Annotated in this window: 87 protein-coding genes and 2 pseudogenes; 40 read left to right on the plus strand and 49 right to left on the minus strand. The window is 65.7% G+C overall.

Annotation, left to right across the window (positions count from 1 at the left end; translation table 11 throughout):
• A pseudogene (locus BS38_RS25540) lies at positions 1-535 on the minus strand (hypothetical protein); the annotation flags it as partial.
• A gap of 188 nt (positions 536-723) precedes the next feature.
• Here BS38_RS25540 and BS38_RS0117495 point away from each other — a divergent pair.
• The 4 genes from BS38_RS0117495 (at position 724) to BS38_RS0117510 (ending at position 5,420) form a co-directional block, all read left to right on the plus strand.
• Positions 724-3,033: an FdhF/YdeP family oxidoreductase gene (locus tag BS38_RS0117495; protein WP_028271975.1), complete on the plus strand. Its 2,310-nt coding sequence runs from the start codon at positions 724-726 to the stop codon at positions 3,031-3,033.
• Positions 3,034-3,060: 27 nt separating this feature from the next.
• Entirely contained in the window at positions 3,061-3,444 is a 384-nt protein-coding gene (locus tag BS38_RS0117500) for a hypothetical protein (RefSeq protein ID WP_028271976.1), read from the plus strand.
• A gap of 194 nt (positions 3,445-3,638) precedes the next feature.
• A complete protein-coding gene (locus BS38_RS0117505) occupies positions 3,639-4,532 on the plus strand; it encodes a pullulanase X25 domain-containing protein (RefSeq protein WP_028271977.1) in 894 nt (297 codons plus the stop codon).
• A 93-nt stretch (positions 4,533-4,625) separates the two neighbouring features.
• Positions 4,626-5,420, plus strand: a complete 795-nt coding sequence (locus tag BS38_RS0117510; RefSeq protein WP_028271978.1) for an alpha/beta fold hydrolase — start codon at positions 4,626-4,628, stop codon at positions 5,418-5,420.
• 55 nt (positions 5,421-5,475) lie between these two features.
• Here BS38_RS0117510 and BS38_RS27185 read toward each other — a convergent pair whose 3' ends face one another.
• From BS38_RS27185 to BS38_RS0117520, 3 genes are all read right to left on the minus strand, one after another.
• Entirely contained in the window at positions 5,476-5,706 is a 231-nt protein-coding gene (locus BS38_RS27185) for a hypothetical protein (protein ID WP_156037167.1), read from the minus strand.
• Between the two features lie 45 nt (positions 5,707-5,751).
• Positions 5,752-7,692, minus strand: coding sequence for an alpha-glucosidase (locus tag BS38_RS0117515; protein WP_231511310.1), 1,941 nt, complete (start codon positions 7,690-7,692; stop codon positions 5,752-5,754).
• 88 nt (positions 7,693-7,780) lie between these two features.
• Positions 7,781-9,043, minus strand: coding sequence for a mechanosensitive ion channel family protein (locus BS38_RS0117520; protein WP_028271980.1), 1,263 nt, complete (start codon positions 9,041-9,043; stop codon positions 7,781-7,783).
• 161 nt (positions 9,044-9,204) lie between these two features.
• Between BS38_RS0117520 and BS38_RS0117525 the strand changes: the two genes are divergently transcribed.
• Entirely contained in the window at positions 9,205-9,933 is a 729-nt protein-coding gene (locus BS38_RS0117525) for a hypothetical protein (protein ID WP_051628994.1), read from the plus strand.
• Between the two features lie 126 nt (positions 9,934-10,059).
• Here BS38_RS0117525 and BS38_RS27670 read toward each other — a convergent pair whose 3' ends face one another.
• On the minus strand, positions 10,060-10,488 hold the full coding sequence (locus BS38_RS27670; protein WP_231511311.1) for a hypothetical protein: 429 nt from the start codon (positions 10,486-10,488) through the stop codon (positions 10,060-10,062).
• Here BS38_RS27670 and BS38_RS27675 point away from each other — a divergent pair.
• Positions 10,457-10,981, plus strand: coding sequence for a hypothetical protein (locus tag BS38_RS27675; RefSeq protein ID WP_231511312.1), 525 nt, complete (start codon positions 10,457-10,459; stop codon positions 10,979-10,981). The two genes, BS38_RS27670 and BS38_RS27675, sit on opposite strands and share 32 nt — an antisense overlap.
• Positions 10,982-11,993: 1,012 nt before the next feature.
• A complete protein-coding gene (locus tag BS38_RS0117535) occupies positions 11,994-12,299 on the plus strand; it encodes an acylphosphatase (RefSeq protein ID WP_051629004.1) in 306 nt (101 codons plus the stop codon).
• A gap of 49 nt (positions 12,300-12,348) precedes the next feature.
• Here BS38_RS0117535 and BS38_RS0117540 read toward each other — a convergent pair whose 3' ends face one another.
• Together BS38_RS0117540 and BS38_RS0117545 are read right to left on the minus strand one after the other, a co-directional pair.
• Entirely contained in the window at positions 12,349-13,545 is a 1,197-nt protein-coding gene (locus BS38_RS0117540; protein WP_028271984.1) for a TerC family protein, read from the minus strand.
• A 65-nt stretch (positions 13,546-13,610) separates the two neighbouring features.
• Complete coding sequence (locus BS38_RS0117545) at positions 13,611-13,958, minus strand: DUF6457 domain-containing protein (RefSeq protein ID WP_028271985.1); 348 nt, start codon at positions 13,956-13,958, stop codon at positions 13,611-13,613.
• A 104-nt stretch (positions 13,959-14,062) separates the two neighbouring features.
• Between BS38_RS0117545 and BS38_RS0117550 the strand changes: the two genes are divergently transcribed.
• Complete coding sequence (locus BS38_RS0117550) at positions 14,063-14,410, plus strand: GNAT family N-acetyltransferase (protein ID WP_028271986.1); 348 nt, start codon at positions 14,063-14,065, stop codon at positions 14,408-14,410.
• 141 nt (positions 14,411-14,551) lie between these two features.
• On the opposite strand, the gene BS38_RS0117555 is transcribed toward BS38_RS0117550, so the two are convergent.
• Positions 14,552-15,988 (minus strand): HNH endonuclease signature motif containing protein, encoded by a 1,437-nt coding sequence (locus BS38_RS0117555; protein ID WP_051628995.1) that lies wholly within the window; start codon positions 15,986-15,988, stop codon positions 14,552-14,554.
• 71 nt (positions 15,989-16,059) lie between these two features.
• Between BS38_RS0117555 and BS38_RS0117560 the strand changes: the two genes are divergently transcribed.
• Genes BS38_RS0117560 through BS38_RS0117575 form a run of 4 tightly spaced genes read left to right on the plus strand, consistent with a single transcriptional unit; the run spans position 16,060 to position 18,578 of the window.
• A complete protein-coding gene (locus BS38_RS0117560; RefSeq protein ID WP_051628996.1) occupies positions 16,060-16,629 on the plus strand; it encodes an AAA family ATPase in 570 nt (189 codons plus the stop codon).
• A gap of 24 nt (positions 16,630-16,653) precedes the next feature.
• The gene (locus tag BS38_RS0117565; protein ID WP_028271989.1) at positions 16,654-17,145 is read left to right on the plus strand and encodes a DUF3592 domain-containing protein; all 492 of its coding nucleotides are present in this window, start codon (positions 16,654-16,656) and stop codon (positions 17,143-17,145) included.
• Positions 17,146-17,180: 35 nt separating this feature from the next.
• Positions 17,181-18,068 (plus strand): hypothetical protein, encoded by an 888-nt coding sequence (locus BS38_RS0117570; RefSeq protein WP_028271990.1) that lies wholly within the window; start codon positions 17,181-17,183, stop codon positions 18,066-18,068.
• 9 nt (positions 18,069-18,077) lie between these two features.
• Positions 18,078-18,578 carry a GNAT family N-acetyltransferase gene (locus BS38_RS0117575; protein WP_028271991.1) on the plus strand — a complete coding sequence of 167 codons (501 nt, stop codon included), beginning with the start codon at positions 18,078-18,080 and terminating at the stop codon, positions 18,576-18,578.
• Position 18,579: 1 nt separating this feature from the next.
• Here BS38_RS0117575 and BS38_RS25545 read toward each other — a convergent pair whose 3' ends face one another.
• Both BS38_RS25545 and BS38_RS0117585 read right to left on the minus strand, forming a co-directional pair.
• The gene (locus BS38_RS25545) at positions 18,580-18,861 is read right to left on the minus strand and encodes a helix-turn-helix domain-containing protein (RefSeq protein WP_051628997.1); all 282 of its coding nucleotides are present in this window, start codon (positions 18,859-18,861) and stop codon (positions 18,580-18,582) included.
• Positions 18,861-19,361: a DUF2975 domain-containing protein gene (locus BS38_RS0117585; RefSeq protein WP_028271992.1), complete on the minus strand. Its 501-nt coding sequence runs from the start codon at positions 19,359-19,361 to the stop codon at positions 18,861-18,863. The genes BS38_RS25545 and BS38_RS0117585 overlap by 1 nt, the downstream gene beginning before the upstream one ends.
• A 127-nt stretch (positions 19,362-19,488) precedes the next feature.
• Here BS38_RS0117585 and BS38_RS0117590 point away from each other — a divergent pair, with 127 nt between their 5' ends.
• The 6 genes from BS38_RS0117590 to BS38_RS0117615 all read left to right on the plus strand — a co-directional run bounded on the left by BS38_RS0117590 (position 19,489) and on the right by BS38_RS0117615 (position 24,535).
• On the plus strand, positions 19,489-20,481 hold the full coding sequence (locus BS38_RS0117590; RefSeq protein WP_028271993.1) for a hypothetical protein: 993 nt from the start codon (positions 19,489-19,491) through the stop codon (positions 20,479-20,481).
• 97 nt (positions 20,482-20,578) lie between these two features.
• Positions 20,579-20,920 (plus strand): cupin domain-containing protein, encoded by a 342-nt coding sequence (locus tag BS38_RS0117595; RefSeq protein ID WP_028271994.1) that lies wholly within the window; start codon positions 20,579-20,581, stop codon positions 20,918-20,920.
• Between the two features lie 42 nt (positions 20,921-20,962).
• Entirely contained in the window at positions 20,963-22,321 is a 1,359-nt protein-coding gene (locus tag BS38_RS0117600; protein WP_028271995.1) for an MFS transporter, read from the plus strand.
• A 233-nt stretch (positions 22,322-22,554) separates the two neighbouring features.
• The gene (locus BS38_RS0117605) at positions 22,555-23,172 is read left to right on the plus strand and encodes a DUF1326 domain-containing protein (RefSeq protein ID WP_028271996.1); all 618 of its coding nucleotides are present in this window, start codon (positions 22,555-22,557) and stop codon (positions 23,170-23,172) included.
• Positions 23,173-23,182: 10 nt separating this feature from the next.
• Positions 23,183-24,019, plus strand: a complete 837-nt coding sequence (locus BS38_RS0117610; RefSeq protein WP_028271997.1) for a DUF2182 domain-containing protein — start codon at positions 23,183-23,185, stop codon at positions 24,017-24,019.
• Between the two features lie 78 nt (positions 24,020-24,097).
• On the plus strand, positions 24,098-24,535 hold the full coding sequence (locus tag BS38_RS0117615) for an ester cyclase (RefSeq protein ID WP_043439110.1): 438 nt from the start codon (positions 24,098-24,100) through the stop codon (positions 24,533-24,535).
• A gap of 107 nt (positions 24,536-24,642) precedes the next feature.
• Here BS38_RS0117615 and BS38_RS0117620 read toward each other — a convergent pair whose 3' ends face one another.
• The 4 genes from BS38_RS0117620 to BS38_RS0117635 form a co-directional block, all read right to left on the minus strand.
• Positions 24,643-25,953, minus strand: coding sequence for an MFS transporter (locus BS38_RS0117620; RefSeq protein WP_028271999.1), 1,311 nt, complete (start codon positions 25,951-25,953; stop codon positions 24,643-24,645).
• A 140-nt stretch (positions 25,954-26,093) separates the two neighbouring features.
• Positions 26,094-26,534: a VOC family protein gene (locus BS38_RS0117625; RefSeq protein WP_028272000.1), complete on the minus strand. Its 441-nt coding sequence runs from the start codon at positions 26,532-26,534 to the stop codon at positions 26,094-26,096.
• A gap of 14 nt (positions 26,535-26,548) precedes the next feature.
• Positions 26,549-27,013, minus strand: a complete 465-nt coding sequence (locus BS38_RS0117630) for a hypothetical protein (RefSeq protein WP_028272001.1) — start codon at positions 27,011-27,013, stop codon at positions 26,549-26,551.
• 12 nt (positions 27,014-27,025) lie between these two features.
• On the minus strand, positions 27,026-27,835 hold the full coding sequence (locus BS38_RS0117635; protein WP_028272002.1) for an AraC family transcriptional regulator: 810 nt from the start codon (positions 27,833-27,835) through the stop codon (positions 27,026-27,028).
• Between the two features lie 73 nt (positions 27,836-27,908).
• Between BS38_RS0117635 and BS38_RS0117640 the strand changes: the two genes are divergently transcribed.
• Entirely contained in the window at positions 27,909-28,421 is a 513-nt protein-coding gene (locus BS38_RS0117640; protein WP_028272003.1) for a VOC family protein, read from the plus strand.
• Positions 28,422-28,522: 101 nt separating this feature from the next.
• Positions 28,523-28,843: a GYD domain-containing protein gene (locus BS38_RS0117645; RefSeq protein ID WP_028272004.1), complete on the plus strand. Its 321-nt coding sequence runs from the start codon at positions 28,523-28,525 to the stop codon at positions 28,841-28,843.
• A 114-nt stretch (positions 28,844-28,957) separates the two neighbouring features.
• Here BS38_RS0117645 and BS38_RS0117650 read toward each other — a convergent pair whose 3' ends face one another.
• The 11 genes from BS38_RS0117650 to BS38_RS0117700 form a co-directional block, all read right to left on the minus strand.
• On the minus strand, positions 28,958-29,710 hold the full coding sequence (locus BS38_RS0117650) for an ArsR/SmtB family transcription factor (protein WP_028272005.1): 753 nt from the start codon (positions 29,708-29,710) through the stop codon (positions 28,958-28,960).
• A gap of 60 nt (positions 29,711-29,770) precedes the next feature.
• A complete protein-coding gene (locus BS38_RS0117655) occupies positions 29,771-31,423 on the minus strand; it encodes an alpha-amylase family glycosyl hydrolase (RefSeq protein ID WP_051628998.1) in 1,653 nt (550 codons plus the stop codon).
• Positions 31,420-32,349, minus strand: a complete 930-nt coding sequence (locus BS38_RS0117660) for a carbohydrate ABC transporter permease (protein WP_081818955.1) — start codon at positions 32,347-32,349, stop codon at positions 31,420-31,422. Before BS38_RS0117660 ends, BS38_RS0117655 begins: the two co-directional genes overlap by 4 nt.
• On the minus strand, positions 32,346-33,377 hold the full coding sequence (locus BS38_RS0117665; protein ID WP_231511313.1) for a carbohydrate ABC transporter permease: 1,032 nt from the start codon (positions 33,375-33,377) through the stop codon (positions 32,346-32,348). The genes BS38_RS0117660 and BS38_RS0117665 overlap by 4 nt, the downstream gene beginning before the upstream one ends.
• Positions 33,374-34,693: an ABC transporter substrate-binding protein gene (locus BS38_RS0117670; RefSeq protein ID WP_028272009.1), complete on the minus strand. Its 1,320-nt coding sequence runs from the start codon at positions 34,691-34,693 to the stop codon at positions 33,374-33,376. Before BS38_RS0117670 ends, BS38_RS0117665 begins: the two co-directional genes overlap by 4 nt.
• 141 nt (positions 34,694-34,834) lie before the next feature.
• The gene (locus BS38_RS0117675) at positions 34,835-35,812 is read right to left on the minus strand and encodes a LacI family DNA-binding transcriptional regulator (RefSeq protein WP_043439114.1); all 978 of its coding nucleotides are present in this window, start codon (positions 35,810-35,812) and stop codon (positions 34,835-34,837) included.
• 200 nt (positions 35,813-36,012) lie between these two features.
• Positions 36,013-37,269, minus strand: a complete 1,257-nt coding sequence (locus tag BS38_RS0117680) for an MFS transporter (protein ID WP_028272011.1) — start codon at positions 37,267-37,269, stop codon at positions 36,013-36,015.
• Positions 37,266-37,730, minus strand: coding sequence for a MarR family winged helix-turn-helix transcriptional regulator (locus BS38_RS0117685; RefSeq protein ID WP_043439116.1), 465 nt, complete (start codon positions 37,728-37,730; stop codon positions 37,266-37,268). Before BS38_RS0117685 ends, BS38_RS0117680 begins: the two co-directional genes overlap by 4 nt.
• 148 nt (positions 37,731-37,878) lie before the next feature.
• Positions 37,879-38,274, minus strand: a complete 396-nt coding sequence (locus tag BS38_RS0117690) for a DUF1801 domain-containing protein (RefSeq protein ID WP_028272013.1) — start codon at positions 38,272-38,274, stop codon at positions 37,879-37,881.
• 16 nt (positions 38,275-38,290) lie between these two features.
• Positions 38,291-38,833: a DinB family protein gene (locus BS38_RS25550; protein WP_051628999.1), complete on the minus strand. Its 543-nt coding sequence runs from the start codon at positions 38,831-38,833 to the stop codon at positions 38,291-38,293.
• 82 nt (positions 38,834-38,915) lie between these two features.
• Complete coding sequence (locus tag BS38_RS0117700; protein ID WP_028272014.1) at positions 38,916-39,239, minus strand: hypothetical protein; 324 nt, start codon at positions 39,237-39,239, stop codon at positions 38,916-38,918.
• A 114-nt stretch (positions 39,240-39,353) separates the two neighbouring features.
• On the opposite strand from BS38_RS0117700, the gene BS38_RS0117705 reads away from it, so the two are divergent.
• Together BS38_RS0117705 and BS38_RS0117710 are read left to right on the plus strand one after the other, a co-directional pair.
• Positions 39,354-39,854 carry a mycothiol transferase gene (locus tag BS38_RS0117705; RefSeq protein WP_028272015.1) on the plus strand — a complete coding sequence of 167 codons (501 nt, stop codon included), beginning with the start codon at positions 39,354-39,356 and terminating at the stop codon, positions 39,852-39,854.
• Positions 39,855-39,959: 105 nt separating this feature from the next.
• A complete protein-coding gene (locus tag BS38_RS0117710; RefSeq protein ID WP_043439118.1) occupies positions 39,960-41,468 on the plus strand; it encodes an MFS transporter in 1,509 nt (502 codons plus the stop codon).
• A 19-nt stretch (positions 41,469-41,487) separates the two neighbouring features.
• Here the strand turns inward: BS38_RS0117710 and BS38_RS0117715 are convergent, their stop codons facing one another.
• Together BS38_RS0117715 and BS38_RS25555 are read right to left on the minus strand one after the other, a co-directional pair.
• Positions 41,488-41,955, minus strand: a complete 468-nt coding sequence (locus tag BS38_RS0117715; RefSeq protein ID WP_028272017.1) for an SRPBCC family protein — start codon at positions 41,953-41,955, stop codon at positions 41,488-41,490.
• A 54-nt stretch (positions 41,956-42,009) separates the two neighbouring features.
• Positions 42,010-43,752, minus strand: a complete 1,743-nt coding sequence (locus BS38_RS25555; RefSeq protein WP_081818956.1) for a RecQ family ATP-dependent DNA helicase — start codon at positions 43,750-43,752, stop codon at positions 42,010-42,012.
• 402 nt (positions 43,753-44,154) lie between these two features.
• Here BS38_RS25555 and BS38_RS0117725 point away from each other — a divergent pair, with 402 nt between their 5' ends.
• Together BS38_RS0117725 and BS38_RS0117730 are read left to right on the plus strand one after the other, a co-directional pair.
• Positions 44,155-45,450 (plus strand): GmrSD restriction endonuclease domain-containing protein, encoded by a 1,296-nt coding sequence (locus BS38_RS0117725; RefSeq protein WP_331280058.1) that lies wholly within the window; start codon positions 44,155-44,157, stop codon positions 45,448-45,450.
• Between the two features lie 45 nt (positions 45,451-45,495).
• Positions 45,496-46,191 (plus strand): excalibur calcium-binding domain-containing protein, encoded by a 696-nt coding sequence (locus tag BS38_RS0117730; protein WP_028272019.1) that lies wholly within the window; start codon positions 45,496-45,498, stop codon positions 46,189-46,191.
• 104 nt (positions 46,192-46,295) lie between these two features.
• Here BS38_RS0117730 and BS38_RS0117735 read toward each other — a convergent pair whose 3' ends face one another.
• The 4 genes and pseudogenes from BS38_RS0117735 to BS38_RS27905 form a co-directional block, all read right to left on the minus strand.
• Positions 46,296-47,519: an MFS transporter gene (locus BS38_RS0117735; RefSeq protein ID WP_028272020.1), complete on the minus strand. Its 1,224-nt coding sequence runs from the start codon at positions 47,517-47,519 to the stop codon at positions 46,296-46,298.
• Position 47,520: 1 nt separating this feature from the next.
• The gene (locus tag BS38_RS0117740; RefSeq protein WP_231511314.1) at positions 47,521-48,249 is read right to left on the minus strand and encodes a hypothetical protein; all 729 of its coding nucleotides are present in this window, start codon (positions 48,247-48,249) and stop codon (positions 47,521-47,523) included.
• A gap of 551 nt (positions 48,250-48,800) precedes the next feature.
• Entirely contained in the window at positions 48,801-49,169 is a 369-nt protein-coding gene (locus BS38_RS27680; RefSeq protein WP_331280059.1) for a TOMM precursor leader peptide-binding protein, read from the minus strand.
• Positions 49,170-49,246: 77 nt separating this feature from the next.
• Positions 49,247-49,882, minus strand: a pseudogene (locus BS38_RS27905) (ThiF family adenylyltransferase); the annotation flags it as partial.
• A gap of 220 nt (positions 49,883-50,102) precedes the next feature.
• Here BS38_RS27905 and BS38_RS0117755 point away from each other — a divergent pair.
• Positions 50,103-50,633, plus strand: coding sequence for a GNAT family N-acetyltransferase (locus BS38_RS0117755; RefSeq protein ID WP_028272024.1), 531 nt, complete (start codon positions 50,103-50,105; stop codon positions 50,631-50,633).
• A gap of 205 nt (positions 50,634-50,838) precedes the next feature.
• Here the strand turns inward: BS38_RS0117755 and BS38_RS0117765 are convergent, their stop codons facing one another.
• Entirely contained in the window at positions 50,839-51,732 is an 894-nt protein-coding gene (locus BS38_RS0117765; protein ID WP_028272025.1) for a potassium channel family protein, read from the minus strand.
• Between the two features lie 133 nt (positions 51,733-51,865).
• Here BS38_RS0117765 and BS38_RS0117770 point away from each other — a divergent pair, with 133 nt between their 5' ends.
• Positions 51,866-52,576: a hypothetical protein gene (locus BS38_RS0117770; protein ID WP_028272026.1), complete on the plus strand. Its 711-nt coding sequence runs from the start codon at positions 51,866-51,868 to the stop codon at positions 52,574-52,576.
• A gap of 11 nt (positions 52,577-52,587) precedes the next feature.
• On the opposite strand, the gene BS38_RS0117775 is transcribed toward BS38_RS0117770, so the two are convergent.
• The gene (locus tag BS38_RS0117775; RefSeq protein WP_028272027.1) at positions 52,588-54,147 is read right to left on the minus strand and encodes a glycoside hydrolase family 32 protein; all 1,560 of its coding nucleotides are present in this window, start codon (positions 54,145-54,147) and stop codon (positions 52,588-52,590) included.
• 234 nt (positions 54,148-54,381) lie between these two features.
• On the opposite strand from BS38_RS0117775, the gene BS38_RS0117780 reads away from it, so the two are divergent.
• From BS38_RS0117780 to BS38_RS0117800, 5 genes are read left to right on the plus strand one after another with little or no spacing between them, the layout of a single operon-like run.
• Complete coding sequence (locus tag BS38_RS0117780; protein ID WP_028272028.1) at positions 54,382-55,818, plus strand: family 43 glycosylhydrolase; 1,437 nt, start codon at positions 54,382-54,384, stop codon at positions 55,816-55,818.
• A 45-nt stretch (positions 55,819-55,863) separates the two neighbouring features.
• Positions 55,864-57,201, plus strand: coding sequence for an ABC transporter substrate-binding protein (locus BS38_RS0117785; RefSeq protein WP_028272029.1), 1,338 nt, complete (start codon positions 55,864-55,866; stop codon positions 57,199-57,201).
• A gap of 48 nt (positions 57,202-57,249) precedes the next feature.
• Entirely contained in the window at positions 57,250-58,131 is an 882-nt protein-coding gene (locus BS38_RS0117790; protein WP_028272030.1) for a carbohydrate ABC transporter permease, read from the plus strand.
• Positions 58,128-59,033, plus strand: coding sequence for a carbohydrate ABC transporter permease (locus tag BS38_RS0117795; RefSeq protein WP_028272031.1), 906 nt, complete (start codon positions 58,128-58,130; stop codon positions 59,031-59,033). Before BS38_RS0117790 ends, BS38_RS0117795 begins: the two co-directional genes overlap by 4 nt.
• Before the next feature lie 38 nt (positions 59,034-59,071).
• A complete protein-coding gene (locus tag BS38_RS0117800; protein ID WP_156037168.1) occupies positions 59,072-60,151 on the plus strand; it encodes a LacI family DNA-binding transcriptional regulator in 1,080 nt (359 codons plus the stop codon).
• Between the two features lie 81 nt (positions 60,152-60,232).
• Here BS38_RS0117800 and BS38_RS27690 read toward each other — a convergent pair whose 3' ends face one another.
• Complete coding sequence (locus tag BS38_RS27690; RefSeq protein WP_231511315.1) at positions 60,233-62,032, minus strand: hypothetical protein; 1,800 nt, start codon at positions 62,030-62,032, stop codon at positions 60,233-60,235.
• A gap of 42 nt (positions 62,033-62,074) precedes the next feature.
• Positions 62,075-62,755, minus strand: a complete 681-nt coding sequence (locus tag BS38_RS0117810; RefSeq protein WP_028272033.1) for a DUF998 domain-containing protein — start codon at positions 62,753-62,755, stop codon at positions 62,075-62,077.
• Between the two features lie 228 nt (positions 62,756-62,983).
• Here BS38_RS0117810 and BS38_RS25570 point away from each other — a divergent pair, with 228 nt between their 5' ends.
• Positions 62,984-63,580: a hypothetical protein gene (locus BS38_RS25570; RefSeq protein ID WP_156037169.1), complete on the plus strand. Its 597-nt coding sequence runs from the start codon at positions 62,984-62,986 to the stop codon at positions 63,578-63,580.
• A gap of 49 nt (positions 63,581-63,629) precedes the next feature.
• Here the strand turns inward: BS38_RS25570 and BS38_RS0117820 are convergent, their stop codons facing one another.
• The 6 genes from BS38_RS0117820 to BS38_RS0117845 form a co-directional block, all read right to left on the minus strand.
• Positions 63,630-64,859, minus strand: coding sequence for an amidohydrolase (locus tag BS38_RS0117820; protein WP_043439120.1), 1,230 nt, complete (start codon positions 64,857-64,859; stop codon positions 63,630-63,632).
• Positions 64,856-66,421 (minus strand): ABC transporter substrate-binding protein, encoded by a 1,566-nt coding sequence (locus BS38_RS0117825; RefSeq protein ID WP_028272035.1) that lies wholly within the window; start codon positions 66,419-66,421, stop codon positions 64,856-64,858. The genes BS38_RS0117820 and BS38_RS0117825 overlap by 4 nt, the downstream gene beginning before the upstream one ends.
• A 69-nt stretch (positions 66,422-66,490) precedes the next feature.
• The gene (locus tag BS38_RS0117830) at positions 66,491-67,501 is read right to left on the minus strand and encodes an ABC transporter ATP-binding protein (RefSeq protein WP_028272036.1); all 1,011 of its coding nucleotides are present in this window, start codon (positions 67,499-67,501) and stop codon (positions 66,491-66,493) included.
• Positions 67,498-68,592: an ABC transporter ATP-binding protein gene (locus BS38_RS0117835; protein ID WP_028272037.1), complete on the minus strand. Its 1,095-nt coding sequence runs from the start codon at positions 68,590-68,592 to the stop codon at positions 67,498-67,500. Before BS38_RS0117835 ends, BS38_RS0117830 begins: the two co-directional genes overlap by 4 nt.
• Entirely contained in the window at positions 68,589-69,551 is a 963-nt protein-coding gene (locus BS38_RS25575; protein ID WP_081818957.1) for an ABC transporter permease, read from the minus strand. The genes BS38_RS0117835 and BS38_RS25575 overlap by 4 nt, the downstream gene beginning before the upstream one ends.
• Entirely contained in the window at positions 69,548-70,465 is a 918-nt protein-coding gene (locus tag BS38_RS0117845) for an ABC transporter permease (protein ID WP_028272038.1), read from the minus strand. Before BS38_RS0117845 ends, BS38_RS25575 begins: the two co-directional genes overlap by 4 nt.
• Positions 70,466-70,693: 228 nt before the next feature.
• Between BS38_RS0117845 and BS38_RS25580 the strand changes: the two genes are divergently transcribed.
• Both BS38_RS25580 and BS38_RS0117855 read left to right on the plus strand, forming a co-directional pair.
• Positions 70,694-71,398 (plus strand): GntR family transcriptional regulator, encoded by a 705-nt coding sequence (locus BS38_RS25580; RefSeq protein WP_051629003.1) that lies wholly within the window; start codon positions 70,694-70,696, stop codon positions 71,396-71,398.
• Between the two features lie 43 nt (positions 71,399-71,441).
• A complete protein-coding gene (locus tag BS38_RS0117855) occupies positions 71,442-72,428 on the plus strand; it encodes an ornithine cyclodeaminase family protein (protein ID WP_028272039.1) in 987 nt (328 codons plus the stop codon).
• A 145-nt stretch (positions 72,429-72,573) separates the two neighbouring features.
• Here BS38_RS0117855 and BS38_RS0117860 read toward each other — a convergent pair whose 3' ends face one another.
• Together BS38_RS0117860 and BS38_RS25585 are read right to left on the minus strand one after the other, a co-directional pair.
• Positions 72,574-72,750: a hypothetical protein gene (locus tag BS38_RS0117860; protein ID WP_231511316.1), complete on the minus strand. Its 177-nt coding sequence runs from the start codon at positions 72,748-72,750 to the stop codon at positions 72,574-72,576.
• Positions 72,751-73,655: 905 nt separating this feature from the next.
• On the minus strand, positions 73,656-74,573 hold the full coding sequence (locus tag BS38_RS25585; protein WP_081818958.1) for an Ltp family lipoprotein: 918 nt from the start codon (positions 74,571-74,573) through the stop codon (positions 73,656-73,658).
• 593 nt (positions 74,574-75,166) lie between these two features.
• On the opposite strand from BS38_RS25585, the gene BS38_RS26830 reads away from it, so the two are divergent.
• The 3 genes from BS38_RS26830 (at position 75,167) to BS38_RS0117880 (ending at position 77,653) form a co-directional block, all read left to right on the plus strand.
• Positions 75,167-75,655, plus strand: a complete 489-nt coding sequence (locus BS38_RS26830) for a hypothetical protein (protein ID WP_156037172.1) — start codon at positions 75,167-75,169, stop codon at positions 75,653-75,655.
• A 354-nt stretch (positions 75,656-76,009) separates the two neighbouring features.
• The gene (locus BS38_RS27910) at positions 76,010-76,195 is read left to right on the plus strand and encodes a hypothetical protein (protein ID WP_156037173.1); all 186 of its coding nucleotides are present in this window, start codon (positions 76,010-76,012) and stop codon (positions 76,193-76,195) included.
• A 384-nt stretch (positions 76,196-76,579) separates the two neighbouring features.
• Positions 76,580-77,653, plus strand: coding sequence for a N5-glutamine methyltransferase family protein (locus BS38_RS0117880; RefSeq protein WP_051629006.1), 1,074 nt, complete (start codon positions 76,580-76,582; stop codon positions 77,651-77,653).
• A gap of 23 nt (positions 77,654-77,676) precedes the next feature.
• Here the strand turns inward: BS38_RS0117880 and BS38_RS0117885 are convergent, their stop codons facing one another.
• Positions 77,677-78,633 carry a lipid kinase gene (locus tag BS38_RS0117885; RefSeq protein WP_028272043.1) on the minus strand — a complete coding sequence of 319 codons (957 nt, stop codon included), beginning with the start codon at positions 78,631-78,633 and terminating at the stop codon, positions 77,677-77,679.
• Positions 78,634-78,936: 303 nt separating this feature from the next.
• On the opposite strand from BS38_RS0117885, the gene BS38_RS0117890 reads away from it, so the two are divergent.
• Entirely contained in the window at positions 78,937-79,314 is a 378-nt protein-coding gene (locus BS38_RS0117890) for a universal stress protein (RefSeq protein ID WP_331280060.1), read from the plus strand.
• Positions 79,315-79,667: 353 nt separating this feature from the next.
• Here BS38_RS0117890 and BS38_RS0117895 read toward each other — a convergent pair whose 3' ends face one another.
• Positions 79,668-81,341, minus strand: a complete 1,674-nt coding sequence (locus BS38_RS0117895; protein WP_028272045.1) for a thiamine pyrophosphate-binding protein — start codon at positions 81,339-81,341, stop codon at positions 79,668-79,670.
• Positions 81,342-81,461: 120 nt separating this feature from the next.
• A complete protein-coding gene (locus BS38_RS0117900) occupies positions 81,462-81,965 on the minus strand; it encodes an Lrp/AsnC family transcriptional regulator (RefSeq protein WP_028272046.1) in 504 nt (167 codons plus the stop codon).
• 93 nt (positions 81,966-82,058) lie between these two features.
• Between BS38_RS0117900 and hisC the strand changes: the two genes are divergently transcribed.
• Together hisC and BS38_RS0117910 are read left to right on the plus strand one after the other, a co-directional pair.
• Positions 82,059-83,168 (plus strand): histidinol-phosphate transaminase, encoded by a 1,110-nt coding sequence (gene hisC, locus BS38_RS0117905; RefSeq protein ID WP_028272047.1) that lies wholly within the window; start codon positions 82,059-82,061, stop codon positions 83,166-83,168.
• Positions 83,169-83,209: 41 nt separating this feature from the next.
• Positions 83,210-84,622 carry an amino acid permease gene (locus BS38_RS0117910; protein ID WP_028272048.1) on the plus strand — a complete coding sequence of 471 codons (1,413 nt, stop codon included), beginning with the start codon at positions 83,210-83,212 and terminating at the stop codon, positions 84,620-84,622.
• 87 nt (positions 84,623-84,709) lie between these two features.
• Here the strand turns inward: BS38_RS0117910 and BS38_RS27195 are convergent, their stop codons facing one another.
• The 3 genes from BS38_RS27195 to BS38_RS25590 all read right to left on the minus strand — a co-directional run bounded on the left by BS38_RS27195 (position 84,710) and on the right by BS38_RS25590 (position 87,104).
• Complete coding sequence (locus BS38_RS27195; protein ID WP_197024975.1) at positions 84,710-84,886, minus strand: hypothetical protein; 177 nt, start codon at positions 84,884-84,886, stop codon at positions 84,710-84,712.
• A 515-nt stretch (positions 84,887-85,401) separates the two neighbouring features.
• Positions 85,402-86,349, minus strand: a complete 948-nt coding sequence (locus BS38_RS0117920) for an Ltp family lipoprotein (RefSeq protein WP_028272049.1) — start codon at positions 86,347-86,349, stop codon at positions 85,402-85,404.
• 323 nt (positions 86,350-86,672) lie between these two features.
• A complete protein-coding gene (locus BS38_RS25590) occupies positions 86,673-87,104 on the minus strand; it encodes a FadR/GntR family transcriptional regulator (protein ID WP_231511318.1) in 432 nt (143 codons plus the stop codon).
• Positions 87,105-87,606: the final 502 nt, after the last annotated feature.

Consider the following 87,606-nt stretch of genomic DNA (forward strand, 5'->3'; position numbering starts at 1 on the left):
GCCAGACGGCCACCGCCACCCCGAGCAGCGTTGCTGACAGCAGCGGGGTCCGGGCGGCCTGGAGCAGCGGGACGGCGTAGCCGCGGAATCCAGGTTCTTCGCCCAGCGGCCCGTCCATCGGATTGATCAGGCGCACCCCGAAAACCATCAGCAGCCCGGACCAGGTCAACTGGGACAGCCCCGGTGCCGCGGCGCCGAAGACGATATTGAGGGAGCCAATGACCAGTACCAGCAGGGCCGGGAACAGGAGGGCCACGGCGTACCAGGCCCAGTGCACCCGCCAGCGGATGAGCCGCCGACCCCACATACGGTAACCGGCACGGCCCTCAGCAAGGCCGATCACTATGACAGCGGCAGCCAGCGGACCGACCGGCAGGAATTCCATCCGCGGCATCATCCCCATGGCATACACGGGCCAGGAGGACCAGGAGATTGCATAGGAGAGGCCGAAGAAGAACAGAAGCCGGTGGCGCTGGAACCAGTTGCGGAAGCGCGGCATGACGGGCTCCGGACGCTCAGGGCGGGTGGGTCCCATTCTCCGCCCATCCGCATTTTGATACCAGCCCCCGGGGGACGCGGGGCGAGCGTGGGCTGAATGCTTGCGGGGCCCTGCCATACCTGCTAATCCTGAGGAAAGGTCCTGTCCGTGGGGGACGCTCCTCCCGTGGGACATCAGTTCAAAGCAGCACTGATCAGCAGGTTCCGAGTCAGGGAGGGCGCAGCATGCCGCGCAAGAATCCGCACGTGGAAGAAGCCGACGAAAACAACCTCGAAGTCGGGAAGCCCAAGGACTGGGCAGCCGGCATTCCCGGTGTCTACCATTCGATGCAGCCGGCCCTGAAACACATGGGCGTGGGGCGTGCCGGTAAGACACTGCTGGGGCTGAACCAGAAAGACGGCTTCGACTGCATGAGCTGCGCCTGGCCGGATCCCGGGCACCGCAAGACCTTCGAGTTCTGTGAGCAGGGCGCAAAGGCGGTCACGTGGGAGGCGACGCCGGTGGTGGTGCCGTCCGAGTTCTGGGCCGCGAACCCGGTCACCGAACTGCGGGAGCGGTCCGAGTACTGGCTGGGGATGCAGGGCCGGCTCACCGAACCTGTGTACAAACCGGCCGGGGACGACCACTACCGGCCAGTCAGCTGGGACGAGGCCTTTTCCATCATCGGCAGCAAGCTCCAGGGCCTGGACAGCCCGGACCAGGCCGCGTTCTACACCAGCGGCCGGACCTCGAACGAGGCCGCCTTCCTGTACCAGTTGTTCGTGCGGGCCTACGGAACCAACAACCTGCCGGACTGCTCCAACATGTGCCATGAGTCCTCCGGCTGGGCCATGGGCCAGACCATCGGCGTGGGCAAGGCCACGGTCTCCTACGACGACTTCGCCAAGGCGGACCTGATCATCATCATGGGGCAGAACCCGGGCAGCAACCATCCCCGCATGCTCACCGCCCTCGAGGACGCCAAGGAAGCCGGCTGCGAGATTGTGGCCATCAACCCGCTGCCGGAAGCCGGGCTCATGCGCTACAAGAACCCGCAGAAAATCAACGGGATCGTGGGACGCGGCACTGAACTTGCTGACCAGTACCTGCAGATCCGTCTGGGCGGGGACATGGCGCTGATGCAGGCCCTGTCCAAGCGTGTGCTCGACGCCGAGGCCAAACGTCCCGGGAACGTGCTGGACCACGAGTTCCTCCGGGAACACTGCGAGGGCCTGGACGAACTCAAGGCGCACCTGGGGTCCCTGCAGGAATCAACCGTGCTTCGCGCCACCGGCCTGAGCAGCATGGAAATCGACGAACTCGCCGAGCGGTATCTGCGGGCCGGGAAGGTGATCATCACCTGGGCCATGGGCATCACGCAGCATAAGAAGGCCGTGCCCACCATCAAGGAGATCATCAACCTGCTGCTGCTACGCGGAAACATCGGCAAACCCGGTGCCGGCGCGTCCCCGATCCGCGGCCACAGCAACGTCCAGGGGGACCGCACCATGGGCATCTGGGAGCAGATGCCGCCCGCGTTCCTGGATTCCCTCGCCAAGGAGTTCACTTTCGAACCGCCGCGCGAACCCGGGGCTGACGCGGTGGAAACCATCCGCCAAATGCGCGACGGCGGGATCAAGGTTTTCGTCGCCATGGGAGGAAACTTCGTGGCGGCCATCTCGGACACCCACGCGGCCGAGGCCGCCGTCGCGAACACCGACATGACGGTGCAGATCTCTACCAAACTCAACCGTTCGCACGCGGTCACGGGCGAGGAAGCACTCATCCTGCCCACCCTGGGGCGGACGGAAATCGACCTCCAGGAATCCGGGCCGCAGTTCGTGTCCGTGGAGGACACCGTCTCCGCCGTACACGCCTCCGAGGGAAAGGTGAAGCCGGTGGCCCCCGGGCTGCTGTCCGAAGTGGCGATCGTTACCCGGCTGGCCCGGGCCACCGTGGACAGCCGGATCAATGCGGACTGGGCCGGCTTCGAACGGAACTACGACCTCATCCGGGACCACATCTCCCATGTGGTGGCCGGCTGCGAGGACTACAACCGGCGGATCCGGGACTGGGGCGGATTTGTGCTGCCCAACGGGCCGCGTGATTCCCGGACATTCCACACCCCCACGGGGAAGGCGATGCTGACAGTCAACGAGTTGGAGTACGTGGAGCGGCCGGCCGGGACGCTGATCCTGCAGACCATGCGCTCCCACGACCAGTTCAATACCACCATCTACGGGCACAATGACCGGTACCGCGGGGTAAAGAAGGGCCGGGACGTTGTATTCGTCAGCCCGGAAGACATCTCCGAACTGGGACTGGCCGACGGGCAATACGTGGACATCCACGGCGTGTACGACGACGGCGCTGAGCGGGTAATCAGGAAGTTCCGGGTGGTGTCCTACCCCACGGCACGGGGATGCGCCGCGGCCTATTACCCGGAAGCGAACGTCCTCGTGCCGTTGGAGACGGTGGCGGAGGGCAGCCACACGCCAGTTTCCAAAGCCGTCATCGTGCGCCTGACGCCGAGCCCGGAGCCGAGTCCGGCGTGAGCGGGGCCAGCCCGCAAGGAGGACAGCATGAGTGATTTCCTTGTTTACCTCGATACCTCCGACGTGCGGCCCGGGAAACTTGGCGAGCTCAAGGTCGCCATGGAGGACCTCGCCCGCTTTGTCGAAGCCAACGAGCCACGGATCATTGCCTATGACGTCTACTTTTCGGACGACGGCACCCGCATGAACGTCCTCCAGGTCCACCAGGACCTGGCGTCGCTGGAATTCCACTTGGAGGTGGCCGGTCCGCGGTTCCCGCCGATTGCGCCCCTCGTCCGGCTCCGGACCATCGAAATCTTCGGCGCGGTCACGGAGGAGCTGGTCAAACAGCTCGAAGCGAAGACGCAATTGCTGGGCGGCACCGTGATGATCCGCAACCTCCACGCAGGTTTTGCCCGGGTGGCGGCTTGATAAATACGAGCCCGGGCCCTTTGTCAACAGGCCCAAAGTCCTGATGTTTCCGCCGCTCAGCTGAGACTCTAGGATCACTTGTGCTGCATTCGGCGTCATAGTCGGTCACGACACACGTTGTTAACGTCCATAGTCGCCTCTATTTACAGTTCACTGGCAAAATGCTGAGTGATCACCTGCTCGAAAGGACAAATATGCCCACGGCTATTGCAGACACCACCACTGTTCGACTCAAATCAGTGCTCGACATCCTCGCGGAAAGCGTCCTGTCAGGCGAGACCCTCGGCGCGGGCGCAGTCCTGGCCCAGGCCACGGTCCGTGTACCGCTGAACGAGAAGGAAAGTGAGCTGCTCAGCGGAGGCATCCCCCGGGGACACAAGGCGCTGACCACCGCCACCAGCAAGCTCGTGAAGGCAGGCTGGCTCGTCAAGGGACGCAGCGGCTGGACCATTACCGACGACGGCCTCCGCGCCACCGTCGCATTCCCGGATCCGGACACCTTTGCCACGGCCCTTGCCGAAGGCACCCCGGTCCCCGCTGACGTGCCGGTTCCCACGGAGCTCCCCGCCAAGGCTGCAGCTCCGAAGGCTGCCGCAAAAGCTCCCGCCAAGGCTGCCCCGAAGAAGAAGGCGCCGTCCAAGGCTGCCAAGGTGGTTGAAAAGGCTGCCGAGCTGATTGAAGATGCCGTGGAGCCGGTGAAGAAGGCTGTGCGCACCCGTAAGGCTGCTGCCAAGCCGGCCAAGGCCAGCGTAGAAACGCCTGCAGAGGCTCCCAGTGTGGAATCGATCGACCAGCCGGAGGCAGTCGCCATCGCGGGCGACTTCAATGTGCTCCTGGGCGCCCCCGCGAACTGGGCACCGCAGTACGACGAATCTCAGATGACACTGGATTCAGTGGACCAACTGTGGAAGCTCACCACCGACCTTCCCGCCGGGCACTACACGTTCAAGATCGCGCTCAACCGTTCCTGGGACGAGAACTACGGCGCGTTCGGAGCGTTTGACGGTGCAAACCACGAACTCCACCACCCCGGCGGCCGGATCACCTTCAACTACGATCACCGGACCCGCGACATCAGCCTGATCTAAGGTCCAGCCGCTGCACCTCCTCCAGTAGGCAGCTGACCCTGATCGGCTTAGAATCAACCCATCAGGGTCAGCTCCACTAAGGAGCGGTGCGGCGTGGACACTGTTGACATTTCAGGACTGCGGATCGGCTACCAGCGCGTGGGCCAAGGCCCTCCGCTGGTGCTCCTTCACGGCGCCTACGAGGACAGCCGCAGCTGGCGGCAACAGTTGGAGGGGCTCTCCAACGAGTTCACTGTCATTGCCTGGGATGCCCCGGGCTGCGGCCGGTCCGACGATCCTCCGGCGGACTTCTCCGGTAAGGAACTGGGCGATGTGCTCGCCGGGTTCCTCCGTGAGGTAGCGCCGCGGAAACCGCACGTCCTGGGGCTGTCCTGGGGGTCCGGGGTCGCCCTGGAACTGTACCGGGGCCACCCCCACATGGCAGCGTCCCTGCTGCTGGTGTCGGCTTACGCAGGCTGGGCCGGATCGTTGCCGCCCGAGGAAGTCGAGCGCAGGTACGCGCAGATCCTGGCCGAGCTGGACCAGCCGCCCGAGCAATTCATCCCCGTGTGGCTGCCCACGCTGTTCACCGCGCGGGCGGATCCCGCCGTCGTCGAAGAAGCCAGCGCCATCATGGCCGACTTCCATCCCGCCGGAATGCGGGCAATGCTGAGCGCAAGCGGCCACGCAGACTACCGTGACGTCCTTCCCACCATCAGCGTCCCCACACTGCTGCTTTACGGCGAACACGACGTGCGATCGCCGCTGGCAGTGGCGCACGACATGCACCGCCAGATCCCGGGTTCACAGCTCACGGTGATTCCCGACGTCGGGCATATGGTCGCTGCTGAAACGCCGGCGGCGTTCAACACCGAGGTCCGCCGGTTCCTGCACAGCATCGGTGACTGAACGCACACGGGCGACTGAACAGACCCCCCTGCATGAGCGGTTGGCGAGCGAAATCCTAGAACCGCGTGGGGTCGGGATTCGGCGACGGCGGCCCCGGCGGCATGGGGCCCGGGTCCGGGATGGGGAGCGGACCGGGCGCCGGTGTCGGTTCCGGGCCGGGATGCGGCGGGCGCGGCTCCGTGGGGTCCGGCCTGCTGGGCGGGAACGGGTTGTCCGGATCCGGCGGTCCCGTGGGGCCAGGCTCCGGCGGGAACGGATCCGGCTCCGGCAGCGGTGGAATAGTCATGATGCTCTCCTTGCTTCGCTGGTGTAACGGCCTTGGGGGTGAAATTCAGTTGTTGTGTTGCCGGCGGAAGACCTTCAGCTCCCAGGGGCGCAGCGTAATCGCAGCATGCGTCCCGGCACTGTGCTTCCCGGCGCTGCCGGATGGGTAGTTACCGAGGACCAGCTCGGCCGGGTAGTGGCCCAGCTCGGGCTCATCCGCGCCGGCTTCGGTATCGCCCCAGCCGCCGCCGTCGAGCTCCACTGTCCGGTCTTCACCCGAGAAGTTGCCCAGCACCAGCAACTGGACGCCGGGAGCCGCGGCAGCAGCCGCATCCTCAGCGGCATCGGCAGCCGGCCCGGTTCCCGGCAGTGTCCGCCGGAAGGCGTACACGTGCTCGTCGTCCGGAAGCAGCATGGTGAAGTCGCCCTCCGCCACCACGGGCTCGGCGTGACGCAGGGCGATGACCTCGCGGTAGAAGCTGAAGACGGAGTCCGGGTTGTCTTCCTGCTCCGCGGCGTTGATGTGGCTGGTGTTGGGGTTGACGGCTATCCATGGCGCTCCCGTGGTGAACCCGCCATGCCGGGTGGCGTCCCACTGCACCGGGGTGCGGGCGTTGTCCCGGTTCAGCGGTGCCAGCGCGGCGAGGACCTCAGCGTCAGTGTGGCCCAGATGGGTGGTGGCTTCGCGGTGGTGGTTGAGCACCTCGATGTCGCGGTAGTCGCTGATGGCGCCGAAGCTCATGTTCGTCATGCCCAGTTCCTCGCCCTGGTAGACGTACGGCGTACCGCGGTGCAGGTGCAGGATGCCGGCCAGCATCTTGGCGGAGAGCTCGCGGTACTGCCCGTCGTCGCCGAAGCGGGACACGGCGCGGGCCTGGTCGTGGTTGCCCCAGTAGAGGCTGTTCCAGCCGCGCTCGGCCAGGGCTGCCTGCCAGCGGCCCAGGGACTTTTTCAGGTCCGTCAGCCGCAGCTTCTTGGGCCGCCACTTGTTGCCGTCCTCCTGGTCCAGCGCGACGTGCTCAAACTGGAACACCATGTCCACCTCGCGCCGGGCAGGGTCCGTGAACAGGACAGCATCTTCCACAGTGACGCCGGGCATTTCGCCCACGGTCAGCAGCGGCTTGTCCCGGCCGGCGAAAACCTCCAGGTGCATCTCGTGCAGGAACTCGTGGATCCGCGGACCGGACATGAAGTGCGGGCTGCCGTCGCCAAACAGCAGGCCGTCCGCCCGCGGCCCGTCCGGCAGCGCGGTGTCCTTGGAGATGAAGTTGATGACGTCCATCCGGAAGCCGTCCACGCCGCGGTCCAGCCACCAGTTCATCATCTCGTAGACGGCGGCGCGGACCTCGGGGTTTTCCCAGTTGAGGTCCGGCTGCTTCCGGGAGAACAAGTGGAGGTAGTACTCGCCGGTGGCCTGGTCGAATTCCCAGGCCGGGCCGGAGAATGCCGAACCCCAGTTGTTCGGTTCCGCGCCGGTTGCGGGCGCTGTGGCGGCTGTACCCGCTGTACCGGCCGTTCCACCGCCGCCTTCCGACGTCTCCCGCGGCGGCCGCCACCAGTACCAGTCGCGTTTGGGGTTGTCCTTGGCGGAACGTGATTCCACGAACCACGGGTGCTCGTCCGAGGTGTGGTTGACCACCAGGTCCATCACCAGTTTCATGCCCCGCGAGTGCAGCCCGTCAGTCAGTTCCTGCAGGTCAGCCAGGGTGCCGAAAATGGGGTCAACGTCGCGGTAGTTGCTGATGTCGTAGCCGTTGTCGTCCTGCGGTGAGGTGTAGATGGGGGAGAGCCAGACGACGTCGACCCCCAGCTTCTGCAGGTAGTCCAGCTTGCTGATGATGCCGGGGAGGTCGCCGATGCCGTCACCGTCGGAGTCCGCGAAGCTGCGCGGATAGATCTGGTAGACCACCGCTTTGTGGAACCATCCGGGATCCGTGGTCACCTCGTCGTCGTTGTCCGGCGCCTCGCTGACAGGGGGTTCCGTTGCGGGGTCCGCGTGGGTGGTCATGGCCTGGTCTCCTCAGTTGCTTGCGGCTGGTCTGATGATGGGGCTCGGTTTGATTATTGTTCAGATCCGCCGGGCAGGAAAGGGGCCCCTAGCTCCGTGCGGAGAGGGTCTTGTCGCGGTCCTCGAAGACCTCTTCGCCCGGGCCGGTGAACGCGCGGGACCGCTCGATCGCTTCGACCGAGCCGGTAAAGAGCTGGGAGTCCTGCGGATCCGACTGCTGGCGCGCGTGCACCGGCCGCCCGGACTCGACAGTCTCGCTGGACTCGACTGACTCGCTGGACTCGACTGCGGGCTGTCGGGGCATCGCCCGGGAGGGCGCAGGCTGCACGGGTTCCCAGCGCATGTGCGGCAGCGACTCCGGGTGGCCTTGCTGCAGGAAGGTGACCATGGCCTCGCGGATGAGGCAGCGCAGGTCGAAAAGGGCGGCGCTGTCCGCGGCGCTCACCAGGATCCGCACCCGGACGTAGCCGCCGGTGGCATCGGTGATCTGCAGGATACCCACGCGCTCGTCCCACAGTGCCGTTCCGTCCAGCACGGTCCGCAGTTCGGCGCGCATGTCCTCGATGGGTGCTCGCCAGTCGAGATCGAACTCCACGGTGCCCATCACCTCGGACTGCCGGCGGGTCCAGTTCTCGAACGGTGTGGTGGTGAAGTAGGTGGAGGGCAGGATGAGCCTGCGGTCGTCCCAGATGTGGACCACCACGTAGGTCAGGGTGATCTCCTCGATCCGTCCCCACTCCTTCTGGACCACCACAACATCGTCCACCCGGATCGCGTCAGTGAAGGCGAGCTGCATGCCGGCGAACACGTTCACCAGGGAGGTCTGCGCGGCGAGTCCGGCCACGATGGAGATCACGCCGGCAGAGGCCAGCAGTCCCGCGCCGAGTGCCTGGATCGCGGGGAAGGTCAGCATGACGCTGCCAACCGCCAGCACCACGATGAGCGCAACGGCGATCCGTCGGGCCAGGATCATCTGGGTCCGCAGGCGGCGTGCCCGGCGGTTGTCGGCCACGTCCACGCTGTAGCGGCTGAGGACCAGGGCCTCAACGATCAGCAGCACGGCCACGGCGAGCCAGGCAAGGGAGCCCATGAGGGCAATCAGGAGGAGGTGGTCGACGGCGGACCGCCACCCGCCGTCGTCCGTCGTCAGCGCCAGGGCGATCCGGACGCCGATCAGGCAGAGGGCCAGGCGGAGGGGGAGCCGGGCCACCCGGGAGGTGGACTGCAACTCCGGACGGCGCCGGTTGAGCCGGAGGACGGTCTTTCGGATCAGCCAGGAGAGGACCAGTCCAGCCGCCACGGCGAGCGTCATGGCCAGGAAGGGCATTGCCGGGGTGAGGAATTCTTGCATTGGTTAAGCTCTATCAAGCTTCAGGGAAGAGCCTAAATCCGGGAGGGGCTCGGGCGTGGCGATAACATTTGGACATCGATTGGATTTATTGCTAGGGCTGAGGCCCTCCGCAGTCCAGAATTGAGGAATTATTCGCGGTCTCATGAGATTCAGGAGAACAGATGCACCGCTCAGCACCCTCGGCCATCGCCGTCTCGGGGGCCCTATGCCTCGCTTTTCTGCTGGTTGCCTGCGGCCCGCCCGCCTCGTCACCGTCGACGACGTCTCCGGCAGCCACCGCCACCCCGACAGCTTCGACCACCGCCACCACGTCGACCACCGCCACCGCCTCACCGTCGGCTTCCTCCACACCCGAAGCAGGGTGGAAGTCCTACACGACCGCGGACGGCCTGGCCTTCGATTATCCGGAAGACTGGAAGATCACCGAGAAGGCCGGCGACGCGGCCCCCGGCGGGGTGTTTCTGAACATCACCAACGCCAACGGCAAGAACCTGGCGGACCTCCGGACCAACATGGTCACCGGTTCCGAATGCACCGTCAAACAGCCGTTCGGTGTGTATGAATCAGTGCCCCTGCCGGCACTGGAGCAGAGCGGCAGCGTGCCCCGGTACACCTTCGAGACGAGGACGGACACCACCGCCACGGACCCCAAGCTCATGACCCTGTTCGCGTACGGCATCACCACGGCGCCCGAACCCACCGGAACGGAAGCGTGCCCCATCTTCCACTTCTTCACCTGGCCGCCCAGCGGTGCGATGTTCGGTGGCGTCTACGATCCGTTCGACACCACCCCCGGCAATGAGATGCACGTGGACACCCCCGAGGTGTACATGGGTACCCAGGAGTACAAGAACATCAAGAAGATGATCACTTCCCTGCGGCCCGCCTAGGCGGACAGGGCCAAACCAGGAAGCGGCCGTTGCGCACTGCGGGGCAACCCGCGGTGCGCAACGTTTTGGCGGCAAATTGCCCCCGCCCCGGGCGAGTCGCCTGCGGGCGGGGCCACAATGAGTTCCTCAGCTGGATGAGGAGGATTGCATGCGCCGATCAATGAGGCCCGGCTTTCGATCGTCCGGACCGGCACGTCCCGGAACAGCACGTTCGGGAGCAGCAGTTGCTGCAAGCGCCTGCCTCGCAGTGCTCGTGGCAGCCTGCGGGCCGCCACCCGCCCCGCCGGACCCTGGATCCGCGACGGCCACGGCACCTGCCACTTCAGCGGGCGGAACGTCGGGCGCGACGGCGAACGGGACTGTAAGCGGTACCGCTACCGGTTCCGCGAGCGGGACAGCCGTGCCGCCAAGCGCGACGGCGGGCGCCCCGCCGCCTGAACCGGCGCCGTCGAGCACGTCCCCGAGCCTGTTGCCGTCCCCCACCCCGTCCGGCTGGAAGACGTTCACGACGTCGGACGGTGGCTTGACGTTCGACCACCCAGGTGACTGGACCATCAAGGATCCGGCCGGAAAATCGCCGCTGGGCGGAGAACACGTGGACGTCCTGAACGCGGCAGGGAAGCCGATGGCTGTGCTGGAGACCAGGATCGTGACCGGATCGGAGTGCGTGCAGCAGTACCCGTTTGCGGTGCTGGATTCCGAGCCCATGACAGCCCTGGCCGAGAAGGGCGTGGCGGACGGGAACGCACCCCGCTTTATGTTCGAGATCCGCGGAGACGCACAGGCGCCCGCTCGGACCCCCGAGACCTTCGCGGCCTACGGCATCACGATGGTTCCGGAGGAGATCGGGACGTTGGCCTGTCCCATTTTCCTGCTGTTCCGGTGGCCGCCCAGCGGGGCCATGTTCGGGGCCGGCTACGACCCGGCAAACAACACCACGCCCGGCGATCCGTCGCTCCCGTACTGGGAGAAGGCGAAGCTGTACGCGGAGACGGGGGAGTACCGGAATATCCGGCGGATGATCACCTCGCTGCGGCCCGCGAAGTAGCATCCGGCGGCCTGCGCGGGCTCCTTGACTGGCCCCGTGGGGCCGCGCAGACTCGAATCAGGACACGGTCCGATCAGTAGTCGGGATTCTGATGTACGCACTGGGGAAGCAGCGGCTCGCGAGCGGTGCGAAGGCAATGGCATCCGCCCTGGCGGCCGTGTGCGTGGCGGTCTGTGCGGCGCTTTTTGTTGCGCTGGGCCTGGGCGGCTGCACGCCGGTGCCGAACACGGAACCAACATCCACGGCAAGCACCGGGCTGCCCACGGCAACCCCGCCCCTCCCCGGTGAGAGCGGCCCTCCCGGCGGCCCTGCCGAAAGCAAGCCCGGCGCCGGCCCGGTCCCGACAGTGCGCCCGCCAGCATCGTCGCGTCCCACCTCCACTGTCTTCGAACTTGCCCGGCGGGCCAAGGAGATCCTGGAGACCTGTGTCCGGGGCGAGCTGACCTTCAGGCCGCCGTCGCCGATGCGGCAGGGGGAGACCAGGGAGTTCGTCCTGCACGTCACCCTGGGCGATCCCGGCGCGGGCCATGAGAAGAACATCCCCGGACCCAACCCGGTGCAGACCCGCGAGCCGATTGTGTGCGAAGAGATGCGCGCTGACCTGTCCGGCCCGGACATGACCATTGAGCGGGCCGGAAATCCGGGCGGTGAGATGCTGGTCCCGGAACAGGGCGTTGCGGAGTGGCGCTGGTGGATCACGCCCAAGGATCCGGGGCGGAAAACCATGACCCTGCAGCTGTTTGCCACTGCAGAGGACGGGCCGGACCTGAGCCTGGAGACGTTCCGGGAGGACATCCAGGTGGAGATTGAACTGGGCTATGTGCTGAGTTCACTCGTGAAGGACTGGGCGCAGCCGCTGGGCGTGACCATCCCGGTTCTCGTCGCTGCCATCGGCACCATGCTGGTGTGGTCGCGGTCCAAGCACGGCAAGGCCAAGCATGCCGCGAACACGAAGCCGGCGGACCCGCCGGGTGGGGAGCGGAACACCCCGCCGCGACGCTACATTGGAAGCATGGCTCACGCAGCAGATCAGGACCTGGGGCCGGACGTCCGCCTGCAGGCCCGCGTCGAGGGCGTCGTCCAGGCGGTCGGCTTCCGGTACTGGACCGTGCGGAAGGCTGAGGAGCTCTCGCTGACCGGAACGGTGCGGAACGACGTCGACGGTACTGTCGCCGTCGTCGTCGAAGGGCCGCAGGCGATGGTCCTGGAGTTCCGGCGCTGGCTGAGGTCCAGCGACGCGCCGGGGCGCGTGGACCACGTGGAGGAGTCCGTGTCGCCCGCGACGGGCGAGTTCAGCAATTTCGACGTGGTGTACTGAGCCGGGACAAGGTCACTCCCAGGCGCGTCACTCCTAGGCGCCGCCACTCCTACGAGCGGTTCTCCCGCTGCAGGGCGGCGTCGTGCTCGGCGTGGGCCTGCTTGAGCAGATCCATAAACTCCGTTTCGTCGCGGATGAGCCGCTTGTATTTCTCCGGGAGCTTCCTGAGTTCCTGTTCCTCGCGGAGCATCTTGTTGAAGATTTCCTCGCGCTCGGCAATGCCCGTCTCGTAGTTCAGGTCCACGTATTCGGTGGCGTGCCGCTTGGCGCCGGAAACCATGTTCTTGGCCTTGCCCTTGGGGCTGTAGATCGAGGCAAGGACGGTGACTACGAGGACGCCGATGATCACGGTCAGCGAGAGGCCGGTGCTGATCTCGATGACGGTCACGTGTTCGCCGCCGTTGATGAACGACAGGTTGTTTTCGTGCAGCGCGTGGAGGATGAGCTTGACGCCGATGAAGCCGAGGATCGCGGCCAGGCCGTAGGAGAGGTAGATGAGGCGGTCCAGCAGTTCGTCGATGAGGAAGAACAGCTGCCGCAGGCCCATCAGGGAGAATGCAGTGGCCGTGAATACGACGAACACGTTCTGGGTCAGGCCGAAGATGGCGGGGATGGAGTCCAGCGCGAACAGGATGTCCGTTCCGCCGATGGCCACCATCACCAGCAGCATGGGGGTCAGGACGCGTTTGCCGTTTTCCACGGTGAAGAGTTTGTCGCCGTCGTAGTGCTGTGACGCGGGGAGGAACTTCCTGGCAAGCCGGACCACCAACCCCTCGGAGTCGTCGTCGTGCGAATCCGGCCTGAGCAGGTTGCCGGCGGTGATCAGCAGGATGAGGCCGAAGATGTAGAACACCCAGGCGAAGCTGTTGATCAGGGCGGCGCCGAGGAAAATGAAGCCGGTGCGGGCGATCAGGGAGAAGACGATGCCGAACAGCAGCACCTTCTGCTGGTCCGCACGGGGGACTTTGAAGCTGGCCATGATGATCAGGAACACGAAAAGGTTGTCCACGGACAGGGCCTTTTCGGTGACATAACCGGCGAAGTACTCCGTGCCCATGGTGGGGCCGCCGAAGATCAGGACGCCGATGCCGAAGACCAAGGCGATGCCCACGTAGATCGCTGACCACGTGGCCGACTCCCTGAGCTTGGGGGAGTGCGCCTTGCGGACGTGGAAGAAGAAGTCGAAGGCCAGCAGGCCCACGATGCCGACGACGGTCAGTATCCATACGTAAAGGGGGACCTGCATGCTGCGTGCCTTCCGGTCGGTTGGGGTTGAGTCAACCCTACCGGGCGAGGGTTACTGGCTGCCTGCTACTGGGCGGTGTCTGCCCAGCCTTTGCTGGACGGGCCGCCGTCGGCTCCGTCCTGACAAAGCCGGAAGGCGACGTCGGCGGCCTGCGCGACCGCCGCCGCTGACGACTGCTTGGAACCGGCGCTGCCGGTGGCCGTGCCTGCGGTGGTGCCGGCCGCGAGTCCCGCCGCGTAGCCCACCATCAGGGCGGTGATTGGTGCCGCGGCGTGGGTGACGGACCGCGCCGACTCTCCGGCCAGGTCCAGGATGAGTTCGCGGTCAAAATCGAGGTCCAACAGCTGCAGGGCCTGTGCCAGCCGGTGGCTCCATTGGTCCAGGATCTGGTTTTCGTTGTCGTTGGCGGTCATGGGTCGCTCCTAGGTCACGAGTACGGTCAGATGTGTGGTCGGGAAATAACGGCAGATGCCTCGAGGTTAGGCTGTAGCGAGAGCTGCTATCAAGGAGATTCCCGATGAGTGATGTGACCATCCGCCAGAACCCGGACCGTGAGCGCTTTGAAGTGCTGGTCGCAGGCACCGTGATCGGCAAGGCGGCGTACAAAGAATACGACGCCGGCGACTCGCCGCAGCGGATTTTCTACCACACCGTGATAAACGAGGAGTACGGCGGCCAGGGGCTGGCAGGCAAGCTCGCCACCGCGGCACTGGATGAAACCGTGGCCGCCGGGCTGCGCATCGTCCCAGTGTGCCCCTACATCAAGAAGTTCCTCACCAAACATCCCGAGTACGCCGCGAGCACTACCGCCACCACACCGGCCCACCTCGATTTCCTCAGCGGGGCGCTGGCCGCGCGGGCTTGAGGGTAGCGCGGCGGGCTTGAGGGTAGCGCGGCGGCGGCGGGCGTAGCGAGGGCCGTCGCAGGCGCGGCGGGCGTAGCCAAGGCAGCGCGACGGCCATGGGTTTCGCGTGGCGCCACGCGCTGGCGTGGTCGGGCTGCCCGGTTAGGCTGCGATCCACTTCTCCCAGTCCGGCAACGGGTCAACGGGCAAGCCCGCGGGTGGATCTGGATCGAAGGGAATGTCCGGAGGCGCGTCTGGGTCGAAGGCACCGGGCATCCACGGCGGTTCCCAGTCGTACCCTTCGCTGAGGTAGCGGCGACCCGAGGGTGCCACCCAGCCCGGCGGTGCGTCGGTGCCCGCGCCGACAGGTTTCCAGCCGGTGGTGTGCCTGAGCCGGTGATGCCTCCGGCAGGGCTGGTTGAGGTTGGAGACGCCTGTAACGCCGCCCTTGTGCCAGGGCGTGACGTGATCCGCCTCGTTGTCGAGGGATTGGTTGTTGCAGCCAGGGAACGGGCATTTGCCATCCCGGAGGCGGAGCCACTGGAGCATGGCCACCGGGATGCGGTAACTGGAGCGTCCGATCTCCAGCGGTGCACCGGTGCCAGGGTCAGTCAGCACGCGGTGGAAGGACGTGGCGCCGTTTGCGACCAATTGGCGAGCCATGCTGGGCGGGATGGGTCCGTACCCATCCAGGTGGGCTGGTTCTTCGGTGGCACCCAGCAGGGAAAACACCGGCACCGTGACCAGTACTTGCGCCTTCGGCGACGGGACACCCTCAGCGACACCGGCGACCAGCCATTCTGCGGCGGTGTCTGCCCGGAGCTGGGCAAGGTTCCGCGGCTCCGCCGGCCCTTGTAGGGTCCTGGCTGCGGCAGTGGCGCGTTGCCAGATGGAAGCGGCGGTGTCGGCAGGCAGGTAGGCGGAAAGCCACGCCATGCCGTCGCGGTCCGGAGTGTATTCCAGCCGCCGGTCCTCAACGCTGGCCTGATGGCGTCGTTCGATGCTGACGGGGTGGTGGCGCTCCCGCCATGTTCGTGCTTTGGTGCGGAAGCGGGACGGCACCAGATCTCCAGCCGGACAGCCCCGCGCAGCGTTAACGGCGTCCGGGTCCAGGAAGTGCGCTTCCAGAGCGGCAGCCGCCGCCGTGTCGATGCCGGTGGTTTCGTCCACCAGGATCCGGGCGTGCTGCCAGGAGATGGTCCCGGCCTGAAGGGCAGAAAGAGTCAGCGGAAGTGCCGTGGTGAGCTGCCGGGTCTCCTGGAGGAAAGCTTCAGCGGTTCTTTCGCTGACGGTCAGGACGCAAGCTAGCTCGGCGACCACACCCATCGCCGCGGAGCACCGCTCCTGGGGCGACGCCGACGGGGATGCCATGGCTTTCGTCGCCTCCGCAAAGGTTTCCGTCAGCCTGACCTTGACGGCTGCGGTGCGGGCCTCGATGTGGGCCACCTCGCTAAGGCCGTCCAGGCAGACGTCAGCCAGTTGCCGCAGATGGTCCGAGCCGGTCCCGCTGGCGAGCCGCGAACCATCCCACACGCGATGCAGCTCGGCAACGGACGCCGCGACGGCGTTCAATGCCGTGACCACTGCGTTGTTTTCCATATTTACAGTTTGGCGGGAGGGTCCGACATTTAACACTGCCGGCTAGTCGCACTGCCCGCTACGCTCGACCTATGCATTCCCACGATGAGCCCCTTCCGCACCGGCCGAGGCGGGTCCTGGTGGCAGGAGTATCGGGCGCAGGCAAAACCACCTTGGCTGCGCGGATCGCGGCTATCACGGGCGGCAAGCACACGGAGATTGACGCTCTCTTCCATGGGCCGGACTGGACGCCCCGAGGGGAATTCATTGCCGACGTGCACAGGCTGGTGGGCACCGATTCGTGGACCACCGAGTGGATGTACGATGCCGCGCGGCCACTGCTGGCTGACAAGGCGGACCTCCTCGTTTGGCTCGACCTTCCGTTCCTTCGCGTGACCCTTCCCCGTGTCCTCCGGCGAACTGTCCGCCGTCGGTGGCGCCGCGAAGAACTCTGGAACGGCAACATTGAAGCGCCGCTCCTGTCCTTCTTCACAGATAGGGACCACATCGTCCGGTGGGCTATTCGGACGCGGCGAAAGTACTCCGGGGTGATGCCGCAGTTCGTCGCCGAATACCCGCATGTCGTCGTCGTCAGGCTGAGGTCCCAGCGCGAAGTCGAACAATGGCTCGGCGGATCGCTGATGCCTGCCGTCACCGGTTGACCGGTCCTCGGGCAGAATGGGACCGTGATCTCGCCGAACGCAACAGTGAACCGCAAACCAAAAATGTCGCCGGGGGCGTGGGTGAGCCTCGCCATCACAGCTCTGGTTCTCTGCCTCGGGCCGGTGCTTATCGTCGTCGGCACGCTCCTCGTGGATGCCGACGACGAGCTTGCGCGGAGCGGGGAACGGACGGTGGGGTTGATTGTTGATTTTGACGACGTAAGGAAAGCCTCCGCCCGCGACATCAGAGTCGAGTACCAGTCCGCCGACGGATTCGTTTACTACACCTCGGCCGCCGTGGACCATGACCAGCACCCGGTGGTGGGCGAGGAAGTCACAGTGGCGTACCAGGAATCAGATCCAGGCAACGCAACGGTCCTCGGGTATGAAAGCGACGGCGTATCTTTGCGGGGGATGGGCGTCCTCCTGACTGCCCTTTTCGGGGGAATCGGCGTCTTCGTGTTGATCAGTAAGCTGCTGGGCAAGAGGAAGGACCGCAGGAAGCGCACGGACTAGCGCCTCGGGCGACGCCCAGAAAGGTGAGGATCGGAATGCCAGAGACCGTTGAGGCTGTCCTTCACGACGGGTCAAGAATAGCTGTCACGGCTCAGGGGGAGGGGCCTGCGCTGCTCCTGCCAGTCCGGCTGGAACCGTATGGGACCGTCGAGGCCGAGACCATGCGCAAATGGGGCGGGGATCCTGACGTGGGACCGGCCTTGGTCCACGGGCTTTCCAGGTCAAACTGCGTGATCGCGGCCGACTACGAAGGCCACCGGATGGCCCATCCTGCGGCAGACACGCTGACTCCCGGTCACCTCGCCGCCGATCTGCTGGCCATTGCGGACGCCGCGGGAGCCGACGTTTTCGGTTACTACGGATACTCCTGGCTTGCGTTGAGCGGGCTCCAACTCGCCCTCCGCACGGACCGCCTCCGTGCCCTGGTGATGGGCGGTTTTCCGCCCGTGGACGGACCGTACCGGAGCATGTTGGCGGTCACCCGCGCCGCACATGCGATGTCCCAGGCGACGTCCGCCAAGTCTCCTGGCCAGTCCACTGTTCCGGTGGCCGAGGCCGAACCGGGAGACTGGGACCACGTTTCCGTCCAGACCACCGAGGCGCAAACGCGGCAGTTCGTCACCCTGTATGAAGCGCTCCAAGGGTTCGACGACTTTGCCGCCGAAGTGCCGCCGGACTTGCCGCGGCTCGCCTTTGCCGGTGCCGAAGATCAGATTGACTACAGCGCCCAATGGGGCGGGGTCCGGGTGCGGATCGGTGAACCCCTGGCCCAACACCAGGCGGCCCTCATCGCTGCAGGTTGGGACGTTCAAGTCCTTCCCGGCCTGGATCACCTCAGCGCGATGCACAGCTCAGTGGTGCTGCCGATTCTGACCGGCTGGCTTCAGAAGATCGGATGGGTAAGGCGGCCGGCTGCTGATTAGTCTTGGACCATGGACTTCCAGATCCGCCAGGCCACGCCGGATGATGCCGACGCCCTCGTGCGCATGCACACCCTGGTCCACGAGGAGTGCTACGCACGCCAGTTGTCACCTGAGTTCTTTCGCGCCCGCCGGGCCAGCATTCCCCAGCGCATCGAACAGCGTCGAAAATCCCTGGCAACCGCTGACCCGCGTCTCATTGCCTTGGACGACAGCAACGAAGTGGTGGGATTCGCCGATGCCGGCCCGGCACTCGACGCGGACGCGCCCGAACAGCTGGAGCTGTACGCGATCTACATTCTCCGGCGCATGTATGGCAGCGGCCTGGGGGCTGCCCTGCTGCACGCCGCCGTCGCCGATTCACCGGCGTACCTGTGGTTGCTTGAGGACAATCCCCGGGCGCTGGCCTTCTACCTCAAATACGGCTTTCGGGAGGACGGTGAGCGCAAACTGCTGCCGCCAGAATGGGAGGAGCTGCCCGTGATCCGAATGGTCCGGTCAGCCAAGCCCTAGGCTAGTCCGGCTGACCGCCAGGCTCCGTTCCGCCAGGCTCCGTCCCGTCAGGCACTGTCCCGCCGGGTGCCGCGGTCTCCTCGGGTTCCCAGCGCAGCAGGTCGCCCGGCTGGCACTCCAGCACCTCGCACAGGGCTTCGAGGGTGGTGAAGCGCACCGCTTTGGCCCGGCCGTTCTTGAGCACCGCCAAGTTTGCGGGCGTGATCCCGACGCGGTCCGCGAGTGCTCCCACGGACATCTTGCGCTTGGCCAGCATCACGTCGATGTCGACGACGATCGGCATCAGATCACCTCGTCGAGTTCGTCCCGCAGGTGCCTGGCTTCGGCATCGCGGGCCACCGCCTGTGCCAGCAGCATTCGCAGTACGACGACGACGAGCGCCACTCCGGCGATCAGCATGCCGGCGCCTCCGATCAGGAGGACGACGCCGGGGGCGACGGATTCGCCCGGGGCGAGGACGACGCCGAGCCCGAAGGTCAGCAGCGACGCCGCGGCGATGGCTCCCGTCACCACATCCACGTAACGGAAGGCGGCGTGCGAGAACACGGTTCCGCGCCGCACCATCGTCAGCAGCCGCCAGACGCAGACCATGGTGACCTGGACGGCGAGGATGCCCAGGAGGACGATCACGAGGACCGGCACACTGACGCGGGCGATGTCCGGGCCCAGGTCCTCGTTGAGGTCCCGGGCCAGCAGCGGAACCATCACGGCCTGCACAAATACCGAACCGGCGAGTCCCATCGCGAGCACAATCCGCAATGCGAGGACAGTCAGCTTTCCCATCAGATCTCCTTGGGTGTCGAATAACAGTTGGATACTATCGATATTCGATAGCTTGGACAAGCGGACCCGACGCGTGACTCCTCGAAAGGCCAGCCCGCAAGCGGACGCCCGTGGTAGCCTGCCGGGCATGGCCGTGGACCCTTCCCTGCTCACCTGGCTGCTCGACTCCGACCCGGCGCTCCGCTGGCAGGTGGAGCGCGACCTTGCGGGCGCGCCGCGTGACACGTGGGAAGCGACCCGGTCCAGTCTGGCCACGGAGGGCTTCGCCGCACGGCTCCTCGCCCTGCAGGATGCCGACGGCCAGTGGGCGGGCGGTGCGTTCTTCCCCCGAGACTTTGACTTCCACGGCCCCGAGGCAGCCGACGGCGCGGGGCAGCCGTGGACCGCAACCACGTGGACACTCAACAGCCTCCGTGACTGGGGCCTCGATGCAGCCGTCCTCGCCGGCACCGCCGAATTGCTCGCCGCGAACAGCCGCTGGGAGTACGACGACCTGCCGTACTGGGGCGGTGAGGTGGACTGCTGCATCAACGCCTACACGCTGGCCAACGGGGCATGGCTCGGGGCAGACGTCTCCGGAATCGCCCAATGGTTCCTGGACCACCGCATGGCCGACGGCGGCTGGAACTGCGAGTGGGTGGAGGGCTCCAACCGGTCGTCCTTCCATTCCACCCTCAACGCGCTGAAGGGCCTGCTGGACTACGAGGCCGCGACCGGCGGAACCAGCAGGCTGCGCGCCGCCCGCCGGGCCGGTGAGGAGTACCTGCTGCAGCGCCGGCTGCTCCGCACCCTGTCCACCGGCGAGATAGTGGGCCCGTGGGTGACGCGGTTCGCCTACCCGTTCCGCTCGTTCTATAGCGCGCTCAACGCAACGGACTACTTCCGGGCAGCGGCCCTGCACGACGGCGCCGCGCCCGATCCGCGGCTGGCCGAAGCCATCGAGACGGTCCGGGCCGCCCGCCGTCCCGACGGTACATGGCTGCAGGAGCGCCGCCATCCCGGGCGGGTCTGGTTCGAAGTCGATGTTGCGCCCGGGGAGCCGTCCAAGTGGCTGACGTTCTTCGGGGCGCGGGTGCTGGACTGGTGGGACGGGGCGAACGGACACGTGCGGCCCCGGTGAAAGGGGCCGCACGTGTCCGTTCGCGCTTACCAGGCTGTGCCGGATGAGGGACCACCGGCCTATACCGCCCGGCAGTCCTTGTGGGTACCGTGGCCTCATGCAGAAGATATCGATCGAGGCCCTGGCCCGGCAGCAGCTCGCCGCCGCGCTTGCAGCGAGCAACGGGCGTGCCGCAGACACGGTCTATGGCGGGCATGAGAAGGTGCTCCGCCAGACCGTGATGGCGCTCAAAGCCGGAACGCAGCTGAGTGAGCATCAGAACCCGGGAGACGCCACGGTCTATGTCCTCCAGGGCAGCCTCCGCCTGCGCGCCGGTGAGAACTCGTGGGACGGCAAGCCGGGTGACCTGCTGATTGTCCCGGACGGCCTGCACAGCCTGGAAGCCGAAGAGGACTCGACGTTCCTGTTCACCGTGGCGAAGGGCACGACGCGGCCGTAACCAAGTTCGGCCCGGCGCGCCGATGTAGGCAAGACTGTTTCCGTGAGCAACAAACCCCGGACAGCCCTCGCCGTCGCCGGCCTCAGCCTGGGCACGTCGCTGAACCCGCTGAACTCGTCCATGATCGCCGTTGCCCTGGTGGTGCTGCGCGCGGACTTCGGGCTCGACGTCGCCACGGTCACCTGGGTGATTACAGCCTTCTACCTCACCTCCGCGGCTGGCCAGCCGCTGATGGGCCGGATGGCGGACCGCTTCGGGCCCCGGCGCCTGTTCAATTTCGGGATGGTCCTGGTGGCAGTGACCTGCGCGCTGGCGCCTTTTGCCCCGAACTTCGCGCTGCTGTGCGTCGCCCGGGCCGTCATGGCGCTGGGGACGGCGACGGCGTACCCGAGCGCCGTCATCATTGTCGGTGCCCTGGCCCGGGCCGCCAACGTCAAGTCCACCAGGCCGCTCGGCCGTATCCAGATGGCCAACACCTCCGCGGCGGCGGTGGGTCCGGTGGTGGGCGGGCTGCTGGTGAGCCTGGTCGGCTGGCAGGCCCTGTTCCTGATCAACGTGCCGTTGTCGCTGGCGGCGCTCCTCATTGTCCGGAAGTACGCCCCGGTGGACGAGGACCGGGAACGCGGCAGCGCCGCCGAACTCCTCAGGGACTCGGACATTCCCGGCATCCTGGGCTTCGTCGGCTCCCTGACGCTGGTCATGATGGCCCTGCTGAACGTGCTGCCGGACGCGCGCTGGTGGCTGCTGGCCGGCGGTACCGTGCTGGCCGGGCTCTTCGTCTGGCGCGAACTGAAGTTCAGCCCGCCCTTCCTGGACCTGCGGCTGCTCGGCAGAAACCGGCCGCTGCTGCTGGTCTACCTGGGCTTCGCCGTGTTCAACGGCATCTACTACTTTGCGTTCTTCGGCCTGCCGCAGCTGCTGCAGGAAGCGGCCGGCTACGATCCCGGCGTCGTGGGTCTCCTCATGCTCCCGCTGGCAGCAATGTCCGTGATCGCGACGCCGTTCGCGGTCCGCGCGATCGATCGCTTCCGTGTGCGGCGGGTGCTGATCGCCGGCGTCCTGTTCCTGGTGGCCGCCGCCGGAGCCATGTGGCTGCTGACCGCCTCCTTCGCCATCCCGCTGGTGCTGCTGCTGACGGCCCTGATGGGCATTCCGTGGAGCGTGGTCAGCATCGCCTCCAGCCAGGGAATGTACGTCTCCACCCAGCCGCACGAGCGCGGCGTGGCCGCCGGGATCTTCCAGACCTGCCGGTACCTGGGCGCCATTACGGCCACGGTGATGATCGGCATCTTCTACGGCAGCGGCGTGAACCAGGCCAACTGGGGCCTGATGGTTCTCACCATGCTGGTGCTGGGGGCGGTCGCCTTCGGCGTGACGCTGCTGTGGCGGGAACGGAAATGAGCTGTGGGGTGCGGCCCAAAATGAGCGCCAAAACCACGCCGTAAGGACCCCCGCCCGCGCCCTCCGAAGCGCCCATCCGCGCCCCGATTTCCTTGTTTTCACGCCATATTGACACCCAGATGGTGCGGGAATACTGTCTGCCTTAACGGGGTCCTTCCGCCCCGTTTTCCAATATTTTCGGCGCTGACCCTGGGCCGCTTCTGCTTGGCGACGGCGCCAGCGAGGAGGGTCCCATGTCTTGGGAAATGTCCGGAACATACGTCGGCAACTGCACCTGCTCCCTGATCTGCCCCTGCCCCGTGGACGGCGTGCCCACCGGCCCGGACGGCGAGTGCCGCGGCTTCAACGTGTTCCATATTGCGACCGGCGCGATGGAGGAAACGGACCTGTCCGGCGTCGACTTCGCGTTCTTCAACTGGTTCCCCACCCACCTGACCGCAGGCGGCTGGAAGGTGGGGGCCGTCGTCGACGAGGGCGCATCCGATGCCCAGGTGGACGCACTCGAGAGCATCCTCCGTGGCCGGGCCGGCGGCCCGTTCGGGGATTTGGCTGCGCTGTACGGCGAATGGCTGGGACTGGAACGCGCAAGTGTCTCGTTCTCCGACGGGGATACTCCGTCCGGCTCGGTGGCGGGCCGCGTGGTTGTCACCTTCGAGCCGTTGCCCGGGCCCGACGGCGGCGTGACCACCGTGAAGAACGCGATGTTCGGTTTCGCCCCGGAGTTCCGGATCGGCAAGGGACCGGGGCACCCGGACCGCTTCGGGATGGAGTTCGACGGCGTATACGGCGAGACGTCCGACTTCACCTTCGCCAGCGAAATGGCCGAGGGCGCCCCCAAGGGCCGCGGCTAGGCCCCGCGTGATGTACCACCGCAAGCTGTTCAGGAGGGTGGGTGTGCAGCCGGTGGCGCACGCCCACCCTCAGGTATATGCCAGGCCGGCCTCCCGGATCGACCCGCGGGAAGCCGGGCTCGTCGCCATCCTCCTGGTGCTCGCAGCGGCGAGCTGGATCTTTACTTCAACCCAGCTGAGCGGAATGGACATGGGCCGCTGGACGGACCCGGGGCCGCTGGGGTTCTTCGTGGCCACCTGGGTGGTGATGCTGTCGGCCATGATGTTTCCGTCCGTGGCGCCCATGGTGGTGGCGTATGACCGGATCCAGCGGCACCGCAGGGTCACAGGACGGTACGCGCCTGCCGGGGCAACAACTGTGTTCGTGGCCGGATACCTGCTGGCCTGGACAGCCTTCGGGCTGGTGGCCTACTCGCTGTACATGTCGGTCGCCTCGCTCGCGCCCGGGCTCTTCGGCTCGGACCAGGGCGGACGTTACCTGGCAGCCGGCGTGATCCTGGTCGCGGCGGTCTATCAGCTGACCCCCGCCAAGAACGTCAGCCTGATGAAATGCCGGACGCCCATGGATTTCATCCTGCACCGCATGCGGCCCGGCTACCGGGGCGCACTGGTGATGGGTGTGGAGCACGGGGCATGGTGCGTCGCCTGCTGCTGGGCGCTGATGGTTGCCCTGTTCGCCCTCGGGGTGATGAGCGTCGGCTGGATGGCGCTGATCGGTGCCTTCATCGCCGCGGAGAAGATGCTGCCCTGGAAACGGCTGGCCAACCGCTCCGTTGCCGTGGCGCTCGCCGTGATTGCGCTCGGCATTGCCCTCACCCCCGCGGCGACGGCGGGGATGGGGATGTAACGTGCCGCCGCCGCTGAGTGCGGGCGGCCATTGACCGGGGGAATTATCCAAAGGTCTCACCGAACAAAGGAGCCGACAATGTCTGAAGGAACTGGACTCCTCAGGCGGTTTTACGAAGAAGTGTTGGCGGGCGGAAATCTCGCCCTGATCGATGAATTTGTGCTGGACGACATCCAGGACCACGAGGACCCGATGCCCGGGCAGCCGCCGGGAAAGGACGGCGTGAAGTTCTACACCAACGCCATCCGTGCGGCGTTCCCTGACCTCACCGTCCAACTCGATCCGGCGTTGGCCGACGGCGACCTTGAGGCTGCCCACGTGGTGCTGTCCGGCACGCACACGGGGGAGTTCCTGGGTGTTCCGGCAAGCGGCAAGAGCGTGCAATTCAGCAGCGCGGACATCATCCGCATCCAGGACGGGAAGGTGGCCGAGCACTGGGGTTCCTCCGACACGCTGAGCCTCATGCAGCAGATCGGCGCCGTCCCGTCACAGACAACGGACGCGAGCGCCGGCTGATAAAGGTTCCGGCCAACAGAGTTTCCCGCCGCCGCTCCTAGCCGACGGCGGGAAGCACCACGTGCGGCACCGTCCCGTGACGGTGCCGCACCCCTTTGCCCGCGAGGCTAGTGGCGCGCAGCCACGCCCGCATCGGCAGGAGCCTCCGCCGGCGCGTCCGCGACGCCCGCGCCTGCCGCATCCGGGACCGGTGCTCCCGCCGTCGACTCTTCAGCTGCAACGAACCCCGCTTCCTTCGGCCCGGGCGGGTAGGCGTGGTTGCGCCCGGTCACCACAATCACCAGCGCGACGACGACCGGCACCGCAGCAGCGACCGGCACCATCAGCGGGCCCGCCATGGTGAGGGCGGCAGCGCCGTACAGCGCGCCGATGGTGATGCCCAGCTGGATGGTCAGCACGGTGAGGCCGTTGGCAGCCTCCCGGTACTCCCTGCCGGCACGAAGGATGGCCGACTGGTTGTAGATGCCGATCGCGCCGAAGGCCGCACCCCACACCGCCATGAGCACCAGGGCGCCGGGGACGGTCCTGCCACCCAGTGGAAGGAGGAGGTACGCGGCGGCGATGATCGCCGTCGTAATCAGCAGCGCACGGCGCGGCCGCATGTCCACGGTGATGCCGGCGATCCAGATGCCCACCAGCCCGGAGAATCCCAGGACGGTGAGGGAAAGGGTGATGCTGTAGTCGGGCAGGCCGGCTTCGCGGAGGAACGGCGCGATGAAGGTGAACAGGGCGAAGTGGGCCATGAGCATCAGCGGCCAGGCGATGGCCACCGATTTCACTCCGGGCTGGCCGATCGCCTTGCGCAGGGACGGCCGCGGGGCGTCCGGGATCCGGCGGACGGCGGGCAGCAGCCACAGGGCCAGGCCTGCGAGGACCACACCGGCGCCCGCCAGCAGGAGGAAGGACGCCCGCCAGCCGACCACTGCGCCCAGGGCGGTGCCCAGCGGGGCACCGATGGCCAGGCCCAGGCTGTTGCCGCTGAAGACGATGGCCATCGCCTTGCCCACCTTGTGGGCCGGAACGATGCGCGCCACGAACGGGGCCATCGCGGTCCAGAGCAGGCCGTGGGCAATGCCGCCCACCAGCCGGGCGGCCAGGGCGGCGCCGAAGTCGGACACCAGGCCAACGAGGGCGTTGCTGATCGCAAAGGTCAGGACCAGCGCCACCAGGAGGATGTGCCGGGGGATGCGGGCGAGCAGCATCGCGGCGGGGATCACCGTGGCCACGATGATGGCGGCGTAGCCGGCGGTGAGGTAGCCGGCCACGGGTTCGGACACGTTGAGGCCGGCGCTGATCTGGGGGAGCAGGCCGGAAGGCAGCAGTTCGGTGGTGATGGCGGTGAAGCCGATCATCGACAGCACCAGCAGCGCGCCGAAGGGCATGCGGTCGCGTGCAGGAACGGAGGTCGCGGGAGGCACGGGTGAAGAGTCCTTTTCAGGGAGTGGGGAAGGAACACGGCGCCGGTTGCCGGTGTCCTCCACTCAAATTACCTGATTTATTTATTGCGAGGCAGGGTCTGTCAGAACCACCTTCGCGGGAATGCGCGGACCCTTTCCGTTCAGCCGATCCGCTCGGCCAGGGACACGATAATCCCCTCCGGCCCCCGTACGTACGCCATCCGCCAGCTGTTCTCGTACTGGCCGATGCCGCCGACCAGCCCGTAGCCGTCCGCGGCCAGCCCGTCCACGGCTGACTGGAGGTCGTCCACCTCGAAGGACACGTTGCGCAGCCCCAGCTCGTTGGCCATCGCATCGGGCGATCCCGGCTTGTGGTCGGGCCGGACGAAGCTCGCGAGCTCGATCCGGCTTCCTCCGTCCGGCGGCCGCAGCATAACTATCTCGGTGCGGGAGTCCGGGATGCCGCAGACGGTATCCAGGAACTCGCCCTCCACGAACGTCCGGCCCTCCACTTCGAGACCCAGCTTCACGAAGAACGCCGTCACCGCGTCGAGGTCGGCGACTGTGATGCCGATATGGTCGAACCGTTGTATGTGTGCCACTTGGGATCCTTCGGTCAGTACTCGCCCTTGATCACGAAGTAGGAGCCACGGATAGTGCCTGCCAGCTTCGATTTCTGGCGGGCGAACTTGAAGCGCTCCGCCAGTTCCTCCGGCACGTCCATACCGTCGGCAAGTTTGAACCCCACGGCTCGCTTCCCGCCGTCCTCGATGCTGTACATAACGTTGATGGACAGCCCCGACTCGTAGAACACGTAGGACATCCGCAAGCCGTCGACTTCGAAGTCGGTTGCTTCCAGCGGGCGCGATCCGATGACGATGTTGCGCTCTTCCCGGAGGATCCGGCTCACCCGGTCCACCACCTCCGGAACCTCGCTGGCAGGGCTCACCGTGAAGACGTGGTTGTACTTGGTGCTGAAGTAGCGGGCCTCATTGGCGCGCAGACCCGCGGCGGCGTCGGCCACCGGGGATGATTCCAGACCGGCAGTAGAAACGTTCTTGAAGTCGACGATGTGCGGCATGCGCCCTCCTGGTCAGGCGTGATCAGACGTGGTGGGACCAATGCTAGCGCGACGGCGGTACGTGCTTGGCGTGAAACCCAGGGTCCTTTGGAAGTCATTCGTCAGGTGGGCATGATCGGTGTAGCCGAGTTCGGCAGCGATCGCCGCGAGGTCTACAGCCGGGTCGGTCCGGGACCGGTCGGCGGCCTCCTGCAGGCGGCGCCTTCGGATGAGCGCGGACGGGCTCAGGCCGATGTACTTCTTCGCCACCCGTTGCAGGGTTCGCGGCGACACAAACAGCCGCGCCGCAGCGTCCTCAAGACGGGTCACCTCGGTAGAGGTCCCGATCAGGTCCATCATCGCGTTGGCCAGCAGGCCCTCCTCGGAGACCTCCGGACCCTGCGCCACCAGCCAGCCGGTGAACGCCTCCACCGCGCGTTGCCGGCGTTCCGCCGGATCGGTTTGGCTCATCGCCGCCGACACTGAGGCATGCAGGTCCGCGAGCGGAAGCGGCAGCTGGGCGTCCCGCAGGCTTCCCGGATCATCCGTAAAACGCGGCACGAACGCGGGACGCAGAAGGGCCCCCACCGCCCAGCCCCGGCCCGTGAGGTCGCGGTGTGACCGGCGGGTGGTGGGGCCGGCGAACTCCACGAGATCCTTCTGAACCACGAGGTTGGACGCGGGGAACGCGATCACGTGCTGGCGTGAGGTGTGCCCCGGTGCAATGTCCCATTCGGGGATCCAGAACCACTGCACCAGGTTCGTGACGGACTCGGGCGCTGGCACCCGGTGAAAGGTGGGAAGCCGGGCCGGGTAGAGGATGCCCTTGAACGAGTCCACCATCGGAGGGCACTCCTATCCGGGCTGTCGCATTTCTCCAAGCCGCCGGGGCGGACCCGTGCGTACCGTCAGAGGTATGACTGATACTACAAGCCCCGAACTGACCGTGGCCGCCGACGGCAAGCACACCACATCCGGCATCCCGCACGGCTTCACGAGCCTCACGCCGTTCCTTGCGGTTACCTCGGCCAAGGAGGCCATCACGTTCTACCGGGACGTTTTCGGCGCCCGCCCCGTCAATGTCACCGAGATGGGCGGCGTTGTGGTCCACGCCGAACTCGACTTCGGCCAGGGACGGCTCCAAATCGGTGAGCCCAACCCCGACTATCACCTTGTCCCCGCGCCGGACGGCGACGATGACTGCTATTCCGTCGGCTTCTACTGCGCCGACGCGGACGCCCTGGTGGCGCGCGCCGAGCGGTCGGGGGCCACGATCCGGGAGCCGCTGTCCACCTTCGTGTCAGGAGGCCGGTTCGCCAGCATCCGGGACCCGTACGGCGTGCGCTGGTCCATCATGACCCGCGTTGAGGACCTCTCCGAAGAGGAAAGCGCGCAGCGCGTCGCCGACTGGGCAGCGAAGCAAGGCTGACCTCCGCGGACTTTCCGGAACCCGTTGTCAGTGCCGGGAAGTGAGCCTACGCTGTGCGCACGGCCCCACTCCGGGGACCGTTGCCAGACAGGAACGAGACCATGACCAAGTATTTGTTTGAAGCGAATTACGTGGGCGAGGGAATCAAGGGGCTCATGCGCGAAGGCGGCACCAAGCGGCGTGACGCACTGGTGGAGGCCCTCAATTCCGTGGGTGGATCGCTGGAGAGTTTTTACTACGCCTTCGGGGACACTGACGTCCTCGGTGTTTTTGAAGTCCCGGACCAGGCCGGGGCCGCAGCCCTTTCGCTGATGATCAATGCCACCGGCAACGTGAACGTCCGGCTGAAGCCGCTCATGACGCCGGAAGACATCGACGAGGCGACCAAGAAGACACCCTCCTACCGGGCGCCGGGGCAGTAGCGCGTTCGCAGGAAGCACGACGGCGGCACCCGGTTGGGTGCCGCCGTTCACTTGAAGCCGTTCACTTGGAGCCGTTCACCTGAAGCCGGTCACCCCAGGTCCGCATCAGCGACCTTAGGTGTACATCAGCGAGCCGGGTGTGGTGAGGAGCTCGCCGGTTTCCAGCCAGGTCTTCAGGCCGGAGAGGATCATCGGCCAGCCGCCGTAGAGCTGGTCATTGGCATCTTCGCGGAGCTGGTCGTGCGTGACGGTCAAGCGGCAGGAATCGCCCACCGGCTCGATCTCCCAGGTGATCCGGGAGGTGCCTTCGGCTTTAACGTCCTCGCCCCAGAGCGCCCGCATGCTCTGGACGAGCCGGCGCGGCGGGTCCACCTCCAGGTTCTCACCCTCGCCCAGGAGCTCCCCGGCTTTGGGATTGCCCATCTCGAACCGGCCGCCGGGAGTCCAGTCCGAGGTGATGACCGACCCGAACTGGTACTTGCTGCGGATCTCGCCGTCCGTGATGGCCTCCCAGAGCCGTTCCGGGGTGGTCTTGATATAGATTTCGAAGATCTTTTCCATGGGACTTTCCAATCTGGTTTTGAGGTCGCTGAGGCCAGCGGCCCATGGTTCGGCGTACTTGCTCACCCAGCGGTCGTGGACCAGCCGGATGGGCACCGGATTCAGGAAATGTAGTTTCTCGCGACCCCGACGGCGGGTCACCACCAGGCCGGCTTCCTCCAGGATCCTGAGGTGCTTCATGACTCCGTAGCGCGTCATGTCGAAGTGTGCCTCGAGGGCGTGAAGGGTCTGCCCGTCGTTCCTGAAGAGCTCGTCCAGGAGATCGCGACGGGTGGCGTCGGCCAAGGCCTTGAATACGGCGTCCACACCTCCAGAATAGGTGACTAAATGGTCACATGTCTAGGGTTCCAGCAGCGCCCCAGTACCTCAGTCCAGCAGCACCCACGCGGCGTTGTCCGGCTGCAGCCAGCCGTCCGTTTCCAGCGGTGCGGCGCTGGCCAACACGGTCCCGGCCGGCAGCCGCACCGCCTCGGTTCCCATCGCCACGGCCACCAGGAACTTCGCGTTGCGCTCGCAGATCAGCAGGTTCCCGTCCTCCACACGCCAGGTGCCGCCGTCGTCCGCGGTGAACACACCCTGGTCCCACAGCTGACGGCGGAGTCCGACGGCGGCAGTCACCAGGGCGAGCGTGGAACCCGGGTTCTGCTGCTGGGTTTCAACCGCGTACCGGCCCCAGCCCTCGGGCTGCGGCAGCCACGGGTTACCGGGCTGACCGGTCGCCGGCGAGAAGCCGTGGTTCGCCTCCGGAGGCGCGGTCCACGGTAGCGGCACGCGGGCGCCGTCGCGGGTGATGCCGCCGCGGGTCCACATCGGGTCCACCCGGGCTTCCACCGGGACGTCCACCTCGGGCAGTCCGAGCTCCTGGCCCTGGTAGATATAGGCCGCGCCGGGCAGTCCCAGCAGTGCCAGCAGGGCTGCCCGGGAGCGCCGGAGGCCAAGTTCGCGGCCGTCCTTTGTCCCGCCGCCGAACCGCGTCACGGAGCGGACAATGTCGTGGTTCTCCAGCGCCCAGCTCGGTGCGGCTCCGTGCAGCTGGCGCGCGGCTTCGAGTTCAGCCCCCACGGATGCCCACGCTGCGGGATCCCAGCCGAGCTTCACGAACGCGAACGCGAAGGCCTGGTGCATCTCGTCGGCGCGGGTGTAGCGGGCGGCGCGGGCCGGTTCCAGGTTGACCTCGCCTACCAGCAGCCGGTGCGGCTGGTACTTCTCGGCAAGGGTGCGCCAGCGGCGGTACACCTCGTGGACGTCCTCCTGGTCCGAGACCAGCGGGTTGGCCCGCAGACCGTCCACCACCGCGGTGGCGGACGGCGCGTCCGGCAGGCCGTCGGCTTTGAAGAGGCCATGGGCGACGTCGATCCGGAGGCCGTCCACGCCCTTGTCGAACCAGAAGCGGAGCACGCTTTCGAAGTAGTCGCCCACGGCGGGGTTCCGCCAGTTCCAGTCGGGCTGGCCGGGGGAAAAGAGGTGCAGGTACCACTGGGTGTCCGTCGCAGACCCGGGAACAGCCCGGCTCCAGGCCCGCCCGCCGAATACGCTCTGCCAGTTGTTTGGCGGCAGGTCGCTGGCGGAGCCCGGCGCGGAACTGCGCCCTTCAACGAAGTGGAACATGTCCCGCTCCGGCGAGCCCGGCCGGGCCGCGAGGGCCTGCTGGAAGAGCGGGTGGGCCGAGGAGCAGTGGTTGGGGACGACGTCGAGCAGTACCCGCAGGCCCAGCGAGTGGGCGAGCTCCAGCAGAGTATCGAACTCGTCCATGGTGCCGAACAGCGGGTCGACGCCGCAGTAGTCGCTGACGTCGTAGCCCTGGTCCACCTGCGGGGAGGGCTGGAACGGGGTCATCCAGATGCCGTCCACGCCCAGGGAGGCGATGTACGGCAGGCGGGCGATGAGGCCGGCGAGGTCGCCCACGCCGTCGCCGTTCCCGTCCGCGAAGGAACGCGGATACACCTGGTAAATCACGGCTGAGTCCCACCAGTCGCCGGTGACTGAGCCGGCGGAGGGGCTGCCGCCGTCGTGCGTCATTTGCCGGCCCCGGCCGTGAGGCCTTCCACGATCCGGCGCTGGAAAATCAGCACCATGATCACCAGCGGAACGGTGACGATCACGCCGGCGGCCATCTGCTCGCCGAACGGTGCCTGGAATTCGGTGGCGCCGGTGAACTTGGAGATGGCCACGGTGGCGGTCTGGATTTTGGGGTCGTTGATCATCGAGAGGGCGATGATGAACTCGTTCCAGCTGTGGATGAACGTCAGGATCGCGGTGGTGAACACGCCCGGCGCGGCCAGCGGGAGCAGCACCTTCCGGAACGCCTGCCACTTGGTGCAGCCGTCGATCATGGCCGCTTCCTCGAGGTCGAACGGCAGCTGCTTCATGAACGTGGTCAGGTTCCAGACGGCGAGCGGGATGGCGAAGGACAGGTTCGGGATGATCATGGCCTGGTAGGTGTTGATCCAGCCGAGGTCCGTGAAGAACCTCAGCATCGGGACCACCACCGAGATGCCGGGGAACATCGACGTCGCAATAATAACGCCGAGGATCACCGACTTGAACCGGAAATTCAGCCGGGAGATGGCGTAGGCGGCGAACACGCCCAGCACCAGGGCGAACACCGTGGTGGTGCCGGCCACGATCAGGCTGTTGAGCAGTGCCTGGCCGAACATGGTGGAGCCGTCGAACACCTTGACGTAGTTCTCGAGCGAGAACGGTGCGGGCAGGAGGGTGTTGTCGAAGATGTCCGCGGTGCGGCGGAGGCTGGAGACGATCATCCAGTAGAACGGCGCCAGGCAGTAGGCGAAAATCAGCACCAGCCCGGCGTACACGGAGTAGGAGCGCCAGGTGCGCTTCTTCTTGGTGGGGAGCAGAGCGTTCGACGGCGGGCGGCCGGCGCCGGTGCGCGCGCCGCGTGAGCCGGATTCGGAGGCGAGGCTGCGGAGTTCGGAGATGGTCATCGGGTGGCCTCGGCCTTCTGTGAACGGGTTGCCTTGTTCGCCTTGGAGCGGTGCTTCTTCAGGCCCAGCTGCTTGGCGCCGGTGACGTCCGTGCCCAGGACCTTTACGAAAACGATCGCGACGACGGCGACGTACAGGAAGAGCACCACGGCAAACGCGGAGGCGGAGCCGTAGCGGAGCTGGTTGGATTCGTCCCAGGCGAGCATGGAAAGGGTTTCCACGGATTCCTTCCCGGGGCCGATGAGGACGAACGGGAGATCGAACATCCGCAGCGCGTCGAGCATGCGGAAGAGGACCGCCACCAGGAGCGTGGGCTTCACCAGGGGGAGCGTGATGGAGCCGAGCTGGCGCCACCAGCCGGCGCCGTCGATCTTCGCGGCCTCGTACACTTCCTCGGGGATGATCTGCATGCCGGCCAGGACAAGCAGTCCGATGAAGGGTGCTGTCTTCCACACTTCGGCGATGATCACGGCCAGCTTGGAGGCGGTGCCTTCGGCGGTCCAGAGGATTTCGCTGCCCAGCAGGGTGTTGGCGATGCCGTCCGACTGGAAGATCCAGCGCCACAGCAGGCCGGAGACGGCGGTGGGCACGGCCCAGGGAACGAGGATGCTGGCGCGGAGTAAGGACCGGCCTTTGAACGCCCGGTTCATGGCCAGCGCCAGGCACAGGCCCAGGACGGTTTCCAGCAGCACCGTGGTGACGGTGAAGAACGTGGTGTTGCCGAAGGCGTTGAGGAAGCGCCGGCCGGATTCGCCCACGAACAGGTCCGCGTAGTTGGCCAGGCCCACGAAGGCCTCGCCCTCGGTGACGAACCCGTCCGCGTCCAGGCCGGACTCGGCGCGGAAGAGGGACTGGTGGATGGCCGAGATGAGCGGGTAGACGATCACCAGGGCCAGCACCAGGAGGGTGGGGGAGAGCAGCATGGCGGCCATGCGGCCCTCCCCGGGGGTGCGGGGCGTGCCGGCGCCGCGTGGCTTCAGCTCCTGTGCCGGACGGGGTGCCGGAGCGGTGGCGGTGGTGACTGTCATTTCGCGGAGATCTCTTCGAGCTTGGCCTGCATGTCGGTCAGCGCGGTGTCCGTGTCTTTTTCGCCGGTGATGGCGGCGTAGGCCTCTTCCTGGATCGCCTTGGTGGTGGCGCCGTACTGCACTACCTTCGGGCGGGGCTTGGCGTTGTTCAGGGATTCCAGCAGGGTGGGGAAGAACGGGCGCTTGGCCACGACGGCGGGGTCCTCATAAAGGGAGGCGTAGGCCGGGGCGCGGGAGCTGAGGGCCAGGCGCTTCTGGGCCTGCTCCTCGCTGGTGAAGAACTTGATGAACTCCAGCGCCGTGCCCTTGTTCGCGGTGAACGGGGAGACGGCCAGGTTGCGGCCGCCCAGGGTGGAGACGCCGGGGCCGTCGGTGCCCGGGATGGAGGTGATGTCGAACTTGCCGGCCACCTTGCTGGAGCCGTCGGTCGCGCTCAGGGAGGCGTAGAGGAACGGCCAGTTGCGCAGGAACACCACTTTGCCGTCCTGGAATGCGCGGCGTCCCTGTTCTTCGAGGTAGGTGATGGCGTCGGACGGGAACATGCCGTCCTTGAAGCCGTCCACCAGCAGGTTCAGGCCTTTCTTGGCTTCGGCGGTGTTCACCGTGGGCTTGCCCTCGGCGTCAACGACGGACCCGCCGGCGGAGGCGACGGCCTCGGAGAAGTTGACCGTGAGGGCCTCGTTCTTGTCGAACTGGCCGGTGTAGCAGGACATGCCGGCGGCTTCGGGAAGGGCCAGGATCTTGACGCAGGCGGCCTTCATCTCGTCCCAGGTCTTGGGCGGGGCGGCGATGCCGGCGGCCTTGAGCAGGTCGGAGCGGAAGTAGAACAGGGCGCCGTCGGTGTAGTACGGGGCGCCGAAGAGCGTGTCCCGGTAGGTGGCGGCGTTGACGGTGGCGGGGATCATCTGGTCCGCGGGGACGGCGTCCTCGGGCAGCGGCATGATCCATTTGTTGGCGGCGAACTCGGAGGTCCACACCACGTCCAGGTTGAGCACGCTGAACGTGTCCGACTTGATCTGGGCGTTCTGGATGAGCTGCTGGCGCTGCTGGTCCGCGGAGTCCGGCAGTTCGATGAACGTGACCTTTTCCTCCGGGTGGGCTGCGTTCCATTCCTCGATGCTCTTGTTCGCCGCGCCCGAGGCGTCGCGGTTGGAGACGTAGTTGATGGGGCCCTTGCCCTCGAACGCCGCGGCGGCGTTGGCGGTGGCTTTGGGTTCCGACGCGGATCCGCCGCAGGCCGTGAGCGAGACGGCGGCGGCCGTCACGAGTGCGGTGGTGGTGAGAAGAGTCTGCCAGTTCCGGCTGCGCTGCCTCATGTGTTGCTCCTTCTGGTTTTTGGTTTGGGGTTACGTGGTTGGGGCCCTGTTTCAGGGCACGGGGTTTTAGGCATGGGGGAGTACGACGACGGCGGCACGGTGGTGTGCCGGCTGTCGCCGGTGGGTGGGGGTTGGGTCTGGTTAGTGGTTTAGAGGCGCCGTGGAGCCGCGTTCGATCAGCTGGTGCGGCATGATCTTCGGCCCCAGGTCGCGGGAACGAAGCAGTTTCTTGACGGCCATCCGGCCCATGTCCTCCAGCGGCTGGGCCACGGTGCTCAGGGGCGGGTGGACGTGCAGGGCAGTGGAGGTGTTGTCGAAGCCGAGGACGGAGACGTCTTCCGGCACTCTGCGGCCGCGCTTCTGGAGATCGTTCACCACGGCTGCGCCCATCTCGTCGCTCATGGCGAAGATGGCGGTGAGGTCCGGCTCCTGGCGGAGGAGGTCGTCCAGGCCGGGGGCGCCGCTTTCGTAGAAGAAGCTGCCGGTGGCCGTGACGGGGGTGCATTTGGCTTCGGCCATGGCGCGGAGGTAGCCGCGCTTCCGGGGTTGTGCCACGTAGATGGAGGCGGGGTCGCCGGTCAGCAGGCCGATGCGGCGGTGGCCGAGCTTCAGCAGGTGACGGGTTGCGTCGTAGGCTGCCTGTTCGTCGTCGATCGCCACGCTGGGGGAGCCGGACTTGTCGCTGATGGCCACGGAGATGATCGGGATGTTCGGCCCCAGCAGCTGCCGCGTTTCGGGGGTGATGACGGCGGAGATGAGGATGACGCCGGCCGCCCGGTAGGTGCGGAGGGTCCGGAGGTAGCCGGCGATGTAGGCCGACTTGGCCCCGGTGCGGCCCAGCATTACGGCGTAGCCGCGCTCCTGGGCTTCCTGTTCCACGCCCAGCATCACCTGCGAGGCGAGGGCGTCCGAGACCATGGGTGCCAGCAGGCCGATCACGGAGGTCTGCCGGGTCTTCAGGCCGCGGGCCAGGTAGTCCGTTTCGTAGCTGAGGCTCCGCACCGCGTCCTCCACGCGCTCGCGGGTTTCGGCGGAGTAGCCCACGAGTCCGTTGACCACCCGCGAGACGGTGGCGGGAGATACGCCGGCGTGCTTGGCGACGTCCCTGATGGTTACCACTGTTGTTTCTCCTCGCGGGTGTTACGGGCTTCGAAATGCCGATCGAAACCGCTGTTACGCAAACGGTTTACGTAATCGGTTTCGTGATCTGCTGCACCAACACTAAACGGAGGGGAACGGGATTGCTGTACGTTTCGTAAACGGGGTGACCAGGCCCGGTGGTTGGGCCTGTCGAAACTCGGGCTGGGCGTCGCGGAGCCTTACGCCTTGGCCTGCCGTCCGGGAAACGCGGTCCGAAGCTGTGCCCGGAACGTCAGCTCACTTCGCCGGCTGACCGCGATGACGGAGAGCAGGCCTGTCATCAGCACCACCGCACCGCCGGCCGCCACTGACCATCGGGCGCCGAACTCGGTGCCGATCCACCCCATGAGCGGCGCACCGACGGCGGTGCCGCCCTGCAGGACGGCCAGGTAGAGGGCCAGCACGCGTCCACGGAACTGCGGTTCCACGGAGAGCTGGATGCTGGTGTTGCAGCTGTTCAGGAACGTGATGGAGGCCAGTCCCACCGGTATCAGCACTGCGGCGTAGAGCCAGAACGACGGCGACACACTGCCGATCAGGGTGAAAAACCCGAGTCCCAGGGCGCCGCCGAGCATGAAGCGCAGCCGGGGGCCGGACCGGCGGGCGGCGAGCAGGGCTCCGGCCAGGGTTCCGACGGCCATGATGGAACCCAGCAGCCCGAATTCCCCCGGTCCCGCCCCGAACACCGCGGTGGACATCAGGGCGTTGGTGATGGGGAAATTCATGCCGAAGGCACCAAGGACCCCCACCATGACAAGGATGAGCACCAGGTCCGGCCGGCTCCGAACGTAGCGCAGGCCCTCGACAACCTGGTGCTTGCCGCGGACTGCCAGCGTGGTCGGGGCAAGCTCCGAGGTGCGGATCCGGAACAGCGAGATGATGACGGCGGCGAAGCTGGCCGCGTTGATGAGGAACACCGGGCCTGTTCCCACCCAGGCAATGAGGACGCCGGCGATGGCGGGACCGGTGAGGCGTGCCGTGTTGAAGGATGCGGAGTTCAACGCGACCGCGTTGGCCACCTTGTCCCGACCCACCAGTTCCGAGACGAACGACTGGCGGGCGGGTGCGTCAATGGCGCTGGCCAGTCCCAGGCACAGTGCCGCCAGGTAGGCGTGCCACAACTGGGCGGTGCCGGTGACCACCAGGAGTCCGATGGCCAGCCCGCAGAGACCCATCGCCAGCTGGGTCCACAGCAGGATCAGGCGTTTGCGGTGCCGGTCTGCGAGGACGCCGCCGTAGGGGCCAAGGAGCAGCATGGGCAGGAACTGCAGGCCGGTGGTGATGCCGACGGCGGTGCCGGAATGGTTGGTGAGGACGGTCAGTACCAGCCAGTCCTGCGCGATTCGCTGCATCCAGGTCCCGATGTTGGAGACAAGTGCCCCTCCCGCCCACAGCCGGTAGTTGGGGTTCTCTAGGGCCTGGAACATGGCGCTCATTTGGCGCTCAGCTGCTGCATGAGGTGGGCTGCGCGGCTCAGGATACGGCGGTCCTCGTCGCTCAGGCCGGCCACACGCTGGGCCAGCCAGGCGGTCCGCTGCTCACGCGCCTCGGCCAGGATGGCCGCGCCGGCCGGGGTGATTCCCACCTGGACCTGGCGGCCGTCCAGCGGATGCGCATTCCGGGTGACGAATCCTTGCTCAGTGAGGCCGTTGACGATCCGGGTCATGGACGGCGCCTGTACGTGCTCGCGTTCCGCCAGTTCGCGGAGGGTCTGCGGGCCGCCGCCGTTCAGTTGGGCCAGGACCGTGTACTGACCCGGCGTGATGACGTCGCCGGTTGCCTCGACGCGGAGCCTGCGGGAAGTGCGCATCACCGCCGTCCGTAGGTCGATGGCCAGAATATCGGGCTTGATGCTGTCCGTTGCCTCGCTGCCCGTGGGCTCCGTGTTCGTTGTCATCACTGTGTGGTGCGCCTCCCGAATTTACTTAGCACTGCTAATTAGCTCTGCTAACCATTATGCTCCGGTGCGTCGGACGCGGCAAGCAGGTGCGATAAAGGACACTGTGAAGCGGTGGTTGAGCCTGTCGAAACCGCGACGGCGCCGGCTACTCGGCGCCTTTGAGCTTCCGCCAGCCACCGGCCCGGTTGTTGGCGATGATGGCCCGGAACATCTCGCCGAGTGCTTCCTCGTTCACGGACTCGCCTTCGTGGAAGGCAACGGTGCGGGCCGTCTTGTTGGTGTGCCCGGCGGTGATGATGCCGTGCGGATCGGGGACGATGCCGCCGTCGTACATAAAGACGTTGACATGGTCCTTCGCCGCAAGGAGGGCGCAGATGTTGCCGTCCAGGACGAAGTAGGGCTGGACCGTCCGCTTGATGGTTTCCTCAACGTCGGGATCTGCAGCGTGGACCAGGTCGCGGACCTGCCGGCAGATGGCTTGCTGCCAACCCGGGAGCGCGTCGATGTAGTGGTCCACGCGCGGGTCTTTGGTGTACTCCATCGCCGAGTTCGTGGCCTCAGCCGCCCGTGACCTGTTCGCCCGTGACCTGCTCGCGGGTGACCTGATCCTGCAGTATCTGTTCGCGCAGGATGTCGGCGTGCCCGCAGTGCTGGGCGAGCTCCCGCAGCATGTGCAGGTACACCCAGCGCAGCGGCAGCGGGCCGCGGCGGTTGCCGCGGAGCACGTCGTCGAGCTCTATTGCTGACGTGGCGAGGCGGGAGGCCTCGCAGGCGTCGAGGTGGGCCTGCCGCACGGATGCGATGGTGTCCTGGTCGTCGAGGATGAACGACTCATCCGGGGTGGCCGGGATGCCGATTTCGGCACGGGACCGGCAAGTGATGGCTTCGTCGAACCAGACCTTTTCCACGAACGTGGCATGCTTCACCAGGCCCAGCAGGGTGGTCCGCGACGGCACCAGGGAGCGGCGCGCCTGTTCCTCGGTCAGTCCGTCCAGACAGGAGTTGAGCATGCTGCGGTGCTCATTGAGGAAGGCCTCGAACTGGACACGGACGGGTTCATGGAGGACGTCTTCTGCGAACGTGGCGGGGAGGGGAGGCATGGGTGAAGTATTGCAAGGCCGCAGGTGCCGGGGCAACGGCTATGGAAAGGGCGCTACTACGGGGCGGGGTTACTGGGTCAAGCTACTGCGCCGAACGGCGGTTGCGGGCCTGGCGTACCAGTTGGCTGAACGCGATCACGAAGACCGCCTCGATCAGCACCATCAGTGCGAGCAGCAGCCACTGCCCCTCGCTGATGAAAAAGATGGCGCCGGTGAGGACCAGCACTGTTCCGAGGATCAGCGCGTACACGGCGAAGCCGATGGCCACCTTGGCGCTGCGCACGCCCGTGCGGAAGCCAAAGCCCAGCGGCTGGCCTCCTGGTAATCCCTCGACGCGGTCGGGGCCGGCGGGTGGGAGCCTGTCGAACTCTTCCCACGGGTCCCGTGCCTGATCCTGGTCCGTCATAACTCCATTATCCCGCGCATCCTGTCCGGGCATCCGGTCCGCAGCCCGGCCCTATCCTGCACCGCAGCTTCCGTGCGAGCATGGGCCTCACCGACACTCCTTGAAGGGTCAAAAATGAAATCCTACGAACTGCTGCTGGACGCTTTCGGCCGGATCCGGGAGGTTGTGGCGGACACGCTTGAATGGGTGGACGAGGACGTTCTGGTCCGCCGGCCCTCGGGCACCGGAAACCCGATTGTGTGGCTGATCTGGCACCTTGGCCGGGTGGAGGATGCGCAGGTCGCCGCGGCGGCGGGCCTGGAACAGGTGTGGATTTCGCAGGGTTTCGTGGACCGCTTCAACCTGCCGCTCCGCGAGCGCGACACGGGGTACGGCCATTCGAGCGTGCAGGTTGATTCGGTGAGGGCCACGCCGGAACTGCTGCTGGAATACTACGACGCGGTCCACCGGCAGACCGCGGACTTCCTGCAGACCCTCGGCGATGAGGACCTTGACCGCATCGTCGACACCCGCTGGGACCCGCCCGTCACCCTCGGGGTGCGGCTGGTCAGCACGATTGCCGACTGCCTCCAGCACGTCGGGCAGGCCGCGTACGCCAAAGGCTTGAAGCACTGAGGTTCATTGATGTGCCCGGGCCTCGGTGCGAAGATGGGTGAAGCACTACCAAGCCAATGATGGCGCCACGGGGGATGACGCATGACCTCCCTTGGAGGATTGAAGATGCAGCCCCAAAAGATACGCCGCCTGCGCATCGCGGACATCAATGTTGTGGACCACCCGACGCTGAAGAAGGCATTGGGCGGGACCATCGTCGGCAACACCATGGAATGGTACGACGTCGGTGTGTTCGGTTATCTGATCACCACCATGGGCCCGGTGTTCCTGCCCGAAGCGGACAAGGCGGTGCAGAACCTGTTCCTGCTCGGGACCTTCGGCGCAACGTTCATCGCCCGGCCCCTAGGCGGTATTTTCTTCGGCTGGCTGGGCGACAAGATCGGCCGGCAGAAGGTTCTGGCCATGACCCTGATGATGATGGCGGCGGCCACCTTCGTCGTCGGGCTTCTGCCGGGTTACGCGGTCCTGGGCATCTGGGCCGCCGTCCTTCTGGTGGTCACCAAACTGGTGCAGGGGTTCTCCACCGGCGGCGAGTATTCGGGAGCCACCACGTTCGTTTGTGAACATTCCCCGGACAACCGCCGCGGCTTCTTCGTCAGCTTCCTGGACATGGGCAGCTACCTCGGCTTCGCGCTGGGCGCCGCACTGGTATCCGGGCTCCAGCTGATCCTTGGGCAGCCGCAGATGGAAGCCTGGGGGTGGCGCATCCCGTTCCTGATCGCGGGTCCGCTGGGCATCGTGGCCATCTACTTCCGCATGAAGATCGAGGAGTCGCCCGCCTTCAAAGCCACGCAGGAGGCGGAAGCCGTGGCCGCCAGCCACCACGAGACAGGCGACGACCTGCGCCCCGTCGGCCCGGTGGGGATCTTCAAGGACCACTGGCGCCGCATCGTGCTGGCCATGATCCTCGTGGCCGCCGGCAACACCGTGGGCTATGCGCTCACGTCCTACATGCCCACGTACCTCACCACCAACAAGGGCTACGACGAGATCCATGGCACGCTGCTGACCGTTCCGGTGTTGGTGGCCATGTCGCTCTGCATTCCGCTGACGGGCCGCCTCTCGGACAGGATCGGCCGCCGCCCGGTGCTGTGGATCGGGGCCGTCAGCACGGTGGTCCTGGCGCTTCCCGCGTTCCTGCTGATCTCGGTGGGAACCGTTCCCGCCACGCTCGCCGGCCTGGCCATGGTCGCATTTCCGGTGGCGTTCTTTGTTGCCATTCTCGCGTCGGCGCTGCCGGCATTGTTCCCCACAGCGCACCGATACTCTGCCATGGGCATCGCCTACAACTTCGCGGTGGCGATCTTCGGCGGCACCGCCCCGTTCATTATCGCGGCGCTCATCCAGGCGACAGGCAATGACCTGATGCCGGCGTTCTACCTGATGGCGACGTCGGCCGTCGCGGCGGTCGCCATCTACTTCCTGCCGGAATCCGCCCGCCGGCACCTGCCCGGGTCGATGCCCAGCGTGGACTCGGACGAGGCAGCCCGCGAACTGGTGGCCACCCAGGATGAGAACCCGCTGCTGGACATGGACAGCCTGCCGTTCGACAGCAGCTACGAAGCTGCGCGGGCGTCGCACTCCGGTAAGCCGGGCACGACGACGGGTGGTTGAGTGAGCGGGCCTGGCTGAGTCAGCCGCGGCTTTCCAGCACTGCCTGCAGTTTCTCGAACGACTCTGTCCAGCCGCCGCGGTGCAGGGCCAGCCGCTCCTCCGACAGGAACGGCCCCTGCGAGAGCGCCAGCCGCGTGCCGCTGCCGGCAGAATGGAGGGAGAGGTCGACGACGGTCTTCCGGTCGTCCGGCGTGGGTTCCTCCCATTCGAAGGTGTACACAAGGCGCCAGGGCGGATCGACTTCGAGGAACTCGCCCGACAGGTGGAACGGTTCGCCGTCCGGCGGTGCCATCCGGAAGCGGTAGCGGCCGCCCTCCGTGAGGTTGAGCTCGACGGCGGGAATGGTGAAGCCGTGCGGACCCCACCACTGCGCCAGTTCGGCCGGCTCCGTCAGCATCCTGAAGATCCCTTCCGGAGGAGCAGCAAACGTGGTCTCCAGGTTCAGGACCAGCGCGCCGGTTTCCGCGTTCCCGGTTTCCTCGGTCATTGCTCAACTCTGGCACCCGGCGGACGCTGACGGAAGGGCAGCGGACCAACCCCGTCAGCTTGCCAGCGTTAGGATCTTCCCGTCTGCCAGGGCCTTCCGGGACAGTGTTTTGTAGCCTTCCCGCTCGAACAGCACCGTGATGGTGTCCTCCTCGTGCCGCATCACCAGGCCCGGCCCCCATTCCTTATGTACAACTGAGGCCTGGAGCGGAAAAGGGTCACCGCCCGCGGCGGCCGCTGCGGCGTCGTCGTAATCCTCCGCGTAGGCGGAGCCGTCGGTGCAGGTATCGCAGTTGCCGCAGGGTTCGGGGAGGTCCTCGCCGAAGTAGCCCAGCAGGAACTGGCGCCGGCAGGCGCGGGTCTCTGCGTAGCCGCGCATCATTTCAATGCGGGAGCGGTCCACCCGCTGGCGTGCTTCGGCATGTTCGACGGCGCGTCCCACCACCGCGGGCAGCTTGGCTCCCGCGTCCAGCCGGACGCCGCGCTTGCCGGTGCGGACGGCGCGGGTTTCCTGCAGCTGGTTCAGCAGTCCGGTGAGCCTGCGCGGGGAGAAGCCGGTCTGCTCGGCCAGGGCCTTCTGCTTCACCGGCCCGCCGGCGGCGCGCAGTGCCTGGAGGACGGCAAGGAGCGATTCCTCGTCCGGGGCATGGGTGCCGAAGAACTTGCGCAGTCCCAGGTCCTCGGAGCGGTAGTGGAGGACGGCGGCGGCGGGTTGCCCGTCCCGCCCGGAGCGGCCGATCTCCTGGTAGTAGCTGTCCAGCGAGTCGGGGATGTCCGCGTGGATGACGAAGCGGACGTTGGGTTTGTCGATGCCCATGCCGAAGGCCGTGGTGGCCACAACCACGTCGAGCTCGTCGTCGAGGAACTGCTGGTGGACGCGGTCCCGCTCGCCCTGTTTCCGGCCGGCGTGGTACGCCTCGGCGCGCAGGCCCAGGGCCGTGAGCTCGGCGGCGTAGGCCTCGGTGTCCTTCCGGGTGGCGGCATACAGCAGCCCGGGACCCTTGAGCTCCGCCACCTGCCGGGTTACGGCGCGGCGCTTGTCCTTGTCCTTGTGGTGGCGGACCACCTCCAGCCGGATGTTGGGCCGGTCGAAGCCGTGCACCAGGACCACCGGGTCCTTCATCCGCAGGCGCTGCTGGATTTCGTCGCGCACCGGTGGAGAGGCGGTGGCGGTGAGGCCGACGACGGGCGGGTTGCCCAGGTGCTCGCGGACCTCGCCGAGGCGCAGGTAGTCGGGGCGGAAGTCGTGGCCCCAGGAGGAGACGCAGTGAGCTTCGTCCACCACGAGCAGCGGGATGTCCAGGGCCGCGAGCCGTTTGACTGTTTCGGTCTTGGCGAGCTGTTCGGGGGCGAGGAAGACGAAGACGGCGTCGCCGTTTTCGGCGGCTTCCCATGCGGCGTTGTTTTCGGCATCGCTGTGGCCGGAGTTGATGGCGACGGCGGCCTGCCCGCCGAGGGTCTCGACGAGCCCGTCCAGCTGGTCCTCCTGCAGGGCGATCAGCGGGGAAACCACGACGGCGGGACCCCGCCTTGGGCTGTTCCGGTGCAGTTGGAGCGCGGCCACCTGGTAGATGGCCGACTTGCCGTAGCCGGTGGGCATCACGGCGAGGACGTCCCCGCCGGCGACGAGGGCGCGCATTCCGGCCAGCTGGCCGGCGCGGAGGCGCGGGAGTCCGAAGGTGTCTGCCGCGAGCCGGCGGAGGCCGGCGTCGGGATCCGGGGTGGTGCCAGTGCTGCAAACTGTTTCGGTGCCCGGGACAGTCCCGGTGGGGACTGCGGGGGCGGGGGCCTTGGCCATGACGGCAGCTCCGTGGGGTGCGATCCGGCGGCCGGGCGTCTTCAGCCGAGGGTGCCAGCATAACGTGGCGAGGGCCCACCTCGTGGGGCTGCCGAAACCGTGCTGCGGGCTGCCGCAACTACACCGCGGCCACCGCAAACCAGAATGTTACAAACATCCTGGGGATTAGCTCAAGGCTCCATCAAGGTTGGGCGAAGATCTCCGCAGTTTCCCGGAGTGCCGGACCGCGGGGAAATACGCTTCTGATTAGCAACATTTCGGCTTTAGAAAAAAGGCCCGGCCATCGCCGGGCCTTTGTTTATGGGGGCAACATTGTCGAATTACCAGACCCTTTTCGGTCCGTCACCTACCAGCACGGGCCCCGGCCCGAGGCCGCCGCGCAAGCCGCGGGTTTCAACTTTCATGGTGGGCGGCTTCACGGCCCTGTTTATGCTCATCGGGTGGTTCAGCAGCGGGCTTGGCGGCGCGCTGATCTTCCTGGCCATCTCTGCCGGCCTTACCGGCCTCTACGTCCTGGCGACCGGCCGCCGTTCCTGGGCGTGGCTGCCGGCCAAGCGGAAGGCGGGCGCCGTTGCGCTTGCCGTTTCCTTTGCCCTCCTCATCGCGGGTGGCTCAGTGGTGCCGCGGACGGATTACGGGAACGTCCAGGCCGCATCGTCGGAGAGCACGGCGTCGTCAGCCACAGCGGCGGCGAGCCCGACGGCGAAAGCCACGGTGACGCCGTCGTCCGCTCCCACCGTCCAGGAGACGGGCGCCCCGCTGGATCCCGAAAGCCCGTACCTGTTGGCGCAGGGCGCCAGCGTGGCGGCGCCAAAGACGCAGCCTGCGTTTGCCACCAAGGCGATCGACCTGCTGGCCACCCTGCCGATCAAGGGCAGGGCGCCGAAGACGGGCTATGACCGCGCCCTGTTCGGGCAGGCCTGGGCGGACGTTGACCGCAACGGCTGCGACACCCGCAATGACATCCTCAAGCGCGACCTGACGGGCATCACGTACACCAACAGCGTGCCCTGCAAGGTGCAGTCCGGGACGCTGGCGGACCCGTACACCGGCACGAGCATTAAGTTCCTGCGGGGGAGTGCCACCAGCAGTGCCGTCCAGATCGACCATGTTGTGGCCCTGAGCGACGCCTGGCAGAAGGGCGCTCAGCAGCTGACCACCGAACAGCGGACAGCCTTCGCCAACGATCCGCTGAACCTCCAGGCGACGGACGGCCCCACGAACATCAAAAAGGGCGACGGCGACGCCGCCACCTGGCTGCCGCCGAACAAGGCCTTCCGCTGCGAGTACGTCGCCCGGCAGATTTCGGTGAAGGCCACCTACAGCCTGTGGGTCACGCAGGCGGAGCACGATGCGATGGCCAGGATCCTGGCCGACTGCTCGGGCCAGCTCGCGCCGACCAACGAGAAGGCGCCGGTGGCTGCAGCTCCGGCACCTGCTCCGGCCGCCGATGCGCCCGCCCCGTTTGTGGCGGTGCCTGCCCCGGTGGCGCCCGCGCCGGCCGCTGCTGTGCCGGCTCCTGTTGCTCCCGCTCCTGTTGTTCCGGTCCCGGTTCCTGTCGCACCGGCCCCGGCTGCCGCGTACTACGCCAACTGCGCGGCGGCGAAAGCCGCAGGTGCCGCGCCGCTGTACGCCGGCTCAGCGGGCTACCGCCCTGCGCTGGACCGCGACCGCGACGGCATCGCCTGCGAAAGCTAGACCATCCACATCACTTCACAGTTTCAAACATTCCAAGGGGGAAAAATGAAGAAGACACTGGTACTTGTTGTGCTGACCGGGCTCATGCTAACCGGATGCGGTGGCAAGCAGGCGGCATCGTCCGCAACCGCGGTTGCAGAAGTCTCAGACGCTGTCACGGTTCCAAGCGTGATGGGCTTGACCCTGGATAAAGCCACGGATCAACTGGAAGACCTCGGGCTCAAGGTCAAGGCGGAGGACACCGTCGACGGCAAAATGATCATCTCGGAGAAGAACTGGCAGGTGACGTCCCAGGACCCAACGGAGGGCACGAAGGTGGCGAAGGACTCCACCGTGCACCTCGGCGTCAAGAACCTCGAAAAGGAGGCGGCGGAAAAGGCTGCCGCGGACAAGGCGGCTGCTGAGAAGGCTGCGGCGGAAAAAGCTGCAGCGGACAAGGTTGCGGCTGACAAGGCTGCGGCGGACAAGGCGGCTGCAGATGCGGCCGCGGCCGCTGCGGCGGCCGCGAAGTTGGCGGCCGAACAAGCGGCGGCGCGGCAGGCCGTCCCGCAGGCACCGGCACCTGCGCCGGTTGCTCCCGCTGCGCCCGCACCTGCGCCGGTCGCCCCGGTGCCGGGCACCGCCTACTACGCCAGCTGCGCCGATGCGAAGGCAGCAGGCGCCGCGCCGATCTACGCCGGTCAGCCCGGCTACCGTGCCGGTCTTGACCGCGATAACGACGGCACGGCCTGCGATAAATAATCGGCGCTTTCCGGAGCAGCTGTTCTGCCGTGGTTACTTCCTTCTCTGAAAGGTAACCACGGCAGCCGGCTTTAAGGACAAAGACTCTTTTTCGGACAGGTGAACTAGTGCACTGTCTCCCTCTGCCGTGGCTCTGGTTCGCGCTCCTGAGGACTTAGTATCGAGTCGGATTTGAGCGCAAGCAGCCCTGAAAGCAGTGCCGCGACCAAGATTGACGCAAACGCCAAGGACGACGAAACACCCATGAGGTACGTGGCAGCCGTGAGGCTGAGGGGGCTGGAAACCGTTTCAAGAAACTGGACGGCCGTCATGGTCTTACCGAGATCAGTGGAAGCAATCTGTTGGTGGATAAGGGACGTGCGCCCCACAGTCCAGGCAATCCCTCCGGTGCAGACGATAAAGAGAGCACTGGCCACAGCGATCCACGAAGGGACGAAGAAGAGCAACGAGCCCCCAGCCATGAGCCACGAGGAACGCTGCATGAGAATGTTTGGACGCCAGCTTGAAAACAGCCCGGACAGGATTGATCCGCAAAACAGGCCGGCGGCCGCGGCTGCACCCACAATCCCCACTTCGGTAGTTGAGCCGCCCAGGCCAGCGGAGGTTTGGAAGATAGCCAGGGTTGAGAGAGGCGCGGACAGAAACCCGATCAGGATGACTGTCCCGGCGAAACGCCACCAGCCGTGCAATTGAGAGAGTCTCCTGTACCCCGCGGAAAGCTCTTGAATAAAGCCTGGCCGATCGGGCGCGCTGCCTGGACGGTCCGGCCACGGCAGGAAGTTCATGATCAACGCGATGACGGTGAAAGAGACAGCGTCCACGGCCAGCAACCACCAGGGACCCCAGACAGCACTCAAAGCTCCGCCGATGGCCGGCCCCACGATGGAAGCCGATGTCCATGCCGTCGAGACTGATGCATTGAACTTTGCTGTGCCGTCGCCATACATTTTCGGGATGGCAACGAAGGTTGCGGTTCTGGCGAACATGTCGAGGCTGCCGCGCAGGAAGGCGCCGAGTACAAGAACCCAGAATGGCGTGTGCCACGGCCCGATAAGGAGTGCCATAGCTGCAACCACCAGCGCCTGACCCCAATATCCAATGTGGGTCATGGTGCGCGGCGACATACGGTCGGCCAGTCCTCCGATGAGCACTCCGGGAAAGGCCTTTGGCAGCTGGGATGCGACGGCAACGATGGACATCTGGGCAAGGCTGCCGCTCGTTTGAAGCACGATGAGCGGCAGGGCGATGTTGTACGCGCCGCCGCCAAGCGAATTAACCCACATTCCCGTCAGGTGCAGACGCCGCTGCCATGGCTTTGCTGGAGACAATTTACTTTCCTTGGTACGCGTGGAGGATGGTGGCAAGATCGGACTGCTTTTCTACTGAGGTCAGTAGCCATTGCATGGCGGGAGCCTGCCAAAAGCTGATGTTCCAGGTACGGGCAACCATCACGTGGAAGAGGGTGGTGCAGCATGGGACCAGGATCCGCCATCTTCCGGGAAGAACGAGCGCGAGAGGCAGGGCGAGTAATTCGAGGAAGGGAATTGCCCGGGTAATGATTCGAACGGGCCGGGCAAATCTCGCCTGGGCAAAGGGATGGCTGCCAGATGCCCCTAAATGCGAGTGGTAGATGTGATTGGCATCCCCGCGTCGGACCCAGGCGTCGAAGCCGTGGATCAGTTTGGACAGGCCAGCTTGGGTGTAGGGCAGATACAGAGCTACACGTGACACTGAGAGCGGCAAATTTGCGAGCCGCGGGTCGGTCTTCGCGGAGTGGGGCCACTGGCTTACGGCAAGGACCGCCTCGATAAACGTGTCATAGGGCCATCGGCCCGGAAGGGACCGGGCATCTGCGGCACGAGTTCCAAGAAAGACCCCCAGGGCCGCCCGCCGGAGCCAGGAAGGGTGCCTTGAATCGGAACTCGTGAACACCTCGCTCGCCGCTGCTGCCAGTAGCAAGCCGGCTGCAATGCCTTGAGCCCCCGGGATGTTGGGGAAAGTGGAATCGCGACCCGAAGTCGCGGCCGGAGGATCGAGGGCAGCCTTGTAGTCGCGCATGGCAGCTGGGCCTGGTCGTAACGTGACTGCCACTGCGGCGACGATCCACAATGCGGCAGTGCGTGCCTGCCGCAAACTTGCTGGCTTACTGCGCATCTGATGGAACATAGGTATACACGACTTCCCTTTCCTGGGGCATTCCCCGCACGGTGGTCTCTACCCAGATTTCCATCCTGGATAGGGGGACGTTGGGTAGATTTGCGGGCGCTCTAACCTCGTCAAATGACCTCCACCGATCCCTGCGCAGTCTGCGGAGAATCCTTTGGCACAGGACTTGTTTCGGATGGTCCTCGTCGCCCATGAAAACGTCTGCAAACACTGCCCCGGCCCGGAAGAACTGGGTCGGAATGCAGTTTGCGGGCCCGCAGGCTACTACCGTTCCGTCTGAAAGGTGGAACTCGACGGCGAAACGGGAGAGGCGGTCGCCGAACTTCGCATTGAACATGTTGTTGGATGCAATGGGCCAGAAGTTCCTGTTGGCAACGGTCGACACCAGTGAAGCGACCGTAAACGCCCCGGCCAGTGCGACCAGTGCCTTGCTGCTGTTGACGTCAGGTGCACGCAGCACAGTGGATATTCCTGGCGAAGTCTTCAAATTCCGACGACAGTTCCAGTGAGTCAAAGACCAGTCTCCGACCATCCAGCTGCGTCGAGCCGGTAAGCAGATAGCGGAACACTTCCATGGCGGCAATCGACGCCACGATGGAATTGAGCGGGCCGAAGCTGGGCGCCTGGTAGGCCGAGTTGAAATTTGTCGTAGTGAGGGACGCCGTGGAGTTCGTCCGTCCGTCGTTATCCGTTGCCGCGCACAGCAGACATGGAGTTTCGCCCGGCCTGACGACCGGCCCCACCACTCCACGTGTGTCCTGGTAACCGGCACAGGTAAAGTTCCGGAAATAATGGACGCTTCGTTGGACCACTCGAGCACTTCCTGGGGAGTATCGGCGGATACAACTACGAAGTCTGAATCGTGAAAGATCGGCAGGAGGTCCTCGACGCCTGAGATCATTGACGTGACTTCGATGGTGTTGACTTCGGGCGCTCGAAGCGCAAGATTCTTTGCAGCCGCTTCGATCTTCGATTTGCCGACGTCCTGGGCGGTGAAGAGATACTGCCGGGTGAGGTTGCTTTTCTCGACGGAATCTCCGTCCACCAGCACGATGGAACCGACCCCGGCCGTTGCGAGCTGCATGGCCACGTTGGTTCCGATGCCGCCGACGCCGATGAGCGCTACCGTTCGGGTGCGGAGCAAGTCACTGGCTCCCGGGCCTGTGCCGTGAGCCAGCGCGAAGTACAGATCATGGCGGCTGTATTGCCCTGAAAGGTCGATCCTGTAGGGCACCAAAATTTCGGCGTCGATGAGTTCCTCGATGACTTGCCCGGAGCTTTCGCCAAGCAGTAGTTGGGCCTCGTTGCCCAGTTCATCGAGTGTGCGCGGTTGTGATGCAAATCCAAGCAATTCCGCCAGCCCGTCTGGTGCGTCTTCAATTTCGATTGCATTGGGTGGTGCCAATCCGATGTGCACGGAGGTGTCAGTTGTGACGACGGGAAGCGACTGCTTGAGGGAGTAGGTCGTGGCTGCCAATTCTTGCCTCCAATTAGGAGTGGGGACCACGCAATGCGTGGTCCCCACTAATTCTTCTTGGTTCAGTTGAACACGAAGTTCAGCTTGGAACGGCGCTTGGTCAGTCGCTTGAGCTTCAGCACGGGATCACTCCTCTAGGTTTATCAATTTGTTGGACGGATTGAATCTACGACATCTGTCACAGATTTGACAAGCCTGTTGACTGGAAATTCTTTGTATGCCGAATCGTGTTACAAACGTAGGTTGCAACGCGTATAGAGTCGTGTGCATGTTTGAACTTGTTGTCCCGGAAACATCCTTCTACCCGTCGTTTGCCGAGTCTCACCGTGAGTGGGGCGGCGCTCACCAGGACGGTGCCGGCCTGTTCCCAGACGACGACGTCACCAGCCCGGAGGGGTTCGCCGAGTGGGTCCAAAGACTCTCGCGTGCTGAACGGGCTGCCGAGGCGGGCGGCATTGTTCCTTGCACCTACCGGTGGATCACGGAGGGCTCGCGGTACGTGGGGGCGATTGCCTTCCGCCACTACCTCACCCCGGCCCTCCTGAACTCGGGCGGGCATATCGGATACGGGGTCCGGCCGTCCGATCGAGGGCGGGGGGCGGCATCGTGGGCTTTGCACGAAGTGTGTGCCCGTTTGGCTGCGCAGGAAGAGCATGATCGCGTTCTTCTGACCTGCGATGATGCAAATGCAGCGTCAGTCAGGACTATCGAGCGCTGTGGAGGCCTGCTCGAGGACGTGAGGATGGGCGGGAACGGGCGGCCATTTAGGCGCTACTGGATTGATGTGGCGCGGTCCTAAGTCAGACGGGGCTGGTGCGACTTCAAGCTAAAGCATCCGCGCCAAGAACGCCCCACGGTCCTGCGGACGGGGTTCCAGTTCTGGATGCCCTCGGTGTCGTGCCGCATGCGGTCACGGTTCAGCAGCCGGATGCCCGCCTGGTCGGCTATGTCCAGCACCGTCCGTCCAGGTGCCGGGGACCCCAGTGACCGTGCATGTCCCGGCGTTAGTCCGTGTTCGTCTTCCCACGCCGGACGTGTCGGTGGTGCAGCTCGTAGCTGTCGAACACATCGGCGGATGTGGTTCCGGAATGGCCGAATTTGCCGCGCAGGACTTCCGCGAGACCGTCAAGGGCCGCGTGGAGCATCCGTCCGGCGAACTGCAGTTCAGGGCTCTCGCTGCGCTGGGCGTCGAATGCCAGTTCCTGGGCGTAGGCAACTGTGGCCGGAAGGGAACCGCGCAGCTCCACTTCGCGGAAGTAATAGGTTTCGTGGAACGCCAGCAGGTCTATGCTCACCGACGCCACATTTCCGGCCATCGACTCCAGCAGCCCGGCGGCGTGCTTGGGGTCCAGTGACGATACGCCCGCCGGGCCTGCAGCTTCCCTGAACAGGTTCAGTTCGTGGGCGAGGGCACGACGGCGGTTCAGGGCCGGGTAGGTCTGCAGGATCCAGGTGACCGTTGCTGTCAGCAAGCCGAAACCGGTGACGGCCTGGAGGGCCACAACCAGCCTGAGTAGCGGATGCACCGCCACAATGTCGCCGAACCCCACGGTGGAGAGGGTGACCAGGGAGATGTAGAGGGCTTCGGCGAAGTCGGCCCGCAGGGGAACGCCGGCGCCGTAGACAAAACCCTCCGTCAGATGGGGCAGGTAGAGCAGGGCCCAGCCGATGGCGGCCAGGCTTGCCCAGGCGCCGATGACAGCGGCCATCGCCAAGGGGGCTGCGATGAAGGAGCCCCGGCCCCGTAGTTTTCTCGAGACCAGCCAGAATCCGCGGATGATCGTCCGGCCCAGGGGCCCGGAACCGTGCGGATAAAGCAGCGTGCGGAAGACGTCGACGATCATCAGCAGAACCAGGCCGAACCCCAAAACCGTCCAGAGCGTGTCCTCGAAGTCCATGGCCTCATCTTAGGGGCGCATGCTTCCTGAGGAGCAGCAAGCGTGCGACCATCAAAAGTGCCGGCAGCCCGTGGGCGCGTCGACGGCCAAGGTTCCCTCGAGGAGGGGCCGGAACGACGTCAAGGGGAGCGTTGTGGGTGGAGTAGTTCGTTCGAAGGATAGGGCCCTGCCGCGCTGGGCCAGCACCGCCGTCGTCGTCTATTTGTCGGTGACGTTTGCCGTAGTGGCAGCTGTGCTGCTTGGCAGCGGCTTGTTACTGGACCTGGACACCGGGTTCAAGGAGGGCCTGCTGCTCGCCATGGTGGTGCTGACGCTGCCCGTGTCATTCGCATATTTCGTCATCGGCACCTTTGACGCCAGCGCCCTATTGGGCCTGACCACGGTTCTCTACTATTTCGGATACCTCGTCCTTGCGATCGTCAACGCGGGCCTCTTCCGATGGATTGTCCTGAGCGCCCGGAAGCGCAAACTGGTTCCGGCCGCCGGCACGGCCCACACCATGCCCGCCGCCACGCCCCGGTATCCGAGGGAGAAATTGCGCGGGATAACCCCGGACGTCGGGAAGCTCTGGTGGGCCGTGCCGGTGGCGGTGCTGCTAAGTCTTCCGCAGTGGATGGTGGCGGGTTTTGCCTGGTGCGGGATCAGCGGTTGCAGCGGCGGAGGCTTCGGGGTGGCCACCGGGTCCGAGTGGATCGCGGTGATCCTGAGCGCAGTCAACGGCGTGATCATGGCTGTAGCCGTGTTCGCGGTGCGCTGGCTGTATCCCACCGGCAAACGTGCCCTCATTGCCTTGGTGGCAGGGACGCTGTTTGGCCTGCTGGGCGCTGCAGTCACCCACGGGTAGCGCCTCAGCAGCTAGATGGGGTTGCCGAACTCGCGGAGCGTAATTCCGGTGAAGTTGGCCGGGCCGCCGTCGGTGTAGAACGAGATGCCGGTGTCGCCGTCGGCGAAGTGCACTTGCTGCGAAATCACCGTGTGCCCGGCGTTCACGAACACTTCGACGCTCTGCGTGTCAACGAAGATGCGCAGGTGCACCGACCGCGCGTTGGCGTCGATGGGCGCGGCAGCACGCGAGTAGGGCGCGAGCGCGAAGCCGCTCTGGTCCGAGGGCGCGCGGTCCACGTACAGCTCGCCGCCATACTTGCCAACGTTCGTGTGGCGCAGGCCGTCCGGGGAGCGGCCCACCGAGACTCCGACGTTAGCAGCCGCGTCCCAGGAGATGTCGAGCTCCAGCTCGTAGGCGCGCCCGTTCCACGGCAGCACGGAGCTGCCGTTGACCGTGCGGTCGGGCAGCGTGGTGGTGGCGGTCACGTAGCCCGACAACGCTTCGACCGGCGTACTGAGCAAGCTGTACCAGCCGCCGGATTGCTGCTCCAGCCGCAGTTCCCGCACGATCGAGTTCTGCCCGTTGTACCCGTCGGACGCATCGGTGGGCACGTCGCGGGCCGCGTACTTCCAGTTGTTCATCCAGGCGACGGCGAGGCGCTTTGTCTCCGGCGCCTCGACCGACGGCCACGACACGGCGGCGTACCAGTCCCAGCCCCAGTCGAGCCACTGCGGTGTGAGGTTGCCGGTGATGAACGCCGTGCCGTTCCAGGTGCCCGTCCAATACGCGAAGGTCATCGGCAGGCCCACGGTGTAGGCATCCATGCTAGCGCCGAGCACCCAATGCCGTGTGCCGTCGCCGGCGGTCATCTCGAACAGGTCCGGGCACTCGATCCCGCCGAGGGCGTGGTTCGGGTAGTCGAAGTTGGATTTCCACTGCCAGTCCCGCAGGTTCGGCGAGGTGTAAAAGGCCGCGTAGCGCGCCCGCCCGATCACGCACACCCATTCGCTGCGAACCGCGTCCCAGTGGATCTTGGGGTCGCGGAACCACTCTGCGTTGTCGATCTCTGCGGGTGTGGTGGCCGTGCGGCCGTCCGTGTTGACGATCACCGGGTCGGGGAGCGCCGTGAAGGTGTAGCCGCCGTCGGTGGACCAGTAGAGGTACTGCTCCTGGTACTTGCGGATCCCGCCGGTGGGCTGTGTTGCGAGCGCGATCACCGCCCCCGCGCCGAAGCCGGCGGTGTTGGCGGTGTCGACGACGGCGGATCCGGACCACACCGGGAAATCGGGTTGCAGGGGCATCACCGTGCCGTGGTGGGTGAACGACACGCCATCGCTGGTGGTCGCGTGGTCCCAGCCGCCTTGGCCGTTGTTCTGCCCGGAGTGCAGGTAGTAGAGCTGGTGGGCGCCGTTGGTATAGACGGGGCGCTGCGGGTCGCACAGCCAGCCCGACGGGGGAGTCATATGAAAGACGGCCCGCAGGGATGACCGGGCATGCGCTGCAGCGGGGACGGCGCTGTTGGCGAAAAGCGTAAGGGCTCCGATGCCTGCGCCTTGCAGGGCAGTGCGTCGTGAGATGTCGTGCGTCATCAGGTGGTTCCTCTCAACGTTGAGGGGCGCAGACTCTTGCCGGCTACGCAGACGATAGTGCGAATCGCCGATGGTGGTCAAGCGTTTAATCAAAATGGATCCGCCGCTGCCCCGGCGCGGCACGGCTTGGCGGCTACACAAAAAAGAAAGTTTGCTAAAACGCTTGATCACCAACCATGGTTGGCGCTAGGTTCATGGTGATCAAACGCTTTAGCAGAATGGACATCAGCGCAGATGAAACGCTCAGTCTTCTTCCAGCCCACCGATGGATGGGTTGGTGACCTTATCCCCTTCGAGAAGGACGGGGAGTTCTGGCTCTTCTACCTCCACGAAGTACGCTCGGACCCGAAACCCGGCACGTCATGGAACCTCGTCACCACCAAGGACCTCACGCAGTTCGAGGACCACGGCGTCGCCCTGCCGCACGGCACCGAGGACGACCTCGACTTCAACGCCTACACGGGCAGCATCGTGGTTGACGAAACCGGCATCCACCACCTGTTCTACACCGGGCAGAACCCGCGCAACCTGGGAGCGGACGGGGCGCCTCTCCAGCTGGTCATGCACGCCACAAGCACCGACGGAATGCAGTCCTGGACCAAGCATCCCGAACTCACTTTCGGCGCCCCGGACGGCTTCGAGTCCGGGGACTGGCGGGATCCGTTCGTGTTCCGGGATGAGAGCGCAGGCCGGTGGCGGATGCTGCTGGCGGCCCGGCACTCCGCCGGACCGGAACGGCGCCGCGGCGTCATCGCCCAATGCGTCTCCACCGACCTGATGACCTGGGAGTACGCGGAACCGTTCTGGGATCCGCGCCGCTACATCACGCATGAATGCCCGGACGTCTTCTCATGGGGCGGCTGGTGGTACATGGTCTACTCCGAGTTTTCCGAATCGTTTACCACCCGGTACCGCATGGCCAAGAGCCCCGACGGGCCGTGGACCGTCCCGGACCGGGACAGCATCGACGGCCGGGCGTTCTACGCCTCAAAGAGCGCCGAACGGGACGGCCGCCGCTTCTTCTTCGGCTGGATCGCCAGCAAGGAAGGAAATTCCGACGACGGCGCCTGGCAGTGGGCGGGCACCATGTCCGTGCTGGAAGCCCGCCAGAACCCGGACGGGACGCTCGCGTTCGGCTTCGCCGACGAACTCGTGGACAGCTTCTGGGACGATGTCCCCGTTTCATTGACGGGCGGGCTGCCTGCACGGCTGGACGCGCCGGACGGGTACACCGCCGTCGTATCCGACGAGGTACTGCCCGGCCAGTTCTATGCCAAGGCTGTGCTGGACATCGCCCCCGGCACCACAGAATGCGGGCTGCTGCTGCGCTCCAGCCAGGACGGGGACCACTCGTACGTTCTGCGACTGGAACCGAAACGCGGCCGGCTCGTCTTCGACCGCTGGCCGCGGGCCATCACCGGAGGCGCCCAATGGCACGTGTCCGGGGACGTCCCGTTCGACGTCGAACTGGAGCGCCCCTGCGATCTCGCCCCCGGCCCCCACACCCTGGAGGTGATCGTCGACGGCGACCTGTGCGTCGCCGTCGTCGACCGGCAGGTTGCGCTCAGCACCCGGATCTACGACCTGCCCGCGGGACGGATCGGCCTTTTCGCCGGCGAAGGATCCGTCACCGTCACGGACCTTGAGATACGTAAACGCACCGACAACTGAACATCCGCACCCCAATTACTGACCCAATCAAGGGAGATTGCCGCAATGAAGAAACTAATCCGTGCTGCCGCCGTCGCAGCCGCCGCAGCCCTGGCGTTGTCAGCCTGCGGCGGCGTCGGAGCCTCCAGCGACCCGGCCAACGTCAGCCCCACCGGGGAGATCAAACCCCGTGAAATTTCGTGGCTGCTGTCACGTCCGGCCGACGGGGCAGTCATCAACATCATGAAGAAGCTCGCTGACGACTATGCCAAGGACCACCCGGGCTTCGCACTGAACCTCATCACCACCCCGGACCGGCCCTCCTACATCCAGAAGCTGGAGACCCTGGCAGCAGCCAACAAGCTGCCGGAGCTCTTCGATACGGACGCCACGCCCTTCGCCCAGCATCTGGCAAAGCAGGGCAAAATGGTCGACGCCGAGAAGCTCCTGAAAACGCTGGACATCTACGATGACTACCGGCCCGGGGCACTGGACTACCAGCGCTTTGACGACGGCTCCCTGTACATGATCCCGTTCCAGTTCGAGCTGGAGTACTTCTGGTACAACAAGGCGCTGCTGCAAAAGGCCGGCGTCACGGTACCGAAGTCCCTCGACGACATCCCTGCAATGTGCACGGCGCTGCGCAGTGCGGGGATCACGCCGATCGCCATTGACGGCCAGGACCAGTGGCCGCTGGAACGCTACGTGGCCTATCAGCCGTTCCGGGCAGCCGGCCCGGAGTTCGTCCAGAAGCTGAAGAAGGGCGAGGCGGCGTTCACCGATCCTGCCGGGCAGAAGACCGTTGAGTGGATGGCCGCGCTGGGCAAGGCCAAGTGCTTCCAGGACGGCTTCTCCGCCCAGGGCTACTCGGACGCGCAGAACCAGTTCACGTCCGGCCAGGCGGCCATGTACAACATCGGCACGTGGGAGCTGCCAAGCCTGGCCACCGACAAGCTGAACTCCGCAGTCCGGGACGACGTCGACTTCTTCACCCTGCCCACCACAGCCGGTTCGGCGACGGCGGCCAACGAGTTCGTCTCCCCGTCCGGCATCGGAATGGCGGTCAACGCCAAGACCTACGATCCGCTGGTGAGTGACTTCCTGAAGTTTGCCCTGGCCAAGTACCCCGCCGAGTACGCGGCCACGGGTGCCCTCTCGCCCACCACCAATGTGCAGACCACGGTCCCGGCCAACGCCACCCCGCTGTACAAGAAGGCGCTGGATACGGCGGACACCCTCGGGGCAAAGCAGGCCATGCCGTGGGACACCCAGCTGGACCCCACCACCAACGGCAGGCTCCAGCAGGAACTCGTGCTCCTGGTTCAGGGCAACATCACGCCGGAGCAGTTCACCAGCACCATGGACAGCACCATCAAGCAGAACGCCCCCAAGTTCTTCAAGTAAACCGCAGCGGCGGGGGACCGGAAGGTCCCCCGCCCGAAAGGCCCAGCCATGCTTCCCAACCGGTCAAGGACCTCAGTCCTGGTCTTCCTGCTTCCACCCTTGCTGCTCTACTGCGCAGCCGTGCTCTTCCCGATTCTCCAATCGTTGTTCCTCAGCTTCTTTTCGTGGAACGGCATCAGCGACATGGAGTTCATCGGGCTGGACAACTACGTCCGGATGCTCACCGCCGATGACATCTTCTGGCGCTCATTCTTCAACGCGCTCCTCTACCTGGCCATCTGCTTGGTCCTGCAGCTCGGCGGCGCCCTGGTTGTAGCCAGCCTGCTCACGTCCCTGCGCCGGGGGCGGGAGCTCATCAAGACCCTCTACCTGCTGCCGGCCGTGATCTCCACGGTGGCCATCGCGTTCCTCTTCGTGCGCATCTACTCCATCGACCCGGTGGGACTGCTCAACCAGCTGCTGCACTGGATCGGGCTCGGCACCTTCGAGCGCGCCTGGCTGTCCGACGTCAACACGGTGCTTGCCGCGGTCTCCGCTCCCGAGGGCTGGCGGTTCACCGGGCTGTACATGCTCATCATCTACGCCGCGCTGATCGCCGTGCCCAAGGAGCTGGAAGAAGCTGCCGTTCTGGACGGTGCCTCAAAGTGGACGCTCTTCACGAAGATCCGCTTCCCGTACATCAGGCCGGTGTGGATCACCACCACCATCATGGCCACCACCTACGGCCTGCGCGGCTTCGACATCCCCTACCTCATGACCAACGGCGGCCCCGGCCAGTCCTCGGAACTGCTCACCACGTACATGTACAAAACAGCGTTCACCAGCACCGACTTCGGGTACGCCAGCACCATCTCCGTGTTCATCGTTATCGAGTGCCTGGTCGCCGTCGGCCTCATCCTGTTCATGCTCAAGCGGAAGGCAGACTCTTGATCACCCAAACAGCCCCGGCTACTCCACCCGCCGCCGTCGTGCCCCCCACACCCGCCATCCCAAGGCGACGCCGGAAGCCCAGCCTGTACCGGACCCTGTCGCGGGTGCTGATCATGCTGATCGTGATCGTCCAGGTCTATCCGCTCGCCTGGCTGTTCCTGACCAGCCTGCGCACCGAGCATGACTTCGCCACCGGCGACCCGTTCGCCCTGCCCAGCTCGCTGACATGGGAGAACTACGCACGGGCGTTCGAAACCGGCGATCTCGGCAGGAACATCCTGAACAGCTTCATCGTCACCATGGGCGCCAACGTCCTGATCGTCCTGTTCGGCATGATGGCCGCCTACGCCATCCAGGTCCTGGGTTTCCGGCTGAGCAAGTTTGTCCGCGGGCTGTTCCTGATCGGAATCATCGTTCCCGTCCAGATCGCCCTGGTCCCGCTGTTCATCGACTACTCAACAGTGAACCTGCTGGACACCTACCAGTCGATGATCATCCCCCTGGCCGGCTTCGCGCTGCCCATGTCCATCTACCTGTTCTCATCGTTCTTCGAATACATCCCCCGCGAAACCTACGAGGCCGCCTCCCTTGACGGCGCCGGGCCGTACCGGATCTTCGGACTGATTACGCTGCCGCTGTCGCTGAACACAGTGGTCACGGTGGTGCTGGTCAACAGCATCTTCATCTGGAACGACTTCATCTTCGCCAACACGTTCGTTCTCTCCGAGGACCTGAAAACAATCCCCCTGGGCCTGCAGAACTACATCGGCGCCATGGGCAAGGTGGACTGGACAGCCACCTTCGCTGCCGTGTGCGTCACCATCACGCCCCTGCTCCTGGTCTTCCTCGTCCTGAACAAAGCCATGATCCAGGGCTTGGAAAGCGGGGCGACGAAGGGATGACGGCCATGGCAGATGGATATACTCCTGATGGAGGACAGATGATTTCGCAGGAGAAAGACTCAGGCAACGCGGCCACCCCCGACGTTCCTGTGAGGAAAAGCCGTGCCCAGCCGGTCACCCTCCGCGAAGTAGCTGAAGCAGCCGGTGTGTCCACTGCCACGGTGTCGCTGGTGATCAACAAGAAGAAGAACGCCCGCATTGCCGAGCAGACGCGTCAGCGCGTCAAGGACGCGATCCGGCAGCTCGGGTACCGCCCAAACGCGATGGCGAAGACGCTGGTCAGCGGCACCTCACGGTTCATCGGCCTCGTCGCAGACGGTGTGGCTACCACCCCGTTCGCGGGTCAGATCATCCACGGGGCGCAGGACGAAGCCTGGAAGCACGGCTACGCGCTGCTGATCGCCAACACCGAGGGGAACCGCGACCTGGAAACGGATGCGATCGCCATGATGCTGGAATACAAGGTGCGCGGCATCCTGTACTCCACATGGTTCCACCGTCCCACTGTGGTGCCGGAGACGCTTCGCGAGGCGGACTTCGTCCTGGTCAACTGCTTCTCGCCGGAGCCCGGCGCTGCCCGTGCCGTGGTGCCCGACGAAGAGCAAGGCGGGAAGTCCGCGACGGAAATCCTGCTCCGCGGCGGCCACCGGCGCATCGCCTTTATCAACGCCACCACCCCCGCGCCCGCCAGGGACGGACGGCTCCAGGGCTACAAGGATGCGCTGGAGGCTGCCGGAATTCCGTTCGACCCGGACCTGGTGCTGGAAGCCTATCCGGACCAGGAAGGCGGCTACGGCGCCACCGAAGAGTTGCTCAAGCGCAACGTCGCCGCTGTGTACTGCTACAACGACCGGATGGCCATGGGACTATACGACGGCCTGCGGGAAAACGGGCTCTCCATTCCGGATGACATGGCCGTGGTGGGTTTCGACAACCAGGAAGTTATCGCGGCCCACCTTCGGCCTCCGCTGTCCACAGTGTCCCTGCCCCACTACGAACTCGGGGCGGCAGGAGTGCGCATGCTGCTGGGCCTGGACGAGGCCTCCAGCGACGCCGCGGTGAAGATCATGTGCCCCGCCGTTGAACGGGCATCCGTGGCGGTGCACTCGCCGGCGTAGGTTGCTTGGGTTGCGGGGCTCGTGGGGAAAGCACGACGGCGGCACGCGGTTGGGTGCCGGCGTCGCCTCGGTCCGGGCGCGCTACGTTTGCCGGGCGGCCAGGACTTCCTTGATCCGGGTCAGGTAGGGCCTCATTTGGGTTTCCCACCATTGGTCGGGGTCCTCTGCAAGCACTTCGTTTGCAGGGAGTTCAATGACGGTCCCAAGAGTGAGAGTGCATCCGGTGGAGGTCGGCTCAAGGCGATAGGTCGAGCGGCTGTTCATCTCGCCCGGCGAGATGGGCCTGGTTGTTGCCCACCAAGGGCCCTCTTCACCGATGACCTCGATGACGGAAACTGAACCGTCGCGGCCGATGAAGCACTGCTGTTCCCCGACGCCAGCAGGTGTCCCCGGCACGGTGAAAGCCCGCTGTGCGTTCGAGAGCAACACGGCGCTCTCGGCCGGCCGGATCAGCGACCAAACAGTGAGGGCATCATGTTCGTAGGATTCAGAGACGTTCGCGCTGTAGGTCCTGGTGTGTCCGGCCGCGGCAGCGGCCTCCGCATCCTTGGCGGACTCCACCGCCCGCTTCTGTCGGCGATTGACCACGGCGGAAGCGATGAGCAGGGTCACCAACATGGCGGTTGCGGTCAGGATGATGCCGAGCCCTAGCTCCGGCCTGCCGTAGTAGCTGATCACTGAGGCAACCACGGCGATGGCCAGGTAGCCGGCAGTGAAGAGGATGGTGTGGAGGACTTTGACGAGCGTGATCACTTGGTCATTATGAACGGCGTCCGCCTCTGGAGGTGAGAGGCGGCTACCGCGCGGCGAGGTCCGGCCCCGAGCCCCCGAACCCGCCGAACCCGCCGGAGCCCAGGAACTGAGGAGGGCGAGCCCCGCGGCCACCGCGGCGCTAAGCACTACTGCGCCCAGCCAGAGCGAGACGGGCCAGCGGATCGCGTCCGTCACCGCGAACGCCAGGAGCTGTCCCGTCCACAGGACCGCCGCGATTCCTCCCGTGACCGCCGGCAGCCGCCTGCGCAGCCAGGTTGCCGGAAGCCGGGCCAGCATCAGGTCAGCCGCGACGGCGGCAATGGTGGCGCCCGCGGCTCCCGCAATGGAATACGTGCGGAATCCCAGCATCGCGACGGGCAGCCACGCCGCCGCGGCCACCAGCAGGGTGACAACCCCGCGGACCGGACGCTTCGCCGCGGAGAGCGTGAAGAGGAAGGGCGCGATGATCAGCAAGGTGGTCAGCAGGTAGCTGGCCAGGGTGACGACTACCGGCAGCTCCGCCTGGACGCGCCCGGGGCTGCCGACCGGCGTCGGAACAAAGAGGGCCGTTGGCCCCGGCCGGACGAAGGCGGAGACGTAGATGAGGAAGAACGCCCCCAGCCCGGTCATCAGTACGACGGCGAACAGCGTCGCCGGGGGCAGGGCCGGGTGATCGCCGGGGCTGGCTGAATGACTGGCCCGGGCGCTCCGGACCGCGGTACCGAGGATGAGGAAGAGACTGAATCCGAGCAGCAGGTGGGTGGGGCTGACCAAGGCATCCAGCGAGACCTCGATACCCAGGAGCTCGTGCCACAGCAGGTCCAGGCCGCCGGCGGTGGCAAAGAGGATGAGCCCCACCACGGTGCCCCGGTAGCCGGCAGGGATGGACTGAACTAGCGGCTGCCCCGGTGCCCGGTTCCGGAAGATTACGACGGCGGTCCACGCCGCCGTCGCCAGCATGCCGGAGTAGAGGGCGGCGTGCCACGGGGTGAAGAACGTCTCCAGGCTGGGAAGGTTCAGGTGCGCCCAGCCGTCCAGGAAGACGGCCAGCACCAGCCACAGGCCCAGGAGTTCGGTGACCAGGTCGCGGCGTCCGTCGGTCCTGGTGTTGCGTGCAGTTTCGAGCATCGTTGGCCACTTCCACGGAGGTGTTCGGTGAGGGGATGGCGCCTAAACCCGTGATGTTCTGTCAGCCGCAGGCTGCTTCCACAGCGCGACCGCCAGGACCGCGACCCAGAGCAGGAATGCCCCGATGCTGATCCGTTCGCTGATGCCCAGCACGAGGTTCGGTCCCGGCGCAGCCATGAACGCCACCATACCCATCGCCGCGGAAGCCGCGAGCGAAGCGATCGAATACGCGCGCATCCCGCCGTGGAAGCCCACAGCCACGAAACACATTGCCGCGACCATGAGGGCGAGCTGGACGTTGGTGGCGAGGATATGCATGGGAATGGAAGTATCGTCCCCCAGCGTCAGCGGGTAGAGGGCGCCCATGATGTTCCACAGCCCGTACCCGATGAGCAGGCCGCCGGCGATGCGCAGGGCGCGGTTGCCGCGCACGGAGATCCAGACGCCCACCCCGAACGCGGTGAACAGCACCGTGTAGAGCCAAGTGAAGGGGAGCAGAACGTCCCGGCCGGGGGAGCCGACGGCGAAGAGTTCGCTGACCATCTGCTCGGTGCGCCGGTACCCGTCCCATCTGGACGCCGCCACCACGTCTGTGGCAACCACGTACAGCAGCGATGACAGCGCTCCTGCGGCGAGGAGGACTTTGCGGGTCACCTCATGGGGCTGACTTTCCTGCGTCGCGGCCCGCCTGCGCAGCGGGGGCTGGCGCTTGTCGATTGACATGTCCGGATGTCCTCAGAGTCCGCGGTCCGGCAGAGGTGCAGGGGCCCGCGGGCGATTGCCCCAGCGCCTATCTGTCTTAAGCTTTGGCCCGGTTGCCGCCGGTTGATAGGGCCGAACGGCCTTGCCCCGCACCCGTATCAACCGCGGCATGTCCGGGGGACTGGGATAGGCTCCCTTGGGACCTGAACAGGCATTGCTTGGGACCGGAACAAGCATCAACTGCAAAGGGTGGGGAATACGTTGGATCTGCTGGGCGGCCTGAGCCGCGACGAACTCCGCAACTTTTGTTGGATTGCCGCCGCCGTTTTCGCGATTGTGGCCGGCCTCTGGCGTTGGCGCAGGCTCCACTGGACTGCGCTGGGAGCCGTCCTGCTCTTCGCGGCACTCAACGCGGGTGCAGGGATCTACGTCCTGAACACTTTCCGTGACTCGCGCTGGTCAGCAGGGGGAGAACCGCCCTTGAGCGCTCCGTCGTTTTCCGAGACGCCGATCGTGGGGGAGTACTTTGGCCCCCTGGACTCCGCTCTGCAGGGCGTGGTCGGTGGGGTGAACGACTTCCTGGCATTCAAGCAGGCACTTCCCATAGCCATGGACTTCCTTGCCTTGTCCGGCTGGGCCTTGCTGCTCTCGTTCCCGCTTGCCGTTCTCGCCGCAGTCATCAGTTTTGCCATGGCCAGGCGCCGATCGGCGGACTTCGAAAAATACCGTACCAAAGTTGACCTGCTCGAAGATGAGCTTGAGCAGGTCAAGCGGCAGATCTCTGCAGGGAATTCCGTCGAAACGGAATTCCCTGCAGAGAGTGCCCCTGAACAGGTACGCAACTGAGCGGCTGACGGCCTAAGGCGCAGCCAGCTTGGCGGCCGATTCCCTGCGGTCAGACCAGCTGAAGCCGGTCAGCCACCACGCGGCCACGGTGAATAACAGTGCGGCCGGGCAGCCTGTCCATCACCGCCGCCGTCACGGTGTCACCCTCCACCAGCACCAACTCTGCTGGGTCGCCCACCGCCAGCCCGGGCCGGTCCGCCACTGAAGCCAGCCGCCGCGTCCGGGGATCGATCACGCTGGACCCGCCGATGGTGGCTACGGCAACACAGTGCTCTATAAGCTCGTCTGCCCGGAACTTGCTGGTGAACGCCAGCTGCCAGGCGCGGTCCAGCATGTCCGCGTTCCCGTACGGCGACCAGTAGTCGCGCTGCCCGTCCTGGCCCAGTCCAACCCGGACACCGGCGGCAGCGAGCTGCTGCAGGGGAAGCGGGGCGCCGGCGGGGGCGATGGTGGCCATCGACACATCCAGCGCCCCCATCTCCTCGATGAGTTCGTGGAGCTGGCCGGCCGGCAGATCTGCGAGGCCGTAGCCGTGCGAGATGGTCACCAGGCCCTGCATGCCCAGCGCCTTGGTGCGTTCCAGGATGAGCTGGGCGCTGAACAGTCCCAGCTGGCCGGGTTCGTGCAGGTGGATGTCCACCGGCACGCTGTACTTCTCGGCGAGGCCAAACACGATGTCCAGGTGGCGGGCCGGATCGCGGTCCAGAGCACAGGGATCAATCCCGCCCACCACGTCGGCGCCCAGCCGGAGCGCCTCCTCCAGCACCTCAGCGCTGCCCGGCTCCCGCAGCAGCCCGGCCTGCGGAAACGCGATCACAGCGACGTCGGCCCGGTCCCGGTGTGCCTCACGGGCAGCCAGCACGCCCTCCAAACGCTCCAGCCCGGCGTCGACATCCACCTGGGCGTAGCTGCGCACCCGGGTGGTGCCGCGCTCGATCATGGCCCCGAGCGTCAGGGTGGCCCGCTCTGCAACAGAAGCCTCCGCGCCGCGCCAGTTGTGCCGGTCGTTAAGCATCATGTTCCACACGCCCGGCCCGCCGGTGTGCGGGCGGAACGGCAGCCCCAGCCGGGTGGAGTCGAGGTGGACGTGGACGTCGGAGAAGGACGGCAGCAGGATGCGGCCGCGCCCCTCCACGACGGTGGCACCCTCCGACGCTGAACCGGCAGGAGCAGCCCCCTCCGAGGCGGCGGGCCCGACGGCGGTGATGACCCCGCCGTCGAGCGTCACGTCAGTGGCGTCCCCGCCCCAGGGGCGGACGTTGCGGAGGACCAGGGTCATTTCTTCAGTCCCGTCGTGGAGAAGTCGTAGAGGCCGTCGGCCCGCTGGGTCCAGTCCAGCTTAGTGTCCACGGCGAAGTTGTTGGCGGGAACGTAGAGCGGGATGTAGTAGCCCTGCTCGTTGCTGAGGCCCAGGAGCTCGTCAAAGACGGACAGCCGGTCCTTGCCCTCAACACCGCGCTGCTTGACGGCCAGCTCGGCGGTCCTGGGGTCTTGGGCGTAGTTGTTGTTGCCGGCCTTCTCGTAGAAGTCGGTCAGCGGCAGATCGCCGTCCACGGTGGACGGTGCCCAGGTGTTCAAGTAGATGCCCTTCATCTGCCGGTTGCGGACCTTCAGTGTGTGGGTGGCTTGGTCAGCGCCCACCAGGTTGACCTTGATTCCTGCGGTGGTGAGGTAGCCCTGGATGGCCTGGGCCACCTCGCCGCTCAGCGGGATCCGGCCGTCGAGGGCGTACTCGAAGTCGATGCTTTCGCCGTTGTACCCGGCTTCTGCCAGCAGTTTCTTGGCCTCGTCCGGGTTGTAGCCGCCGTCGGACAGCCCGGCGACGAAGCCCTCAACAGCCGGGGCGAGCATCTGGGTGGCCGGTTCGCCGAGGCCGGACAGTACGGTGCCCACGATGGCCTTCTTGTCGATGGCCATTCCGATCGCCCGGCGGATCTTCGCATCGGCCAGGATGCCGGTTTTGGAGTTGACCCCGAGGAACACCACACCGTTGGACAGCTCCGACTGCACGTTCGCCGCGCCGGACCCCTTGACCGGTTCCACCTGGGCAGGGCTGATCTGGGCCACATCCAGGGAGCCTGAGAGGACGCCGTTGACGCGGGACTCGTCCGAGGCGACCGGCACCAGGCTGACGGCGTCCAGCTTGGCGGGCTCGCCCCAGTAGGAATCGTTGCGGACCAGGTCATAGGCAACACCGCGCTGGATCTTCTCGAACTTGAAAGGGCCGGAGCCCACCGGAGCCGCTGCGAAGGCCTCCGGACCCATGGCGGCGTACGCCTGGTCCGGGACGATGGAGATCAGTGAGGTGTTGCGGGGGAAGGCTGAGAAAGGCGCCTTCATGTTGAACCGCACAGTGACCTCGTCCACCTTTTCCACCGATGCCAGCGAGCTGAGGTAGCCGAAGTTTTCCGAGGTGGGGTCCTCAAGGATGCGGGTAAAGGAGAACACCACGTCATCGGCCGTCAGCGGCTCGCCGTTGGTGAAAGTGACTCCTTCCCGGATGGTGAAGTCCCACGTGGTCAGGTCTGCGTTGGGTGTCCATTTGGTGGCGAGTTTGGGCTCCAGCGATCCGTCCGCGGTGATCTTGGTGAGCTGGTCGAAGGTGTTGAAGAAGACGGAGAGGACCACCAGGCTGCCGGTCTTCACCGGGTTCATGGAGGTGGGGTCGGTGGGCAGGGCCGCCACAATCTTGCCTCCGGTTCCGGTTCCGGCCTCGGCTGAGGAGCCGGAGGTGGATTCGAAGCCGCCGGCGCAGCCGGTGAGCATTAGCGCGGAGGCGAGGCCCACGGAGAGGACGGGCAGGGCGCGGCGGAACGGGGAGCGGGCATGGGACATCGGCATGGGTTCTCCTGGAAGGTGTGGTTGGCCGGTGCGGCCGGGGTTGGGAGGGACGTGCGAGGCTGCGGGTGCCTAGGAATGGACCAGCAGGCAGGCGGACTGGTGCGCCGGGCGGACGGGAAAGTCCGCCTGGGTGGGCACCGGGGGAAGGAGCTGGGGTACGACGGCGGCGCAGGCTTCCGTGGCCATCGGACAGCGGGTGCGGAACGAGCAGCCGGACGGCAGGTTGGCGGCGTCCGGCAGGTCGCCGCGGAGCACGATCCGCTGCCGGGATGCGGCAGCTGCCGGATCGGCCACGGGGGCCGCGGACAGCAGCGCCCGGGTGTAGGGGTGCTGCGGGTTGTTGAAGACGTCCGCCACTGGCCCTGTTTCCACAATCCTGCCCATGTACATCACTGCCACGCGGTGGCTGATCTGCCGCACCACCGAGAGGTCGTGGGCGATGAACAGATAGGAGAGGCCCAGCTCGGCCTGGAGGTCCTGGAGCAGGTTGATCACCTGTGCCTGTACGGACACGTCCAGGGCGGACACCGGTTCGTCTAGGATGAGCAGCTCCGGCTTCAGGGCCAGGGCCCGGGCGATGCCCACCCGCTGGCGCTGGCCGCCGGAGAACTCGGAGGGCCGGCGGCCGCCCATGGCCTCGGTGAGACCCACCTGTTCGAGCAAGCGGTTCACTGCGGCGGCGGTGTACTGGCCGTTGATCCGCAGCGGCTCGGCGATGATCTCGTGCACGGTCATCCGCGGGTCCAGCGAGGAGTACGGGTCCTGGAACACCATCTGCATCCGGGCCCGTTCCTGCCGGCGGCGGCCGTTCAGCAGTCCGGCGAGGTTGCGGCCGCCCACCGCCACGGTGCCGGCTGTGGGTTTGTTCATGCCCAGGATGGTGCGGACCAGGGTGGATTTGCCGCAGCCGGATTCACCCACCAGGCCCAGGGTTTCGCCGGGTGCCACGTGGAGGGAGACGCCGTTGACGGCCTTGAGGGTGCGGCGGGAAAACAGCGGGCCGCGGGCCGGGAATTCGACCATGAGGTCTTGGATGGTCAGGACGTCCAGGAAGGGCGGGGCCGGGGTGTCGGTTCTCATACCGGTTGTCCTTTCAGCAGTTGCAGGGTGCTTTCGCCGGCGAAGTGACAGGCCGCGGCACGCCCGCCGGGGTGTGCGGCGCCGTCGGGGTGCGCCATTCCCTGGGGCTGTGCGGCGCCTTCGGCGCTGGACGGGGGAGTAGGGAGCAGCGTGAGCAGCGGCCGGGCAGCGGTGCATTTGTCCCGGCCGCTGCCGAGGTGGCAGCGCGGCTGGAAGGCGCAGCCGGCGGGCCGTTCGGCGGCGGCCGGGGGCGAACCCGGAATCGCGAAGGCGCGTTCGCCGGCGGTCCCTTCACCCAGGACGCTGGCCAGCAGGCCGGCGGTGTACGGGTGGGCAGGGGAGCTGAACAGCTGGTGCACGCCAGCGGTTTCCACCACCCGGCCGCTGTACATGACGGCCACCCGGTCCGCGGCCTCGGCCACCAGTCCAAGGTCGTGAGTAATGAGGATCATGGCCGAGCCCGCCCGGCGCCGGGCCTCAGCCAGGACGTCCATCACCTGGGCCTGGACCGTGACGTCCAGTGCTGTGGTGGGTTCATCGGCGATCAGCAGGCCGGGATCGTGCGCCATGGCCATGGCGATCATGGCCCGCTGCCGCATGCCGCCGGACCACTGGTGCGGATAGGAAGCGGCTCGGCCTTGGGGATCGGGAACGCCGACGGCGGCCAGCAGGCTGTGCACTTTGTCCGCGGTTTGCTTTCGGTTCAGTCCGGAGGCGTGCAGTTTCACGGCTTCGGCGAGTTGGCGCCCTACGCGCTGCAGCGGGTTCAGGGCGGACATGGGGTCCTGGAACACCATGGCCAGGTCCTTGCCGCGGAGGCGGCGCATCTCGGCCTCGGGCAGTTGTGCCAGGTCGCGGCCGCGGAACAGGATCCGTCCGGAGGCGATCCGCACGCCCGGCGGCAGCAGGTCCATGATGGCCAGGACCGTCAGGCTCTTGCCGGAGCCGGACTCGCCCACCAGGGCGAACACCTCGTCCTGGTGGACGTCGAAGGTGACGCCGTCCACCAGCCGTACCGGGCCGTCGTCGCCCCTTACTTCGATGGTGAGGTCCTGCACTGACAGCAGCGGGCCGGTGTAGGTGGTGCTCATGCTGTGCGTCCTTTCCGCAGGAGTGCGCCGGTGGTTCCTTCGGCGGTGAAGCGCTGGCTGACAAACTGGGCGCCGGCCACGGTCAGGAACATCACGATGCCCGGCAGGACGGCCAGCCAAGGGTTGGTGCCCAGGTATTTCTGGCCCTCGAAGATCATGGATCCCCAGCTGGGAACGGGCGGCTGGACGCCCAGGCCCAGGTACTCGAGGGAGGATTCGATGAGGATGATGGTGGCAATGTCCGTGGCGGCGATAATCAGGGTCTGGGAGAAGACGTTGGGCAGGATGTGCTTGCGGATCACCCAGCCGTGTCCGCCGCCCTGGGTGAGCGGTGCCAGGACGAAGTCGCGGTTCCGCAGGGACCGGGCCAGGTTCCGGCTGACCCTGGCGTAGCCCACCCAGTAGGTCAAGCCAAGGGTGGCGATGGTCAACGTGGCGCTGGGGCCGGTGACGGCGGCGACGGCGATCAGGAGCAGCACCACGGGCATGGCCAGGTTGACGTCGGCCAGGGTGGTGACGGCGGAGTCGAGCCGGCCGCCGAAGTAGCCGGCCGCCATGCCCAGCCCGGTGCCGATCACGGCGTTCAGGATGACGACGGCGAGGGCGATGCCCAGGGTGACGAAGCTGGCCAGGGACAGGCGGCTGAGCATGTCCCGGCCCAGGGAGTCCGTTCCCAGCAGGTGGTCCGGATCGGTTAAGGGCTTGCGCATGGCCGCGGAGAGGTCCTGGCCGAAGGGGTCGTAGCCGGGGAGCAGGGCGCCGCCGGCGGCAAGCAGGAGTACCAGGCCCAGCATCACGCAGCCGGCCACGAAGGCGGGGGAAGCAGCAGCGCCGCGCTTGCCGCGTGCGGCGGCAGGGCGCCGTCGTACTTTGCCATGTTGGTCCCCTTGGCGACTGTCGCCTGAGCGTGTGGCGGGGGGAACTAGGGTGGGGTCGGTGGGCAGGAGCTGCTGGGTCATGCCAGGCTCACTCTCGGATCGATCTTGGCGGCGATGAGGTCCACGGCCAGGTTCACGGTGACGAAGATCAGGGCCACTACCAGCAGTCCGGCCTGGACGATGGGGAAGTCGCGCTGGCTGACGGCCTCGGTGAGCACCTGGCCCAGGCCGGGCCAGGCAAAGACTGCCTCGACGACGACGGTCCCGCCGAGGAGGGATCCCAGGTTCAGGCCCGCCATGGTGAGCACCGGCAGTACGGAGTTGGGGAGCATGTGGGAGAACAGCACACGGGCCCGGCTCTGGCCTTTGGAGAAGGCGGTGCGGACATAGTCCTGGCCGGCCTGGTCACTGAGGGCGGAGTCGATGAGCCGGACGTAGAGGACGAACTGCCCCGTGGCGATGGTGAGGACGGGAAGTACCAGGCTTGCGGGGCTGGTCCTGCCGAGGGAGGGCAGCATGCCCAGCGCCACGGAGAAGAGCAGCCCGGCGAGCAGGGCGAAGAAGAAGTCCGGGACGGAGTGGCGGAGCGATCCGCCCCAGATGAAGAGCGAGCGGAGGGTCCGGCTGCCGGTCAGCTGGATGGCGGTGGCGGCCAGGACGGCCAGGAGAAGGCCCAGCAGGAAGGACCAAAAGGCCAGTTCGAAGGTGGCGGGGAGCCGTTCGGCGATCAGCGCCAGGGCGGATTCGCGCTGCCGGTAGGAGGTGCCGAAGTCGCCGCGGAGTACATTGGCCAGGAAGGTCAGGTACTGGACGTGCAGGGGTTCGTTGAAGCCGAGGGCGCCGTTGAGGGCGTCCACTTCTGCGGGGGTGGCGCTGTCCGGCAGGAGCAGGCCGGCGGGTTTGCCCGTGGCCCGGCCCAGGACGAAGGCGAAGGTCAGCACGCAGAAGAGGGTGAAGACCGCCTGGCCGATGCGTTTGATCAGGTACTGGGGCACTGTGCCCCCTCTCAGAAAGTTGTTGTTGCATTCCCCTCGAGCAGGGGTTCCGATCACAGCGTAAGGGCGGTTTTTGGGCTTTCGGCCCAGTTGACCGGATCGTCATCGAGGTTAAACATGCCGGAAACTTTTGAATACCAAATAGCGCAATATTGGCCTTGATAAGCTCGTAAGTGCATGCTTGGAATACCAAACTGCATTTCTTGCCCTGAAAAATGAGGAGAAGCTATGGCAAACCCGGAGCCTTCAGAGCTGGGACCAGGCCTGTCGGAGCAAGTGGCTGAGGCGCTGCGGGAACGCATCATTTCAGGCCAGCTTCCCGGCGGCAGCAAGCTTAATGAACGTGAGCTGTCCGCCGAGCTGCAAGTTTCCCGCATCCCCTTGAGGGAAGCGCTGCCGCTGCTTGAGGCTGAGGGGTTCATCCACTCCGAAGCTCGGCGGGGCAGTTTTGTGCACACCTTCACGCTGCGGGATGCCGTGGAGGTTTTTGACCTTCGCCTGCGGCTGGAGCCGTTCGCGGCCCAGTGCGCGGCGCTCCGGGTGGCCGGCGGTGCCAGCCCCGAGGACCTGCTGGCGTCGCTGGAGTTCGCCCGCACCGGCGTTCCGGGGGAGCAGGCGTCCGGACGCAACTCGGACCTGCATGAGGAGATCGTGCGACTGGCGGACCACGACCTCCTGCGCCGGCTGTCCAGCCTGCTCAACGGCCGGGTCCGCTGGCTGTTCCGCCTCACTCCGGAACGGGATACTCCCGGGATGTGGGAAGAACACGCCGAACTGGTGCATGCCATCGCGGAGGGACGGCCCGCGCTGGCCGAGGCCCTGGCGAGTGCGCATGTGGAGCGGGGGCGGCATGCCTCCCTGCCGCACCTGAGCGAACGCCTGCCCAGCGAGCCCGTGCCGCGGCGCGGGCGCAAGACCCGCAGCCCTGCCTAGCTGTTTCCTGTTTTCTCCTTTGCCTACCACTTTCGAGGTACCCATGACGCTCGTGCTCACAGCTTCCGTTCTTGAAACCCTGGCCGACATGCCGGCCACCATCACCGCCGTCGAGCAGGCCTTTGCCGCGATCGCCGAAGGTGACGCCTGCCAGCCGCCCCCGACGTCCCTGCACCTGCCGTCCTCCGACGGGCGCTTCATCCTGTTGTCCGGCCTGGGCGATGCCCAGGGGCTGGCCGGCGTGAAACTGCTGGCCGACATTCCGGCCAACCGCGACGCCGGGCTGCCCACCCAGCGATCCAGTATTGTGCTGTCGGACCAGCGGACGGGAGAGTGCCTTGCCCTGCTGGACGGCCGGGTGCCCACCCGCGTGCGCACCGCCGCCGCCAGTGCTGTGGCCAGCAAGCATCTTGCCCGGCCGAACAGTTCCACGCTGGGGCTGATCGGTGCCGGGGCGCTCGCGGTGGCGCATGTGGAGGCAATGCTCACGGTGCTGCCGATCGACACGGTGGTGGTGTGGTCCCGCAGCGCCGCCACGGTGGACGCTTTCCGGGCGAAGATCGATCATCTTCCGGTGAAGGTGGTGGCCGCCGGCGGGATCCGGGACGTGGTGGAGGCAGCTGATGTGCTGTGCACGCTAACGCCGTCGGTGGAGCCGCTGGTGCGGGGCGAGTGGTTCCTGCCCGGGCTGCACGTTAACGCGGTCGGCGCCCGGCCCCGTCCGACGCACCGGGAGATCGACTCCGAGGGCATGGCCCGGTCCAGCCTGTTCGTGGACAGTGTCGCGACCGTCACCGAGAAATCCGGCGACTTGCTGATGGCAGTTTCGGAAGGCGCCGTTTCCGTGGGTGACATCCGCGGCGAGCTGGGGCAGGTAGTGGCGGGTCAGGTCCCCGGCCGCCGGGATGAGGGCGACATCACCCTGTTCAACTCCGTGGGGATCGGCATGCAGGATGTGGCAATCGGGCGGCTGCTGTACGACGCCGCGGTTGAGCGTGGGCTTGGGGTTCGGGTAGACATGGCGGGGTGAGTTGCGAGCGTTGCGGCCCCCAGATTCGGCAGCCGCTCCAAATCGAACGGGCCCACCGGGCCACCGCATTCAAGCAGACGCCAGCGAACACCCGCCTCGCCCCCGCAACCCTGTGCGCGGAACGGGGGCAGGGACGGGGATAGAGCTACTTCGTTACGTGAACGACCACGGCCTTATCGACGGCTTGTTCCACGCCGGCGTTATCGATACCTGTCACTGTCCAGTTGCTGAGCAATAACACGGTCTTGCCAGTGTCAGAGTTGTAAACGATCTTCTTGAAACCCAGGGCCGAGAGTTCGTCATCGAGTGCCTCTGCATTCATCCCCGCAGCGTTGACCGGAATTGCCGCAGTCGCCGGGGCCGCGGGAGCCGGCGCAGGCGCGGGAGCCGCCACGACGGCAGGCGCAACAGGTTCAGCTGTTATTGTGGCGGTCGCTGTCACCGTTGCCGTCTGAGTGACGGTGTGCGTGACGGTCGGAACAGCTTGGGGCGACCCAGCAGCGCAGCTTGATAGGGCCAAGCATAGGAGCGCGCCGCTGGCCAAAGTTGAGATGAGTTTCAAACCAATTCCCCCTAGTTATTTTTCTGCAAAATCCGTGCATCCATGTCACCATTTTTTACCAAAAGCGGATGGCTTGTGTTGCATTTGACGCTCAGGTCCATTTGACTATTCACGAATATGAATGGCAAAGGTATTAAACTCATCTGCAGTCAAGATTCTATTTTCTGGATTATCCCATTGTTCACTAGCGGCGAGTGTCTACAAGTGCAATCTATGATTGCTGGGTGAAGTTTGTGTAGGTCTTGAGCGATTCTTGATCAAACGGTTGCTCCGGGCCTAAGAAGCAGCATCCCGGAGAAAAGTAGGCCGGACTCCACTGTGTGTTCTGCGCGAATTTTTGCCCATTGATGGCTTATTTAGTAGCCATCAGCGACTTTGCGGAGGCAATCCGCCGGCACCTGGCGTGACGACGGACTCTCATTGTGCCTGATCCAGTTTGAAGGCAACAGGTTTGGAAGGCGACCCGGATGCGTTCTGGCGGCACTGGGCATCATCGGCAGCGGCCGAGGGAAGCTCGAAGCCGTTGCGGGCCCAATCGGATCTTCAAGGGAAGACCCCTGGACAGCATCCAGGGGTCTTCGACCGCGGTCCGGTGTGTATGTCGGTGGCTCAGTTCCAAGGTCCCATTGGAACCCAAAAATCATCCGGGGAACTGAGCCAGACCACTAGAGACCAGTTGTACTTGCTCCATACTCTGCCTGCTCTGGGGTGAAGCCCTCGAAGAGCAGCTGGTCGACCAGCCCGGAACGCGAGAAGGAACTGAATTCCAAGTAGCTCTTGGCTTTCTTGGCCGCCTGCTCGTTCCAGTCGACAGTTACGCGGTCCGCAGCCCAGGTCGAATCCTCCGTCGAATACTTCTCGAACTCCAGTTGCCCGATCAGGCCGGTACGCGAGAAAGCGCTGAAATCGAGGTAGCTCTCAGCTTTCCGCAAGGCATTCCGCTGACTGACCGTCCCGGCCTTGGCCGCGGCCTCGGCCTCAGCCTTGGCCTTGGCGGCGGCATCGGCTGCGGCCTTCGCGGCGGCGTCCGCGTCAGCTTTTGCCTTTGCAGCAGCGTCTGCCTCCGCTTTGGATTTGGCAGCAGCATCAGCATCAGCCTTGTCCTTTGCCGCGGCCTCAGCCTCCGCGTCTGCCTTAGCTTTGGCGATGGCAGGATCCTCTGTTGGCGCTGCGGTAGAAACCACAACGGGATCTTTCACTGTGGAAACGGACGAGGCGGACGTGGGAGCTGATCCGGCGCGGGCGGAGTTTACGACAATGCTCAGAAGGATGACCACTCCTGTGACGATCAAGGCGACCTTCTTGTGCCTGTCGTAACCCTCCAGAGGAAGGCCCTGCTTGTCGCGCATCTTGTTGGTCAGCACGAGAATGAGGTCGACGAGTGCCCAGATGCCCAATCCCCCCAGGGTCAGGAGCTTAGCGATGCCCGTGCCGATCTTTCCAAGGTAAAAACGATCAATGCCGAATACGCCTAGTAACAGGGAAAGAAGCCAAGTGGCTAGAAATGACTTGTTGCTTACAGGTGCCGGGTTGTAACCGGTGGGAAAGGCGGCCGCGTAATCGACCGGGTATTGCTGACTCACGAAGATTCCTTTCGACGTCAATGTCGTTGAGGCATGACAAATGAGCGTTGTTGGGTTGATGCGAATGAAGTGTTGGTTGTGAGTTCAATAAGAGCAGGCCGAACCGCGCTGTCGGCAGATGAGCCAAGAAAATGCCCCCAAAGTTCCCCCCAAGAAACGGCGGGTCAAGATTCCCGCATGTTCGGATATTACCGCTTTGCAGCTAAATAGCAATGCGGGTGCAAGATTATTTCGGACATCGTTGGAAACGGACTTGTGGGCAGTCAAAATTGAGGCTTTCCTGCGCTGGTCCTGCGCTTGCTCCGCAGTTTGAAGGGTAAATTCAGGGCACTCGCACGGATTAGGGGGACGTCGTAATAATGAACAAACGATTCAATGCGCCACCAAACTGGCCAGCGCCGCCACCGGGATGGACACCGCCTCCCGGCTGGCAACCTGATCCTGCCTGGGGCCCGCTGCCGGCGGGGTGGCAGCTCTGGGTTGACGAGCCGACGCATGCCAATGGCACAGGTCACCTCCCTGAGATTCACGGTATTCCGTTGCCGGGGGACATACGCCAACCACCTAAGAAGCGACGCCGAGTCGTTTGGCTCGTGGTTCTGGCCGTCATTGTCGCTCTTTTTGCTGGATGTGCCGTGATTGCGTCCAGCTCTGGGTCCTCCTCCGCAGGATCCCAGCTGAATTCCAAGAGTGGCTCCAGAGTCTCGCAGGAGCAGGTCGATGCCGCCCCTGAACTTACTGAGCGCGACCTGGCGCTCCTCGTCAAGAGCCCAGACAGCCATGAAGGGCAGACAATCATTCTCTATGCCCACATCACACAGTTCGACGCGGCAACCGGAGAATGCACGTTTCGCGCCAATATCTCCTACATGAAGATGGATAAATCCTACGAATACGATGCGAATGCCGTTTTCCGGGCCGGCGACGGTGGCATAGGCTGCCAGGCGTTGAGCGGCTTCGTCACCGACGACGAGGTCCAAATAACTGCAACGTCACTGGGCTCGATCAGCTACGACACTCAAATCGGCGGTCGAACTACGGTTCCAGCATTCAGAGTCGAGAAGATAGCCTCAGTCAAGTAATCGATCGTTTGACTCGTCTACCTTCGGGTTTCCAGGCCTCCCTTGCCTGCAGCCGGGGGCAAGCCCGAGGTCACTGACCGGCGGGAAGAGCTGTCGGAACGGCTCGTCGAGGTGGCGGTTCCTAAAGCGTTCGACGACGGCGTGCCGGCTTCGTTCCCAAGGGGCGGCGCCGGCGGGGCTCGCCAGGGCGGAGATCCGGGCGCGGCTGGGGCTGCAGTCAGGACGGAGCGCATGGGTGGTTCGTCCTGGGGTGACGAGCGCCGGGTGGTGGTCGGTGCTACTTCCACGACAGGGAGCGCAGATTGTGTGCTTGGTGCCTCAATTGAGAGGGGAGCTCGACCAATAAGCCTTCACGTGGACGGCAAGTCCGCGGAGCCCGGTCCGTCGAACATCGCGCTGGTGTTGCTCTGGGGCACCACCACGTGGACGGCGTTGAGCTGGACGGTGAAGTCGGTGGGCGTGGTGGTCGCGATTTCGCCGTCGAGGTTCACCGGCAGCGGCGGCTCAGTGACCAGCCGGACGCTCCGGCTGGTCAGTTAGTACAGCTTGTCGTGTTCGATGAAGCTTCCGTTCTTGAGCAACCGCGGCCACTGAGAGGTTGACGAATGGGGTAGTTTGTCGTCGGGTAGCACCCACGGCACACCTGTATCCTGACAAGACAGGTTGAATGGCCACAGCGGCCATCAACCAAGCTCGGTTCGCGGCCGGATGACGGTCCGGAATCCTGGGCCGTAGCCAATCCATGTCGTGGAATCACCGCCGCAATCGTCAGTCGCCGATCGGCTCCTCTGACGCTTGGAATGGATCCTTATCACTACCGAGACGCCAGCTCCCGCAGGAATCCCGACGTCGGCCCTCAAGCCCGCGCGCACTGCCGCGGTGGATGATCCCGCCGTCGTGACCTGGGTTGAGGCCGGTGAGAGCATGACCGCGCGATGGCGTTCGGCGAACGGCAGGCCGGCGCCGACGCGCGTCGAAGTGGTCTCCGACTCCCTCACGGCCGATCAGGCGAACCGGATGGCATCACAGGGGATCGCGATGCTCTGGCATGGTGACTTCCACAACGCACGGCAGATCCTCAATGCCTTGGACCGCCGGATCGGCGCCGGAAAGAGGATCGCAGGCACTCCGGCCGATCAGTTCTATCGGCACCGCCAGTCCCGCTCGCACCGTGCACGCGTTCTCGGCCTGCTGCTGATTCCGCTCGATCCGGGCCCGGTGGTGCCGCTGCGCCGCGCACCGGACATCCGCGAGGCAGCCGCCGAAGCGTACGGTGACATCGGCGAACCCTCCGTTGTGTCCCTACACGAGCTAGTCGGGGCCATTGGCGCCCACGAGTGGCGGCGTAATGGCGTCCACGTCGATGCCCTGCAGGGCCGCATCCACCCGCACTATGGCACGTTCTTTCCCACCCGGAGCGAGTACGTGGATCTCGTCGCCGCCGCTGCGCTGCCTTCTGACACGCTGGCGTTCGACGTCGGAACCGGCACCGGGGTGCTCGCTGCCGTCCTCGCGCGCCGTGGCGTCCGCCGCGTGGTGGCGACTGACAATGAGCCGCGCGCAATCGCCTGCGCCGCTGAGAATTTCCGGAACCTCGGTGTCCAGGACCGAGCTGAAGCCGTCCTGACCGACATGTTCCCGCCCGGACGGGCGCCGCTGATCGTGTGCAACCCGCCCTGGATTCCGGCCACTCCGCATTCCAGCCTGGACAGCGCAGTCTACGACCCCGGGAGCCGGATGCTGTTCCGCTTCCTGAACGAGCTCTCCGACCATCTTGAGCCGGGCGGGGAGGGCTGGCTTGTCCTCTCCGACCTGGCCGAGCACCTTGGCCTGCGGTCGCGTGAGGATCTGCTGGCCGCCATCGAGGCGGCCGGCCTGAAGGTGATGGAACGGCTCGACACCAAGCCAACGCATCCGAAGGCATCGGACCGTGACGATCCCCTGTTCGAGGCGCGCTCGGCCGAGGTCACGTCCCTGTGGCGGCTTGCTCCCCGATAGTCAGAACCTTCCGCCGTCGGGAATCACGACGGCGGCCCGCCCGCTGGGCCCGGTCCGTCGAACCTCGCGCTGGTGCTGCTCTGGGGCACCACCACATGGACGGCGTTGCGCTGGACGGTGAAGTCGGCCGGCGTGGTGGTCGCGATCTCGCCGTCGAGGTTCACCGGCAGCGGGGGTTCGGTGACCAGCCGGACATGCCTGCTGGTCAGGTGGTGCACCCGGTCGTGTTCGATGAAGCTGCCGTCCTTGAGCAGCCGTGCGATGCTCACGTGCTCCCGGAGGGGGCCGGCAAGGATGGCGTAGATGTCCAGGAGGTGGTCATCGATCCCTGCGGTGGGGGAGACCGTGTTGCCGCCGCCGTAGTGCCGGCCGTTGCCGACGGCCACCTGGAGCAGGTTATCCAGTTCCATCGGCTCGTGGTCGCCCTCGGGGAACTCGAGGCGGGCCCGGAACGGCCTGTGCCGGGCATAGGCCCGCAGCGTCGCGATGCTGTATGCCAATGGTCCGATGTACCGCTTCAGGCGGGGGCTCAGTGCCTCGGTCACAGCCACCGACAGGCCCACGGACGCGACGTTGAGGAACGCCTCACCGTTGGCCCGGCCGAGGTCAATATCCACCACCTTCCCTTCGGCCACGGTGGCGCACGCCTCGGCAAGGTTGTTCGGTATCTCCAGGGTGCCGGCGAAGTCGTTGGCGGTGCCCAGCGGAAGAACGCCGAGCGCAACGCTGGTGCCGGCAACCCGGCCGGCGGCGCAGGACACGGTCCCGTCGCCGCCACCGACAACCACCAGGTCGTGTCCGTCCGCAAGCACCCGGTCAAGCGTCCCGGCCAGCTCGCCCCCGGATTGGATCTGGTGCACGGCGGAGATCGGCACGCCTGCCTTGCGCATCATGTCCACGGCAAGCTCGTGTGCAGCCCCTCGGCGTGATCCGGCGTTGATGACGACGGCGGCAGAGCGGGCGTCCCGGGCAGCTTTCATGTGGGCCATGTTAGGCGGCGGACCTGTGGGTTTCCTATGGCGCCGGCGGGAGATACATCCGAGACGCTGAGCCGTGGTCGCTCGGCCCGCGACGCCGGGGACCTTGGACTCTACCCCCGACGCCGGTATGAGCGTCCGATGGAACCACGACAGCTGGAACCGAACCCCGCACGCTCGCAGGGTAGGGCGCGGCACGGTTCGGCGAGGCAGTGAAAGGAAAGGGAGATGACCAGTACCGGTTCATTCTTGATTGTTGTCGGTGTTGACGGTTCCGAATATTCCCGGGCTGCACTGGACTGGGCCATGGATGAGGCCCGGCAGCGCAATGGCCAGCTCCGCCTGGTCACAGCCTGGAATAAGCCCCCGATGGCCTGGTATCCCGCTGTCCTTGAAACGGCGGCAGGTGAGATTGCGGCCGAAGAGTCCCCGGAGCAAGTCGCCCGGGCACGCCAGGGTGAGGCATTGAAGACCGCCGCAGACGGAGGCGTGGCCGCGGCTGGAGAACTAGTGGACACGCCATCACCTGCTTCGGCAATTCTGGACGCTGCCAAGGACGCGGATCTTATTGTCGTCGGATCCCGGGGTCACGGGGGATTTCCGGGTTTGCACCTGGGCTCGGTCTCCACTCAAGTTGTCACTCACGCTCAGTGTCCTGTCCTGGTGGTTCACCGCAAAGCGTGAATCTCCTGGAGCTTGCTGCTCCGGGATGGCCGGCGGGCACCGTTAGGAACGCCGGAATCCCCGGGAAGATTGGCTCTTGCGCCGCCGGAAAACTAGGCGTAACACTGTTAATACGTTCTTCGAAAGAAGGACGGGAACGAACAACAGGGAATCTTGGAACTCACTGTGGATCTGATCCACGTGGTCTGCCGATGACGAGGCAGGAAGCGCCGGAATTCCCGAAAGTTCGGGAGATGATGTTCGTCATAACGGAATCAAAACAGTCGAAGCCCCTTCAGCATTGCTGGTGGGGCTTCCCCTATTTTTGCGTTCGACGGCGGCGAGGTCGAGTCGCTGTAGCGGATTCTTCCCCGCTAGCCCGCCACCGCCGACTTCACCTCCTGCTTGGCCTGCATCCATTCGCTCATCCACGGCGCCCGGACGCTCGACGTGATGCGACAGTCGGCCACGAAAGTTCCCTTGGCGCCGGAGTCGATCCAATCCTGAAGCGCGGAAAGGTCCGCCAGGGAGCGGATGATCGCCGACTCAGCCCCCAAAGCACGGGCGACGCCGCTGAAGTCCACCTCGGGGATCAGCATCGGCTTTTCAGTCAGGCCCTGGGAGCCGTACTGGTGGATTTCCGCTCCGTAGGCGGCATCGTTGTAGATCACGATGACGGCGCTGCTGGCCGCCCCGACCAGCGATTCGAGGTCGGACAGGCCCATCAGGAAACCGCCGTCGCCGGAGGCCAGCACCAGGGTGCGGCCGTCCTCCACCGCGCGGGCTGCCCCGACGGCGCTGGCAAGGCCCAGCCCGATGGTCTGGAAGGCCGTGCCCACCATGACCAGGTCCTGCGGCCGCGGGATGTTCCAGTACATAGGGGCCCAGCCGAGGAAGTGCCCGCCGTCCTGGACCACGGTGCGGCGCTCCGGCAGCACCGCATCCAGCGCCGTGGCCAGGGCGCGCGGGTCCAGCCGGCCGTCCACGGTTTCGGTGGTGCCTGCGTGGTGGGCCGGTCCTTCGGCCAGGCGTTTGCGGGCTTCCGCCCGCCAGGCTTCTGCCTGGCCGGCGTTACGCGAGGCCGTGCCATCCAGCATTCCCAGAATGGTTCCCGCGGCAGACTTCACGTCTGCGCTGACGAACGTGTCCACCCGGGGGTGTGTCGGCTGCAGGGCGGCATCGATCTGGATGACGGTGCTGTCCGGGCCGAGCAGGTGCCCGAACCGCATGGTGAAGGGGCTCAGGCTTGCCCCGGCCACCAGGACCACATCGGCCTCACCCATGAGCCCGGCAGCGGTGTCGGTGCCGAAACCGCCGGCGACGCCCAAGTACCCCTCGCCTTTGAGGAGGTTGAGCGCCAGGGCGGTTCCGGCGGTCAGTGCGCCGAGGCGGTCGGCGAGTTCCCGGAGCTCCGGGCCGGCGCCGGCGAGGTGCGCACCGCGGCCGCCGAGGATCAGCGGCCGCTTCGCCCCGGCGAGCAGCCGGGCTACCTGCCCAAGGCCGCCGTCGACGTCGTCAATCACCGCCGGTGCCAGCGGCGCCGGAAGCTCTTCGTCCCCAGCCTCGAGAGCCGCGAGGTCATAGGGAATGGCAATCACGACGGCGGTGCGCTTGGTGAGTGCGTACTCCACCGCCTGCTGGGTGATGGAGCCCGCGGCGTCGCGGGTGACGGTGAAGGTGGCCGCGCCGAGTGCTGTGGCGATGGCTGACTGGTCCACGTCCTGGGGCCGGGCGCCGCTGCTCGGCGCGTCCCCGGTGACCAGCACGACCGGGATCTGCGCCTGGACCGACTCGGCGAGGGCGGTGAGTGCATTGGTGTAGCCGGGGCCGTAAGTGGTGGTGCCCGCGGCGAGGCGTCCTGACGTCCGGTAGTAGGCGTCGGCCGCGGCGATGGCGGCGCCTTCATGGCGGACGGCGGAGAAGCGGAGGCCCAGCTTTTCCGCGGCGTCCAGGAAGTAGACGTTTCCGTTGCCCATGACGCCGAAGACGTCGCTGACATAGCTGCTGAGAACCTGCGCCACGCGGCCGGAGACAGTGAGAGTAGTCATGCAGGAATCTTGTGGGCTGGTTCACAGATAGGCAAGAGAGCGGAATCTGATTGGGATATTTGGCAGGCAGATGCAGGGATGAGTGAAAATTTGCCCACTTGTGGTGTGCGTCACCCGTGCTTAGTGGGAGGGGCGGGATTCCTGCTCCGAGAGCCGGCTCAGGAGGCCGTCGTAGCGGGGCGGCATGAGTTCCAGGACGGAAATCGCCGTGCTGGTCCGCTGGATCCCCTCGATCTCCAGGATCTCGTTGGTGATGCGGTAGAGGTCGGCGGTACTGCGTGCCACCACCTTGGCCATGAGGTCCGCGTCCCCGGTGGTGGCGTGCACCTCGATGACCTCCGGGATCGCGGCGAGCCCGTCTTCCACTGCGCCTGTCCGGGTCTGGCTGATGGACAGCGAGAGGAAAGCCATGAGGTCATAGCCGAGTGCGGCGGGGTCCAGCCTCCGGCTGAAGGAGCGGAGGGCGCCGCTGCGCTCGAGCCGTGCCAGCCGGGCGTGGACCGTGTTCCGGGCGACGCCGAGCGTCCGCGAGAGTGCCAGGGCGCTGGCTTCTGGATCCTTGTCGAGGGCCAGGATGATCCTGCCGTCCAAGGAATCCAGGGTGCGGGGGTTCGGGATGGTCATATTTTCACCACAGTTACTAGAAGTTGAGCAGAAGTCCCAATGGCTTGAGGGTATCTTGCATTGTGGGGCGGGTCACAATCATGATCAGTCCTCATGACCCGTGATCAGATCCTGACCGCACCGGACACCGCGCTTCCCGCCCTTCGCGGCGCTGTGGCCGGACTTCCGCCGTACGTCCCGGGCCGGCGCAGCGCCGGCGTGGACATTGCAGCTCTCGCCAGCAACGAAAGCCACTACGAGCCGCTGCCCGCTGCCGCCGCCGCGGTGGCCGCAGCGGCCGGTACCATGAACCGCTACCCGGACAGTGCCGCCGTCGAACTCCGTGAACGGCTTGCCCGCCACCTCGGTGTCACGGCCGGAGAGGTGGCGGTGGGGCCGGGCAGCGTGGGCGTCCTCCAGCAGATCATCACCGGCCTGTGCGACGCCGGGGATGAAGTGATCTTCGCGTGGCGCTCCTTTGAGGCCTACCCCATCCTGGTTGAGCTGGCAGGCGCCCGGCCGGTCCGCATCCCGCTGGACGACGCAGAGGGGCACGACCTCGCTGCCATGGCCGCGGCCGTCACTGACCGCACCAAGGTGATCCTGCTCTGCACCCCCAACAACCCCACCGGCGTGCCGATCAGCCATGGACGCATCGAGGCCTTCCTGCAATCCGTCCGCTCGGACATCCTCGTGGTGATCGACGAGGCCTACGTGGAATACGCCGAAGCGGGCAGCGGCCCCGATTCCCTGGCGCTCTACGGCCGGTTCCCGAACGTCTGCATCCTGCGCACATTCTCGAAGGCGTACGGCCTCGCCGGCCTGCGCGTGGGCTACGCCGTGGCGGCGCCGGCCATCGCCGAGGGACTGCGTCGGACCGCCCTTCCCTTCTCGGTGAGCGCGCTGGCCCAGAAGGCGGCCGTCGCTTCGCTGGACGCGGGGGAGGAGATGGAAGCGCGGGTGGCCGCCGTCAGGGAGGAGCGCGCCCGGATGGCCGGGCAGCTGGAAGCCCAGGGCTGGAAACTGCAGCCGAGCCAGGGCAATTTCCTGTGGATCCGCGCGGACGAGAGCCTCCGGGCGAGGCTGGTGGACGCGTTTGACGCCGCGGGCGTCATGGTCCGGGCGTACCAGGGCGACGGCGTGCGGATCACCGTTGCCGATCCAGCCTCCAATGATCGCGTGCTCCGGCTTTTGGAAGCGCACGCAGCCTCGACAATCGACTGACCTTTTACCAACCCGTTCCGCCTACAACCAGAGGAATTCCCATGGAACAACAGACAAAGACGTCTGCCCGCGCCCTCGGCGCGGCACTTAAACCCCGCCAGCTCACTATGATGGGCCTGGGAAGCGCCATCGGTGCCGGCCTGTTCATCGGCTCAGGCGCCGGCATCCAGGCTGCCGGCCCGGCCGTGCTGATCTCCTACCTCGTGGCCGGCACGCTCATCATCCTGGTGATGTGGGCCCTCGGCGAGATGGCCGCCGCCAACCCGGACAGCGGCGCCTTCTCCGTCTACACCGCCAAGGCCTACGGGCCGGTGGCCGGTGCCACCGTGGGCTGGCTCTGGTGGCTGCAGCTCGTGGTGGTCATCGCAGCGGAAGCGCTCGGTGCGGCCGGCCTGCTGGCCACCATTTTCCCCGCGCTCCCGGTATGGCTGATGGCCTTCGTGTTCATCGTGGTGCTCACCGCCGTGAACCTCACCAGCGTGAAGAACTTCGGCGAGTTCGAGTTCTGGTTCGCGCTGCTCAAGGTGGCGGCCATCGTGGCGTTTCTGGCTGTGGGCGCTGCCCTGCTCTTCGGCTGGCTGCCGGGCGTCCAGTCGCCGGGCCTGTCCAACTTCACCGGTGCCGGCTTCGCACCTAGCGGCTTCGCCGGGATTGCCACGGCACTCTTCGTGGTGGCATTCGCGTTCGGCGGCACCGAGATCGTCTCCGTGGCGGCAGCTGAGACCGCCGAGCCTGCCCGCAGCGTGAAGAAGGCAGTCCGGACTGTGCTGTGGCGCATCCTGGTGTTCTACATCGGCGCCATCTTCGTCATCGCGGCTGTTGTTCCCGTCGGTTCGGCGGGGCTGAAGAGCCCGTTCGCCGCGGTGCTGGATGCCGCCGGCATGCCCGGCGCGGCCACCGCCATCACGCTCGTAGCCGTTGCCGCACTGCTCTCCGCCCTCAATGCCAACCTCTACGGTGCTTCCCGGATGGCGTATTCCCTCGCGGAGCGGGGTGAGGCTCCGCGCCTGCTTGCCTCGGTGTCCAAGGCCCGGGTTCCGGTTGTGGCAGTTCTGGCCAGCGTCGCGTTCGGCGTTGTCACGGTGGTGCTGGAACTGGCTTTTCCCGAGATGGTCCTCCCCGTCCTGCTTAACATTGTGGGCTCGACCTGCCTGCTGGTGTGGACGTCCGCGCTCCTGGCCCAGCTCGCGCTGCGCCTCCGCGCCGACCGCGACGGGACGGAACTTCCCCTGCGGATGCCGGGCTTCCCGTGGCTGACGGTGTTTGGTCTGGTCATCCTTGCGGCGATCTTCACAGTGGGCTTCATCGGCGAGGATTCCCGTCCCCAGCTTCTGAGCACTTTCGCACTCGTGGCGCTGCTGGCGGTGGCGAACTGGTTGAACCACCGGAACCGGAAGGTTGCGCCGGTTGTGGAATCTGCGGATAGTGCCAAGCAACCGGTTCTCATCGACTGAATCACCTGCTTTGAACCACTTCGCGGGTTGACTGCGTAGGAAGGGCGCGCCCGGCTTTCGCCGGGCGGGCCCTTCGCAACGTAGAAACTACTTGGTTACGTGAACGACCACTGCCTTCTCGACGGCTTGTTCCGATCCGGCGTTGTCGATTCCAGTAACTGTCCAGTTGCTGAGGAGTAGCACTGTCTTGCCGGTGTCTGAGTTGTAGACGATTTTTTTGAAGCCCAAGGCGGTCAGCTCATCGTCAAGTGCCTCTGCGTTCATGCCGGCAGTGTTGGCGGGGATTACGACAGTCGCTCGTGCAACAGGAGCTGGCGCTGGGGCCGCCACAGCTGCAGGAGCAACAGGTTCAGCTGTTACGGTCGCCGTCACAGTTGCCATGGCAGTGACGGTTGCCGTGGCCGTCTGAGTGACAGTCTGCGTGACGATGGGAGCTGCCTGCGGTGAGCCTGCGCAGCTCGAAAGGGTCATGCACAGGAGCACGCCACTGGCCAAAGTTGTGGTGAGTTTCAAAACTAATTCCCCTCTAAAACAAATGCAGGTAAATTGATTGCCTTCGTGCAGGGTTTTCGAATTCGGGCACGCCTGCAATACTTCGTGCCACGCCCTGACCAGACGATGAATTACTGTCTGAGATGGAACTCGCGAGTCGGATTGATCCTCTGGACCGCGTCCGGGGGAGTTGCCCTAGAATGACGGCGGTATTTCGGTCGTTTATGTTCTTCCGGTCACGGGGCCATTTATGTTGACGCCTTGACCGCTAGAACCGGACCGGACCGCTATAGCCCAGTGGTGCTCACTCCGTACTCGGCCTGTTCTGGGGTGAAGCCCTCGTAGAGCAGTTGCTCGACCAACCCACTGTGCGAGAAGGAGCTGAAGTCCAGGTAGCTCTTGGCGGATTTGGCCGCCTGCGCGTTCCAGTCGACAGTAATTCGGTCCACTGCCCATGTCGCATCCTCAGTCGAATATTTCTCGTATTCAAGCTGATGGATCAGACCAGGACGCGAGAAAGCACTGAAGTCGAGGTAATCACCAGCGGCCCGCAGAGCATTCTGCTGACTGATAGTTCCCCTTTTGGCTGCAGCTTCAGCCTCTGCAGCTGCCTTAGCTGCTGCGGCATCAGCGTCAGCCTTGGCTTTGACAGCCGCATCGGCCTCGGCTTTTGCCTTGGCTGCCGCATCGGCCTCAGCCTTAGCAGCTGCGTCAGCTTCCGCTTTTGCCTTGGCAGCCGCATCAGCATCAGCTTTGGCTTTGGCAGAGGCTTCAGCTTCAGCAGCAACTACGGCGGGATCTTTAGTGGGCGTCGGTGTGGCAGATGCGGTCTGAGCCGCAGCGGCGACCTTGGGAGTCGAAGCAGCGGGCTCAGCCGAAGGGGCAGAGCCTGCGCGGGCGGAGTTGACGACGATGCTCAGGAGAATGACAACGCCGGTGACGATCAACGCGATCTTCCTGTGCCTGTCATAGCCCTCCAGCTGAAGACCCTGCTTGTCCCTCATTTTGTTAGCAAGAATCAGGATGAGGTCAACGAGGGCCCAGATCCCCAAGCCGCCAAAGGTGACCAGCTTCAGAATGCCGGTTCCCACTTTGCCAAGGTAGAAGCGATCAACGCCGAAGACGCCAAGGAGCAGCGACAGCAGCCAGGTCGTCAGGAACGACTTATTGCTGGCAGGCAGCTGACCATAGCCGTAGTTCGGCGGATAGGGGGCGGTGTAGGGTTGCTGGCTCATGAGAGTCCTTTCATAGGACACCTGACCCGCGTGCGATGCGATGCGTGCGGGGTGGGTGCAGTGATGGACGCACATGGAGGAAATGGAGCGCGGCACAGAGGCGGTACACCGCAAAAGCCGACAAATACAAGCATCTTCGCTTCCCCCCAATAGCTTCAAAGTCACTCAATTAGATCCGAGAAAACATCGGCATTTCGGTTTCTAGGACAAAACTGCGTGAATCTTGATTTTCAATTGATGCTTTGTGAACCCCGCTAGCCAAGCCCTGGGGTGAGATTCGCGTTTACTATCTTTTAGAGGAGGTCGGCGGCGACCACTGGGCGCTATCCGTCAGATGTGCGGGCTTTGGCTCCGCCTTTGGCGAGCCCCATAAACATCGTCAGGTGCAGGACGTCCACGTGCTTGCGGGCAATGTCCACGGCTTCGTTGCCGTCGCCAGTGCGTAGGGCCGCCACCAGTGTCACGTGGTGGCAGTTCGACTTGTGTAGCATTTCGATCGGGTTGGGGATGAAGTGCTCGTAGAGCTCTGCCAGCGTGTCGTGGTACGCATCGACGGCGGTGCCCAGTCCTGACGCAGTGCCCACCAAGTGGCGGAACTGTTCGTCGGCCTGGTGGTAATCGGACCAGTCGGAGGATTCGGCCATCTCATGCATCAGCCGGTCGAGCTCGTCCAGCTGCTCAGCCGTGGCGTTGAGCGTCGCATAGTGCGTCACCGCGCATTCAAAGAGCAGCCTTCGGTCCACGAACCGGTTCACGGCCTGAGATCCTTCATTGCGCAGGCGATGCTGGATTTCGTCGCGGACCGGGGGAGAGTCGGTGAATTTGACGACGCGCGGGGTTTCCAGCTAACCCCGCCGAGGCAAAGGCATTTGAGGTCGGAAGTCGCGACCCCAGAAGGGCCCAGCAGGCCGCGTCTACCACACAAGGAGGTGCCCAGGGCCCTTCGAGCACTGGGCTCGTTCAGGCCGGCCGCCGCTTTCGTGTAAGCAGCAAAAGGTAGGTTTCTGGTGCGTATAGCTTAGGCCGGAGCGACGAGACAACGTGATCTGACCCTGGCACGTGCGAGGTCAGGATTCGGAGCGGACGACCGAATGAGGACTCGTCCAGGTTCCGTCCCGCCCATTCACTCAGCGGAACAGGCGGGACGGAAGCTTCTTTGCCTAGCCGGCTGCCCGGTAGAGGAAGGCGGCCATCGCGTCGCGGTTGATGGGTGCCAATGGCCGGTAGGTCCGTGATCCGTCGGCTTCGGTCCATCCA

The organism is Arthrobacter sp. UNC362MFTsu5.1 (assembly GCF_000685965.1).
Lineage (GTDB): Bacteria > Actinomycetota > Actinomycetes > Actinomycetales > Micrococcaceae > Arthrobacter.

Excerpts from the sequence above, each read along its gene's own strand:
- BS38_RS0117495 (WP_028271975.1), top strand. The coding sequence starts at position 724 with ATGCCGCGCAAGAATCCGCACGTGGAAGAAGCCGACGAAAACAACCTC.
- BS38_RS0117500 (WP_028271976.1), top strand. The coding sequence starts at position 3,061 with ATGAGTGATTTCCTTGTTTACCTCGATACCTCCGACGTGCGGCCCGGG.
- BS38_RS0117505 (WP_028271977.1), top strand. The coding sequence starts at position 3,639 with ATGCCCACGGCTATTGCAGACACCACCACTGTTCGACTCAAATCAGTG.
- BS38_RS27185 (WP_156037167.1), bottom strand. The coding sequence starts at position 5,706 with ATGACTATTCCACCGCTGCCGGAGCCGGATCCGTTCCCGCCGGAGCCT.
- BS38_RS0117515 (WP_231511310.1), bottom strand. The coding sequence starts at position 7,692 with ATGACCACCCACGCGGACCCCGCAACGGAACCCCCTGTCAGCGAGGCG.
- BS38_RS0117520 (WP_028271980.1), bottom strand. The coding sequence starts at position 9,043 with ATGCAAGAATTCCTCACCCCGGCAATGCCCTTCCTGGCCATGACGCTC.
- BS38_RS0117525 (WP_051628994.1), top strand. The coding sequence starts at position 9,205 with ATGCACCGCTCAGCACCCTCGGCCATCGCCGTCTCGGGGGCCCTATGC.
- BS38_RS27670 (WP_231511311.1), bottom strand. The coding sequence starts at position 10,488 with ATGGTCCAGTCACCTGGGTGGTCGAACGTCAAGCCACCGTCCGACGTC.
- BS38_RS0117535 (WP_051629004.1), top strand. The coding sequence starts at position 11,994 with ATGGCTCACGCAGCAGATCAGGACCTGGGGCCGGACGTCCGCCTGCAG.
- BS38_RS0117540 (WP_028271984.1), bottom strand. The coding sequence starts at position 13,545 with ATGCAGGTCCCCCTTTACGTATGGATACTGACCGTCGTCGGCATCGTG.
- BS38_RS0117545 (WP_028271985.1), bottom strand. The coding sequence starts at position 13,958 with ATGACCGCCAACGACAACGAAAACCAGATCCTGGACCAATGGAGCCAC.
- BS38_RS0117550 (WP_028271986.1), top strand. The coding sequence starts at position 14,063 with ATGAGTGATGTGACCATCCGCCAGAACCCGGACCGTGAGCGCTTTGAA.
- BS38_RS0117555 (WP_051628995.1), bottom strand. The coding sequence starts at position 15,988 with ATGGAAAACAACGCAGTGGTCACGGCATTGAACGCCGTCGCGGCGTCC.
- BS38_RS0117560 (WP_051628996.1), top strand. The coding sequence starts at position 16,060 with ATGCATTCCCACGATGAGCCCCTTCCGCACCGGCCGAGGCGGGTCCTG.
- BS38_RS0117570 (WP_028271990.1), top strand. The coding sequence starts at position 17,181 with ATGCCAGAGACCGTTGAGGCTGTCCTTCACGACGGGTCAAGAATAGCT.
- BS38_RS0117575 (WP_028271991.1), top strand. The coding sequence starts at position 18,078 with ATGGACTTCCAGATCCGCCAGGCCACGCCGGATGATGCCGACGCCCTC.
- BS38_RS25545 (WP_051628997.1), bottom strand. The coding sequence starts at position 18,861 with ATGCCGATCGTCGTCGACATCGACGTGATGCTGGCCAAGCGCAAGATG.
- BS38_RS0117585 (WP_028271992.1), bottom strand. The coding sequence starts at position 19,361 with ATGGGAAAGCTGACTGTCCTCGCATTGCGGATTGTGCTCGCGATGGGA.
- BS38_RS0117590 (WP_028271993.1), top strand. The coding sequence starts at position 19,489 with ATGGCCGTGGACCCTTCCCTGCTCACCTGGCTGCTCGACTCCGACCCG.
- BS38_RS0117595 (WP_028271994.1), top strand. The coding sequence starts at position 20,579 with ATGCAGAAGATATCGATCGAGGCCCTGGCCCGGCAGCAGCTCGCCGCC.
- BS38_RS0117605 (WP_028271996.1), top strand. The coding sequence starts at position 22,555 with ATGTCTTGGGAAATGTCCGGAACATACGTCGGCAACTGCACCTGCTCC.
- BS38_RS0117610 (WP_028271997.1), top strand. The coding sequence starts at position 23,183 with ATGTACCACCGCAAGCTGTTCAGGAGGGTGGGTGTGCAGCCGGTGGCG.
- BS38_RS0117615 (WP_043439110.1), top strand. The coding sequence starts at position 24,098 with ATGTCTGAAGGAACTGGACTCCTCAGGCGGTTTTACGAAGAAGTGTTG.
- BS38_RS0117630 (WP_028272001.1), bottom strand. The coding sequence starts at position 27,013 with ATGCCGCACATCGTCGACTTCAAGAACGTTTCTACTGCCGGTCTGGAA.
- BS38_RS0117635 (WP_028272002.1), bottom strand. The coding sequence starts at position 27,835 with ATGGTGGACTCGTTCAAGGGCATCCTCTACCCGGCCCGGCTTCCCACC.
- BS38_RS0117640 (WP_028272003.1), top strand. The coding sequence starts at position 27,909 with ATGACTGATACTACAAGCCCCGAACTGACCGTGGCCGCCGACGGCAAG.
- BS38_RS0117645 (WP_028272004.1), top strand. The coding sequence starts at position 28,523 with ATGACCAAGTATTTGTTTGAAGCGAATTACGTGGGCGAGGGAATCAAG.
- BS38_RS0117655 (WP_051628998.1), bottom strand. The coding sequence starts at position 31,423 with ATGACGCACGACGGCGGCAGCCCCTCCGCCGGCTCAGTCACCGGCGAC.
- BS38_RS0117660 (WP_081818955.1), bottom strand. The coding sequence starts at position 32,349 with ATGACCATCTCCGAACTCCGCAGCCTCGCCTCCGAATCCGGCTCACGC.
- BS38_RS0117665 (WP_231511313.1), bottom strand. The coding sequence starts at position 33,377 with ATGACAGTCACCACCGCCACCGCTCCGGCACCCCGTCCGGCACAGGAG.
- BS38_RS0117670 (WP_028272009.1), bottom strand. The coding sequence starts at position 34,693 with ATGAGGCAGCGCAGCCGGAACTGGCAGACTCTTCTCACCACCACCGCA.
- BS38_RS0117680 (WP_028272011.1), bottom strand. The coding sequence starts at position 37,269 with ATGAGCGCCATGTTCCAGGCCCTAGAGAACCCCAACTACCGGCTGTGG.
- BS38_RS0117685 (WP_043439116.1), bottom strand. The coding sequence starts at position 37,730 with ATGACAACGAACACGGAGCCCACGGGCAGCGAGGCAACGGACAGCATC.
- BS38_RS0117690 (WP_028272013.1), bottom strand. The coding sequence starts at position 38,274 with ATGGAGTACACCAAAGACCCGCGCGTGGACCACTACATCGACGCGCTC.
- BS38_RS25550 (WP_051628999.1), bottom strand. The coding sequence starts at position 38,833 with ATGCCTCCCCTCCCCGCCACGTTCGCAGAAGACGTCCTCCATGAACCC.
- BS38_RS0117700 (WP_028272014.1), bottom strand. The coding sequence starts at position 39,239 with ATGACGGACCAGGATCAGGCACGGGACCCGTGGGAAGAGTTCGACAGG.
- BS38_RS0117705 (WP_028272015.1), top strand. The coding sequence starts at position 39,354 with ATGAAATCCTACGAACTGCTGCTGGACGCTTTCGGCCGGATCCGGGAG.
- BS38_RS0117710 (WP_043439118.1), top strand. The coding sequence starts at position 39,960 with ATGCAGCCCCAAAAGATACGCCGCCTGCGCATCGCGGACATCAATGTT.
- BS38_RS0117715 (WP_028272017.1), bottom strand. The coding sequence starts at position 41,955 with ATGACCGAGGAAACCGGGAACGCGGAAACCGGCGCGCTGGTCCTGAAC.
- BS38_RS25555 (WP_081818956.1), bottom strand. The coding sequence starts at position 43,752 with ATGGCCAAGGCCCCCGCCCCCGCAGTCCCCACCGGGACTGTCCCGGGC.
- BS38_RS0117725 (WP_331280058.1), top strand. The coding sequence starts at position 44,155 with ATGGTGGGCGGCTTCACGGCCCTGTTTATGCTCATCGGGTGGTTCAGC.
- BS38_RS0117730 (WP_028272019.1), top strand. The coding sequence starts at position 45,496 with ATGAAGAAGACACTGGTACTTGTTGTGCTGACCGGGCTCATGCTAACC.
- BS38_RS0117740 (WP_231511314.1), bottom strand. The coding sequence starts at position 48,249 with ATGCGCGACTACAAGGCTGCCCTCGATCCTCCGGCCGCGACTTCGGGT.
- BS38_RS0117755 (WP_028272024.1), top strand. The coding sequence starts at position 50,103 with ATGTTTGAACTTGTTGTCCCGGAAACATCCTTCTACCCGTCGTTTGCC.
- BS38_RS0117765 (WP_028272025.1), bottom strand. The coding sequence starts at position 51,732 with ATGGACTTCGAGGACACGCTCTGGACGGTTTTGGGGTTCGGCCTGGTT.
- BS38_RS0117775 (WP_028272027.1), bottom strand. The coding sequence starts at position 54,147 with ATGACGCACGACATCTCACGACGCACTGCCCTGCAAGGCGCAGGCATC.
- BS38_RS0117780 (WP_028272028.1), top strand. The coding sequence starts at position 54,382 with ATGAAACGCTCAGTCTTCTTCCAGCCCACCGATGGATGGGTTGGTGAC.
- BS38_RS0117785 (WP_028272029.1), top strand. The coding sequence starts at position 55,864 with ATGAAGAAACTAATCCGTGCTGCCGCCGTCGCAGCCGCCGCAGCCCTG.
- BS38_RS0117790 (WP_028272030.1), top strand. The coding sequence starts at position 57,250 with ATGCTTCCCAACCGGTCAAGGACCTCAGTCCTGGTCTTCCTGCTTCCA.
- BS38_RS0117800 (WP_156037168.1), top strand. The coding sequence starts at position 59,072 with ATGATTTCGCAGGAGAAAGACTCAGGCAACGCGGCCACCCCCGACGTT.
- BS38_RS27690 (WP_231511315.1), bottom strand. The coding sequence starts at position 62,032 with ATGCTCGAAACTGCACGCAACACCAGGACCGACGGACGCCGCGACCTG.
- BS38_RS0117810 (WP_028272033.1), bottom strand. The coding sequence starts at position 62,755 with ATGTCAATCGACAAGCGCCAGCCCCCGCTGCGCAGGCGGGCCGCGACG.
- BS38_RS0117820 (WP_043439120.1), bottom strand. The coding sequence starts at position 64,859 with ATGACCCTGGTCCTCCGCAACGTCCGCCCCTGGGGCGGGGACGCCACT.
- BS38_RS0117825 (WP_028272035.1), bottom strand. The coding sequence starts at position 66,421 with ATGCCGATGTCCCATGCCCGCTCCCCGTTCCGCCGCGCCCTGCCCGTC.
- BS38_RS0117830 (WP_028272036.1), bottom strand. The coding sequence starts at position 67,501 with ATGAGAACCGACACCCCGGCCCCGCCCTTCCTGGACGTCCTGACCATC.
- BS38_RS0117835 (WP_028272037.1), bottom strand. The coding sequence starts at position 68,592 with ATGAGCACCACCTACACCGGCCCGCTGCTGTCAGTGCAGGACCTCACC.
- BS38_RS25575 (WP_081818957.1), bottom strand. The coding sequence starts at position 69,551 with ATGACCCAGCAGCTCCTGCCCACCGACCCCACCCTAGTTCCCCCCGCC.
- BS38_RS25580 (WP_051629003.1), top strand. The coding sequence starts at position 70,694 with ATGGCAAACCCGGAGCCTTCAGAGCTGGGACCAGGCCTGTCGGAGCAA.
- BS38_RS0117855 (WP_028272039.1), top strand. The coding sequence starts at position 71,442 with ATGACGCTCGTGCTCACAGCTTCCGTTCTTGAAACCCTGGCCGACATG.
- BS38_RS0117860 (WP_231511316.1), bottom strand. The coding sequence starts at position 72,750 with ATGAATGCAGAGGCACTCGATGACGAACTCTCGGCCCTGGGTTTCAAG.
- BS38_RS0117880 (WP_051629006.1), top strand. The coding sequence starts at position 76,580 with ATGACCGCGCGATGGCGTTCGGCGAACGGCAGGCCGGCGCCGACGCGC.
- BS38_RS0117885 (WP_028272043.1), bottom strand. The coding sequence starts at position 78,633 with ATGAAAGCTGCCCGGGACGCCCGCTCTGCCGCCGTCGTCATCAACGCC.
- BS38_RS0117890 (WP_331280060.1), top strand. The coding sequence starts at position 78,937 with ATGGATGAGGCCCGGCAGCGCAATGGCCAGCTCCGCCTGGTCACAGCC.
- BS38_RS0117895 (WP_028272045.1), bottom strand. The coding sequence starts at position 81,341 with ATGACTACTCTCACTGTCTCCGGCCGCGTGGCGCAGGTTCTCAGCAGC.
- BS38_RS0117900 (WP_028272046.1), bottom strand. The coding sequence starts at position 81,965 with ATGACCATCCCGAACCCCCGCACCCTGGATTCCTTGGACGGCAGGATC.
- hisC (WP_028272047.1), top strand. The coding sequence starts at position 82,059 with ATGACCCGTGATCAGATCCTGACCGCACCGGACACCGCGCTTCCCGCC.
- BS38_RS0117910 (WP_028272048.1), top strand. The coding sequence starts at position 83,210 with ATGGAACAACAGACAAAGACGTCTGCCCGCGCCCTCGGCGCGGCACTT.
- BS38_RS27195 (WP_197024975.1), bottom strand. The coding sequence starts at position 84,886 with ATGAACGCAGAGGCACTTGACGATGAGCTGACCGCCTTGGGCTTCAAA.
- BS38_RS0117920 (WP_028272049.1), bottom strand. The coding sequence starts at position 86,349 with ATGAGCCAGCAACCCTACACCGCCCCCTATCCGCCGAACTACGGCTAT.